General features: G+C 72.5%; 113 protein-coding genes and 4 tRNA genes (2 of these 117 cut by a window edge). 78 read left to right on the plus strand and 39 right to left on the minus strand.

Translation table 11 applies throughout. From position 1 onward, the window contains the following. Nucleotides 1-70 carry the 5' portion of a YihY/virulence factor BrkB family protein gene (locus AC3YO9_RS09280; protein ID WP_489982947.1) on the minus strand. 1,223 nt of this gene lie to the left of the window's left edge, so only the first 70 of its 1,293 coding nucleotides appear in the window; it begins with the start codon at nt 68-70; its stop codon lies off the left edge, out of view. A gap of 229 nt (nt 71-299) precedes the next feature. Between AC3YO9_RS09280 and AC3YO9_RS09285 the strand changes: the two genes are divergently transcribed. Next, the gene (locus AC3YO9_RS09285; RefSeq protein WP_127784812.1) at nt 300-2,030 is read left to right on the plus strand and encodes a DEAD/DEAH box helicase; all 1,731 of its coding nucleotides are present in this window, start codon (nt 300-302) and stop codon (nt 2,028-2,030) included. Nucleotides 2,031-2,154: 124 nt separating this feature from the next. After that, complete coding sequence (locus AC3YO9_RS09290) at nt 2,155-2,454, plus strand: DUF1540 domain-containing protein (protein ID WP_489982948.1); 300 nt, start codon at nt 2,155-2,157, stop codon at nt 2,452-2,454. Nucleotides 2,455-2,548: 94 nt separating this feature from the next. Here the strand turns inward: AC3YO9_RS09290 and AC3YO9_RS09295 are convergent, their stop codons facing one another. Then, a complete protein-coding gene (locus AC3YO9_RS09295) occupies nt 2,549-2,740 on the minus strand; it encodes a DUF7455 domain-containing protein (RefSeq protein ID WP_127783332.1) in 192 nt (63 codons plus the stop codon). Nucleotides 2,741-3,138: 398 nt separating this feature from the next. Between AC3YO9_RS09295 and AC3YO9_RS09300 the strand changes: the two genes are divergently transcribed. Beyond that, a complete protein-coding gene (locus tag AC3YO9_RS09300) occupies nt 3,139-4,203 on the plus strand; it encodes a glutathione S-transferase family protein (RefSeq protein ID WP_489982949.1) in 1,065 nt (354 codons plus the stop codon). Then, complete coding sequence (locus AC3YO9_RS09305) at nt 4,204-4,557, plus strand: DUF952 domain-containing protein (protein ID WP_164860632.1); 354 nt, start codon at nt 4,204-4,206, stop codon at nt 4,555-4,557. A gap of 88 nt (nt 4,558-4,645) precedes the next feature. On the opposite strand, the gene lpdA is transcribed toward AC3YO9_RS09305, so the two are convergent. The 3 genes from lpdA to ppgK form a co-directional block, all read right to left on the minus strand. Further along, a complete protein-coding gene (gene lpdA, locus AC3YO9_RS09310) occupies nt 4,646-6,049 on the minus strand; it encodes a dihydrolipoyl dehydrogenase (RefSeq protein ID WP_127783328.1) in 1,404 nt (467 codons plus the stop codon). Between the two features lie 177 nt (nt 6,050-6,226). Next, the gene (locus tag AC3YO9_RS09315; protein ID WP_489982950.1) at nt 6,227-7,615 is read right to left on the minus strand and encodes an RNA polymerase sigma factor; all 1,389 of its coding nucleotides are present in this window, start codon (nt 7,613-7,615) and stop codon (nt 6,227-6,229) included. A gap of 133 nt (nt 7,616-7,748) precedes the next feature. After that, nucleotides 7,749-8,534: a polyphosphate--glucose phosphotransferase gene (gene ppgK, locus AC3YO9_RS09320; RefSeq protein ID WP_127783324.1), complete on the minus strand. Its 786-nt coding sequence runs from the start codon at nt 8,532-8,534 to the stop codon at nt 7,749-7,751. Between the two features lie 117 nt (nt 8,535-8,651). Here ppgK and AC3YO9_RS09325 point away from each other — a divergent pair, with 117 nt between their 5' ends. Next, nucleotides 8,652-9,494, plus strand: coding sequence for an inositol monophosphatase family protein (locus AC3YO9_RS09325; protein WP_489982951.1), 843 nt, complete (start codon nt 8,652-8,654; stop codon nt 9,492-9,494). 12 nt (nt 9,495-9,506) lie between these two features. Here AC3YO9_RS09325 and cei read toward each other — a convergent pair whose 3' ends face one another. Both cei and AC3YO9_RS09335 read right to left on the minus strand, forming a co-directional pair. Continuing rightward, nucleotides 9,507-10,208, minus strand: a complete 702-nt coding sequence (gene cei, locus AC3YO9_RS09330) for an envelope integrity protein Cei (protein WP_489982952.1) — start codon at nt 10,206-10,208, stop codon at nt 9,507-9,509. Between the two features lie 200 nt (nt 10,209-10,408). Continuing rightward, nucleotides 10,409-11,536 carry a phosphotransferase family protein gene (locus AC3YO9_RS09335; RefSeq protein WP_489982953.1) on the minus strand — a complete coding sequence of 376 codons (1,128 nt, stop codon included), beginning with the start codon at nt 11,534-11,536 and terminating at the stop codon, nt 10,409-10,411. A 393-nt stretch (nt 11,537-11,929) separates the two neighbouring features. On the opposite strand from AC3YO9_RS09335, the gene AC3YO9_RS09340 reads away from it, so the two are divergent. Then, nucleotides 11,930-12,232 (plus strand): DUF4193 domain-containing protein, encoded by a 303-nt coding sequence (locus AC3YO9_RS09340; RefSeq protein ID WP_127783318.1) that lies wholly within the window; start codon nt 11,930-11,932, stop codon nt 12,230-12,232. Between the two features lie 99 nt (nt 12,233-12,331). Here AC3YO9_RS09340 and AC3YO9_RS09345 read toward each other — a convergent pair whose 3' ends face one another. Then, a complete protein-coding gene (locus tag AC3YO9_RS09345) occupies nt 12,332-12,847 on the minus strand; it encodes a DUF3093 domain-containing protein (RefSeq protein ID WP_127783316.1) in 516 nt (171 codons plus the stop codon). Here AC3YO9_RS09345 and dut point away from each other — a divergent pair. Next, entirely contained in the window at nt 12,846-13,376 is a 531-nt protein-coding gene (gene dut / locus AC3YO9_RS09350; RefSeq protein WP_127783314.1) for a dUTP diphosphatase, read from the plus strand. The genes AC3YO9_RS09345 and dut overlap by 2 nt on opposite strands. Before the next feature lie 2 nt (nt 13,377-13,378). Beyond that, a complete protein-coding gene (locus AC3YO9_RS09355) occupies nt 13,379-14,113 on the plus strand; it encodes a DUF3710 domain-containing protein (RefSeq protein WP_127784809.1) in 735 nt (244 codons plus the stop codon). Here the strand turns inward: AC3YO9_RS09355 and AC3YO9_RS09360 are convergent. Further along, complete coding sequence (locus AC3YO9_RS09360; protein ID WP_127783312.1) at nt 14,110-14,850, minus strand: alpha/beta hydrolase; 741 nt, start codon at nt 14,848-14,850, stop codon at nt 14,110-14,112. The genes AC3YO9_RS09355 and AC3YO9_RS09360 overlap by 4 nt on opposite strands. Before the next feature lie 113 nt (nt 14,851-14,963). Between AC3YO9_RS09360 and AC3YO9_RS09365 the strand changes: the two genes are divergently transcribed. Continuing rightward, nucleotides 14,964-15,341 (plus strand): OB-fold nucleic acid binding domain-containing protein, encoded by a 378-nt coding sequence (locus AC3YO9_RS09365; protein WP_127783310.1) that lies wholly within the window; start codon nt 14,964-14,966, stop codon nt 15,339-15,341. A 49-nt stretch (nt 15,342-15,390) separates the two neighbouring features. Continuing rightward, nucleotides 15,391-16,068 carry a DUF3159 domain-containing protein gene (locus AC3YO9_RS09370; RefSeq protein ID WP_489982954.1) on the plus strand — a complete coding sequence of 226 codons (678 nt, stop codon included), beginning with the start codon at nt 15,391-15,393 and terminating at the stop codon, nt 16,066-16,068. Between the two features lie 15 nt (nt 16,069-16,083). Here the strand turns inward: AC3YO9_RS09370 and AC3YO9_RS09375 are convergent, their stop codons facing one another. Both AC3YO9_RS09375 and AC3YO9_RS09380 read right to left on the minus strand, forming a co-directional pair. After that, complete coding sequence (locus AC3YO9_RS09375) at nt 16,084-16,740, minus strand: potassium channel family protein (protein ID WP_127783306.1); 657 nt, start codon at nt 16,738-16,740, stop codon at nt 16,084-16,086. A gap of 57 nt (nt 16,741-16,797) precedes the next feature. After that, nucleotides 16,798-17,460 (minus strand): potassium channel family protein, encoded by a 663-nt coding sequence (locus AC3YO9_RS09380; protein ID WP_127783304.1) that lies wholly within the window; start codon nt 17,458-17,460, stop codon nt 16,798-16,800. Nucleotides 17,461-17,575: 115 nt separating this feature from the next. Here AC3YO9_RS09380 and AC3YO9_RS09385 point away from each other — a divergent pair, with 115 nt between their 5' ends. The 6 genes from AC3YO9_RS09385 (at nt 17,576) to AC3YO9_RS09410 (ending at nt 26,095) form a co-directional block, all read left to right on the plus strand. Further along, nucleotides 17,576-19,582 (plus strand): APC family permease, encoded by a 2,007-nt coding sequence (locus AC3YO9_RS09385; protein ID WP_127783302.1) that lies wholly within the window; start codon nt 17,576-17,578, stop codon nt 19,580-19,582. 40 nt (nt 19,583-19,622) lie between these two features. Next, nucleotides 19,623-20,882 carry a class I SAM-dependent RNA methyltransferase gene (locus AC3YO9_RS09390; protein WP_489982955.1) on the plus strand — a complete coding sequence of 420 codons (1,260 nt, stop codon included), beginning with the start codon at nt 19,623-19,625 and terminating at the stop codon, nt 20,880-20,882. Between the two features lie 158 nt (nt 20,883-21,040). Next, complete coding sequence (locus tag AC3YO9_RS09395; RefSeq protein ID WP_206518233.1) at nt 21,041-22,201, plus strand: CaiB/BaiF CoA transferase family protein; 1,161 nt, start codon at nt 21,041-21,043, stop codon at nt 22,199-22,201. Between the two features lie 49 nt (nt 22,202-22,250). Then, nucleotides 22,251-24,191, plus strand: a complete 1,941-nt coding sequence (gene dxs, locus AC3YO9_RS09400) for a 1-deoxy-D-xylulose-5-phosphate synthase (RefSeq protein WP_489983452.1) — start codon at nt 22,251-22,253, stop codon at nt 24,189-24,191. A gap of 74 nt (nt 24,192-24,265) precedes the next feature. Further along, a complete protein-coding gene (locus tag AC3YO9_RS09405) occupies nt 24,266-24,931 on the plus strand; it encodes a response regulator transcription factor (protein WP_127783296.1) in 666 nt (221 codons plus the stop codon). A 6-nt stretch (nt 24,932-24,937) separates the two neighbouring features. Next, nucleotides 24,938-26,095, plus strand: a complete 1,158-nt coding sequence (locus tag AC3YO9_RS09410; RefSeq protein WP_489982956.1) for a sensor histidine kinase — start codon at nt 24,938-24,940, stop codon at nt 26,093-26,095. Here the strand turns inward: AC3YO9_RS09410 and AC3YO9_RS09415 are convergent. Further along, entirely contained in the window at nt 26,092-27,402 is a 1,311-nt protein-coding gene (locus AC3YO9_RS09415) for a ribonuclease D (RefSeq protein WP_489982957.1), read from the minus strand. The genes AC3YO9_RS09410 and AC3YO9_RS09415 overlap by 4 nt on opposite strands. Before the next feature lie 73 nt (nt 27,403-27,475). After that, the gene (locus tag AC3YO9_RS09420; RefSeq protein ID WP_127784805.1) at nt 27,476-28,042 is read right to left on the minus strand and encodes a DUF3000 domain-containing protein; all 567 of its coding nucleotides are present in this window, start codon (nt 28,040-28,042) and stop codon (nt 27,476-27,478) included. Between the two features lie 128 nt (nt 28,043-28,170). Here AC3YO9_RS09420 and hemE point away from each other — a divergent pair, with 128 nt between their 5' ends. From hemE to hemQ, 3 genes are read left to right on the plus strand one after another with little or no spacing between them, the layout of a single operon-like run. Next, nucleotides 28,171-29,256 (plus strand): uroporphyrinogen decarboxylase, encoded by a 1,086-nt coding sequence (hemE, locus tag AC3YO9_RS09425; RefSeq protein WP_127784804.1) that lies wholly within the window; start codon nt 28,171-28,173, stop codon nt 29,254-29,256. Further along, a complete protein-coding gene (locus AC3YO9_RS09430) occupies nt 29,253-30,692 on the plus strand; it encodes a protoporphyrinogen oxidase (protein ID WP_489982958.1) in 1,440 nt (479 codons plus the stop codon). Before hemE ends, AC3YO9_RS09430 begins: the two co-directional genes overlap by 4 nt. Nucleotides 30,693-30,697: 5 nt before the next feature. Then, a complete protein-coding gene (hemQ, locus tag AC3YO9_RS09435; RefSeq protein WP_127783293.1) occupies nt 30,698-31,393 on the plus strand; it encodes a hydrogen peroxide-dependent heme synthase in 696 nt (231 codons plus the stop codon). An 85-nt stretch (nt 31,394-31,478) separates the two neighbouring features. On the opposite strand, the gene msrB is transcribed toward hemQ, so the two are convergent. The 5 genes from msrB to AC3YO9_RS09460 all read right to left on the minus strand — a co-directional run bounded on the left by msrB (nt 31,479) and on the right by AC3YO9_RS09460 (nt 35,036). Next, the gene (gene msrB, locus AC3YO9_RS09440; protein ID WP_127783290.1) at nt 31,479-31,922 is read right to left on the minus strand and encodes a peptide-methionine (R)-S-oxide reductase MsrB; all 444 of its coding nucleotides are present in this window, start codon (nt 31,920-31,922) and stop codon (nt 31,479-31,481) included. Nucleotides 31,923-32,028: 106 nt separating this feature from the next. After that, a complete protein-coding gene (locus AC3YO9_RS09445; protein WP_206517990.1) occupies nt 32,029-32,358 on the minus strand; it encodes a hypothetical protein in 330 nt (109 codons plus the stop codon). A 16-nt stretch (nt 32,359-32,374) separates the two neighbouring features. Beyond that, on the minus strand, nt 32,375-33,928 hold the full coding sequence (locus tag AC3YO9_RS09450) for an alpha/beta fold hydrolase (RefSeq protein ID WP_489982959.1): 1,554 nt from the start codon (nt 33,926-33,928) through the stop codon (nt 32,375-32,377). A 42-nt stretch (nt 33,929-33,970) separates the two neighbouring features. After that, nucleotides 33,971-34,252 (minus strand): hypothetical protein, encoded by a 282-nt coding sequence (locus AC3YO9_RS09455; RefSeq protein ID WP_489982960.1) that lies wholly within the window; start codon nt 34,250-34,252, stop codon nt 33,971-33,973. Nucleotides 34,253-34,262: 10 nt separating this feature from the next. Continuing rightward, a complete protein-coding gene (locus AC3YO9_RS09460) occupies nt 34,263-35,036 on the minus strand; it encodes a pyrimidine reductase family protein (RefSeq protein ID WP_127784802.1) in 774 nt (257 codons plus the stop codon). A 43-nt stretch (nt 35,037-35,079) separates the two neighbouring features. Between AC3YO9_RS09460 and zapE the strand changes: the two genes are divergently transcribed. From zapE to AC3YO9_RS09480, 4 genes are all read left to right on the plus strand, one after another. Then, a complete protein-coding gene (gene zapE, locus AC3YO9_RS09465; protein WP_127783285.1) occupies nt 35,080-36,093 on the plus strand; it encodes a cell division protein ZapE in 1,014 nt (337 codons plus the stop codon). 126 nt (nt 36,094-36,219) lie between these two features. Further along, nucleotides 36,220-36,678 carry a hypothetical protein gene (locus AC3YO9_RS09470; RefSeq protein WP_489982961.1) on the plus strand — a complete coding sequence of 153 codons (459 nt, stop codon included), beginning with the start codon at nt 36,220-36,222 and terminating at the stop codon, nt 36,676-36,678. Between the two features lie 162 nt (nt 36,679-36,840). Further along, nucleotides 36,841-37,827, plus strand: coding sequence for a hypothetical protein (locus AC3YO9_RS09475; protein WP_489982962.1), 987 nt, complete (start codon nt 36,841-36,843; stop codon nt 37,825-37,827). Nucleotides 37,828-38,023: 196 nt separating this feature from the next. Further along, the gene (locus tag AC3YO9_RS09480; RefSeq protein WP_127783281.1) at nt 38,024-40,267 is read left to right on the plus strand and encodes a catalase; all 2,244 of its coding nucleotides are present in this window, start codon (nt 38,024-38,026) and stop codon (nt 40,265-40,267) included. Between the two features lie 73 nt (nt 40,268-40,340). On the opposite strand, the gene AC3YO9_RS09485 is transcribed toward AC3YO9_RS09480, so the two are convergent. The 8 genes from AC3YO9_RS09485 to AC3YO9_RS09520 all read right to left on the minus strand — a co-directional run bounded on the left by AC3YO9_RS09485 (nt 40,341) and on the right by AC3YO9_RS09520 (nt 45,489). Next, nucleotides 40,341-41,165: an N-acetylmuramoyl-L-alanine amidase gene (locus AC3YO9_RS09485; protein ID WP_489982963.1), complete on the minus strand. Its 825-nt coding sequence runs from the start codon at nt 41,163-41,165 to the stop codon at nt 40,341-40,343. Between the two features lie 25 nt (nt 41,166-41,190). After that, nucleotides 41,191-41,868, minus strand: a complete 678-nt coding sequence (locus AC3YO9_RS09490) for an N-acetylmuramoyl-L-alanine amidase (RefSeq protein ID WP_241248884.1) — start codon at nt 41,866-41,868, stop codon at nt 41,191-41,193. Nucleotides 41,869-42,140: 272 nt separating this feature from the next. Beyond that, nucleotides 42,141-42,971 (minus strand): maleylpyruvate isomerase family mycothiol-dependent enzyme, encoded by an 831-nt coding sequence (locus tag AC3YO9_RS09495; RefSeq protein WP_489982964.1) that lies wholly within the window; start codon nt 42,969-42,971, stop codon nt 42,141-42,143. 130 nt (nt 42,972-43,101) lie between these two features. After that, entirely contained in the window at nt 43,102-43,851 is a 750-nt protein-coding gene (locus AC3YO9_RS09500; RefSeq protein ID WP_489982965.1) for a metal-dependent hydrolase, read from the minus strand. 285 nt (nt 43,852-44,136) lie between these two features. Next, nucleotides 44,137-44,862: a DUF2786 domain-containing protein gene (locus AC3YO9_RS09505; protein ID WP_489982966.1), complete on the minus strand. Its 726-nt coding sequence runs from the start codon at nt 44,860-44,862 to the stop codon at nt 44,137-44,139. A gap of 362 nt (nt 44,863-45,224) precedes the next feature. Further along, nucleotides 45,225-45,299 (minus strand) — tRNA-Val (locus tag AC3YO9_RS09510). Nucleotides 45,300-45,318: 19 nt separating this feature from the next. Next, nucleotides 45,319-45,390 (minus strand) — tRNA-Cys (locus AC3YO9_RS09515). Nucleotides 45,391-45,416: 26 nt separating this feature from the next. Then, nucleotides 45,417-45,489, minus strand: a tRNA-Gly gene (locus AC3YO9_RS09520). Between the two features lie 466 nt (nt 45,490-45,955). Between AC3YO9_RS09520 and AC3YO9_RS09525 the strand changes: the two genes are divergently transcribed. The 17 genes from AC3YO9_RS09525 (at nt 45,956) to AC3YO9_RS09605 (ending at nt 61,140) form a co-directional block, all read left to right on the plus strand. Further along, entirely contained in the window at nt 45,956-46,576 is a 621-nt protein-coding gene (locus tag AC3YO9_RS09525) for an RNA polymerase sigma factor (protein ID WP_206517988.1), read from the plus strand. Continuing rightward, nucleotides 46,573-47,535 (plus strand): hypothetical protein, encoded by a 963-nt coding sequence (locus AC3YO9_RS09530; RefSeq protein WP_489982967.1) that lies wholly within the window; start codon nt 46,573-46,575, stop codon nt 47,533-47,535. Before AC3YO9_RS09525 ends, AC3YO9_RS09530 begins: the two co-directional genes overlap by 4 nt. After that, nucleotides 47,532-48,134 carry a TIGR02611 family protein gene (locus tag AC3YO9_RS09535; protein ID WP_489982968.1) on the plus strand — a complete coding sequence of 201 codons (603 nt, stop codon included), beginning with the start codon at nt 47,532-47,534 and terminating at the stop codon, nt 48,132-48,134. Before AC3YO9_RS09530 ends, AC3YO9_RS09535 begins: the two co-directional genes overlap by 4 nt. A gap of 128 nt (nt 48,135-48,262) precedes the next feature. Next, nucleotides 48,263-48,334: transfer RNA gene (locus AC3YO9_RS09540), tRNA-Val, on the plus strand. Between the two features lie 167 nt (nt 48,335-48,501). Then, nucleotides 48,502-50,589, plus strand: a complete 2,088-nt coding sequence (thrS, locus tag AC3YO9_RS09545) for a threonine--tRNA ligase (protein WP_489982969.1) — start codon at nt 48,502-48,504, stop codon at nt 50,587-50,589. Further along, nucleotides 50,586-51,140, plus strand: coding sequence for an ATP adenylyltransferase (locus AC3YO9_RS09550; RefSeq protein ID WP_489982970.1), 555 nt, complete (start codon nt 50,586-50,588; stop codon nt 51,138-51,140). Before thrS ends, AC3YO9_RS09550 begins: the two co-directional genes overlap by 4 nt. Before the next feature lie 32 nt (nt 51,141-51,172). Beyond that, complete coding sequence (locus tag AC3YO9_RS09555; RefSeq protein WP_127783247.1) at nt 51,173-52,906, plus strand: alkaline phosphatase D family protein; 1,734 nt, start codon at nt 51,173-51,175, stop codon at nt 52,904-52,906. 70 nt (nt 52,907-52,976) lie between these two features. Then, the gene (gene pgsA / locus AC3YO9_RS09560; protein ID WP_489982971.1) at nt 52,977-53,603 is read left to right on the plus strand and encodes a phosphatidylinositol phosphate synthase; all 627 of its coding nucleotides are present in this window, start codon (nt 52,977-52,979) and stop codon (nt 53,601-53,603) included. 3 nt (nt 53,604-53,606) lie between these two features. Continuing rightward, nucleotides 53,607-54,497 (plus strand): phosphatidylinositol mannoside acyltransferase, encoded by an 891-nt coding sequence (locus AC3YO9_RS09565; RefSeq protein WP_489982972.1) that lies wholly within the window; start codon nt 53,607-53,609, stop codon nt 54,495-54,497. Then, on the plus strand, nt 54,494-55,624 hold the full coding sequence (locus AC3YO9_RS09570) for a glycosyltransferase family 4 protein (RefSeq protein WP_127783244.1): 1,131 nt from the start codon (nt 54,494-54,496) through the stop codon (nt 55,622-55,624). The genes AC3YO9_RS09565 and AC3YO9_RS09570 overlap by 4 nt, the downstream gene beginning before the upstream one ends. Then, nucleotides 55,621-56,640, plus strand: a complete 1,020-nt coding sequence (locus tag AC3YO9_RS09575) for an NUDIX hydrolase (protein ID WP_489982973.1) — start codon at nt 55,621-55,623, stop codon at nt 56,638-56,640. The genes AC3YO9_RS09570 and AC3YO9_RS09575 overlap by 4 nt, the downstream gene beginning before the upstream one ends. Nucleotides 56,641-56,692: 52 nt before the next feature. Continuing rightward, on the plus strand, nt 56,693-57,664 hold the full coding sequence (gene pdxS / locus AC3YO9_RS09580) for a pyridoxal 5'-phosphate synthase lyase subunit PdxS (protein WP_489982974.1): 972 nt from the start codon (nt 56,693-56,695) through the stop codon (nt 57,662-57,664). 11 nt (nt 57,665-57,675) lie between these two features. Then, nucleotides 57,676-58,389 carry an AzlC family ABC transporter permease gene (locus tag AC3YO9_RS09585; protein ID WP_489982975.1) on the plus strand — a complete coding sequence of 238 codons (714 nt, stop codon included), beginning with the start codon at nt 57,676-57,678 and terminating at the stop codon, nt 58,387-58,389. Continuing rightward, nucleotides 58,386-58,703 (plus strand): AzlD domain-containing protein, encoded by a 318-nt coding sequence (locus AC3YO9_RS09590; protein WP_489982976.1) that lies wholly within the window; start codon nt 58,386-58,388, stop codon nt 58,701-58,703. The genes AC3YO9_RS09585 and AC3YO9_RS09590 overlap by 4 nt, the downstream gene beginning before the upstream one ends. Before the next feature lie 289 nt (nt 58,704-58,992). Beyond that, complete coding sequence (locus AC3YO9_RS09595; RefSeq protein ID WP_127783236.1) at nt 58,993-59,268, plus strand: twin-arginine translocation signal domain-containing protein; 276 nt, start codon at nt 58,993-58,995, stop codon at nt 59,266-59,268. 113 nt (nt 59,269-59,381) lie between these two features. Further along, complete coding sequence (locus AC3YO9_RS09600; RefSeq protein WP_489982977.1) at nt 59,382-60,797, plus strand: DUF4331 domain-containing protein; 1,416 nt, start codon at nt 59,382-59,384, stop codon at nt 60,795-60,797. Nucleotides 60,798-60,807: 10 nt separating this feature from the next. Next, entirely contained in the window at nt 60,808-61,140 is a 333-nt protein-coding gene (locus tag AC3YO9_RS09605; protein ID WP_127783233.1) for a phospholipase, read from the plus strand. Here the strand turns inward: AC3YO9_RS09605 and AC3YO9_RS09610 are convergent. Continuing rightward, the gene (locus AC3YO9_RS09610; protein ID WP_489982978.1) at nt 61,137-61,790 is read right to left on the minus strand and encodes a nucleoside/nucleotide kinase family protein; all 654 of its coding nucleotides are present in this window, start codon (nt 61,788-61,790) and stop codon (nt 61,137-61,139) included. The genes AC3YO9_RS09605 and AC3YO9_RS09610 overlap by 4 nt on opposite strands. Nucleotides 61,791-61,815: 25 nt before the next feature. On the opposite strand from AC3YO9_RS09610, the gene pdxT reads away from it, so the two are divergent. Both pdxT and AC3YO9_RS09620 read left to right on the plus strand, forming a co-directional pair. After that, nucleotides 61,816-62,433 carry a pyridoxal 5'-phosphate synthase glutaminase subunit PdxT gene (gene pdxT, locus AC3YO9_RS09615; RefSeq protein ID WP_489983453.1) on the plus strand — a complete coding sequence of 206 codons (618 nt, stop codon included), beginning with the start codon at nt 61,816-61,818 and terminating at the stop codon, nt 62,431-62,433. Nucleotides 62,434-62,547: 114 nt separating this feature from the next. Beyond that, nucleotides 62,548-63,306, plus strand: a complete 759-nt coding sequence (locus AC3YO9_RS09620; protein WP_489982979.1) for a YebC/PmpR family DNA-binding transcriptional regulator — start codon at nt 62,548-62,550, stop codon at nt 63,304-63,306. Nucleotides 63,307-63,315: 9 nt separating this feature from the next. Here AC3YO9_RS09620 and AC3YO9_RS09625 read toward each other — a convergent pair whose 3' ends face one another. From AC3YO9_RS09625 to AC3YO9_RS09635, 3 genes are all read right to left on the minus strand, one after another. Continuing rightward, nucleotides 63,316-64,329 carry a winged helix DNA-binding domain-containing protein gene (locus tag AC3YO9_RS09625; protein WP_489982980.1) on the minus strand — a complete coding sequence of 338 codons (1,014 nt, stop codon included), beginning with the start codon at nt 64,327-64,329 and terminating at the stop codon, nt 63,316-63,318. 83 nt (nt 64,330-64,412) lie between these two features. After that, nucleotides 64,413-65,069 carry a response regulator gene (locus AC3YO9_RS09630; RefSeq protein ID WP_489982981.1) on the minus strand — a complete coding sequence of 219 codons (657 nt, stop codon included), beginning with the start codon at nt 65,067-65,069 and terminating at the stop codon, nt 64,413-64,415. 48 nt (nt 65,070-65,117) lie between these two features. After that, a complete protein-coding gene (locus AC3YO9_RS09635; protein ID WP_489982982.1) occupies nt 65,118-66,404 on the minus strand; it encodes a sensor histidine kinase in 1,287 nt (428 codons plus the stop codon). Between the two features lie 177 nt (nt 66,405-66,581). Between AC3YO9_RS09635 and AC3YO9_RS09640 the strand changes: the two genes are divergently transcribed. After that, nucleotides 66,582-67,115 (plus strand): DUF4352 domain-containing protein, encoded by a 534-nt coding sequence (locus AC3YO9_RS09640; protein WP_489982983.1) that lies wholly within the window; start codon nt 66,582-66,584, stop codon nt 67,113-67,115. Beyond that, complete coding sequence (locus AC3YO9_RS09645) at nt 67,112-67,672, plus strand: hypothetical protein (RefSeq protein WP_489982984.1); 561 nt, start codon at nt 67,112-67,114, stop codon at nt 67,670-67,672. Before AC3YO9_RS09640 ends, AC3YO9_RS09645 begins: the two co-directional genes overlap by 4 nt. Here AC3YO9_RS09645 and AC3YO9_RS09650 read toward each other — a convergent pair. From AC3YO9_RS09650 to AC3YO9_RS09660, 3 genes are all read right to left on the minus strand, one after another. Then, nucleotides 67,576-68,259, minus strand: coding sequence for a type II toxin-antitoxin system PemK/MazF family toxin (locus AC3YO9_RS09650; RefSeq protein ID WP_489983454.1), 684 nt, complete (start codon nt 68,257-68,259; stop codon nt 67,576-67,578). The genes AC3YO9_RS09645 and AC3YO9_RS09650 overlap by 97 nt on opposite strands. 65 nt (nt 68,260-68,324) lie before the next feature. Continuing rightward, nucleotides 68,325-69,095 carry an SDR family NAD(P)-dependent oxidoreductase gene (locus AC3YO9_RS09655; RefSeq protein ID WP_127783219.1) on the minus strand — a complete coding sequence of 257 codons (771 nt, stop codon included), beginning with the start codon at nt 69,093-69,095 and terminating at the stop codon, nt 68,325-68,327. Further along, nucleotides 69,092-69,919, minus strand: coding sequence for an enoyl-CoA hydratase/isomerase family protein (locus AC3YO9_RS09660; protein ID WP_489982985.1), 828 nt, complete (start codon nt 69,917-69,919; stop codon nt 69,092-69,094). The genes AC3YO9_RS09655 and AC3YO9_RS09660 overlap by 4 nt, the downstream gene beginning before the upstream one ends. Nucleotides 69,920-70,094: 175 nt before the next feature. On the opposite strand from AC3YO9_RS09660, the gene ruvC reads away from it, so the two are divergent. The 8 genes from ruvC to AC3YO9_RS09700 all read left to right on the plus strand — a co-directional run bounded on the left by ruvC (nt 70,095) and on the right by AC3YO9_RS09700 (nt 78,967). Continuing rightward, a complete protein-coding gene (gene ruvC / locus AC3YO9_RS09665; protein WP_127783217.1) occupies nt 70,095-70,664 on the plus strand; it encodes a crossover junction endodeoxyribonuclease RuvC in 570 nt (189 codons plus the stop codon). Then, nucleotides 70,661-71,251 carry a Holliday junction branch migration protein RuvA gene (gene ruvA, locus AC3YO9_RS09670; RefSeq protein ID WP_127783216.1) on the plus strand — a complete coding sequence of 197 codons (591 nt, stop codon included), beginning with the start codon at nt 70,661-70,663 and terminating at the stop codon, nt 71,249-71,251. The genes ruvC and ruvA overlap by 4 nt, the downstream gene beginning before the upstream one ends. Then, on the plus strand, nt 71,248-72,291 hold the full coding sequence (ruvB, locus tag AC3YO9_RS09675) for a Holliday junction branch migration DNA helicase RuvB (protein ID WP_127783215.1): 1,044 nt from the start codon (nt 71,248-71,250) through the stop codon (nt 72,289-72,291). The genes ruvA and ruvB overlap by 4 nt, the downstream gene beginning before the upstream one ends. Nucleotides 72,292-72,378: 87 nt before the next feature. Next, nucleotides 72,379-72,735 (plus strand): preprotein translocase subunit YajC, encoded by a 357-nt coding sequence (yajC, locus tag AC3YO9_RS09680; RefSeq protein ID WP_127783214.1) that lies wholly within the window; start codon nt 72,379-72,381, stop codon nt 72,733-72,735. A gap of 140 nt (nt 72,736-72,875) precedes the next feature. Continuing rightward, nucleotides 72,876-74,687, plus strand: coding sequence for a protein translocase subunit SecD (secD, locus tag AC3YO9_RS09685; protein ID WP_489982986.1), 1,812 nt, complete (start codon nt 72,876-72,878; stop codon nt 74,685-74,687). A gap of 2 nt (nt 74,688-74,689) precedes the next feature. Further along, complete coding sequence (secF, locus tag AC3YO9_RS09690) at nt 74,690-75,982, plus strand: protein translocase subunit SecF (protein ID WP_489982987.1); 1,293 nt, start codon at nt 74,690-74,692, stop codon at nt 75,980-75,982. Next, a complete protein-coding gene (locus tag AC3YO9_RS09695) occupies nt 75,979-76,548 on the plus strand; it encodes an adenine phosphoribosyltransferase (protein WP_489982988.1) in 570 nt (189 codons plus the stop codon). The genes secF and AC3YO9_RS09695 overlap by 4 nt, the downstream gene beginning before the upstream one ends. 103 nt (nt 76,549-76,651) lie before the next feature. Then, nucleotides 76,652-78,967, plus strand: a complete 2,316-nt coding sequence (locus tag AC3YO9_RS09700) for a RelA/SpoT family protein (RefSeq protein WP_489983455.1) — start codon at nt 76,652-76,654, stop codon at nt 78,965-78,967. Here AC3YO9_RS09700 and AC3YO9_RS09705 read toward each other — a convergent pair. From AC3YO9_RS09705 to AC3YO9_RS09715, 3 genes are all read right to left on the minus strand, one after another. Further along, on the minus strand, nt 78,964-80,307 hold the full coding sequence (locus tag AC3YO9_RS09705; protein WP_489982989.1) for an HNH endonuclease signature motif containing protein: 1,344 nt from the start codon (nt 80,305-80,307) through the stop codon (nt 78,964-78,966). The genes AC3YO9_RS09700 and AC3YO9_RS09705 overlap by 4 nt on opposite strands. A gap of 104 nt (nt 80,308-80,411) precedes the next feature. Then, complete coding sequence (locus tag AC3YO9_RS09710) at nt 80,412-81,200, minus strand: peptidylprolyl isomerase (protein WP_489982990.1); 789 nt, start codon at nt 81,198-81,200, stop codon at nt 80,412-80,414. Further along, complete coding sequence (locus AC3YO9_RS09715) at nt 81,197-82,069, minus strand: peptidylprolyl isomerase (RefSeq protein ID WP_489982991.1); 873 nt, start codon at nt 82,067-82,069, stop codon at nt 81,197-81,199. Before AC3YO9_RS09715 ends, AC3YO9_RS09710 begins: the two co-directional genes overlap by 4 nt. A 155-nt stretch (nt 82,070-82,224) precedes the next feature. Here AC3YO9_RS09715 and AC3YO9_RS09720 point away from each other — a divergent pair, with 155 nt between their 5' ends. The 8 genes from AC3YO9_RS09720 (at nt 82,225) to AC3YO9_RS09755 (ending at nt 89,345) form a co-directional block, all read left to right on the plus strand. Then, nucleotides 82,225-82,917 carry an MBL fold metallo-hydrolase gene (locus AC3YO9_RS09720; protein ID WP_489982992.1) on the plus strand — a complete coding sequence of 231 codons (693 nt, stop codon included), beginning with the start codon at nt 82,225-82,227 and terminating at the stop codon, nt 82,915-82,917. Between the two features lies 1 nt (nt 82,918). Next, nucleotides 82,919-84,190, plus strand: a complete 1,272-nt coding sequence (hisS, locus tag AC3YO9_RS09725) for a histidine--tRNA ligase (protein WP_489982993.1) — start codon at nt 82,919-82,921, stop codon at nt 84,188-84,190. A gap of 444 nt (nt 84,191-84,634) precedes the next feature. Beyond that, complete coding sequence (locus tag AC3YO9_RS09730; RefSeq protein WP_206517985.1) at nt 84,635-84,970, plus strand: DUF4870 domain-containing protein; 336 nt, start codon at nt 84,635-84,637, stop codon at nt 84,968-84,970. Nucleotides 84,971-85,083: 113 nt separating this feature from the next. Then, entirely contained in the window at nt 85,084-85,350 is a 267-nt protein-coding gene (locus AC3YO9_RS09735; RefSeq protein WP_127783203.1) for a metal-sensitive transcriptional regulator, read from the plus strand. Between the two features lie 184 nt (nt 85,351-85,534). Further along, nucleotides 85,535-86,179, plus strand: a complete 645-nt coding sequence (locus AC3YO9_RS09740) for a TetR/AcrR family transcriptional regulator (RefSeq protein ID WP_127783202.1) — start codon at nt 85,535-85,537, stop codon at nt 86,177-86,179. Beyond that, a complete protein-coding gene (locus AC3YO9_RS09745; protein WP_489982994.1) occupies nt 86,176-86,970 on the plus strand; it encodes a TIGR03084 family metal-binding protein in 795 nt (264 codons plus the stop codon). Before AC3YO9_RS09740 ends, AC3YO9_RS09745 begins: the two co-directional genes overlap by 4 nt. Before the next feature lie 54 nt (nt 86,971-87,024). Beyond that, nucleotides 87,025-88,176, plus strand: a complete 1,152-nt coding sequence (locus AC3YO9_RS09750; RefSeq protein WP_127783200.1) for an acyl-CoA dehydrogenase family protein — start codon at nt 87,025-87,027, stop codon at nt 88,174-88,176. Next, complete coding sequence (locus tag AC3YO9_RS09755; protein WP_489982995.1) at nt 88,173-89,345, plus strand: acyl-CoA dehydrogenase family protein; 1,173 nt, start codon at nt 88,173-88,175, stop codon at nt 89,343-89,345. The genes AC3YO9_RS09750 and AC3YO9_RS09755 overlap by 4 nt, the downstream gene beginning before the upstream one ends. A gap of 87 nt (nt 89,346-89,432) precedes the next feature. Here the strand turns inward: AC3YO9_RS09755 and AC3YO9_RS09760 are convergent, their stop codons facing one another. Beyond that, nucleotides 89,433-90,248, minus strand: a complete 816-nt coding sequence (locus AC3YO9_RS09760; protein WP_489982996.1) for an acyl-CoA thioesterase — start codon at nt 90,246-90,248, stop codon at nt 89,433-89,435. A gap of 110 nt (nt 90,249-90,358) precedes the next feature. Then, nucleotides 90,359-91,225, minus strand: coding sequence for an amidohydrolase family protein (locus AC3YO9_RS09765; protein WP_489982997.1), 867 nt, complete (start codon nt 91,223-91,225; stop codon nt 90,359-90,361). A 118-nt stretch (nt 91,226-91,343) separates the two neighbouring features. Between AC3YO9_RS09765 and AC3YO9_RS09770 the strand changes: the two genes are divergently transcribed. Then, nucleotides 91,344-92,711, plus strand: coding sequence for a flavin-containing monooxygenase (locus tag AC3YO9_RS09770; RefSeq protein ID WP_489982998.1), 1,368 nt, complete (start codon nt 91,344-91,346; stop codon nt 92,709-92,711). Between the two features lie 17 nt (nt 92,712-92,728). On the opposite strand, the gene AC3YO9_RS09775 is transcribed toward AC3YO9_RS09770, so the two are convergent. Beyond that, nucleotides 92,729-93,466: a helix-turn-helix transcriptional regulator gene (locus tag AC3YO9_RS09775; RefSeq protein ID WP_489982999.1), complete on the minus strand. Its 738-nt coding sequence runs from the start codon at nt 93,464-93,466 to the stop codon at nt 92,729-92,731. Nucleotides 93,467-93,802: 336 nt separating this feature from the next. Here AC3YO9_RS09775 and AC3YO9_RS09780 point away from each other — a divergent pair, with 336 nt between their 5' ends. The 17 genes from AC3YO9_RS09780 to AC3YO9_RS09860 form a co-directional block, all read left to right on the plus strand. Next, entirely contained in the window at nt 93,803-94,849 is a 1,047-nt protein-coding gene (locus AC3YO9_RS09780) for a 2,3-butanediol dehydrogenase (RefSeq protein WP_489983000.1), read from the plus strand. Further along, nucleotides 94,842-95,648: an SDR family NAD(P)-dependent oxidoreductase gene (locus tag AC3YO9_RS09785; RefSeq protein ID WP_127783193.1), complete on the plus strand. Its 807-nt coding sequence runs from the start codon at nt 94,842-94,844 to the stop codon at nt 95,646-95,648. The genes AC3YO9_RS09780 and AC3YO9_RS09785 overlap by 8 nt, the downstream gene beginning before the upstream one ends. Nucleotides 95,649-95,812: 164 nt before the next feature. Continuing rightward, nucleotides 95,813-96,961, plus strand: a complete 1,149-nt coding sequence (locus AC3YO9_RS09790) for a steroid 3-ketoacyl-CoA thiolase (protein ID WP_489983001.1) — start codon at nt 95,813-95,815, stop codon at nt 96,959-96,961. Beyond that, nucleotides 96,958-97,569 carry a PaaI family thioesterase gene (locus AC3YO9_RS09795; RefSeq protein WP_489983002.1) on the plus strand — a complete coding sequence of 204 codons (612 nt, stop codon included), beginning with the start codon at nt 96,958-96,960 and terminating at the stop codon, nt 97,567-97,569. Before AC3YO9_RS09790 ends, AC3YO9_RS09795 begins: the two co-directional genes overlap by 4 nt. Further along, nucleotides 97,569-98,393 (plus strand): SDR family NAD(P)-dependent oxidoreductase, encoded by an 825-nt coding sequence (locus AC3YO9_RS09800; protein ID WP_127783190.1) that lies wholly within the window; start codon nt 97,569-97,571, stop codon nt 98,391-98,393. The genes AC3YO9_RS09795 and AC3YO9_RS09800 overlap by 1 nt, the downstream gene beginning before the upstream one ends. 64 nt (nt 98,394-98,457) lie before the next feature. Beyond that, complete coding sequence (casG, locus tag AC3YO9_RS09805; RefSeq protein WP_489983003.1) at nt 98,458-100,104, plus strand: steroid-24-oyl-CoA synthetase; 1,647 nt, start codon at nt 98,458-98,460, stop codon at nt 100,102-100,104. Then, complete coding sequence (locus AC3YO9_RS09810) at nt 100,101-101,648, plus strand: acyl-CoA carboxylase subunit beta (RefSeq protein ID WP_489983004.1); 1,548 nt, start codon at nt 100,101-100,103, stop codon at nt 101,646-101,648. The genes casG and AC3YO9_RS09810 overlap by 4 nt, the downstream gene beginning before the upstream one ends. Before the next feature lie 65 nt (nt 101,649-101,713). Then, the gene (locus AC3YO9_RS09815; RefSeq protein WP_489983005.1) at nt 101,714-103,939 is read left to right on the plus strand and encodes an acyl-CoA dehydrogenase family protein; all 2,226 of its coding nucleotides are present in this window, start codon (nt 101,714-101,716) and stop codon (nt 103,937-103,939) included. Between the two features lie 337 nt (nt 103,940-104,276). Further along, entirely contained in the window at nt 104,277-105,818 is a 1,542-nt protein-coding gene (locus tag AC3YO9_RS09820; protein WP_241248880.1) for an ABC transporter substrate-binding protein, read from the plus strand. 92 nt (nt 105,819-105,910) lie between these two features. Continuing rightward, the gene (locus AC3YO9_RS09825) at nt 105,911-106,852 is read left to right on the plus strand and encodes an ABC transporter permease (RefSeq protein WP_127783185.1); all 942 of its coding nucleotides are present in this window, start codon (nt 105,911-105,913) and stop codon (nt 106,850-106,852) included. Further along, on the plus strand, nt 106,849-107,769 hold the full coding sequence (locus AC3YO9_RS09830) for an ABC transporter permease (RefSeq protein WP_127783184.1): 921 nt from the start codon (nt 106,849-106,851) through the stop codon (nt 107,767-107,769). The genes AC3YO9_RS09825 and AC3YO9_RS09830 overlap by 4 nt, the downstream gene beginning before the upstream one ends. Then, nucleotides 107,762-108,814: an ABC transporter ATP-binding protein gene (locus AC3YO9_RS09835; protein ID WP_127783183.1), complete on the plus strand. Its 1,053-nt coding sequence runs from the start codon at nt 107,762-107,764 to the stop codon at nt 108,812-108,814. Before AC3YO9_RS09830 ends, AC3YO9_RS09835 begins: the two co-directional genes overlap by 8 nt. After that, nucleotides 108,814-109,653: an ATP-binding cassette domain-containing protein gene (locus AC3YO9_RS09840; protein WP_489983006.1), complete on the plus strand. Its 840-nt coding sequence runs from the start codon at nt 108,814-108,816 to the stop codon at nt 109,651-109,653. The genes AC3YO9_RS09835 and AC3YO9_RS09840 overlap by 1 nt, the downstream gene beginning before the upstream one ends. A gap of 9 nt (nt 109,654-109,662) precedes the next feature. Next, complete coding sequence (locus tag AC3YO9_RS09845; protein WP_489983007.1) at nt 109,663-110,391, plus strand: hypothetical protein; 729 nt, start codon at nt 109,663-109,665, stop codon at nt 110,389-110,391. After that, a complete protein-coding gene (locus tag AC3YO9_RS09850) occupies nt 110,388-111,401 on the plus strand; it encodes an SDR family NAD(P)-dependent oxidoreductase (RefSeq protein WP_489983008.1) in 1,014 nt (337 codons plus the stop codon). Before AC3YO9_RS09845 ends, AC3YO9_RS09850 begins: the two co-directional genes overlap by 4 nt. 72 nt (nt 111,402-111,473) lie before the next feature. Then, complete coding sequence (locus AC3YO9_RS09855) at nt 111,474-112,652, plus strand: acyl-CoA dehydrogenase family protein (protein ID WP_489983009.1); 1,179 nt, start codon at nt 111,474-111,476, stop codon at nt 112,650-112,652. A gap of 48 nt (nt 112,653-112,700) precedes the next feature. Next, a protein-coding gene (locus AC3YO9_RS09860) for an acyl-CoA dehydrogenase family protein (RefSeq protein WP_489983010.1) crosses the window boundary here: on the plus strand, nt 112,701-113,281 show its 5' portion. It continues 565 nt past the right edge of the window; the window shows 581 of its 1,146 coding nt (coding positions 1-581); it begins with the start codon at nt 112,701-112,703; its stop codon lies beyond the right edge, outside the window.

Here is a 113,281-nt window from a genome sequence, read left to right on the forward strand (position 1 = left end):
GCAGCCGGTGCGGTCCGCGCGCGGCGGGACGCACCGACAGGTCGCTGGGCCGGCTGGTGGGGGAGTCCATGATCCCCCCAGGATTCACTACCGCACCGCGGTTGGCCGGTTACGCACCGTCGTGTCGCCCGCCGGACCGCTGCAGGCACGACCCGCGCCCCGATCACCCGCGGGCACGGGCGTCGTGACGGGGACCACTGCCGGTCGACGACTACCCTCTGCACGGCGCCGGGTGCTGCTGCGCAGCGCGGACCGCGCCGGGAATTCATGTCGTGATCGTGAGGGAGTTGGTTGTCACCGTGCTGGATGCCGATGACGTAGGTGACGTCGTTGACGTGCAGCCCAAGGCGGCGCCGCTGCGTGCCTGGCAGCGACGCGCGCTGTCGCGCTACCTGGCCACCAAGCCGCAGGACTTCCTGGCCGTGGCCACCCCGGGCGCCGGAAAGACGACCTTCGGGCTGCGGGTGGCCAGCGAGCTGCTGCGCGACCGCACCATCGACCAGGTGACCGTGGTCGCGCCCACCGAGCACCTCAAGCACCAGTGGGCCGCGGCCGCCGGGATGGCCGGCATCGCCCTGGACTCCCGCTTCAGCAACTCCACCGGGCAAACGTCGGGCGACTACCAGGGCGTGGTGGTGACCTACGCCCAGGTGGCCGCGCACCCCTTCAAGCACCGTGCCCGCACCGACAGCCGGCGCACCCTGGTGATCCTGGACGAGATCCACCACGGCGGCGACGCCAAGAGCTGGGGCGACGCGGTGCGGGAGGCCTTCGACCCCGCCACCCGGCGCCTGGCGCTGACCGGTACGCCGTTCCGCAGCGACGACAGCCCCATCCCGTTCGTCACCTACGAGCCCGGCCCGGACGGCTTCGACCGGTCCAAGGCCGACCACACCTACGGCTACGCCGACGCGCTCAAGGACGGCGTGGTGCGCCCGGTGGTGTTCCTGGCGTACTCCGGCGAGGCCCGCTGGCGCACCAGTGCCGGCGAGGAGTTCACCGCGCGGCTGGGCGAGCCGCTCACCGCCGAGCAGACGGCCCGGGCCTGGCGCACCGCGCTGGACCCCGGCGGCGACTGGATCCCGGCGGTGCTGCACGCCGCCGACACCCGGTTGGGCCAGCTGCGCGCCGGCGGCATGGAGGACGCCGGCGGGCTGGTGATCGCCACCGACCAGACCATGGCCCGCGCCTACGCCGAGCTGCTCACCGCCATCACCGGCGTGGCTCCCGCCCTGGTGCTCTCCGACGACCCGGGGTCCTCGGCGCGCATCTCCTCCTTCGCGCAGAGCAACGAGCGGTGGATGGTCGCCGTGCGGATGGTGAGCGAGGGCGTGGACGTCCCCCGCCTGGCCGTCGGCGTCTACGCGACGTCCGCGGCCACGCCGCTGTACTTCGCCCAGGCCATCGGCCGCTTCGTGCGCTCGCGCCGCAAGGGGGAGACCGCCAGCGTCTTCCTGCCCTCGGTGCCCGTGCTGCTGGACCTGGCCAGCCAGCTGGAGGCGCAGCGCGACCACGTGCTGGGCAAGCCGCACCGCGAGCCGGAGGGGCTGGACGACCAGCTGCTCGCCCAGGCCAACAAGCAGCAGGACGAGCCGGGGGAGGAGGAGCAGTCCTTCACCTCCCTGGGCGCCGACGCCGAGCTGGACCAGGTGATCTACGACGGCTCCAGCTTCGGGACCGCGGCGTTCTCCGGCAGCGACGAGGAGGCCGACTACCTGGGGCTGCCGGGCCTGCTGGACCCCACCCAGATGCGCGACCTGCTGCGCAAGCGGCAGAGCGAGCAGCTCGACAGCCGCGCGCCCGAGCCGGCCGCACCCGCCCCGGCGCCGGTGCGCACCGCTGACACCGCCGCCAAGCTGGCCGCGCTGCGCCGCGAGCTGAACACGCTGGTGGCGATGCGCAACCACCGCACCGGGCAGCCGCACGGGGTGATCCACCGCGACCTGCGGGAGAAGTGCGGCGGGCCGCCCACCGCGATGGCCACCGTGGAGCAGCTGAACGAGCGGATCGCCTTGCTGCGCAAGTGGTAGCTGCACTCCGGGTGGAGTGAACCTGCTGGTCAGGGGAGGCTCACCTTGCTGGTGGGCGACGGTGGGCGTGGCTACCGTCGAGGAGGTCGCACGCTCACCCGACGTTCTCCGCTCGGAGGTTCCCATGGCCACGCTCGAGATGCCCCAGGTCGCCGACTGCACGGTCAGCAGCTGTTCCTACAACGAGCACGGGTGTCACGCCTTTGCCATCAACGTCCACGGGCAGAACGGCACCGCCGACTGCGGCACCTTCATCCCGCTGACCACCAAGGGCGGGCTGCCGCGGGCCCAGGCCCAGGTGGGTGCCTGCCAACGCGTGGACTGCACGCACAACAGCAACCTGGAGTGCAGCGCCGACGCCGTGCGCATCGGCGCCGAGGGCGGCGCTGACATGGCCAGCTGCCTCACCTACGAGCCGGCCTAGCCCGCGCCCGCCGGCCTACCAGGGAAGCGGGTCCGCAGACAGCAGCAGGGGCACCCACCGCGTCGGTGGGTGCCCCTGCTGGTTCAGGCTCTGGTCAGGAGACCGGAGCTCCCTCCACGATGGTCGCGTCCATGTCGCGCAGACGCGCCTCGTGCTCGTGACCGTGGTGCCCGCAGAAGAGAAGCTCGCCGCCCGAGGGCAGCATCACGCGGACACGTGCGCCCGCACCGCACCGGTCGCACCGGTCGGTGGCGGTGATCTCGGGGATCGTCAAGGTCCCGGTCATGTGTCCTCCGTCCTGACGCCCGCTCGCGCAGACGCCCTAGTGTGCTCGCTGCAAACCACCAGTAGCCACCCGTGGAAGCTCGTGACAGTCGTTCTGATGTCCTTGCACTCTGTCAGACGTTCGGCCGACGTGTTCTGTTCCCCCGCTCGTCGTGTTGTGGCCGGTCGCACTCCCTACCGGGGCTCCACTGTCCGGCGGGGGCAAAACCCCAGGTCGGAGCGCCGTCAGGGGGCCGAGACCACCAACCTGCGGTCCGTCGAGGGGCTCGCGCACGCGTGCGCGTTTCGCTCTCAGCGCAACCTCCGGACGCCCCCGCAGGCCGACAGCCGGCACCGGTAGGTTCGCGGTACAGGGGCTGCCGACGCGGCCACCTCCGGCGACCAGCACAGGAGCAGGCCATGAGCGAGACCGTGTCCAGCGAGCACGACCAGGACACCAGGGACGAGCACAGCACGGCCGGCGCCTACGTCACGGGCGGCAAGGAGTTCACCCGCGACACCGCCTACATCCAGACGCGCATCACCCGGGACGGCCGCGACGGCTACCCGGTGGAGGCCGGGCGCTACCGGCTGGTCGCCGCCCGGGCGTGCCCGTGGGCCAACCGCACCGTCATCGTGCGGCGGCTGCTGGGCCTGGAGGACGCGATCTCCCTGGCGCTGCCCGGACCCACGCACGACAAGCGCAGCTGGCGCTTCGACCTCGACCCCGGCGGGAAGGACCCGGTGCTGGGCATCGAGCGCCTGCAGGAGGCCTACTTCGCGCGGTTCCCGGACTACGCGCGGGGCATCACCGTGCCTGCCATCGTGGACGTGCCCACCGGCAAGGTGGTCACCAACGACTACCCGCAGATCACCGAGGACTTCTCCACCGAGTGGACCGACTTCCACCGCGACGGCGCCCCCGACCTGCTTCCCCAGGAGCACCTGGACGAGCTGGCCGAGGTGAACAAGCGGGTGTTCACCGAGGTCAACAACGGGGTGTACCGGTGCGGCTTCGCCGGCTCGCAGGAGGCCTACGACCAGGCCTACGACCGGCTGTGGACGGCGCTGGACTGGCTGGAGGAGCGCCTGAGCGGGCAGCGCTACCTCGTCGGCGACACCATCACCGAGGCCGACGTCCGGCTGTTCACCACCCTGGCGCGCTTCGACCCCGTCTACCACGGGCACTTCAAGGCCAACCGGCAGAAGCTCACCGAGATGCCGGCGCTGTGGGGCTACGCCCGCGACCTGTTCCAGACACCGGGCTTCGGCGACACCATCGACTTCGTGCAGATCAAGCAGCACTACTACGTGGTGCACACCGACCTCAACCCCACCCAGGTCGTGCCGCAGGGACCGGACCTGCGCGGCTGGCTCACCGCCCACCACCGCGAGGAGCTGGGCGGGCGGCCCTTCGGCGACGGCACGCCGCCCGGACCGGTGCGCGCCGGCGAGGAGATCGCACCCGGGCACGGGGCCGACTAGGTGGCCGAGCGCGAGCTGCTGCACCTGGTGCTCGAGGACGACTGGGTGCGTGCCCAGCAGGTGGGGGAGATCCCTGCCCACCCGGGCCCGTTCGTGCACCTGTCCACCCCCGAGCAGGTGGCGCTACCGGCGAACCGGCTCTTCGCCGGCAGAGCGGACGTGCTGCTGCTGCGAGTGGACCCCCAGCGGCTCACCGGTGAGGTGCGCTGGGAGCCGGGGGTGCCGGGTGACCCCGAGTCGATGCGCTTCCCGCACCTGTACGCCCCGCTGCCGGTCTCGGCGGTGGTCGGGGTCCTCGCGTACCGGCCGGGCCCCGACGGGCGCTTCGGCGCCCCTGAGCCGGCCGAGCCGTAGCCGCCAGACCCTGTGGTGCCGGGTTCCCGGAAGCACAGCAGGCGGCGCACCCATCCGGGTGCGCCGCCTGCTGCGTGGTGAGCGGAGCTCAGAAGTTGATCATGTGCCCGGTGAGGCCGTGGAAGGTCTCCTGCAGCGCCTCGCTCAGCGTCGGGTGCGCGTGCACGTTGCGGGCCAGCTCGGCAGCGGTGAGGTCCCACTTCTGCGCCAGCGTCAGCTCGGGCAGCAGCTCGGTGACCTCGGGTCCGATCAGGTGCGCACCCAGCAGCTCGCCGTAGGTCTCGTCGGCGATCACCTTGACGAAGCCGTTGGGCTCCGCGAGGCCGTGGGCCTTGCCGTTGGCGGTGAAGGGGAACTGGGCGACCTTGACCTTCCAGCCCTTCTGGTCGGCCATCTCGCGGGCCTGCGCCTCGGTGTAGCCGAAGCTGGCCACCTGCGGCTGGCAGAAGGTGGCCCGCGGCATCATCGGGTACTCCAGCGTCATGGTCTCGGCCTCGGCGATGGTCTCCGCGGCCACCACGCCCTGGGCCTCGGCGACGTGGGCGAGCATCAGCTTGGCGGTGACGTCGCCGATGGCGTACACGTGCTCGACGTTGGTGCGCATGTAGTCGTCGATCTCGATGGCGCCGCGCTCGGTGAGCTTGACGCCGAGCGTGTCCAGGCCGTAGCCCTCCACCCGAGGCTGGAAGCCGATGGCCTGGATGACCTTGTCGGCCTGCAGGTCGCGGGTGCCCTTGCTGTCAGTGACGGTGACCGTCACCTGGTCGCCGGAGTCGTCGATCTTCTCCACCCGGGTGGAGGTGAGCACCTCGACGCCGAGCTTGCGGTAGCGCTTGCCCAGCTCCTTGGACACGTCCACGTCCTCCAGCGGCAGCAGCCGGTCGAGGAACTCCACCACGGTGACCTTCACGCCGTAGTTGGACAGCACGTAGGCGAACTCCACACCGATGGCCCCGGCGCCGGCGATGATCACGCTGCCGGGCAGGTCGCGGTTGGTGATCTGCTCCTCGTAGGTGACCACGCGCTCGGACAGCGACGTCCCGGGGAGCAGCTTGGTGGAGGCGCCGGTGGCGATGATCACGTCGTCGAAGGTGACCGTCTCGGTGCCGCCCTTGGACAGCTCCACCTCGATGGTCTTCTTGTCGGTGAAGCGACCGATGCCGTCCAGCTCGGTGATCTTGTTCTTCTTCATCAGGAAGTGGACGCCCTTGACGCGGCCGTCGGCGACGCTGCGGCTGCGGTCGAAGGCGACGCCGTAGTCGAAGGAGACCTCGCCGCTGATGCCGAAGGTCTTGGCCTCCTTGGTGACCAGGTGGGCCAGCTCAGCGTTGCGCAGCAACGCCTTGGAGGGGATGCAGCCCACGTTGAGGCAGACCCCTCCCCAGTACTTCTCCTCGATCACGGCCACGCTCTTGCCGAGCTGGGCGGCGCGGATGGCCGCCACGTACCCGCCGGGACCGGCACCAAGGACTACAACGTCGAAATGAGGCATGGGCCCATCCTATGGCGGCGGGCCGCAGCGGCGACCGGGGTCCCCGGTGCACGGCTGGCGCGGGCGATCTGCCCCCACACGCAGCCAACCGCCGCCCGCGGGACGCGGACGACGGTTGGTAGCGGGTGCAGACCGGTTGGGGCGTGCTGGGTGGTACTTGCAGACGCCCCTAGGGGGCTAGTCCAGGTAGTCGCGCAGCACCTGGGAGCGGGAGGGGTGGCGCAGCTTGGACATGGTCTTGGACTCGATCTGGCGGATGCGCTCCCGCGTCACGCCGTAGACCTGGCCGATCTCGTCCAGGGTGCGGGGCTGGCCGTCGGTGAGGCCGAAGCGCAGCCGCACCACCCCCGCCTCGCGCTCGCTGAGGGTGGCCAGCACCGACTGGAGCTGGTCCTGCAGCAGCGTGAAGCTGACGGCGTCCACGGCCACCACGGCCTCGGAGTCCTCGATGAAGTCACCGAGCTGGCTGTCGCCCTCGTCACCGATGGTCTGGTCGAGGCTGATGGGCTCCCGGGCGTACTGCTGGATCTCCAGCACCTTCTCCGGGGTGATGTCCATCTCCTTGGCCAGCTCCTCCGGAGTGGGCTCGCGGCCCAGGTCCTGCAGGAGCTCGCGCTGGATGCGCCCGAGCTTGTTGATGACCTCGACCATGTGCACCGGGATGCGGATGGTACGAGCCTGGTCGGCCATGGCTCGGGTGATGGCCTGGCGGATCCACCAGGTGGCGTAGGTGGAGAACTTGTAGCCCTTGGTGTAGTCGAACTTCTCCACCGCGCGGATCAGGCCGAGGTTGCCCTCCTGGATGAGGTCCAGGAACGCCATGCCGCGACCGGTGTAGCGCTTGGCCAGCGAGACCACCAGGCGGAGGTTGGCCTCGAGCAGGTGGTTCTTGGCGCGGTTGCCGTCCCGGATCACCCAGGACAGGTCACGGCGCTGGGCGACGGGGAGCTTCTCGCCCTTCTCGGCGATGAGGCGCATGCGCTCGACGGCGAACAGGCCGGCCTCGATGCGCTTGGCCAGCTCGACCTCCTCCTCGGCGTTGAGGAGGGCGACCTTGCCGATCTGCTTGAGGTAGGCGCGGACGGAGTCGGCCGAGGCGGTGAGCTCGGCGTCCTTGCGCGCCTGGCGCAGGGCCTCGGACTCCTCCTCGTCCCAGACGAAGTCGCCGGAGGCCTTGTCGGCCGCAGACGGCTCGAGGTCCACCTCGTCCTTGTCGTCGTCACCGGCAGCGCCGACGGCGAGCACCTCGACGACGTCGTTCTCCGGGGCGACGTCGCTGTCCGGCAGGTCGGCGGAGCGACCGGCGGCCAGGTCGACGACCTTGGGTCCGGCGTCGGCCTGCTTCTCGGCGGTGGCCTTGGCCTTGGCGGTCCGCTTGGCGGGGGCCTTGGCGCCGGCCGCAGCCTTGGCGCCGGCCGCAGCCTTCGCGCCGGCCGCAGCCTTGGCGGTCGCCGCGGGCTTCGAGGCAGCCGTGCTGCGGGCCGCCTTCTTCGCGGGTGCCTTGACGGCGGTCGGCTCAGCCGCGCTCGTCTCCGCTGCGGTCTGACGGGTGTTTGTGGCTGCCACGTATGCCCTTTCGCGACTGTTCGTGCGGCGTCACGCCGAGGTGCTTTCGGCGGAGAGGTCATGTGGGTGTGTCCCGGCGTCGGCCGCAGACATCAACCCATTGTAGCGACTCCTGGCTGGTTACCCGCTCCGGTCAGTTTGGGAGGTCCGCCGCAACCGCCATCGCCGCGCCCACGATGCCCGCGGTGTTCTTCAAGGTCGCGGCCACCACGTTCGTGCGGTTGTCGAGCAGGGGGATCCACTTGTGGCCCTTGCGGCTCACCCCGCCGCCGGCGATGAACAGGTCGGGCCAGAACAGGTCCTCCATCTTGCGCAGGAACCGCGAGACGTAGGGGGTCCACTCGTCCCAGCTCAGGTGACGCTCGTCTCGCACCGACGCGGCCGCGGAGTGCTCGGCGTCGTCGCCGTCGAGCTCCATGTGCCCGAACTCGGTGTTGGGCAGCAGCACCCCGTCGTGGATGATCGCCGACCCGATGCCGGTGCCGAAGGTCAGCAGGATCACCAGCCCGCTGACGTCCTTGCCCGCGCCGTAGTGGTACTCCGCCAGCCCGGCGGCGTCGGCGTCGTTGAGCACCCGCACCGCTCGCCCGCCCAGCGCCTCGCTGAACAGTGCGCGGGCGTCCGTGCCGATCCACGCCTTGTCGATGTTGGCTGCCGTCAGCGCGACACCGTCCTTGACCACCGACGGCAGGGTGAGCCCCACCGGGCCGTCCCACTCGAACCGGCGGGTCAGCTCCGCGGCGGTCTCCGCCACGGCCGCTGGCGTGGCGGGCTGGGGGGTGGCGATCTTGAGCCGCTCCCCGATCAGCGCACCGGTCGACAGGTCGACGATGCCGCCCTTGATGCCGGTGCCGCCGACGTCGATACCGAAAGCCCGTTGGTCCGCGGGCACGTCCGCCGTGGTGGTCGTCATCGTCATCGGCTCCTCGGTGCAGGTGTGGTCGCCCTGACCCTAGTTCGTGCCGGGCCCGACGTCGCCCGCACCACGATGGGCCAGGTCAGGGCGCGCTGGCCCGCAGTGTGCTGCGATGGCGGCATGACTCACCCCACCGCCGGCGCCCAGCGCCCCGATCCGCTGGGCGTCGAGCTCCGCGAGGTCGCCGTCCAGGTCGCCGCCGCCGCCGCCGAGCTGGTGGCCCGCCGCCGTGCGGAGGTGCTCGGCAGCGGGACGGTGCGCACCAAGACCTCCGGCACCGACCCGGTCACGCTGGCTGACACCGAGTCCGAGCAGCTCATTCGGTCCGAGCTGGGGCGGCTGCGACCCGGGGACGCGGTGCTGGGCGAGGAGGAGGGCGGGGACGCAGCCGTCGACGGTCTGCGCTGGCTGATCGACCCCATCGACGGAACCGTGAACTTCCTCTACGGGCTGCCCTTCTACGCGGTGTCGGTGGCGGTGCAGCGCGACGGGCAGAGCATCGCCGGCGCAGTGGTGGAGGTGAGCAGCGGGCGGGTGTTCTCCGCGGCGCTGGGGGCCGGCGCGACCCTGGACGGCCAGCCGCTGCGCTGCAACGACGTGACCGACCCCGCGCTGGCCCTGGTGGCCACCGGGTTCGGCTACCAGGCCAGGCGCCGCATCACCCAGGGCGCGGTGGTGGCCGAGCTGCTGCCGCAGGTGCGCGACGTGCGCCGGGTGGGTTCGGCGGCGCTGGACCTGTGCGCGGTGGCGGCGGGCTGGCTGGACGCCTACTACGAGCACGGGCTGAGCCCGTGGGACTGGGGGGCGGGGGTGCTGATCGCCGCCGAGGCCGGCGCGGACGTGCGCCCGCCCCCGGCCACCGCCCCCGGCAGCCAGGGCGAGCTCACCTTCGCGGCGGCCCCGGGCGTGTCCGCGGCAGTGCTGACCCTGGTCGAGCGGGCCTGGAGCGGCCCGATGCCCTGACCGGGGCTGGTCTCAGCAGCTGACCGAGAGGGCCTGGGCCAGCTCGGTGGAGTCCGGCGCCGGGGTCTGCGGGTCGGCGGCGTGCTTGGACAGCGCCGTCAGCGCCGCGGTCACGTCGGCGTCGGAGCTGAGCGAGCTGAACACCGTGCCCAGCGCCAGGTCGACCGTCTGGTCCTTGCGGTCGTCCTGCACCAGCTCGGCGCAGGGCACCAGCAGCTGCAGGGTGCGTGCCGCCGGCTTGCCAGCCTCGCCGAAGCGGACCTGGGCCTGGCAGCGCATGTCCTGCGCGGTGAACACCGTGTCGTTGCCGGAGGCCATGTCCGGCGCCGGGGTGAAGCCGAGCTGGGCCAGCTGCGCGGCCACCAGCGAGGCCTGCCCGCGCTGGCCGTTGGCGTTGAGCACCCGCACCTGGGCGGCCTGGGGCGCGGACGGGGGAGCCGCGGCCAGGTCGGCCGAGGTGATCTTGGTGCCCTGCTCGGTCTGCGGCACACCCACCTCGATGCCGGCGTTGTCCCCGGCGGGGGTGGGCTCGGGGCAGACCGAGGTGTCCGCCGCCGTGCTGCTCTGGGTGAGCACCTGCACCCACACCACCAGCACCAGCACGCTCAGCACGACGAGCAGCGCAACGGCCGGCAGGGGGCGACGACGTTGGTACCCGTCGTGCGCTCCCGGAGGGCCGCCCGGCGACCGACTTCCCGTGCTCAGCGAAACCACCGCGTGTCCTGCCCTTTCGTTCCGCCGCGTGAGGGCTGCTGCGACAGACCGCTGCTGAGCAGCGCTGCCCCCGCCACGGCCAGGTGAAGGGTCCGCCCGGTGCCGGCGCAGGGCCAGGTACCCGCGGTTCCCGCGACCAGACTAGGTGGCCGCGGGCGCGGGCCGGCGCAGTGTCCCGGCGCGGGCCCGTCCGGGCGTGTCTAGCGGACGCCGTGGTCGAGGACGTGGTGGCCCAGCGCCACCAGCGGGTCCAGGGCGGTGAGGATGCCGGCGGCGGTGCGGGCGTCGGCCGCGCCGGCGTTGGCGCGGGCGGCCACGCCGGCCAGCACCACCGCCAGCTTGAAGGCGCCGAACGCCACGTAGAACTGGATGTCCTGCTCCAGGGCCTGCGGGTCGAGGTCGCGCCGGTGCGCGTAGTGGTGCAGCAGCTCGATGCGGGTGGGGAAGCCGGGCAGCCGGGTGACGCTGGGCAGCACCTGGGCCGCGCGCCACACGTCCTGCTCCTCGGCCTGGTGCCAGTAGATGAACATCAGCCCCAGGTCGGACAGCGGATCCCCCAGGGTGGACATCTCCCAGTCCAGCACCGCGCGGACCTGGGCGGGGTCCTCGGGGGCGAAGATCATGTTCTCCAGCCGGTAGTCGCCGTGCACGATGCTGGCGCCGGCCGAGGTGGGCACCGCGACGCTGAGGCGCTCGGCGAGCCGGGTGAGCTCCGGGCGGGGGCTGTCACTGCCCGAGGCGGCGGCCAGCCCGTCGCGCCAGGTCTCCCACTGGGCGCTCCAGCGGCGCAGCTGCCGGGCCATGAAGCCCTCCGGCCGGCCGAACTCGGCCAGTCCGACCGAGGACGGGTCGATGCTGTGCAGCTCGGCCAGGCAGTTCACCATCGCCGCACCCGCCCGCGCGCGGACGCCCGGGCGATCAGCCCAGGCGTCGCCGTCGGCGCCGGTGGGCACGGTGCCCTCGACCAGCTCCATCACGTAGAAGGGGGCGCCGAGCAGGTCGGCCTCGCGCTGCCCGGCCAGCACCTGGGGGACGGGCACGGCGGTTCCGGCCAGCGCGGTGAGGACGGTGCGCTCCCGGCCCATGTCGTGCGCGGTGGCGGCCACCGAGCCCAGCGGCGGCCGCCGCAGCACCACCGAGCCGGCCGGGCTGTGCACGCCGAAGGTGAGGTTGGAGCGGCCGTCGCCGATGGGCGTGACGTCGCAGGTGGCCCACCGCGGGTCGTCCAGCTGCTGGGCGAGCCAGGGTCCGACCACCTCCGGGGGAGCGCCCTCGCGCACGGTGTCCACGGCCGGCGGACGGGGCTGGGCGGTCTGCTCGCTGCTCATCCGCGCACCGTACAACCGCGCCCCGTCCACCGCCGGGAACCGGGTGTGCCACGAAACACAGGCTCTTCTGGCCGGGAATCGGGCACATCTCACCTGCCGTTCAGGTTCGTCGGCTATGGTCCAGCCGCTCCGCCCGCCACGATGTCTTCCCCGAGCACGCGGAAAGCGTGACGTAGATCACACTGGCGGCGGGCACAAGGAAGGGCACCTGAACGTTGAGCAGCCACACCTGGCGAATGCCGAACAGGTGACGAGCCTGCTCTGAGGTGTCAGCTTCGCGAGACCAGCTCAGGACACCACCGCACCGGGCACCAACTCCCCAGCGGGCGCACCACCAGCACGGCCGGGCAACACACGGGCAGCACGAGAGACAGGCAGGACAGGGGAACAAAGATGGCACAAGACTACGACGCTCCACGACGCACGGAGTCCGACGACATATCCGAGGACTCGCTCGAGGAGCTCAAGGCGCGACGCAACGAGGCGCAGTCCTCGGCCGTCGACGTCGACGAGACCGACACCGCGGAGTCCTTCGAGCTTCCCGGCGCAGACCTCTCCGGTGAGGAGCTGTCGGTGCGGGTGGTGCCCAAGCAGGCGGACGAGTTCACCTGCTCCAGCTGCTTCCTGGTGCACCACCGCAGCCGCTTCGCCGGCGAGCGCAAGGGCATGCCGATCTGCCGCGACTGCGCGGCCTGAGGCGCACTGCCGCCCGCGCCCTGCACCACCGAGGGACGGCGCACGACAGAGGGGGAGGCCTGCAGCTGCAGGCCTCCCCCTCTTGTCGTGCGGGTGTGCTCAGTCGCGCTCGGCGCCCAGGCCCGCCTCCTGCAGCGCGGCGATGACGCGGTCCGGGTGGCGGGTGCTGACCAGCCAGTACGGCGTCGGGTCGTCGGGGTCGTCCAGCACCAGCAGCACCATGGTGGGCACCCAGGTGCGGTGCTGCACGTAGGCAGCCGGGTCGAGCTGACGGCCCATGGCGGCGCGCTTGGCGGTGGCCGGCACCGGCGCCGCACGGGCGATCAGCGACACCGGGATGTGGGCGTCGCCCACCCGGAGCTCGCCGTCGCGCACCGACAGCCGCAGCGAGCCCATGCGGACCAGCGTCCAGGCCGCGAACGGCACCAGCACGACGTAGGGCAGCCACGCACGCACTCCCGGTGCGCCCATGTGCACCTCGGCGGCCAGCAGGGCGGCCACGAAGATGCCCAGCGGCCACCACCACCACGGGACCCACAGCCGCTCGGTGTAGGCGCCGCGGGTGGTTGCGCCCGCTCCGGTCGTGGAGCTGGCTGGTGATGCAGGTTCGGCCATGGTCCCCAGGGTAGTCTCGGCCGCCGTGCCGTCCCCCTCTGCCGTCCATGCCGCTCCCGAGCAGCTCGAGGTCGCGCTGCGGCGACTGCACCCGGACGCGGTGGTGCCCCGTCGGGCGCACGCCGACGACGCCGGCGTGGACCTGTGCACCCTGGACGAGGTGCGGCTGGAGCCGGGTGAGCGGGTGCTGGTCGGCACCGGCCTGGCCCTGGCGCTGCCGCCCGGCTACGTGGGCCTGGTGCACCCCCGCTCCGGCCTGGCGGCCCGGCTGGGACTGGGCGTGCTCAACGCACCAGGCACCATCGACGCCGGCTACCGCGGGGAGATCAAGGTGTGCCTGGTCAACCACGACCGTTCCGCCACGATCGAGCTGCAGCGCGGAGACCGGGTCGCCCAGCTGCTGGTGCAGCGGGTGGCGCAGGTCAGCTTCGTCGAGGTGGACGAGCTCGCCGACACCGAGCGCGGAGCTGGTGGGCACGGCTCCACCGGCATGAGCACACTGGGTAGCACCACGACTGAGGGGCAGTGACGATGTTTGGGCGGCGCAACAAGCGGGCGAGCGAGGCGGAGGCCGAGGCCACCGTGACCGACATTCCCGAGGACCTGCTGGCCGAGCAGGCGGACGACGACGCGGACATCCCCGCCGACGGCCCCTACGACAGCAGCGAGGTCGACGCCGAGCCGGAGGCCGACGGTCGCCTCGACCTGGGGTCGGTGCGGGTGCCGCTGCTGGAGGGCGCCCAGATCCAGGTGGAGATGGAGGAGGACGGCACCCTGCGGGCGCTGCACCTGCTCACCGAGGTCGGCCGCATCACCATCGCCGCCTTCGCCGCGCCGCGCAGCGAGGGCATGTGGCGCGAGGTGCTCGGCGAGCTGGCCCAGTCCCTCAAGGACGACGGCGCCGAGGTTCGCCTCGAGGACGGCCACTGGGGCCGTGAGGTGATCGGCGTGGGCGCCGGCGCCACCATGCGGTTCATCGGCGTGGACGGTCCGCGCTGGATGGTGCGCTGCGTAGCCGCCGGCCCGGACGAGAAGCAGGCCGAGCTGGCCGACGTGGCCCGTGCGCTGCTGCGGGACACCGTGGTGGTGCGCGGCACCGAGCCGCTGCCGGTCCGCTCGCCGCTGCCGGTGCGCCTGCCCACCGTGCTGGCCGACCAGCTGGAGGCGGCCCGCGCCCAGCAGGACGCTGGCGCCCAGGGACCGGCTGGTGAGGAGTCGGACGCTCCGGACTCGTCCGGTCAGCCGAGCTCCCCCCAGAACAGCTAGCGGACGGCCCGCGCTGCCGACACCGCGCGGGCGGCCTGCCAGGCCCGCACGCACGCGGTCCCCAGCACCCCGGGGTCGGCGCCCAGCTCGGCCAGCGTCACCGTGTCCAGCACGGCCGCAGGGGCGCAGGCCACCCACTGCTGGGCCACCGCGAGCGGGTGCACCGGGTCGTCCACCGCGCCCGCCACGCCCGTCGGCACACCCAGCTCGGCCAGCTCCGTCGCCGTGGGCCCCACAGCGGTGGCAGCGTGGTCCATGGCCGTGGGCAGAGCGGGCCACTGCCGGCGCCAGGCGCGGCTCAGCTCCGCGGACAGCCACGGCGGTGTGGAGGCGTTCACCTCGGCCAGCACCGCCTCCAGACCGTGCTCCCGCAGGCGCCGGGCGGAGAAGCGGGCACTGAGCGCGGCGGGCGCGTCACCCGGCTCGCCCAGCCACGCCGGCAGCGCGACCAGCAGGCCACTGAGGACTCCTGGGTGCTCCCGGGCCCAGCCTGCCGCCACGGTGGCCCCAAGTGAGACGCCCCCCACAAGTAGCGCTCCGTGACAGTCCCGCGCCGCAGCGTCCAGTGCCGCACGGTAGCCGGCCACCACGTCGACCGGGTCGGGCTCGACCGCCACCAGGTCGATCCCGCAGGCGGCGAGCGCTTTTCCGAACGCCCGGCGGACGAAGTCGGCGTCCGAGCCGGTGCCGGGCAGCAGCACCGCGCGGGGCGGGGGACGGTGTCCGATTTCGGGCATGCACCCGATCCTTCCCGGTTGGGGTTACGCGGTGTACACAGGGAGCGTTAGGCTCACCAAGCCCAACACCTGGGACCGTCCCAGGTACCTCCTCAAGCGCAACGGAGCGCCCCATGGCCAGCACCGAGGCCGGCTACTTCCGGCGGCTCGCCCGCCGCCTCACCACCGACGTCGCCGAGCTCGACGCCCATGAGATCACCCAGACCTCGGAGGCCGCCGGCGCTCGCCGGGCCTGCGACTGCTCGCGGGGCGAGGAGGTCACCGTGCTCGGGCGCCTCCGCAGCACCGAGGGCAGCCCGGCCGGGTGCGACGCCAGCCTGGAGGCCGAGCTCTTCGACGGCACCGACGGCATCACCCTGGTGTGGATCGGCCGCCGCCGCATTCCCGGCATCGAGGCGGGCCGCACCGTGCAGGTGCGCGGTCGCCTCGCCGAGCGCAACGGCGCCAAGGTGCTCTACAACCCGCACTACGAGCTGCAGTGTGGGCAGTAGCGATCCAGCTGCTGGTTCCCGCACACCTCCCGAGCCCCCGGCACCGCCGGTGACGTCGCCGGTCCAGAAGACCCTGCTGGAGCAGATGGGCGGCACCAGCGGAGTGCTCGCCTCCAGCCTGCCCGTGGTGGTCTTCGTCGTCGTGAACTCGCTGACGAGCCTGACCCCGGCCATCTGGTCCGCGGTGGGGACCGCGGCCGCCATCGCCGTGCTGCGGGCGGTGCGCAAGGAAGGCGTCCAGCCGGCGATCTCCGGACTCTTCGGCGTGGCCATCGCCGCCTACATCGCCCACCGCACCGGCACGGCCAAGGGCTACTTCCTGCTGGGCATCTACACGAGCCTGGTCTACGGAGCGCTCTTCGCGCTGTCGGTGGTGGTGCGGTGGCCGCTGGTGGGCGTGGTGTGGTCGTTCCTCAACGGGCACGGCTGGGCCTGGCGCGCGCACCGGGGCGCGGTCCGCGCCTACGACGTGGCCACGCTGGCCTGGGTGGCGGTCTTCGGAGCGCGCTTCGTGGTGCAGCAGTGGCTCTACGGCAACGACCAGGAGGGCTGGCTGGCCACCGCGCGGATCGGCATGGGCCTGCCGCTGTACGGCCTGGCGCTGCTGGTGACCTTCGCCTGCGTGCGCCGAGCCGACCGCATCATCGAGGCTGGGACGCCCCCGGTCGCACCAGCGCCCCCCGAGCCGCCGGGCCAGCCCAGCGCGGGGCCGCAGCAGCGAGACTGACGCCCCGGGTCTCGCTCAGCGCTTGAGCGCGGTGCGGATCTGGTCCTCCACCTCGACCGAGGCCACGAACAGCAGCTCGTCGCCGCCCTCGAAGGAGTCGTCGGGCAGCGGCACGATCACCCGGCCGCCGCGCAGCACGGTCACCAGCGCGGCGTCGCGGGGCAGCTGCAGGCTGCTCACCGGCTTGCCCGCCAACGGGGTGTCCAGCGGCAGCGTCACCTCCACCAGGTTGGCCTGGCCCTGGCGCAGCGTCATCAGGCGCACCAGGTCGCCGACGGACACCGCCTCCTCGACCATCGCGGCCAGCATGCGCGGGGTGGAGACCGCCACGTCGACGCCCCAGGCCTCGGTGAACAGCCACTCGTTGCGCGGCTCGTTCACACGGGCCACCACGCGGCGGACCGCGAACTCCGTCTTGGCCAGCAGGCTGACCACCAGGTTGGCCTTGTCGTCACCGGTGGTGGCGATGACCACCTCGCAGTCCTGCAGCCCGGCCTCCTCCAGGGAAGCCAGCTCGCAGGCGTCGGCGTGCACCCACTCCGCGGCGGGGACCGCGCTGCCGTCGATGTGGGAGAGGTCGCGCTCGATGAGCATCACCTCGTGGTCGTTCTCCACCAGCTCCCTGGCGATCGAGCGGCCCACCTTGCCTGCTCCGGCGATGGCGACCCTCATGTGTCCTGCTCCTGTCGGTGGTCGTGGCTGCCCGTGCTCGGCTGGCTCGTCATGCGCTCACTCCTCCGGCGGCGGCGCGGCGGCGAGCACCGAGGCCTCGGCGACAGTGCCGGCGACCGCGGCCACGTAGACCTGGTCGTCGGCCTGCACCACCGTGCGCCGGTCGGGCAGCACGCCGACGCCGAAGCGCAGGATGAACGCGACGCGGGCGCCGATGGTCTGCTCCAGGTCGGTGACGCGCCGGCCCGCCCAGTCCTCGTGCAGGGTGACCTCGAGCACCGCGACGGTGCCGGAGGGATCACGCCAGGCGGTGGAGCTGCTGTCCTGCATCAGGGTGCGCAGGAAGCGGTCGGTGGTCCAGGGCACGGTGGCGACGGTGGGGATGCCCAGCCGCTCGTACACCGCGGCCCGCTTGGCGTCGTAGATCCGGGCCACCACCCGCTCCACGCCGAAGTTCTCCCGGGCCACCCGGGCGGAGATGATGTTGGAGTTGTCACCGCTGGAGACCGCGGCGAACGCGCCGGCCCGCTCGATGCCGGCGGCGATGAGCACGTCCCGGTCAAAGCCCATGCCGGTGATCTGTCGGCCGGCGAAGTCGGCGCCGAGGCGACGGAAGGACAGGGCGTCGCGGTCGATCACCGCGACGTCGTGGCCGAGGCGCTCGAGCCCGGCCGCAAGCGACGACCCGACGCGCCCACAGCCCATGATGACGACGTGCACTTGTGCTGACCTCCAGCTGGTGGCTCCCGGAAGTAGCGAACGCTACAGCCAGCCGCTGCGCAACCGTGGCCAGCCCGGCCGGTGCTGACGCGCTGGGGGCCTACGCTTCACCCTCGTGCCCACCATCTCGAGCGTGGCCAAGCGCCTGCTGCTTGGCCGCCCCTTCCGCAGCGACACCCTGAGCGACACGCTGCTGCCCAAAAGGCTTGCGCTACCGGTGTTCGCGTCCGACGCCATGTCGTCGGTGGCCTACGCACCGCAAGAGATCTTCCTGATGCTCTCGGTGTCCGGGCTGGCGGCGTACACCTACGCGCCGTGGATCGGCCTTGTGGTGGCGGTGGTGATGCTCGTGGTGGTCACCAGCTACCGCCAGAACGTGCACGCCTACCCCTCCGGCGGTGGCGACTACGAGGTGGCCACGGTGAACATCGGCAAGCCGGCCGGGCTCACCGTCGCCAGCGCGCTGCTGGTCGACTACACGCTCACCGTCGCCGTCTCGATCTCTTCCGCCGCGGACAACATCGGCTCGGCCGTGCCGTTCATCGCCACCCACAAGGTGACCTTCGCCGTGGCGGCGATCATCCTGCTCACCGCGGTGAACCTGCGCGGGCTGCGCGAGTCCGGCACCGCCTTCGCGCTGCCGACCTACGCCTTCATGGGCGGCATGCTGGTGATGATCGCCTGGGGACTGAGCCGGATCCTGCTGCTCGGCGACGACGTGCAGGCGGAGTCGGCCAGCTTCGAGCTGGTCCCCGAGCACGGCAGCGAGCTCACCGGGTTCGCGCTGGCCTTCCTGCTGCTGCGCGCGTTCAGCCAGGGCTCGGCGGCACTCACCGGGGTGGAGGCCATCAGCAACGGGGTGCCCGCCTTCCGCAAGCCCAAGTCCAAGAACGCGGCCACCACGCTGCTGCTGCTCGGCGTCATCTCGGTGACCATGCTGCTGGGCCTGGTCAGCCTGGCGGTGCTCACCGACGTGCGCATCGCCGAGGACCCGGCCACCCAGCTGCACGGAGCCCCCGCCGGCTACGAGCAGAAGACCTTGGTGGCGCAGATCGCGCAGGCCGTGTTCTCCGGCTTCTCCCCGGGCTTCTACTTCATCGCGGCCGTCACCGGCCTGGTGCTGGCCCTGGCGGCCAACACCGCGTTCAACGGCTTCCCGGTGCTCGGCTCGATCCTGGCCCAGGACCGCTACCTCCCGCGCCAGCTGCACACCCGTGGCGACCGGCTGGCCTTCTCCAACGGCATCGTCTTCCTCGCCGCCGCCGCGATCGTGCTGGTGGTGTCCTTCCAGGCCAGCGTCACCTCGCTGCTCAACCTGTACGTGGTGGGGGTGTTCGTCTCCTTCACCGTGAGCCAGTTCGGCATGGTCCGGCACTGGAGCCGGCTGATGCAGGTGGAGACCGACCCGATGGCGCGTCGAGGGATGCGGCGGTCCCAGACCATCAACGCGGTGGGCATGACCATGACCGGTGCCGTGCTGGTGATCGTGCTGCTCACCAAGTTCCTGGCGGGTGCGTGGATCGCGATCCTGGCGATGGGGATGCTCTACCTGATGATGACGATGATCCACCGGCACTACCAGCGGGTGGCGGTGGAGCTGGAGTCGGCGGAGGGTGAACAGGTGCTGCCCAGCCGCAACCACTCCATCGTGCTCGTCTCCAAGCTGCACAAGCCGACCATCCGGGCGCTGGCCTACGCCCGGGTGACCCGGCCGGACGTGCTCGAGGCGGTGACGGTGAACGTCGACGACAAGGACACCCGGGCGCTGGTGCGGGAGTGGAACGCCCGCAACATCCCGGTGCCGCTGAAGGTGGTGGAGTCGCCGTACCGGGAGATCACCCGACCGGTCCTGGACTACGTGAGCCGGGTGCGCCGGGAGTCCCCGCGCGACGTGGTGACGGTGTACGTGCCGGAGTACGTGGTGGGGCACTGGTGGGAGCAGCTGCTGCACAACCAGAGCGCGCTGCGGCTGAAGAGCCGGCTGCTGTTCCAGCCCGGCGTGATGGTGACCAGCGTGCCGTGGCAGCTGACGTCGTCGCAGAAGGGCGGCAAGACCGACTCACCATCGGTGACGCCGGGAGCGTCCCGGCGCGGATTCGACGAGCGGACGGCACCACGATGAGCTCCAGGATGAGCACCACGACGAGCAGGACGGCACCACGATGAGCAGCACGGCAGCACCGGGGGAGAGCCTGGACTGGACGGGGGAGACGCTGGAGCTGGAGCTCGGCGCCCCCGGGCACGGCGGGTTCTGCGTGGCCCGGCACGAGGGTCGGGTGGTGTTCGTGCGCCACGGCCTGCCCGGCGAGCGGGTGCGCGCGCTGGTCACCGAGGACCGCGGCGGGTCCTTCTGCCGTGCCGACGCCGTGGCCGTCCTCACCGCCTCGCCCGACCGGGTGGTGCCACGCTGCCCGGTGGCCGGCCCCGGCGGCTGCGGTGGCTGCGACTTCCAGCACGCCGCGCTGCCCGCCCAGCGGCAGATGAAGGCCATGGTGGTGGCCGAGCAGCTGCGCCGGCTCGGCGGGCTGGACCTGACCGCCGAGGACGTCGTGGTGGAGGAGCTGCCCGGCGCGCCCGACGGCCTGGGCTGGCGCAGCCGGGTGCGGATGGCGGTGACCGCCGACGGACAGCCGGGCTTCCACCCACACCGCAGCAACGACGTGATCCCGGTGCTGGGCTGCCCGCAGGCGGTGCCGCACGCCCTGGACGACGTGGTGGGCCAGCAGTGGACCCCCGGTGCGGACCTGCAGGTGGTGCGCGACGGCGCGGGGGAGCAGCACGTGGTGGAGCTGACCACCCCGCAGCGCCCGCAGCGCGGCCGGCGCAAGCCGCGCCCGGTGGCCCAGCTGCGCCGAGGCAGCGCCACCGCCACCGAGCAGGCCGCGGGGCGCACCTGGGCGGTGTCCGCCGACGGCTTCTGGCAGGCCCACGTGGGCGCGGCCGAGGTCTACGCGCGGGTGGTGGCCGAGCTGGCCGACGCCCCGACGGGCGGCACGGCCTGGGACCTCTACAGCGGGGTGGGCCTGTTCTCCGCGGTGCTGGCCGAGCAGGTGGGGGCCGCGGGCACCGTGGTGGCGGTGGAGTCCTCCCGCCAGGCGGTGGCCGACGGCACCGCGGCGCTGGCCGACCTGCCGCAGGTGCGCATGGTGGCCGGGCAGGTGGAGCAGCAGCTGCGGACGCTGCCGGTGCCGGTGGACGTGGTGGTGCTCGACCCGCCGCGCAGCGGAGCCGGCCGGGCGGTGGTGGAGGCGATCACCGCGGCCGAGCCCACCCGCATCGTCTACGTGGCGTGCGACCCGGCGGCGCTGGGCCGCGACGTGGCCCTGCTGGGCGCGCAGGGCTACCGGCTGAGCGTGCTGCGCGCCTTCGACGCCTTCCCGATGACCCACCACGTGGAGTGCATCGCGCTGTTCCAGCGCTGACTCCGTGGGGCGTCTGCAAGTACGCCCAAGCGGAGCCCGCTACGTCGGCAACCGCTACCAAGGCAGTCCGCTCAGTGGAGGTACCTGACAGCGGCGTGGGTCACACCGGTTACCGTCTGCGCTGACCGTAAGTGCTGCCTGAACGAGAGTGGGATCACATCGTGGCCGGACCGCTGCAGGGACTGAAGGTGCTGGAGATCGCCAGCCTGGCGCCGGGGCCGTTCGCGGTCACGATGCTCGCCGACATGGGGGCGGAGGTGCTGCGGGTGGACCGCGCGACCGCGGTCGGCGGCACCGCCCCCGCCGACCCGCCGCTGGACCCGCTGGGCCGCGGCCGGCGCTCGGTGGCGGTGGACCTCAAGGACCCCGCCGGCGTCGAGGTGGTGCTGCAGCTGGCCGCGCAGGCCGACGTCCTGGTGGAGGGCTTCCGCCCCGGTGTCTGCGAGCGGCTGGGGTTCGGCCCCGAGCAGTGCGCCGAGCGCAACCCCGGACTGATCTTCGCCCGGCTCACCGGCTACGGCCAGGACGGTCCGCTGAGCCAGGCCGCCGGGCACGACCTCACCTACCTCGCCTACTCCGGGGCGCTGCACCCGATCGGTCCGATGGACGGTCCGCCCGTGCCGCCGGTGAACTACGTGGCCGACTTCGGCGGTGGCGCGATGATGCTGGTGGCCGGCGTGCTCGCCGCGCTGTACGAGCGGCAGAGCTCCGGGCGCGGCCAGGTGGTGGACACCGCCATGAGCGAGGGCGCGGCCATGCTCACCTCCATGCTGCACGGCTGGCAGGCCAGCGGCTTCTGGCCCACCGAGCGCGGCGGCGCCATGCTCGACGGTAGCGCCCCGTTCTACCGCTGCTACACCTGCGCCGACGGGCAGTTCATGGCCGTCGGCGCCATCGAGCCGCAGTTCTACGACCAGCTGCTCACCGGGCTGGGCCTGGGCGCCGGCGACGTCGCCGACCGCAACGACCCGTCCAGCTGGCCCGCGCTGACCGAGACCTTCACCACGATCTTCGCCAGCCGCACCCGCGAGGAGTGGACCAAGGTCTTCGACGGCACCGACGCCTGCGTGGCGCCGGTGCTCTCCCCGGCCGAGGCCGTCACCCACCCGCACGCCGTCGCTCGGGGCTCGTTCGTCCAGGTCGCCGGCATGACGCAGCCCGGACCGGCCCCGCGGCTGACCCGCACCCCCAGCTCGGTGCGCTCTCCGGCACCGCACCCGGGCCAGCACACCCGGGCCGCTTTGATCGACTGGGGCGTAGGGACGGACGAGGTTGACGCGCTGCTGGCGGCGGGGGCCGTCCGCTCCAGCGCTACGTAGAGTGGGACGGGTTCTGTCGTCTTCTCGGAGGGTTGTGAGTGCTGTGAGCCTGTTGCGAGGTGTCCAGTCGCCCGCCGATCTCCGGCGCCTGGACCTGGCCGAGCTCCGCGTGCTCGCGACCGAGATCCGTGAGTTCCTGGTGCAGAAGGTGGCCGCCACCGGCGGCCACCTGGGGCCGAACCTCGGTGTGGTGGAGCTGACGCTCGCGCTGCACCGGGTGTTCGACTCCCCGTCGGACCCGCTGATCTTCGACACCGGCCACCAGGCCTACGTGCACAAGATCGTCACCGGCCGGCAGGCCGGCTTCGACACCCTCCGCATGAAGGACGGCCTGTCCGGCTACCCCTCGCGCGCGGAGAGCGAGCACGACTGGGTGGAGTCCAGCCACGCCTCGGCGGCGCTGTCCTACGCCGACGGGCTGGCCAAGGCCTTCCAGCTGCGCAAGCAGCGCCGGCACGTGGTGGCGGTGGTCGGTGACGGCGCGCTCACCGGGGGCATGTGCTGGGAGGCGCTGAACAACATCGCCGCCGGCCAGGACCGCTCGGTGGTCATCGTGGTCAACGACAACGGCCGCTCCTACTCGCCCACCATCGGCGGGCTGGCCAACCACCTCGCCGCGCTGCGGGTGCAGCCGGCCTACGAGAAGGCGCTGGCCACCGGCCGCAGGACCGTGCAGCGCCTGCCCTGGGTGGGTCGCTCCGCCTACGCGCTGCTGCACGGGATGAAGGTCGGCATCAAGGACGCGGTGAGCCCGCAGGCGATGTTCGCCGACCTGGGCATCAAGTACCTCGGTCCGGTGGACGGGCACGACCAGCAGATGATGGAGGCCGCGCTGCGCCGCGCCAAGGCCTTCGGCGGCCCGGTGATCGTGCACGCGGTCACCCGCAAGGGGATGGGCTTCGCCCCCGCGGAGAACCACGAGGCCGACCAGATGCACTCCACCGGCATCATCGACCCCATCACCGGCGTGCCGGTGGGCACCGCGCCGCAGGGCTGGACGTCGGTGTTCGCCGCCGAGATGGTCGCCCACGGCGCGCTGCGCCCGGAGCTGGTGGCCATCACCGCCGCCATGCCCGGTCCCACCGGGCTCACCCCGTTCGCCGAGAAGTACCCGGACCGGTGCTTCGACGTGGGCATCGCCGAGCAGCACGCGATGACCTCCGCGGCCGGCCTGGCCCTGGGTGGCATGCACCCGGTGGTGGCGGTCTACGCCACCTTCCTCAACCGCGGGTTCGACCAGCTGCTGATGGACGTCGCGCTGCTGCGCCAGCCGGTCACCCTGGTGCTGGACCGGGCGGGCATCACCGGCTCCGACGGGGCCAGCCACAACGGCATGTGGGACCTCTCCCTGCTCGGCATGGTGCCGGGCATGCAGGTGGCCGCCCCGCGCGACGCGCAGACCCTGCGCGAGGAGCTGACCGAGGCGCTCGACGTCACCGACGGGCCCACCGCGCTGCGCTTCCCCAAGGGCGCCGTCCCCGAGCAGGTGCCGGCCCTGGAGCGCCTGCCCGGCGGCACGGACGTGCTGCTGCGCCCGGACACCGACGACGCCCGCGACGTGCTGCTGGTGGCGGTCGGTGCCTTCGCCGACCTGGCGCTGCAGACCGCGCAGGGCCTGGCCAAGCAGGGCATCGGCGTCACCGTGGTGGACCCGCGCTGGGTGCTGCCGGTGAGCGAGGACCTGGTGGAGCTGGCCCGCGGGCACCGGCTGGTGCTGACGCTGGAGGACGGCGGCGTGCACGGCGGCGTCGGCTCGGCGGTCTCGCAGCGCCTGCGCACCGCGGAGGTCGACGTGCCCTGCCGCGACCTCGGCGTCCCGCAGCAGTTCCAGGACCACGCCTCGCGCGGGCAGGTGCTGGCCGACGTCGACCTCACGGCCCAGCACCTGTCTCGCAAGATCACCGGCTGGGTCGCCGCGATGTCCACCGACGTGCTCTCCGGCGCCCCGGAGAGCGACCAGCAGGAGACCGGCGACTCCGAGCGGCACTAGCCCGCAGGGCTCTCCGGCACCCCTGCGCAGGTGCGTCTCAGAAAGGTCACAGGCTGACGTGGCAGTCTGGGCGGGTGCGCATTCTGGTGGTGGAGGACGAGGAGCCGTTGGCTGAGGCCGTGGCCAGGGGACTGCGGCGTGAGGGCATGGCGGTGGACGTCGCCCTGGACGGCCTCGCCGGCCAGGAGAAGGCGTCGGTGACCCGCTACGACGTGGTGGTGCTCGACCGCGACCTGCCCGGTGTCTCCGGCGACGCGCTCTGCCAGGAGCTGGTGGCCGGCGGCGGGATCAGCCGGGTGCTGATGCTCACCGCCAGCGACAGCGTGGCCGACACGGTGTCCGGGCTGGCCATGGGCGCCGACGACTACCTCACCAAGCCCTTCGCGTTCCCCGAGCTGGTGGCCCGGGTGCGGGCGCTGGGCCGGCGCACCACCCCGGCCACCCCGCCGACGATGGTGGTGGGTGACCTGGAGCTGGATCCCGCCCGTCGCACCATCCACCGCGACGGCCGACTGGTGGAGCTCACGCGCAAGGAGTTCGGCGTCCTGGAGGTGCTCATGGCCGCGCAGGGCGCGGTGGTGAGCAGCGAGGAGCTGCTGGAGCGGGTGTGGGACGAGAACGCCGACCCGTTCACCACCACGGTGCGGGTGACGATGATGACCCTGCGCAAGAAGCTGGGTGAGCCCGGCGTGATCGACACGGTGGTGGGGTCGGGCTACCGCCTGCCCGTGCAGGACTGAGACCCCGTGGGTCTGCGGCTGCGGCTGACGCTGCTGGCCACCGCGCTGGTCGCGGGGATGAGCCTGGTGCTGGTGCTGCTGGCCTGGGTGCTGGCCGGACGCACCTCGTCGCCGGTGGCGGTGCTGCCCGCGTCTGCGCCCGTGGTGGTGGACGGCGTGGTCACCACCCCCGAGGTGCTGCTGGCCACCGTGCGCGACCAGGCCCAGGCCGACGTCCTGGGCCACGGCTCGGTGGCGGTGCTGCTGGTGGTCGCCGCGGCGGCCCTGCTGGCGTGGACGCTGACCGGTCGGGTGCTGCGGCCCCTCACCGACGTGACCGCCACGGCGCAGGCGCTGTCCCAGACCACCCTGCACGAGCGCACCCGCCTCGCCGGTGCCGCCGGTCCCCGCGACGAGGTGGGCCGGTTGGCCGAGGCCTTCGACCGGATGCTCGACCGGCTGCAGCAGTCCTTCGAGGCCCAGCAGCGGTTCGTCGCCGACGCCAGCCACGAGCTGCGCACCCCGCTGGCGGTGATGCGCACCGAGGTGGACGTGACGCTGGCCGACCCGTTCGCCGACGCCGCCGAGCTGCGCCGGATGGGGGAGGTGCTGCGCGACGCCACCGACCGCGCCGAGGCGATGGTGGCGGGCCTGCTCATGGTGGCCCGCACCAGCGCGACAGGTCTGGCCGTGCACGAGCGGGTGGACCTGGTCCCGCTGGTGGCGCCGGCGCTGGCGGCGGTGGAGCCGGAGCGGGCTGCGCGCCAGGTCACCGTCACCCGCCAGCTGCAGCCGGCGACGACGATCGGGGACCCGGCACTGCTGGCCCGGGTGGTGGGCAACCTGGTGGAGAACGGGGTGCGCCACAACGTCCCCGGCGGGTGGCTGCGGGTGCGCACCGAGGTGGCGGCCACCGGCGCGGTGGTGCTGACGGTCACCTCGTCCGGGCCGCCCGTGGCCGCCCACGAGGTGGCCGCGCTGTTCGAGCCGTTCCACCGCGGGGGCACCGGCCGCACCGCGCACCGGGGGTCGGGCCTGGGCCTGGCCATCGTGGCCGCGGTGGTGCAGGCGCACGCGGGCACCGTGCACGGGGCGCCCGTGTCCGGTGGGGGCCTGGAGGTGACGGTGACGCTGCCGCCCGCGCCACCGACCGGATCAGCCGGCAGCTCCGACGCGGCTGGCTAGCTGCTGCCCGGGACAGCCTCGGCGGTGTCGGCGGTGCTGCGCAGCGCCTGGGCCAGCGGCTCGGCCAGCAGCTCGCGCTGCCACGGCCGGGCGCCACCGGCGCGCAGCACCTCCGCCACCGCGGCGACGTCCAGGTCGGCGGGCGGGCTCCAGCAGACCCGGCGCAGCAGGTCGGGCAGCAGCAGGTTCTCCGCCGGCACCCGGTGCTGCTCGCTGAGGGTGGTGAGCGCGCTGCGCGCGGCGGTCATCCGGGCTGCGGCGTCGGGGTCGCGGTCGGACCAGCGGCTCACCGGCGGCGGGCCCTCGTGCTGGGCGGTGACGGTGGGCAGCTGGTCGGCGGGCAGCGCGCGAGCCCGCTCCAGCGCGGTCAGCCAGGTGCGGGCCTGCCGCCGCTGGGCGCGACCGCCAAAGACCGGCAGCGCGGTGAGCGCGCCGACGTCGGTGGGATCGGCCACCGCGGCGCTGACGATCGCGGCGTCGGGCAGCACCCGGCCCGGGGCGATGTCACGGGCGGCGGCCACCTTGTCCCGCTCCAGCCACAGCTCGCGGATCGCGGCCAGCTGACGGGGCTTGCGCACCTTGTGGATCCCGGAGGTGCGCCGCCACCGGTCGGGCTTGGGCTTGGGGCCACCGGCGGTGCGCACGTGCTCGAACTCCTGGCGGGCCCACTCGGTCTTGCCCTGCTCGGCCAGCTCGGCGGCCAGGGCGTCGCGCAGCTCCAGCAGCACCTCCACGTCCAGCGCGGCGTACACCAGCCAGTCGTGCGGCAGCGGCCGCTTGGACCAGTCGTCGGCGCCGTGGCCCTTGGTCAGCGCCAGTCCGAGCACCCGCTCCACCATCGCGGCCAGCCCCACCCGCTCGAAGCCGGCGAGGCGCCCGGCCAGCTCGGTGTCGAACACCGAGGCGGGGTGCAGGCCCAGCTCGGCCAGGCAGGGCAGGTCCTGGCTGGCGGCGTGCAGCACCCACTCGGGCCCGTCCAGGGCGGCGGCCAGTGGCGCCATGTCACTGGCAACGGGGATGGGGTCGACCAGGAACGAGCCGGCGCCGCGCCGGCGCAGCTGCACCAGGTAGGCGCGCTGGGAGTAGCGGAAGCCCGATGCTCGCTCGGCGTCCAGCGCCACCGGGCCCGTGCCGGCAGCCAGCTGCTCGGCGACCTCGGTCAGCGCACCGGCGGACGTCACCAGGTCGGGCACGCCGTCGGCGGGGGTGAGCAGCGGCACCGCACTGGGCACCGGCGCCGCGTCGGGCGCCAGCTCCTGCGCGGACGGGTCGGTCTCGGTGCGTGCCTGCTCAGGGTTGTCGACCACGGCACCAGACCCTACGGCGCGGGGCGAGCCGCCCGACGCTGCGGGCGGGTGCGGGGCCACCACGGTGCGGGCGTCAGTCGCGGCGCGGCGGGAGGGAGTGGACGCCGAGCGGGGGCAGGCCGGCAGCCGAGCTGAGCGCGGCGCAGAAGGCGTCGGCGTGCGCGGCCAGCGCCGGGGTGCTCGCCGTCCAGGACGCGCGCAGCTCCAGCTGGTTGGTGCGGGCCGGGCCGGCCAGGTCGCCGAAGCGCACCGAGGACGTCACGGTGACCGTGCCGCCCAGCGCGGTGTAGTCCGCCCCGCTCTGCACCAGGGCGTCCAGCAGCCAGGTCCAGCCCACGTCGGGCAGCAGCGGGTCGTTGGCGGTGTCGGCGTCCAGCTCGGCCTGGATGTAGGCGACCAGGCGCAGGGTGCCGTTCCAGGCGTCGTGGCCGTCCGGGTCGTGCAGCAGCACCAGGCGGCCGCTGGCCTCGCTGTGCTCGCCGTCGGCGCCCTCGACCTCGGCACCGATGGCGTAGGTGTAGGGCGCCAGCTTCTGCGGCGGGCGGATGGGGCCGAGCTCGATCTCGTCCCGTGCCGAGGCAGCGGACAGCGCGGACACTGCCTTGCGGAACTCCTCTGGCTGGGCCAGCACACCGGACATCGTCACACGAACGGACGCTAGCCGCGGGCTGGTCCCGCGGACCGGAGGCGCGCCGGTCGGACCCGTCGCGCCGGAGGGGCTGTGGCGGCGCCGGGCCGGGCTCGCGTCATGGCAGCATGGACCCCGAGATGAACAGCCACGGTAGTACCTCAGTCATCCCCGCCACCGGGGCCCGCCGCACGCTGCCGGACGCACCGCTGCTGGCGGCGGCGCGCGGCCAGCAGCCCAGCCACCGCCCCATCTGGTTCATGCGCCAGGCCGGCCGGTCGCTGCCGGAGTACCGCGAGGCGCGGAAGGGCATCGGCATGCTCGACGCCTGCTTCACGCCCGAGCTGGTGTGCGAGGTGACCATGCAGCCGGTGCGCCGACACCACGTGGACGCCGCCATCTTGTTCTCCGACATCGTGGTGCCGCTCAAGGCCGCGGGCATCGACCTGGACATCGTCGCCGGCACCGGTCCGGTGGTGGCCGAGCCGGTGCGCACCAGTGCCGACGTCGCCGCGCTGCCCCCGCTCACCCCGGACCAGCTGGCCCCGGTGGCCGAGGCCGTGCGGCTGCTGGTCGGCGAGCTGGGCGAGACCCCGCTGATCGGCTTCGCCGGCGCCCCGTTCACCCTGGCCTCCTACCTCATCGAGGGTGGGCCGAGCCGCAACCACGAGCGCACCAAGGCGCTGATGTACGCCGACCCCACCACCTGGCACGCCCTCCTGGGCCGGCTGGCCGACTCCACCATCACGTTCCTCTCCGCCCAGGTCGAGGCCGGCGTGGACGCGGTGCAGCTGTTCGACTCCTGGGCGGGTGCGCTGTCGCTGGCCGACTACCGCGAGTTCGTGCTGCCGCACTCCGCGCGGGTGCTGGAGGCGGTCGGCACCGCCGGGCTGCCGCGCATCCACTTCGGCGTGGGCACCGGCGAGCTGCTCGGGGCCATGGGTGAGGCCGGCGCTGACGTGGTGGGCGTGGACTGGCGGGTGCCGCTGCGCACCGCCGTCGACCGGGTGGGGCCGGGCAAGGCGCTGCAGGGCAACCTCGACCCCGCCGTGCTCTTCGCCGGTCCCGAGGCCGTGCAGCGGGAGGTCGCGCGGGTGCTGGCCGACGCCGACGCCGCGCTCGCTGCCGGGGCCACCGGCCACATCATGAACTTGGGGCACGGCGTGCTGCCCAGCACCGACCCCGACGTGCTCACCCGGGTGGTGGAGCTGGTGCACGGGGCATGACCACCCCGTCTGCGCCCCGCACCGACGGCTCAGCCTCGGTCGCTGTGGTGGGTGCTGGGATCTCCGGCCTGGCCGCGGCGCAGCGGCTGCGCACCCTGCTGGGACCGCGGGCGCAGATCACCGTGCTGGAGCAGTCCGCGCGGATCGGCGGGGTGCTGCGCACCGTGGAGCTGGCTGGACGTGGCTTCGACGTGGGGGCGGAGGCGTTCCTCACCCGCCGCCCCGAGGTGCCGGCGCTGCTGGCCGAGCTCGGCCTGGCTGAGCAGCTGGTGCACCCGGCAGCGGTGCCGGCCAGCGTGCTTGCCGGGGGCCGCCCGCACGGCCTGCCCCCGCGCAGCGTCATGGGCATCCCCTCCAGCGTGGACTCCGTGCGCGGGCTGCTCAGCGACGACGCGCTGCGCCAGGTGGCCGCCGAGCCCGAGCGTCCGCTGCGCTGGGAGCCCGGCAGCGACGTCGCCGTCGGGCAGCTGGTCCGCGAGCGCCTGGGTGCGGAGGTGGTGGCCCGCTCGGTGGACCCGCTGCTGGGCGGGGTGTACTCCGGCAGCGCCGACTCCCTCGGCCTGCGCGCCGCCGTGCCCGCGGTGGCCGCGGCCCTGGACGCCGGTGCCCCCAGCCTCACCGCCGCGGCCGCGCAGGCGGCACCGCAGCCCCAGCCCGGGGTTCCGGTGTTCGGGGCGCTGCGCGAGGGCTACACCAGCCTGCTCGAGGCGCTGCGCGAGGCCGCCGCCGCCCGGCTGCGCACCGGCTGCACCGTCACCGCGGTCGGTACCGACGCCACCGGCTGGTGGGTGGACACCGCGGACGCCGGCCGCGAGCGCTTCGACGCCGTGGTGCTGGCCGTGCCCGCCCCCGCCGCCCGCCGGCTGCTCACCGACGTGGCGCCGCGCGCGGCCCACGCGGCCGCCGGCATCCCCCTCGCCTCCTGCGTGGTGGTGGGGCTGGCCTACGACGGGGAGCAGGTGGACGCCCAGCTGCCGCCGACGTCGGGGCTGCTGGTGGCCACCGGGGAGGCGCTGCACGCCAAGGCCTTCACCCACTCCAGCCGCAAGTGGCCGCACCTGGGTGGCGACGGGGTGCTGCGGCTGCGGGCGTCGCTGGGTCGCTACGGCGACGCCGCGGCGCTGCAGGTGGACGACGCCACGCTGCTGGCCCAGGTGCGGGCCGACCTCGAGCAGGTGCACGGCATCACCGCGGTCCCGCTGGGCGCCGTGGTGCAGCGCTGGGGCGGGGGACTGCCCCAGTACGGACCCGGCCACCTGGACCGAGTGGCGGAGATCGAGGACGCGGTGGCGGCGGTGGCCGGGCTGGCCGTCGCGGGATCGATGCTGCACGGGGTGGGCGTGCCCGCCTGCATCGCCACCGGTCGGGCGGCCGCCGAGCGTGTCGTGCAGCACGTCACCACCTGTGCCGAGGGCTCGACCGCGGTGGCACGATAGGCCCCATGGCACACCTCGACTACGCAGCGCTGAACTCGCAGATCCGCTACACCATGTTCTCGGTCTTCAAGACGCGCCCCGGTGCTCTCGGGGACGACCGCGCCGCCGTGGCGCAGGAGGCGCAGGAGTTCCTGGACTCCCTGGAGGGCAAGGGCGTCGTGGTCCGCGGGATCTACGACGTCGCCGGCATGCGGGCCGACGCCGACTGGCTGATCTGGACCCACGCCGAGACCATCGAGCAGCTGCAGGAGGCCTACTCCGGGCTGCGTCGGGACACCGCGCTGGGCCGGGCGAGCGACCCGGTGTGGTCCAACGCGGCCCTGCACCGCCCTGCCGAGTTCAACAAGGGCCACCTGCCGGCCTTCATCGCCGGGGAGGAGCCGGGCAAGTACCTGTGCCTGTACCCGTTCGTCCGCTCCTACGAGTGGTACCTGCTGCCCGACGCCGAGCGCCGCCAGATGCTGGCCGACCACGGCAAGGCCGCCCGCGGCTACGCCGACGTCCGCGCCAACACCGTGCCCTCCTTCGCACTGGGCGACTACGAGTGGCTGCTCGCCTTCGAGGCTCCCGAGCTGCACCGCATCGTGGACCTCATGCGTGACCTGCGCGCCACCGACGCCCGGCGCCACGTGCGCGAGGAAGTCCCGTTCTTCACCGGACCGCGTGTGCCGGTGGCGGAGCTGGTCTCGCACCTGCCCTGAGCGGCGCCACTCGCCGCCAGCCTCCAGACAACACAGCACCGCGCGGGCCTGCCGCGCGGTGCTGTGTCTTTCTGGGGAGGACCGGCTAGGCCTCCGGGGTCTGCTGGGCGTTCTCCTTGGGCACCAGGCGCATGGAGATGCTGTTGATGCAGTAGCGCTGGTCGGTGGGGGTGGCGTAGCCCTCACCCTCGAAGACGTGGCCCAGGTGGCTGTGGCAGGACGCGCAGATCACCTCGGTCCGCTTCATGCCCAGGGTGCTGTCGTCGCGCAGGATCACCGCGTCGGTGCCCGAGGGCGCGAAGAAGGACGGCCAGCCGCAGTGCGACTCGAACTTGGTGTCGCTGCGGAAGATCTCGGCGCCGCAGGCGCGGCACTCGTAGACGCCGGTGGTGGTGGTGTCGGTGTACTCGCCCACCCCCGGGCGCTCGGTGCCCGCCTTGCGCAGCACCTCGTACTCGGCGGGGGTCAGCTTCTCCTTCCACTCCTGCTCGGAGAGCACGACGGAAGGGGTGGCGTGCGTGTCTTTCATGGCGACCACGCTAGTCCGGCCGTCGCGGTGCGCGCACCGGGGAGGTGGGCGCTTCACTCTGGGCGCAACCGGGCCGATCGATGGCCGCGCGAACGGCCCAGGGCCGCTAGAGCATCCCTGAGATCGCGACGAGGGCGTTCCACACCGCGTAGAGCACGCCCAGCAGCACCAGCGCCACCACCGTCACGGCCACCAGCCGCCGCAGCCCACCCGCCCGGTTGGCTGAGGTGGCGAAGTCGCCGACCCCGGCGAGGTAGCCCTCCACGGTGAAGCTGGGGCGGGAGCGCTCGATGCGGTCGAGGTGGGCGGCGAAGGCCTGCGCGTCCGGGTCGTCGGGATCCAGGCCCACCAGGTCGTCGGCGAACCGGCCGGGCGGCAGCGGTGGGTCCAGCGGGCAGTCCTCGTCCCGGCCGGGGTCGGGGCCGGTGACGCTCATGCGGTCCACCGTAGCGCTACGCCGGGCAGATGGTGCCTGCCTGCGGGCGGGTGCCGTCAGCCAGGTAGGCCGCCACGGCAGTGCGTGCGCAGGCCGACGCCGGCAGCACCGGGTGGCCGTAGCCCTGCCAGCGCACCAGGGTGGCGTCGCTGCCGGCCTGCTGCACGCTGGTCACCGCGGCCGGGGCGCCGCTGGGCCCGGCGACAGGGTCGGCGGCGGGTGCCAGCACCAGCACCGGCGGGACGGCGCCGAGCTCACGCACCTGTGGGGCGGTGGCGGGGGTGGGCCAGGACAGGCACAGCAGCAGCCGGGCCGCTGCGTCGGCGCCGAACACCGGCATCTCGGTGCGCCACTGGGCCAGCAGGGTGGAGACCTGCTCGGCGGAGGGCCGCAGCGCCACGTCGCTGCACCGGGCGACGAGCTCGGCGTCCACCTGCCCCGGCGGCGCGCCGGTGGAGCCCAGCTGTGCCAGCGCGGTGCCGTCGCCGGCCCGGGCCCGCTCCAGCGCCGCCGGCAGGGCCCGCGCGCCGTCGGGGCTGGACAGCGCCCGAGCGAGGAGGCCGGGGATGGCCCCGGCGGCGAGGCTGCCTCCGGCCGCCGGCAGGCCGTTGCGGGCGCGCGCCTGGTTGAGCACGTCCAGCACGGTGGCGGTGGCGTCCGGCCCGGCGGGGCACTGGGTGGCCGCGCACTGGGTGCTGAACGCCCGCAGCGCCGCCTCAGCGCCGGTGGCCTGCTCCTTGGCCATTGTGGCGGCGTCGGCTCCGTAGGAGGCGGGGGAGTCCAGCACCAGCCGCGACACGTGGTTGGGGTGGGCGATGCTGTAGCGCAGCGCCACGGCGGCGCCGTCGCCCAGGCCCAGCAGCGCCAGCCGGTCCACCTTCCATGCCGTCCGCAGCACCTCCAGGTCGCCGGCGGCGTGGGCGGCGTCGTACCCCAGCTCCGCCGGGCTCAGCACGTCGGTGCAGGACTGGGTGCTGGTGCGACCCAGCTGCTGGATGGTGTCCAGCGCGGAAGGGTCGGGGCCGGAGGCGTCCACGGTGGTGATGTCGGTGCGCTGGGCGGCGGACAGGCAGGACACCGGGTCGGAGGTGCCCAGGCCGCGACGATCCAGCGCTACCACCGGGTGCTGGGCCAGCAGCGCGGCTCCGTCAGCCCGGGCCCACCGCGCCAGGGCGGTGCCGGAGGGCTCGTCCGCGCCGGTGGTGAGCACGACCGGCGCCGCCTCGCGGGGGGTGTCGGCGGTGCGGGCCCGCACCAGTCCCAGGCTGAGGCTGTCCGGCAGCTGGTCGTCCACCGGCGCCGTGAGCGTGGCGCACTCCAGCGTCACCCCGGCGGGCAGCGGCGCGGGGGAGGTCTGCTGCAGCCAGGTGCTGGAGCAGCTGCGCCAGGTGAGGTCGGTGACCGGGGCCTGCAGCGGCGGGACGGCGGCGGGGCTCGGGCTGGGGCTCGGGGAGGCCGGCGCATCGCTGCGGACGGCGATGGTGGGACGGTCGGAGGGGCCGGCGCTGCACCCGGCGACGGCGGCGGTCACCAGCGCTGCCGCCAGCACGATCACGGGGACGCGTCTCACGCCGGCAGCATGCCAGAACGTGGGTGTGCCCGCGGTGAGCGCTCAGCGCACGCGGGGCGGGGCGTGGCGCCGGCGGTGCAGGGTGCGCACGGGGTGGGCGCAGGCGTCCAGCATCGCCCGGGCACCCCGGCGGCGGGAGGTGAACTGGACGTCGCCGCGGAAGTCCCGCTGGTCGTGCTCGGCGGCGGCCGGGCCGTACAGGCGGCGGTAGGTGGCGAGCACCTCGGCGAAGCGGTCGGGATCACCACCGACGTCCGGGTGCAGCGCGCGCAGCTGGGCCCGCAGGCTGCGGCGGCGCTGGTCGCCGGTGGGCTCGTCCATCACCGGGCCGAGACTAGCGCCGGCGCACCCAGCGCAGCAGCATGGTGGCGTCGTCGTCGCAGAGCACGTGCCCCAGCGACAGGCCGCGCGGCTCGCCGGCGGGGCCGGTGGCGATGCGCCCGGCGCCGCCCAGGGCGAGCAGCGGTGCGGTGGTCAGGCACACCTCGTCCACCAGGTCGGCGGTCACCAGGTCGCCGAACAGGGTTGGTCCGCCCTCGCAGAGCACCCGGTACAGGCCCTGCTCGGCCAGCACGGCCAGCAGGGTGGCCGGCTCCACCCGCTCCACCCCGGCGGTGTGCACCTGGGCACCGGCGGCCCGCAGCGCGTCGCCGTGGGCCTCGGCGCCGCGGGTGGTGGTGATGACCAGCGGCGCCACGGTGGTGTCGGTGAACAGCGGGGCATCGGCGGCCAGGTTCCCGCTGGCGGTGACCACGGCGATCGGCGGCACGGGCGCCTGGCCGCGGGCCTCCCGGGCGCGGCGCAGCTCCGGGTTGGTCCGGGCCCCGCGGTAGCCCTCCGCCCGCGCGGTGCCCGCACCCACCACGATGACGTCGGCCAGCTCGCGCAGCAGCGCAAACACCTTCTGGTCCGACGGGGTGGCCAGCCCGGCGGTGCGACCGTCCACGCTCACCGCGCCGTCCACGCTGCTCACGAAGTTCACCCGCACCCAGGGCCGCACCAGCTCCGGCGGGTAGGCGTAGAGCGCCCGCAGCTCGGCGTCGGACAGGTCGGCCTGGTTTGAGTCGGCAGCGCCTGGTGTGGTCAACGACTCACCGGCGGACAGCATTTTTCGCACGTCCCAGATCACACCACGCCGATATTCTGGGTGGATGCCTGACCACCTCGTCGACCGCCGTCCGCACCTGAACCAGGACGAGCTGGTCGCCGCCATGGTGCCCCCGGGACGCTTCGGTGACGTGCGCTTCGAGACCTACCGCCCCGACCCGGACGAGCCGAGCCAGACGGCGGCCGTGGAGGCCGCCCAGGCCTTCGCCCGGCAGATCAACGAGCAGCAGACCGGCAAGCGGGGTCTGTTCGGCCGCAAGGCCAAGACCGTCACCGGTGCGGGTCTGTACTTCGACGGCGGTTTCGGCGTGGGCAAGACCCACCTGCTCGCCTCGCTGTGGCACGAGGTGCCCAGCCCCAAGACCTTCGGCACCTTTGTCGAGCTGACCCACCTGGTGGGGGCGCTCGGCTTCGCGGCCACCGTGGAGCGGCTGTCCACCCACCGCCTGCTGGCGATCGACGAGTTCGAGCTGGACGACCCGGGCGACACGATGGTCATCACGCGCCTGCTCGCCGAGCTGAGCGCCGCCGGCGTCAACGTCGCGGCCACCTCCAACACGCTCCCCGGCCAGCTCGGTGAGGGCCGCTTCGCCGCGCAGGACTTCCTGCGCGAGATCAAGACGATGTCCGACCGCTTCACGGTGCTGCGCGTGGACGGGCCCGACTACCGCCACCGCGACCTGCCGCCGGCGCCCGACCCGGTCTCCGAGGAGGAGCTCGTGGCCGCCGCGGAGGCCATCCCCGGCGCCACGCTGGACTCCTTCGACGACCTGTGCGCCCACCTGGCCACGCTGCACCCCTCCCGCTACGGCGCGCTGGTCCGCGACCTGCCGGCTGTGCACCTCTCCGGCGTGCACGCCGCTGCCGACCAGGCGATGGCGCTGCGGCTGGTGGTGTTCGCCGACCGGCTCTACGACGCCGACATCCCGGTCACCGTCTCCGGTGCCCCGCTGGACAAGATCTTCACCGAGGAGATGCTCAACGGCGGCTACCGCAAGAAGTACCTGCGGGCGACGTCGCGGCTGGTGGCGCTGTCCCGCCTCGAGGCTGCGGTCTAGGCGCTGGGGTCTAGGCGCTGGGGATTTGGGCACCGCCGTCCAGGCCCCAGCCTGCGGCGAGCGACCCGCTCGCCGAACCGCTGCGGGTCCTCGCCGCGAACAATGATCATGCGGCGACCGAGGATCATGGACGGACGAGTGCTCCTGCCGGTGGTGGCTGGGCTCGTGGTGCTGTCGGCCTGTGGCAGCGGCGGCTCGGAGACGAGCCAACCCGCCCCCGCGAGTGCTGCACCCACCACCAGCCCAACCGCCGCTCCGGGCCTGCCCCAGGCCTGTGCCCGCTACGGAGCGGCGTCGACGATCGCTCGGCAGGTGGTCACCTCGGCGGCCGAGCCCGTGCTGGCGTCGGCTCCGGCGTTCGTGCTGCTCGGCGTGCGCCAGGGCGCCACCGACGCCGCGGCCGCGGCCCCCTCGGCGGCGCCGGTGTTCAGTGAGGTGGTGGCGGCCGTGGACGACCTCGACGCCCAGGCCGTCGCGCGGCTGCCCAGCGGCGCCGATGGCTCGACCACCCTGGTGCAGCTGCAGCCGCAGCGGCTGGGCGCGGCCCTGGACGCCGCCGACGCCCTGTGCCGCAGCGTCGGGTGAGGGCACCACGGCCCGCCTGAGTCCCCCCGACAGTCCTTTGTGGATCCTGTGGGCGGCGACCGTGTCGGCGTGCGCGCACCGAGGGCGCCGGGCAAGGTGTGGGGCACCACCGGGTCCGGTCGCCACCGGGCCTGGCCCCCGCCGAGGAGAAGGAGCACGTCCATGGGTGCCACAGTGATCAAGCGCGGGCTGCTGGCCGGAGGCGCCGGCGTGGCCGCGCTCAACGCGGTGACCTACCTGGACATGGCGGTGCGCGGGCGGCCGGCCAGCAGCACGCCCGAGCGCACGGTGGACACGCTCACCGACAAGGCAGGGCTGGTCATCCCCGGGGACGCGCCCACCAGGGACAACCGCCGCACCGCCCTCGGGGCGCTCAGCGGCATCGCCACCGGCGTGGCGGTGGGCGTGGCGGCCAGCGTGGCGCGGGCAGCCGGCTTCGCGCCCCCGGCTCCGCTGGGTGCGGTGGCCACCGGCGCGGCGGCGATGGCGGTGAGCGACCTGGGCATGGCGGCGCTGCGGGTGAGCGACCCGCGCACCTGGAGCGGCCGCGACTGGGCGAGCGACGTGGTGCCACACCTGGCCTACGGGCTGGCGGTGCGCTCGGTGATCCACGCCCAGCCCACCCCTGCCGAGCGCGTCAGCGCTGCGCCCACCAGGGCCTCCGCCGGCCTGCTCACCCGCTCGGCCCTGCTGGGTGTGGCGGCAGGGGGGCGCAGCTCGCTCGGGCTGGCCGGACCGGCCCTGTCCAGCCGTCGCACCGGGGGGCTGGCTCGCGGGGGTGCCGTGCTGGGCGTGGCCGGGGAGATGGTGATGGACAAGCTGCCCACCACACCGAGCCGGCTGGCGCCTCCCGCGCTGGGCGGCCGAGTGGCCAGCGGCGGCGCGGGTGCGGTTGCCCTGTCCCGGCGGGAGCACGCGCAACCGCTGGTGCCGGCGACGGTGGGAGCGCTCGGCGCCCTTGCCGGCTCGCACGCCGGTGCGGCCTGGCGCAGCTGGGCGGCGGGGCGGATGCCGGACTGGCAGGCCGCGCTGGTGGAGGACGTCGCCTCGGTGGCGCTGGCTGCCGTGGCGTGCCTTCCCGGGCGTCCGGCCGCCGGGATCCAGCCCCCTCCCGGTCCCCGCTACCCCGAGCTCGCCGGCCGGCGCTGACTCGACTTCACGCGTGTGGCGCAACACTTCCGGTCGGGCTTCGCTGGGTCCGCCCGGTCGATCTGTGATCTGATCAGAGCCGACGTTGAGCACACAGCGTCCCCACGTTTGCCGCGTCCGTCATCGGACGTGCGGACTAACGCTCATTGACTGTCCCCAGAGATGTCCCTGACATGCCTGAGAGCTGGAGGTCTTGATGTTCGACAAGTCCAAGGCAGTACCCCCGGAGCCGATTCCCGGCGCGCCGGGCAGCGGAGTGCCGACGGTCGAGGAGCCCACCGCTCCGGTGCCGCCGCTTCCCACCAAGCCTGACCAGACCGAGCCCGCGCTGGGCTCGCCCACCGGCAAGCCGCTCGACGGCCCCGCCGACGCGCGCGGGCAGGGCGGGGAGTACCTCACCACCGCCACCGGCGTCCGGCTGCCCGACACCGATCACTCGCTCAAGGCCGGGCCGCGTGGGCCCCTGCTCATGCAGGACCACCACTTCCGCGAGAAGATCATGCACTTCGACCACGAGCGCATCCCGGAGCGCGTGGTCCACGCCCGCGGCACGGGAGCGCACGGCGTCTTCCAGTCCTACGGCACCGCCACCAACCTGACCAAGGCCGGCTTCCTGGCCAAGGACGTGGAGACCCCGGTCTTCGTCCGCTTCTCCACGGTCGTCGGCAACCGCGGCTCCGCCGACACGGTGCGCGACACCCGAGGCTTCGCGACGAAGTTCTACACCCAGGAAGGCAACTTCGACCTGGTCGCGAACAACATCCCGGTGTTCTTCATCCAGGACGCGATCAAGTTCCCGGACATCATCCACGCGGCCAAGCCCCACCCGGACCGCGAGATCCCGCAGGCCCAGAGCGCGCACGACACGTTCTGGGACTTCGTCTCGCTGCACACCGAGGCAACCCACCACGTCATGTGGCAGATGTCCGACCGCGCCATCCCGCGCTCCTACCGCACCATGGAGGGCTTCGGCGTCCACACCTTCCGCCTGCTCAACGGCGAGGGTGAGACCACGCTGGTGAAGTTCCACTGGAAGCCCAAGCTGGGCGTGCACTCCCAGCTGTGGGAGGAGGCTCAGCTGACGGCCGGTGTCGACCCCGACTTCCACCGTCGCGACCTGGCCGACGCCATCGAGAGCGGCGCGTTCCCCGAGTGGGAGCTCGGCGTGCAGGTCTTCCCGGACACCCCGGAGCAGACCTTCGAGGGCATCGACCTGCTCGACCCGACGAAGATCGTGCCCGAGGAGCTCGCCCCGGTTCAGCCGATCGGCAAGCTGACCCTCAACGGCAACACCACGAACTTCTTCGCCGAGACCGAGCAGATCGCCTTCCACACCGGTCACCTGGTGCCCGGCATCGACGGCACCGACGACCCGCTGCTGCAGGGCCGCAACTTCTCCTACCTGGACACGCAGCTGACCCGGCTGGGCGGACCGAACTTCAACCAGATCCCGGTGAACCGGCCGCACGTGCCGGTCAACGACATGTTCCGGGAGGGCTTCCACCAGCACGCCGTGCACCGTGGCGTGGCGCCCTACCGGCCCAACTCCCTCGACGGCGGCAACCCCGCCGAGGCGGACGCAGCCAGCGGCGCCTTCATCGAGGTGCCGCAGCCGATGGCCCCCGACGCCACCAAGGTCCGGGCGCTGCCGGTGTCCTTCGACGACCACTTCACCCAGCCTCGGCTGTTCTGGAAGAGCATGAGCGCGGTGGAGCAGGAGCACATCATCCAGTCCTTCACCTTCGAGCTGGGCAAGTGCTACGAGACCCCGGTCCGTGAGCGCACCCTGCAGGTGCTGGCCAACGTCGACCCGGTGCTGTGCGCCGGCGTGGCCACCGGCCTGGGCATGCCCGTGCCGTCACCGACGGCGGACCTGCCGGACGTGGTGGCCAGCCCGGCGCTGAGCCAGATCGGCCAGACCTGGCCGTCTGACGGCCGGATCATCGGCATCATCGCCGACGACAGCAGCGACCTCGGTGCGGTCGCCACGGTGCGCGACGCCATCCAGCAGGCCGGCATGGTCCCGCTGGTCATCGGCCCGCGTGGCGGGGCGGTGGGCACGGGCAAGGACACGATCGTGCCGCAGCGCACCTTCCTCACCGCCCGCTCCGTCGAGTTCGACGCGATCCTGCTGGCGGGTGCGCCCGCGGTGGCTCCGGACGCGACGGACAACCTGGACGCCAAGGCCGGCGACCCGGCGCACCTCAGCGACACCGTCGACCCCCGGGTCACGCTGATGCTGGGGGAGGCCTTCCGCCACGCCAAGGCGATCGGTGGCTGGGGCCAGGCCGAGCAGGCGCTGGCGCTGGCCGGCTGCGTCCCGGGCACGCCCGGCGTCGTGGTCGGTGACAACGCCGAGGCCGTGCTGGCCGGGGTGCTGGAGCTGCTCTCCGCGCACCGCGTGTGGGACCGCTTCCCGCCCTCGGTCGCCGTGAGCTGACCACTCTGGTCTGAGCACTGCACGAGGAAGCCCCCTGCCGAACGCGGCGGGGGGCTTCCTCGCGCTCAGGGGGTCAGCCGGTGGTCAGGAAGCGGGTGATGCCGTCGGCGATGGCCCGCGCGTAGGGCGTGCGACCAGCAGGGGTGGACACCGCGGCAGCCTCGGCGGGGTTGCGCAGGTTGGCGCACTCCACCAGCACGGCGGGGCCGGTGGCGAGGTTCAGCCCGGCCAGGTCGGACCGCGGGTTGAGCCCGTCGCTGCCCAGGTAGGTGGACGGGGTGAGCCCACCGGCCACCATCGCGTCGCGCATCGTGGTGGCCAGCCGGACCGACGGGCCACTCTGCACGGCGCTCAGGGGCGGGGCGGAGTACGCCACGTGGAACCCGCGGCCGCTGGGCGGTGCCCCGTCGCCGTGCAGGCTCACCACCACGTCCGCACCGGCACCGGCGGCGGCGCGCTGGTCCACGCACGGGCCCAGCCCGCTGTCGCTGTCGCGGGTGAGGCGCACCGTCGCGCCCTGGGCGGCCAGCAGCTGCTGCGCCTGCTGGGCCAGCGCCCAGGTGAACGCGTGCTCGGCGTAACCCTCGGCAGTGGAGGTGCCGGTGGTGTTGCAGGCCTTGGTGCCGCCGCGACCGTTGGGCACCTGCGCGTTGAGGGCGGCGGGGTCGGTGCGGCCGTTGTGCCCCGGGTCCAGCACCACCAGCTTTCCGGTGAGCGGACGCACGGCCGGCGCGGCGGAGCTGGCGGCAGGGGCCGGCGGCGGGCTGGGTGCGGGGACGGACAGCTCCGTCGTCAGCGGAGCCGGTGCCTCGGCGGGTGCGGGGGTCTGCGCGCCCTGGCAGCCCGTGAGCAGGACGGCCGCCAGCACGAGCCCGCCCGCCCCGCGCCTGGTCAGCACGCGGGAGACACTACGGGTCGACGCCTCAGCCCCCGGCCAGGTACTGCCGGATCCCCTCGGCGATGCCGCGGGCGTAGTCGGCGCGACCCTCCTCGCTGGCCGCCCGTTCGGCCTCCACCGGGTTGCGCATGTTGATGCACTCGATGAGGACGGTGGGTCGGGTGGAGAGGTTGAGGTTGGCCAGGTCGTCGCGGGTGGCGATGCCCGCACCGGCCAGGTAGGTGGCCGGCTGGTGGCCCTGCTCCACCATGGCGTCGCGCAGCACGGAGGCCAGCCGCACCGCGGGTCCGGCCTGGGCGTCGTTGAGCGGCGGGTCGTTGTAGATCACGTGGAAGCCGTGCTCGTCGGAGTCGGCACCGTCGGCGTGGATGCTCACCACCACGTCGGCGCCGGCGGTGTTGCCGATCGCGGCCCGGCGGTCCACGCAGGGGCCCACGCCGTCGTTGTCGCCCCGGGTGAGCCGCACGGACGCCCCCTGGTCCTCCAGCAGGGACCGGGCGTGCTGCGCCACCGACCAGTTGAAGGCGTGCTCGGCGTAGTTGTCGTCGGTGGACGTCCCGGTGCTGTTGCACCCGGCGGTGCCGCCGCGTCCGTTGGGCACCCGCTCGTCGAGGGGGTCGGGGTTGTCCGCGTTGCCCCCGTTGTGTCCGGGGTCGAGCACCACGAGCTTGCCCGCCAGGGGACCGGCAGCGGCAGCGGTCACGGGGTTGGGTCCGGCCCGGGGCGGGGCGGGATCCGCGGGGGCGGCCGACCGTGCCTGCGGCAGGATCGCGGCGAGCAGTGCCGCTGCGAGAAGGCCCGCGGTGAGAAGTGCACAGCCGACGAGGCCGGCCCCGACTGCCCTGGGTCGCTGCATGCGGTCGAGGCTACGGAGGCTCGCAGCGGTTGCCCACACGAATGGCGACCCCTGCGCGGAAGGTGTCCGAAGATCCGGTTCTCTGTGTTCCTGCTGGTCAGCGCCGCACAAACCTGCCGTCAGGGAGTCACGGCCAGCGCGGTGAGCACCTGCAGGGCGAGAGTCTGGTCGCCGCCGATGCTGAGGCGGTCGGACATCGCGTCCGGGCTGCGGCGCCCACCGCCGAGCATCGTGAAGGTCTCGGTGTCCATGGCCAGGCTGACGGTGGGCGAGCTGGGCGGCTGCTGCGGAGTGCGGGCGCGGCCGTCCTCGCCCACCTCCACCGCGGCGGTGAACCCGTGCGGACCGGACACCTCCAGCGCCACGACGGTGCCGGTGGGGGGAGCCACCCGCTTGCCGACCACGACGGGCAGGGCGCGGGAGAACACCCCGACGCAGTGCGCGGCACCAGCGGTGTCCAGGTGGCCCGGCCGGCCCACGGCGCGCCGGATGTCCTGCTCGTGCATCCACATGTCCACCACGCGGTTGCTCAGCAGCACCTCCCAGCTCCACGGGGTCCCGCCCGGGGTCACCGCTGCGGGCGAGGCGGCATCGCTGGGCGGATTGGCGGCGAGGCTCTTGGCGCGCGCCTGCACCGAGGAGTCGAGCTCGTCGATGATTTGCGCCGGCGTCCAGTCGGCGCGCGCGATGCAGCCGGACTCGGTGTAGCGCGACATCTTCCCGGTGAGGTGCGGCAGGTCGGGCACGTCCACCCGCGGCTGCGGCACACCGGCCAGCTCGGCCTCGATGTGGGCCAGGTGCGCGGCGACGGCGTGCACGTCCCAGCCGGCCAGGTCGGTGGGCCGGCTCCAGTCGTCAGCGTCCAGGGAGCGCAGCAGCTCCAGCACGTCGTCAGCGCTGCTGCGCCACGCCTGGATGTAGGACGCGAGAACCTGCTCATCGGCTGCCATGCAGGCACAGTAGGGGATGCGCGCCCGCGCGTGATTGAACCCGTGGTTGAGGCCCCTTCGCCAGCACCCTGTTCGGCGACGTCCTTGATGGCCGCGAGGGTCACCGGGATGCCGCGGTGTGCGGCCGCGATCAGTGCAGGGCTGCGACCTGCCAGGTCTGCGGTGGGGACTTCAGCCAGTCGAGGTCCCACCACTGCTGGCCGAAGAACAGGGCGAACGCCATCCACGCGATGGCCGGCACCAGCAGCGTCGCGAAGCTGCGCTCCAGGGCGGAGTCGGTGCGCCCCAGCAGTGGCAGGCGCACCACCAGCTTCGGCAGCAGCGGGTACAGGATCGGGACGCCGTCCACGGTGAGGATGTCACCGACGATGTGGCCGATCACCCCGAAGCCGACGGCGTAGGGCACCCACCACCAGTCCTCGATCAGCTGGTACGTCGCGGCGGTCGCCGCGGCCGCCTCCACCACGTACAGCAGCTCGGCCTTGCCCGAGCGGTGGTTCGGGGACAGGCGCAGGATCATCGCGAACAGGTAGTAGCCGACGAACACCACGGGGACCAGCGCGTCCCGCCCGAAGCGGGTGGCGAGCGTCGTGACCAGTCCGACCATGAGCAGGGCCATCCACACGGTGTGGGTGCCCCTGCGGTGTCCGCCGGAGAGGTTGTTGACGACCCGGGAGAGTGCCTTGGTGACCGGGCCGAGGGTGCGCGCCAGGGTGGCGTGGGGGTGGTCGAGGTCGGGCAGCACGCCGAAGCCGCCGACGACGGCGGCGAACGCGAGCAGGGTGGCCACCGGCATCGGGTGCTCCCCGACGTGGCGGGCCAGCGGAGCGGCGCACGCCAGCCCGATGGCCGTCGAGCTGAGCACGTGGGTTCGGCCCATGCACACGTGGAGGTCTCCTGGCGGGTTCGTCGGACGTGGACGAACCACCGGGTGTGCGGCGAGGAGCCAGCTGTTCCCCGCAGATGGGACAGGGACGAGTGCGACCGACGGCGAGGCTCGCGCGTCGACGCAGACGTCGCGGGTGCGCGGTGACGCTGAGGGCGGCCGGCGCTGCGGTTGTCCGGTGGTTCGCCGGGAACTTTACAGGCGTCAGCTCACACTTCCCCCGGTCGAGGGCAGGTGCGCCGGCTCGCCGATCCCGGTGCTGCTGATCAGGATTCGGCGTCAGCGAGCGCTCGGCGTCGAGCGGGGGTCGTCGAGCACGGCGTGCCCGCCGAGGTTGGCGCGTGCACCCGCTCGCCGGCCTGCCTTGAGGCCGGCGGCACTCAGGCGTGGCTGCCGTGTGGTCTCCCGCTGCGGGTGCGCCTCGTTCATCGCCTGCTCCACCAGCGCGGACCGGTCGGCCAGGACCAGCTCGACGCCCGTGGCGCCGCCGGACTTGGCCGCCTCGCGCGAGGTGGTCTCCGCCTGCACCAGGCGGGTGAGGACCGTGGAGGCGTAGCCGGTAAGCCAGGCTCGCCGGTAGGGGATCGGGTTCTCCTCGGCCGGCACCTGCATGCGCGCCATCTCCCGCGCGGACTGCAGCAGCAGCGAGGTGTACAGCAGCTCGATGCGCTCCATGTCCGCGGTCATCGCGTAGACCACCGCGCTGGCCTCGCGTCCGCGCTGGGCCTTGCGGAACCCGGCGCGGCCGCCCAGGGCGCTGGCGACGACGGTGAGCAACATGCCCTTCTGCCTGGCGTAGGGCGCTGCGAGGCCGATCGTGCGGCTCTCGACCCGCTCGCGTCCCCAGTCGGCGGCGGTGAGCAGGGCCTGGTCGATGCCGTACTTGCCGATGAGCTCCATGGCGCGGGCAGTGAAGGCCTCAGCCTCCTGCGGGCCGGTGTTCGGGTGCTCAGCCTGGGCGAGCATCGCGCGGACCCTGCTGAGGAGGCGGTCGTCGTGGGTCATGTCGGTTCTCCGTGGGGGTGCAGGGCGGACCCTGCTTGTTGCGGCGCCGCAGGCCGCTCTGCGTCGCAGCTGCCGTGCACCGCTGCGGCACCGATGCACTCGGCGGGGGAGTGTACGGACTCGAGCGCCCCGACAGGCAGCGCGGTGGCGTGGTGCGGTGCACCCTCGTGCCGTCAGACAACGGGGGGCCGTCCACCGGGTGCCCGGCCGCCGGGAGTGAGCCACGCGCCCCAAAATCGGGTGGCAGGGTGGCCTGGCCGTTCCGGGGTACCTCCGACGGCCGCTGAGACACCTACGAAGACACGTCGCGGGCACAAAAAAATCCCCCTACCGCATTGCTGCAGTTCGGGGGGTCTTCTTGATGGTGGGCGATACTGGGATTGAACCAGTGACCTCTTCCGTGTCAGGGAAGCGCTCTCCCACTGAGCTAATCGCCCTAAGGTAAACGTTCGATCGAGGCGGAGACGGGAATCGAACCCGTGTACAGGGCTTTGCAGGCCCTTGCCTAAGCCACTCGGCCACTCCGCCGGGAGAGCCCGAGTTACAGCCTCTCGAGCGGATGACGGGATTCGAACCCGCGACCCCAACCTTGGCAAGGTTGTGCGCTACCAGCTGCGCTACATCCGCACTCGCTCCGTCCGGCGGGGCGTTGGCCCTGCTTGGCGGTGCGAGAGGAACAGTAGCGGAGGGGTCCGGCGATATCCAAACCGGGGGTGCCCCCTCCCGGGGCGCACGGTTCGTCGGCCGGGTCCGACGCCCCGCTGACCAGCCGCGACGGCGCAATTATGGCCTGCGCCACTCCGGGTTGCGGGCCTGGTGGGCGTGCGGGTGGACGACGACTGGCCCCGGCGAGTCGGTCCTGGTCAGCGGTGGGCCCCGCGCGCCGCTGGTGCATTTGTCGTGGTTCCGGCGGATCCCCGTACCCTGGTGATCAAACCGGGGCGACCCGGCGCGCTCGCGGCGGGTGAACCATCGGACTGCCTGTCTGCGAAGACATGACGTGAGGAACATGCCAGTGGTGGAGAGCAGCCCCCGCGGTGGGCACGGAGACGATCCGGAGCCCCCACGCACGGCTGCGCCTCGCCGGCCTCGAGTGGCGCCGGACCCGGAGCGCGCCCGGCAGGACGTGCGGATCGTGGAGCGCATCGGCGCCGGCGACGAGTCCGCGCTGGCTGAGCTCTACGACCGCTACGCCAAGCCGGCCTACTCCCTGGCTCGACGCATCTGCGTGGACGAGGTGCTGGCTGAGGATGTCGTGCAGGAGGTGTTCCTCTCGGTGTGGCGCGAGCCCGGCAGCTACGTGCCCGGCCGCGGGGCATTTGCCTCGTGGCTGCTGACGGTGGTGCACCACAAGGCGGTGGACGCGGTCCGTCGCGAGGGGGTCCACCGTCGGCGCCAGGTGGTGATGGACGACGAGGTCCCCGAGCCCACGGGGTTGGCCGACCCCGGCGCCGACCACAGCGCGATCGACAACGTGCTCGGCGACGACGTGCGCCGAGCGATCGGGGCGCTCCCGCCGGACCAGGCGCGCGCCATGCTGCTGGCCTACTACGGCGGCTACACCCAGCGTGAGGTCGCCTCGATCGTCGGCGTGCCGCTCGGCACGGTGAAGTCACGAATGTTCGCGGCGTCGCAACGACTCCGCGGGGTGCTCGCACCGATGGCGCTGGACTTCGGCATCGGCGGAGCACGTGTGGAAGGACAGGGCCTGTGAGCGCAGAGGGAATGGGCGCAGAGGGGATGGGCGCACACGGGATGGGCGCAGACCGGACGGGCACCGAAGCAGAGGGCAGCTGCGAGTACCTCGAGCTGGCGACCGGCTGGGCGCTGCACGCCCTCGAGCCGGAGGACGAGGCGTTCTTCGCCCGCCACCTGCCCGGCTGCGCGGAGTGCGCGGAGGAGGTCGAGGCGACCGAGGAGATCGCGCTGCTGCTGGCCGCGGACGTGGAGCAGGTTGATCCGCCCGAGCACCTGCGGGCCTCGGTGCTGGAGCTGGCGCGCGGGTCAGGCACCAGCGGCGGACAGACCTCGCCGGCGCCGTCCACGAGCGTCCCTGGTGTAGGCCCGAGCGGCAGCACCACGCCCGGCAGCCCGGGCGCGCACCGCCCCGTCGGCGGCCCGCTGCGCGGGCGGGGAGCCACCCGGGGTGGACCGGGGCGCTGGCTCGGAGGTTCGCGGCGCGCGCTGCTCGCTGCGGCGGCCGTGCTGGTCCTCGGCGTGGGAGTGGTGGCCGGCTGGGCCGGCGCGAACGTCTTCGACGGCTCGACCAGCACCACCCCCACGGTGTCGGCCTTCGACCAGCCCCAGGTGGTCAGCGCGCTGTCCGACCCGTCGGTGCGCAAGGTGGCGCTGCGGGAGAAGGACCTCACCGGTGCGCCGATGGCCCTCTTGCTGGCCGGAGACTCCGGCACCATGGTGGTGCCCATGAACATGCCCGGCGCCGCCGCCAACAGCCAGTACGTGTTGTGGGGGATGAACGGCCTCGGTGACACCAGCCCGGTGATGCTGGGTCCAGTGACCACTACCGGGGCACCCGCCGGTGCCCTCGGGGTGGCGCCGATGACCACGTCCGACCCCACCAGCTTCCCGATGTTCGCGGTGTCCGTGGAGCCCGCAGGAGCCCAACCGGCCAGCCCGGGCACCATCGTCGCGATCGGACAGGTCTCGGCGTGAGCGGACAACCAGAGCGGCAGGACGCCCTGCCAGAGGAGACCATGACCGAGCAGACCGTGCCAGCAGAGACCCCGCCGCAGAAGGATGCGCGGCAGGAGACCGTGCCGCAGAAGACTGTGCGGCCGGAGACTGCGGCGCAGGAGAGTGCGCGGCACGAGCGGGAGGAGCGGGGCGTCGAGCAGCCCGACGACGGCTGGCTCGTGCGCACCCAGAAGAAGCACCGACGGTGGCGCGAGCGGCTGCGGCACCGGCGCACGGCGAACCTGGTGTACCGCATCAGCACCGGCGTGGTGGGCACGCTGGTGCTCTGCCTGGGCATCCTCCTCATTCCCTACCCCGGACCGGGGTGGGCCGTCGTCATCGCCGGGCTGGCGATCCTGGCCAGCGAGTTCTCCTGGGCGCAGCGCGTGCTGGCACAGGTCAAGAAGTTCTACTACGGCTGGACGCGCTGGCTGGCGTCGCAGCCACGCTGGATCCAGGCCCTGGCGTGGCTGGGAACTGCGGCGATCGTGCTGACCACGCTGTGGCTGATCGGCGCGCTGGCCCTCATGGCGGACCTCGTCGGCTATGACGCCGGGTGGGTGCAGTCACCCCTCTAGCGGGGTCTGGAACCCGACCAGCCGACCGCCCCAAGGGCGTCCGCGGAGGGCCCTTGCAAGAGCCCTCCGCGGGACGTGTTAATGTTCCCAACCGCACCGACCGACCAGGGTTCACCCGGGTCAGGCACGGTCCCGTGGCTCAGTGGAAGAGCGTCCCGTTCACACCGGGAAGGTCGCTGGTTCGAACCCAGCCGGGACCACCCTCACCTCTCCGGCAGGCTCCTGCCGACCTCCGCGCCACCTTCGCTCCCGCCTCCCGTGCGTCTGCTGCCGGGCGCCCGGACGGGCACCGATAGCATCGGGGCACACAACGGTGACGCACCCCGTCGCCGGTCCCCGCGTCGTTCAGCACAAGGAGCCCAGCACCGTGGCACATCCAGTCGAGTCCGCCCCGCAGCACGTGACAGTTGCGGCGGGCACCACGGCCGGGACCGCGGTGCGGGAGGCCGGACTGCCGGGCAAGGGCGCCGAGGCGATCGTGGTGGTCAAGGACGCCGAGGGCCAGCTGCGCGACCTGTCCTGGGTCCCGGACGCCGACACCGAGGTGGCGGCCGTCGCCGCAGGCAGTCCCGAGGGCCGCATGGTGATCCGGCACTCCTGCGCCCACGTGCTGGCCCAGGCCGTGCAGGACCTCTTCCCCGACGCGCGGCTGGGCGTCGGCCCGCCCATCACCGACGGCTTCTACTACGACTTCGCCATGCCACGGCCCTTCACCCCGGAGGACCTGACCGCGCTGGAGAAGCGGATGCGCCAGATCATCAAGGGCGCCCAGCGGTTCTCCCGCCGCGTGATCGAGGTGGACGAGGCCGAGCAGGAGCTGGCCGGCGAGCCGTTCAAGCTCGAGCTGATCCGCGACAAGTCCGGCATCGACGACCCGGAGGTCATGGAGGTCGGCGCCGGCGAGCTGACCATGTACGACAACCTCGACCCGCGCAGCGGTGACCTGGTGTGGACCGACCTGTGCCGCGGCCCGCACATCCCCACCACCAAGCACATCCCCGCCTTCAAGCTCACCCGCAGCTCCGCGGCCTACTGGCGCGGCGACCAGAACAACGCCGGCCTGCAGCGCGTGTACGGCACCGCCTGGGAGTCCAGCGAGGCCCTGGACGCGCACCTCACCCTGCTGGCCGAGGCCGAGCGCCGCGACCACCGCCGCCTGGGCACCGAGCTGGACCTGTTCAGCTTCCCGGACGAGATCGGCTCCGGCCTGGCTGTCTTCCACCCCCGCGGCGGCATCATCCGCCGGGCCATGGAGGACTACTCCCGCATCCGGCACGAGCAGGAGGGCTACGAGTTCGTCTACTCCCCGCACATCACCAAGGGCAGCCTGTTCGAGGTCTCCGGGCACCTGAGCTGGTACCGCGACGGCATGTACCCACCGATGCACCTGGACGCGGAGTACAACGAGGACGGCACCCTGCGCAAGCAGGGCCAGGACTACTACCTCAAGCCGATGAACTGCCCGATGCACGACCTGATCTTCCGGTCGCGCGGGCGCTCCTACCGCGAGCTGCCGCTGCGGCTGTTCGAGTTCGGCACCGTCTACCGCAACGAGAAGTCCGGCGTGGTGCACGGCCTCACCCGCGCCCGCGGCTTCACCCAGGACGACGCACACATCTTCTGCACCCCCGAGCAGGTGCAGGAGGAGCTGACGTCGCTGCTGGACTTCGTCCTCGGCCTGCTCCGCGACTTCGGCCTGGACGACTTCTACCTCGAGCTGTCCACCCGCAACGAGGACAAGTACGTGGGCACCGACGAGAACTGGGCGGAGGCCACGGAGGCGCTGCGGGTGGCCGCGGAGCGCTCGGGCCTGGACCTGGTGCCCGACCCGGGCGGCGCGGCCTTCTACGGCCCCAAGGTGTCCGTGCAGGCGCGCGACGCCCTCGGGCGCACCTGGCAGATGTCCACCATCCAGGTGGACTTCAACCTGCCCGAGCTCTTCGAGCTGGAGTACACCTCCGACGACGGCTCCCGCAAGCGCCCGGTGATGATCCACCGCGCCCTGTTCGGCTCCATCGAGCGCTTCTTCGGGGTGCTCACCGAGCACTATGGCGGCGCCTTCCCGGCGTGGCTCGCCCCCGTCCAGGTGGTGGGCATCCCGGTGGCCGAGGCCTTCGCCGACCACCTGCTGGACGTGGCCAAGCAGCTGCGCACCCACGCCGTCCGGGTGGACGTGGACCTCAGCGACGAGCGGATGCAGAAGAAGATCCGCACGCACACCACCCAGAAGGTGCCGTTCATGCTGCTGGCCGGCGAGCGCGACGTGGAGGCCGGCGCGGTGAGCTTCCGGTTCCGCGACGGCACCCAGGTCAACGGCGTGCCGGTGGAGCGGGCCGTGGCGCTGATCACCGACTGGGTGGCGCGGCGGGAGAACGCCTCGCCCACTGCCGAGGTGGTGCAGGCCGAGCTGGCGCAGGGGGAGCAGGCACAGACCGAGCTGGTGCAGGCGGAGTGACCGAGCTGCGCCAGCACGGGGTGGGGACCCCCGATCGCCTGGAGCGCCTGTGGACCCCGCACCGGATGTCCTACATCGCCAGCCCGGTGGGGGAGGACGACCTGGGCGAGCGCGCTCCCGCGCCGGAGTGCCCGTTGTGCGTCATCCCGACCATGAGCGACGAGGACGGGCTGGTGCTGACCCGCGGTGAGCACGTGTACGCGGTGCTCAACCTCTACCCGTACAACCCCGGCCACCTCATGGTGCTGCCCTACCGGCACGTGGCCGAGCTGGAGGACCTCACCGACTCCGAGTCGGCCGAGCTGATGGCGCTCACCCGCGACGCCATCCGGGTGGTCCGCCAGGTCTCCCGCCCGCACGGCTTCAACGTGGGGCTCAACCTGGGCTCGGTGGCGGGGGGATCGCTTGCCGCACACCTGCACCAGCACGTGGTGCCCCGCTGGGGCGGCGACGCGAACTTCATCACGGTGCTCGGCGGTACCAAGGTCCTGCCCCAGCTGCTGGGGGAGACCCGGCAGCTGCTCGCCGAGGCCTGGCCCGCGCCGAACTGAGCGCCCGAGCGTCGGTCGCTAGGGTGACCCTGGTGAACCACGACGAGCAGAACACCGACGAGCAGACCACCGACGTCGCCGCCGAGCGGGCCGGCATCGTGCTCGGGCCGCTGCTGCGGTTCGTCGACGACCACCAGGCCACCGTGTGGGTGGAGACCGACACCGCGGTGCAGGTGACGGTGGAGTGCGACGGCGTCCGCCGCACCGAGCCCACCTGGAGCCTGCACGGCCACCACTACGCCCTGGTGGTGCTCGACGGCCTGCCCGCCGACGCCGAACTGCCCTACACGGTCTCGCTGGACGACCAGCAGGTGTGGCCGCTGCCCGGGGCGCCGGCGAGCCTGGTGCGCACCACCTCCGACGAGGAGTCGGTGCGCCTGGCCTTCGGGTCCTGCCGGCGCGGCGAGGGCCACACCCCCGACCAGCTCGCGGCGCTGGGTGCGGACGCCCTGGTGGCCATGGCGCTGCGCATGCAGGAGCTCGACCACGCCCAGTGGCCGGACGCGCTGCTGCTGGTGGGCGACCAGGTGTACGCCGACGACCCCTCCGAGGCGATCCTGGAGAAGCTGCACGCCCGCCGCGCCGCCGGCGAGGGCCCGCCCGGGGTGGACGCCGGTGGCGAGGAGGTGGTGGACGAGATCTGCGACTTCGAGGAGTACACCTGGCTCTACCACGAGTCCTGGGGCTCCGAGCACGTCCGCTGGCTGCTCTCCACCCTGCCCACCTGCATGATCCTGGACGACCACGACCTGCGGGACGACTGGAACAGCTCGTGGTCGTGGCGCCAGCAGATCATCACCGAGCCGTGGTGGCGCTCCCGCGTCATCGGCGCCTTCTCCTCGTACTGGGTGTACCAGCACCTGGGCAACCTCTCGCCCACCGAGCTGGCCGAGGACAAGCTCTACCAGGCGGTGCGCGAGGCCCCCGGGGACGCCGAGCGGGTGCAGCTGCTGGCCGACTTCGCGTGGCGCGCCGACACCGAGCCGCAGTCGATGCAGTGGAGCTATCACCGGGACTTCGGGCGCAACCGCCTGGTGGTGCTGGACTCCCGCTGCTCACGCCGGCTGGACCCGGCCAACCGCGCCATGATGGACACCGCCGAGTGGGAGTGGGCGCGGCAGCAGGCGCTGCAGCCGCTGCCGTCGGGCAAGCCGGTGCAGCACCTGCTCATCGGGTCCACGCTGCCGTTCCTCATGCTCCCGGGCCTGCACCACCTGGAGGGCTGGAACGAGGCCACCGCGCAGGGGGCCTGGGGCAAGCTGGGTTCCAAGGTGGGGGAGAAGATCCGGCTGGCGGTGGACCTGGAGCACTGGGCGGCGTTCCGGCAGTCCTTCGACGACATGGTGGCCCTCGTCGCCGACGTCGCGCACCTGCCGGAGCCCCCCGCGAGCGTGCTGTGGCTGTCCGGCGACGTGCACTGCTCCTACCTGGCCGAGGCGCAGGTGCAGGACGTGGAACCGCGCGACACCGCCGTGCACCAGCTCACCATGTCGCCGTTCCGCAACCCGCTGAACAAGCCCATCCAGGTGGTCAACAAGCTGGTCAAGCGCCCCGCCGTGGCCGGGACGCTGCGGCTGCTGGCCCGGGCCGCCGGGGTGCGCGATCCCGCCATCCGTTGGGACGTGCAGGGCGGACCGTGGTTCGACAACGGAGTGATGACGGTGGTGCTCAAGGGGCGCAAGGCCAGCGTCGAGGTGGAGCACGCGTCCGTGGACGAGCAGGGCCGGCAGGTGCTGCAGCGAACACTGGTGCGCCGACTGGCGTGAGGTCAACGACTATCCTGCTCGCAGCCGCCCCGCAGAACCCGGGTGGATCCACTGATGCGGAGATGAGACGTTGAGCGCGTTCAGCACGTACGCCAGGTCGGCGCTGTCCAAGGGCACGATGTCGCTGGCCCGGTCGCTGGTGCGCATCGGCCTCACCCCGGACGCGGTCACCGTCATCGGCACCGTGGCCAGCGTGGTGGCCGCGCTGGTCCTGTTCCCCACCGACCACCTGCTCGCTGCGGCGCTGGTCATCTGGTTCTTCGTCATGTTCGACATGCTGGACGGCGCGATGGCCCGGGTGCGCGGCGGCGGCACCCCCTTCGGGGCGGTGCTGGACGCCACCTGCGACCGCATCGCCGACGGGGCCATCTTCGCCGCGCTGGCCTGGTGGGCGTTCACCACCGGGGACAGCCGGCCGCTGGCCGTCGCGGCGCTGCTGTGCCTGATCACCTCCCAGGTCACCTCCTACGTCAAGGCCCGGGCCGAGGCCAGCGGCTTCGCGGCGCACGCCGGCTTCATCGAGCGTCCCGAGCGGTTGATCATCGTGCTCACCGGCGCCGGGCTCACCGGGATGGGTCTGCCGTGGGCCGTGCACGTCGCGGTGTGGTTCCTGGCCGCGGCCAGCGTGCTCACCGTGGTTCAGCGGCTGCTGGCGGTGCGCAACGCCGACGGCGCCCGCGACCAGATCTCGGTCTGACCCGTGCGGGCAGCTGAGCGCGCCGCCGACCTGGGGTACGCGGCGGGATGGCGGGTGGTGCGCGCCCTGCCGGAGTCGGTGGCCGCCCGCCTCGCCGACGCCGGCGCGGGCCTGGCCGCGCGCCGGGGCGGTCCGGGCACCCAGCAGCTGCGCCGCAACCTGGCCCGGGTGCTGGGCGTCACCCCGGAGGAGGTGCCCGAGCAGCTGGTGCGCGAGTCGCTGCGCTCCTACGGCCGCTACTGGCGGGAGGCGTTCCGGCTGCCCGCCATGGACAAGGCGGCGCTGGCCGCGAGCATCACCGCCGACATCGAGGGCCGGGAGCACCTGGACGCCGCCCTGGTCCGGGGCAAGGGCGTCGTCGTCGCGCTGCCGCACAGCGGGAACTGGGACGTGGCCGGGGTGTGGCTGGCGGCCACCCACGGCACCTTCACCACCGTCGCCGAGCGGCTCAAGCCGGAGCGGCTGTTCCAGCGCTTCGTGGCCTACCGGGAGAGTCTCGGCTTCGAGATCCTCCCGCTCACCGGAGGTGCGGAGTCACCGGTGCGTGGGCTGGTCCGCCGGCTGCGCTCCGGCGGCGTCATCTGCCTGCTCGGCGACCGCGAGCTCAGCGGCGTGGGCATCACCGTCAGCTTCTTCGGCGAGAAGACCACCATGCCCGCGGGTCCGGCGCGGCTGGCCCGCAGCACCGGGGCGGCGCTGCTGCCGGCGCACTGCTGGTACACCCCGCACGGGTGGCGGATGCGGGTGCACCCGCCGGTCGACCCCGCCCTGGACGTGCAGGCCGCCACGCAGGCCATGGCCGACCGATTCGCCGAGGGCATCGCCGCCCACCCGGCCGACTGGCACATGCTGCAACCGCTGTGGCACGCCGACCAGGCGGCGGGGCAGCGATGAAGATCGGGATGGTCTGCCCGTACTCCTTCGACGTGCCCGGCGGCGTGCAGGCGCACATCGCCGAGCTGGCCGCGGTGTTCATCGACCAGGGCCACGAGGTCAGCGTGCTGGCCCCGGCCGAGGAGGGCACGCAGCTGCCGTCGTACGTGGTTAACGGCGGCAAGGCCATCGGCGTGCCCTACAACGGGTCGGTGGCGCGGCTGAGCTTCGGGCCGAGCCACTGGGCGAAGGTGCGGCGCTGGATCGGGGAGAACTCCTTCGACGTGCTGCACATCCACGAGCCCAACGCGCCGAGCCTGTCCATGTGGGCGATGGCGGTGGCCGACGGTCCCATCGTCGCCACCTTCCACACCTCCACCACCCGATCGCGGGTGCTCAGCACCTTCCAGCCGGTGCTGCAGCCGTTCCTGGAGAAGATCAGCGGCCGCATCGCGGTGTCCGACCTGGCCCGGCGCTGGCAGGTGGAGTCGCTCGGCTCCGACGCGGTGCTCATCCCCAACGGCGTGCACGTGCGCGCCTTCGCCGACGCGCAGCCGCTGCCGGGCTTCCCCCGCGAGGGCGGCACGCTGGCCTTCGTCGGTCGCTACGACGAGCCGCGCAAGGGCATGCCCGTGCTGCTGGGTGCGCTGCCCCAGCTGGTGGCCGCCCACCCCGACCTGCAGGTGCTGGTGGTCGGCGGTGGCGACGAGGCGGCGCTGCGCAAGGCCGCCGGCCGCGCGGTGTCCCGCCGGATGGTGCTGCTCGGGCGGGTCAGCGACGAGGAGAAGGCCTCGGCGCTGCGCAGCGCCGACGTCTACTGCGCACCCAACACCGGCGGCGAGAGCTTCGGCATCGTGCTGGTGGAGGCCATGTCCGCGGGCACCGCGGTGGCCGCCAGCGACCTGGACGCCTTCCGCCGGGTGCTCAACGACGGGGCCGCCGGACGGCTGGTGCCCACCGGCGACTCCGCCGCCTGGGCGCGGCACCTGCACGAGATGCTCGGCGACGCCCCGGGCCGCGCCCGGCTGGTCGCCGCCGGGCGCGAGGCGGTGCAGAGCTACGACTGGCAGGTGGTGGCCCAGCGAGTGATGCAGGTCTACGAGACCGTCACCGCCGGCCGCGACCGGGTGCACGAGGTGGACCAGTGAGCACCTGGACCCTGCTGCTGGTCGTGGCGCTGGTCGTACTGGTGGCGCTGGCCGCCCTGTGGAGCTACGGCACCGCCCACCGCCTCGACCGGCTGCACGTGCGCCTGGACTCGGCGTGGATCGCGCTGGAGGCGGCCCTGTCCCGGCGCGCCGTGGTGGCCCGCTCGGTGGCCCTCGCGGTGCCCCCGGGTGCCCGGGTGGACGGCCGCCGGCTCACCAGCCTGGCCGCCGGGGCCGAGCGCACCGACCGCGAGCGCCGCGAGACGGTGGAGAACGCGCTGTCGGTGGCGCTGGACCAGGTGCCGGTGGACCAGCTCTCGCCGCAGCTGGCCGCCGAGCTGGCCGACGCCCAGACCCGGGTGCTGCTGGCCCGCCGCTTCTACAACGACGCCGTGCGCGACACCCAGGCGCTGCGCAGCCGACGGCTGGTGCGCTGGTTCCGCCTGGGCGGCACCGCGCCGCAACCGCGCTACTTCGAGATCGCCGAGGCCGAGGTCGCCGACGCGACCGCCCCGCCCCAGCGCCCGGCCGCGCGGGTGCTGCTGCTCGACCCGGACGGCCGGGTGCTCATGCTGCGCGGAGCCAGCACCACCGCCCCGGACACCCACTACTGGATCACCACCGGTGGAGGGCTGGAGCCGGGGGAGTCGCTGGTGGAGGCGGGGGTGCGCGAGGTGGCCGAGGAGACCGGTCACCGGCTGGACGTCGCGGCGCTGCGCGGACCGCTGTGGTGGCGGCGCACCGTGCTGGAGCTGGAGGGCCGCACCGTGGAGGCGGCCGAGACGTACTTCGCGGCGTGTGTGCCGCCGTTCCTGCCGCACACCGACGGCTACACCGAGCTGGAGCAGCGGGTGTTCGCGCAGCCGCGCTGGTGCACCCCGGAGGAGCTGGTCGAGCTGGAGGGCCGCGGGGAGCAGGTGTACCCCCCGGGCCTGCCCGCGCTGCTGCCGGAGGCGCTCGCGGCGGCGACGGCCGGACCGGACGCCCCGGGCCCGGTGCTCAGGCGCATTCCCTGAGCCGGACGCCGGCGGAGGACGTCGGCGGAGGACGTCGGCGCCAACCCCTACGATGGAGCCTGACCGGCACCAAGCCTCAGCAGGAGATCGGGAGTACACCGTGAGCACCGCTCAGCCCAGCACCCCTCAGCCGTCCACCGCAGGCGGAACCGGCACGGCCCGCGTCAAGCGCGGCATGGCGGAGATGCTCAAGGGCGGCGTCATCATGGACGTGGTCACCGCCGAGCAGGCCAAGATCGCCGAGGACGCCGGCGCCGTGGCCGTGATGGCCCTGGAGCGCGTCCCCGCCGACATCCGCGCCGAGGGCGGCGTCTCCCGGATGAGCGACCCGGACATGATCGACAGCATCATCTCCTCGGTCAGCATCCCGGTGATGGCCAAGGCCCGCATCGGGCACTTCGTCGAGGCGCAGATCCTGCAGAGCCTGGGCGTGGACTACGTCGACGAGTCCGAGGTCCTCACCCCGGCCGACTACGCCCACCACATCGACAAGTGGCAGTTCACCGTGCCCTTCGTCTGCGGTGCCACCAACCTCGGCGAGGCCCTGCGCCGCATCACCGAGGGCGCGGCCATGATCCGCTCCAAGGGTGAGGCCGGCACCGGGGACGTCTCCAACGCCACCATGCACATGCGCACCATCTCCGCGGAGATCCGCCGGCTGTCCACGCTGCGCGCCGACGAGCTCTACGTCGCCGCCAAGGAGCTGCAGGCCCCCTACGAGCTGGTGGCCGAGGTCGCCGCCGCGGGCAAGCTGCCCGTCACGCTGTTCACCGCCGGTGGCATCGCCACCCCGGCCGACGCGGCCATGATGATGCAGCTGGGCGCCGACGGCGTCTTCGTCGGCTCGGGCATCTTCAAGTCCGGCAACCCCGCGCAGCGCGCGGAGGCCATCGTCAAGGCCACCACGTTCCACGACGACCCCGACACCCTGGCCAAGGTCTCCCGCGGCCTGGGCGAGGCGATGGTCGGCATCAACGTGGAGCAGCTGCCGGTGGACCACCGGCTGTCCACCCGCGGCTGGTAGCCCCCTCCGGATTGTCTGAACCAGCCTCACCCGAGCAGCCGAGGACGCCCGACCACCCTGGTGGCCTGCCGACACCCTGGCAGGTCACCAGGCGGCTCTCCCCGCTGCTGCTGGCCATCGCGCTGGTGGGGCTGTCCTTCGGCACGGTCGCAGTGGCCACCGGGCTCTCGGTGGCCAAGACGGTGGCCATGTCGCTGCTGTTGTACTCCGGGGGCGCGCAGTTCCTGGTGCTCGCCGCCGCGGCCGGCGGCGCAGGCCCGGTGGCGATGATCGTCGGCGGCCTGGTGCTCAACGCCCGGCACCTGCCCTACGGCCTGGTGCTGGCCGACGTGCTCTCCGGTTCAGGGTGGCGGCGCCTGGTGGGTGCGCACCTGATGACGGACGAGGCCACCGCGTTCACCCGCGCCCAGCCCGACCGCGCCCACGCCCGGCTGGCCTTCGCCGTCGCCGGGGTGCTGCTGTTCCTCGCCTGGAACCTGGGCACGGTGATCGGTGCGCTCGGCGGCAACCTGCTGGGCGATCCCGACGCGCTCGGGGTGGACGCCGCCTTCCCCGCGGCCCTGCTCGCCCTCGTCGCCCCGGCGCTGCGCGACCGCCTGGACCGCCGGGTGGCGGTGGCCGGCGCCGTCGTGGCCCTGGTGCTCACCCCGTTGCTGCCGGCCGGCGTGGGCGTGCTCGCGGGGCTGTGCGGCGTGGTCCTGGCCTGGCGGGAGCTGCGCGGATGAGCCCGGTCAGCTGGTGGGTGATCGGGCTGCTCGCCGCGGGCACGTTCCTGATCCGGGTCTCCGGCGGGCTGCTGCGTCGGCGCGTGCACGTGCCACCGCGCGTGGTGCGGCTGCTGGGGCTGGCCGCGACCGCGCTGCTGCTGTCGCTGGCGGTCACCTCAGCCGTGCTCGACGGGTCCTCCTTCGGCGGCTGGGCGCGCGTGCTCGGCGTGGGTGCGGGTCTGCTGGCGCTGTGGCGACGAGCCCCGTTCGTGGTGGTGGTGCTGGTGGCCGCGGGCACCACCGCGCTGCTGCGCCTGGCCGGCGTGGCCTGATCCTCGCTGCGCCGACGCAATTTCTGGCGCAATTCGCCGGTGCCCCAGAGAATTCGGCCGAATGCGCCGCCAACCGGCATTCTTTCTGTTGCCGAATGCTGTGTCGAGTGTCACTATTTGCGGGTGCCGGGTTGTTCGTTTGACCAGGCCACGGGGGATGAGTCGGGTGCCGGGAGATGATCTTTACCGGCGGGTGTCGATGAATTGTTTTCTGTGCGCCGAACAGGTCTGCCCGCGTGCACCTATCGACTCCTCGAGCACCCGTCTGCACTGATCGAGAGGCATTCACATGGCTGAGACCAATCGTCGGAGCTTTCTGCGCACGGCCTCGCTGGGCGCGGTCGCGGTGGGAGCGGCCTCCGCGGTGCCGGGCGCGGTGCTGGCGGGCACGGCGCACGCCGAGCCTGCAGCCCGGGCCAAGCAGCTCGACGGGCCGGTGGTGCTGCTGCTGCGCGACGCCAGCACCGGCGAGTTCACCGTGATGCACGGAGAGCAGTCGTCGACGCTGACCGACAAGGCACTGGCCGCCCGGCTGACCCACGAGGCGCCCACCGCGCAGCTCTGACGCCGCGCCCCGCTCAGCCCACCTCCTGCCCAGCTCCGGGCAGCCTCCCCACTCTGCCGACCGTCGTGTCGGCGGGCTCCCGCGTGACCAGACCACGACCGAAGAGGTAAGAGATGTCCTCGCACCGCGAAGCCCCGGAGATCTCCCAGGACCCCGTCGCCGACAACACCGACGTGTACGCCTTCGTCAGCCCCGACCGGCCGGACACCGTCACCCTGCTCGCCAACTTCATCCCGTTCCAGAACCCCGACGGCGGACCCAACTTCTTCGTCTTCGGCGACGACGTGCTCTACGAGATCCACGTCTTCAACACGCCGATCACCGCGGAGGGGCAACGGCCGGACATCACTTACCAGTTCCGCTTCACCGAGACCTACGCCGACCCGGGCTCGTTCATGTACAACCTCGGAACCGTGTCGGTGGACCCGAACGGTTCCGGAGCCACCACCTACGCCAACCTCAACCGGCGCCAGACCTACACGGTCACCAAGGTGCTCAAGGACGGCACGAGCACCGTCGTCGGCGACGACATCCCGTCCCCGCCCTGCAACGTGGGGGTGCACTCCACGCCGAGCTACCCGCAGTACGTCCCGCCGGCCATCCGCCAGCTCAGCGACGGCGCCACGGTGTTCGCCGGCCAGCGGGCCGACGCCTTCTTCGTCGACCTTGGTGCGGTGTTCGACCTCGACGACATCCGGCCGCTGCAGTTCCTGCACACCGGCCCACTGTTCCCCGCCCCGGGTGTGGACTCCTTCCGCGGGCTCAACGTGCACACCATCGCGCTGCAGCTGCCCAAGACGCTGCTGGCCGTCGACGGCAGCAACCCCACCGACGTCATGGCGCCCAGCTCGGTCATCGGGGTCTACGCCTCGGCCAGCCGCCAGGCGATGACCAGCGTGGAGGAGGACGGCAGGCGGGTGGGGATGGGCGCCTGGCAGCAGGTCTCCCGGTTGGCCAACCCGCTGTTCAACGAGCTGCTCATCGGCATCGGGCAGAAGGACCTGTGGAACGCCAGCTCGCCCACCAACGACGCCACCTTCCTGGAGCGGGTGCTGCAGCCGGAGCTCGCCCGGCGGCTGCCCGAGCTGTACCCGCTGGTCTTCAACAACCTGCGCGCCTACACCAAGGACCGCAACGACCTGGTCCGGATCTTCCTCACCGGCTTCCCCGAGGGCCTCGTGCCGGGCTTCCAGAACTACACCGGCCCGGTGCTCGCCGACCTGGTGCGGCTGAACATGGCCATCCCGCCGGCCACCGCGCTGCGCGAGTACGGCGTGCTCGTCGGCGACCTGGCCGGCTTTCCGAATGGCCGTCGCGTGCCCGACGACGTCGCGGACGTCGAGCTGCGGGCTGTCGCCGGGGCGACGATCCCGGTGGTGGACTCCGGCTACGTGCCCGACCTCGCCGTGGCGCTGCTCGGCGACTACGCGGGCCAGGAGAACGGGCCGCTGCTGAGCAGCTTCCCGTACCTCAACATCCCCAACAGCGGGTTCGCCACCATGCCGCGCCCCTACGCGCCAGGCAGCTAGGAGCACCGACGTGGAACAGCAGCAGGTGCAGGGCGGATCGGTGGTGCTCGACATCGGTGGCGACATCGGCGCGCTGGTGGTCCACCTGCCCGATCGCTTCGCCGGCACCGAGATCGACATCTCACACGCGGGCAGCACGCGGGCTGTCGGGCACACCGGCGTGCACGTGCGAGCGGCTCCGGACGGCACCCGCGGGCTCACCGCGGTGTACCCCGAGCTCGTGTCGGGCAGCTACCAGCTGTGGGACCCGCACCAGCCGGGGCGCCGGCTGGGTCCGGTGGTGCACGTCGAGGGCGGGCTGGTGGCCCAGCTGTCCCTGCTGAGCCCGGCGCAGGCGCGCTAGCGGACCAGCAGGGCCGGGCGGTCGGGATGGTCGGTACGCACCACTGCGTCGGCCACGGCGTCGCTGTCGGCGTCGCGCTCGTGGGCCACCAGTGCGGGCACCGTCCACGCCAGCTCGTCGGTGACCCGTCGCCGCAGGCTCGCCTCGCTCAGGTGCAGGTGTACCGCCAGCTCGGCGGGCAGGCCGCGGCCCAGCAGCATCGGCCCGGCCACCAGCACCACCTGGCCCTCCCCGCAGCGGAGCCGGGCCGCGCGGGTGGCCCGGTCGGTGGCCGGGTCCCACAGCGTGGGCAGCCACTGCCCGGTGCCGCCCGGGCCCAGCGGGTCGAGCACCTCCCGGCGCAGCGCCGCCAGGTCGAACCACTCGTCGCGGTAGCTGTCGGCGTCGGTGCGCCCGTGCTCCAGGCGCAGCGACGCCGGGCGCAGCCACCACCGGAGGTCGACCACCGCGCAGGGTCGGCCCGCGGCGCGCAGCAGCTCGGCCACCGCCACTGCCAGCTCCGCCGGGCGAGCAGCGTCGGCGCCGTCGAGCAGCACCCGCAGCGCCGGGCCGTGCTGCTCGACCCGCAGGCACAGCGCGACGAGCTCGGCCGCCAGCGCGTCGGGGCTCACCGCCCGGAAGTGCGGTGCGCCGGAGGGGCCCACGGTCACGCTCTCTACGATATGGCCCGTGAACGTGCGCCCCTCCGTCGGTGTGCTGGCCTTGCAGGGAGACGTGCGAGAGCACCTCACGGCACTGGAGTCCGCCGGCGCCGACCCCGTGACGATCCGTCGTGAGTCCGAGCTGGCCGGTGTCCAGGCCCTGGTGATCCCTGGCGGGGAGTCCACCACCATGAGCCGCCTGCTGCAGGTGTTCGACCTGCTCGAGCCCATCCGCGAGCGCCTGGCGCAGGGCATGCCCGCCTACGGCTCGTGCGCCGGCATGATCTTGCTCGCCTCGGAGGTGCTGGACACCCGCGCCGACGCCGTGCAGCTCGGCGGGTTGGACATCACCGTGCGACGCAACGCCTTCGGCCGGCAGGTGCACTCCTTCGAGACCGACCTGACGGTGGACGGCATCGACGACGGTCCGGTGCGGGCGGTGTTCATCCGCGCCCCGTGGGTGGAGCGCACCGGCGACGGAGTCACGGTGCTGGCCTCGGTGCCGCCGAGCCCGGAGGCCGAGCCCGAGGCGGTGGACCGGGTGGTGGCGGTGCGGCAGGGAAACGTGCTGGCCACGTCGTTCCACCCCGAGGTGACCGGCGACCACCGGGTGCACCAGCACTTCGTGCAGATGATCGTCGCGCGTGCCTGAGGGTGGGAGAGCCCCCGCGGGGACGGCGCCGGGGGTGCACGCCCCGCTAGGATCGGTTGACTGGACTGAAGCAAGCACACGCTGCACCGAAGAGTGGGGAAGGTTCGCGCACCGATGAGCGGTCACTCCAAATGGGCTACCACCAAGCACAAGAAGGCCGTGATCGACGCCCGTCGCGGCAAGGCCTTCGCCAAGCTGGTCAAGAACATCGAGGTGGCGGCCCGCACCGGTGGCGGTGACCCGGACGGCAACCCCACGCTCTACGACGCCATCCAGAAGGCCAAGAAGACGTCGGTGCCCAACGACAACATCGAGCGCGCACGCAAGCGTGGCGCCGGTGAGGAGTCCGGCGGCGCCGACTACCAGACGATCATGTACGAGGGCTACGGCCCCAACGGCGTTGCCCTGCTGGTGGAGTGCCTCACCGACAACCGCAACCGCGCCGCCGGCGAGGTCCGCACCGCGATGAGCCGCAACGGCGGCACGCTGGCCGACCCTGGCTCGGTGTCGTACCTGTTCAGCCGCAAGGGCGTGGTGCAGCTGGACAAGGGCGAGCTGAACGAGGACGACCTGCTCATGGCGGTGCTGGACGCCGGCGCCGAGGAGGTCAACGACCTCGGCGAGAAGTTCGAGGTGGTCAGCGAGCCCACCGACCTGGTGGCCGTGCGCACCGCGCTGCAGGACGCCGGCATCGACTACGACTCCGCCGAGGCGAGCTTCCAGCCCTCGATGAGCGTGGCCGTGGACGCCGACGGCGCCCGCAAGATCTTCAAGCTGGTGGACGCTCTGGAGGACTCCGACGACGTGCAGAACGTCTTCTCCAACGTCGAGCTGACCGACGAGGTCATGGCCGAGCTGGACCAGGAGGACTGAGCCCCGGGCTCAGCCGGTCGGGGCGGTCTCGGCCCGCTCCAGGAAGGCCGCGTGGGCGGCACGGGCCGCCGCCACCGGCGCGGCCAGCTCCGGCGGCAGCTCACCGAACGGGTCCACCGTGATCTCCACGGACCGGGCACGCAGGGTGCGGCTCCAGGTGCCGGCGATCGTGCCGTCCACCAGCAGCGGCGACCGGAACAGACCGTTCTTGGCCGGGCCGACGGTGGCCCGGTGGGCGTCGTCCAGGATGAGCCGCCGGTCGGCGTAGCCGATGTGGTACTCGTCGAAGCCCGCCAGCAGGTGCACCCGCGGTGCGGGGTCCGCGGACCGGGCCAGCAGGGTCGCGCTCACGTGGTGGGCCTCCCCGGCCACGCTCACCTCGGCCAGCTCGTCACCGGCCAGGCGCAGCGCGTGCTGGCAGTCCCGCAGCAGCAGCCCGCTCCACCAGGCCAGGTCCCTGGCGGTCGCCGGCCCGTGTCCGGCGACGTAGCGCACCGCGAGCCGCGCCAACGCCCCCTCTCGGGTGGGCGCCGGACCGGCGGGGACCCAGTCGTCGAGCAGCGCGAAGGTGGGGGTGCGCCCGCTCGGCGGGCCGGGCACCAGGGTGGCGCTCTCGGCGAGGTAGCGGAGCACGTGCGAGCCTGCCTGCCCAGCGGTCGGGACACCGGCGTTGGCGAGGGCGCCCAGCAGGGCGGGCCGAGCGACCAACCGGGCGCCCGCGAGCTCGACGCGTGCGACCTGGCGGGCCCGGGTGAGCTGCTGCTCGTCCAGCCCGCAGCTGCGCCAGAGCGTGGACCGGCCGCCGTAGGCCCGTGGCCCCAGCAGCGTGAGGAGCCACCGCACGTCCTCCGGCGCGCACAGGTGCAGCGTCCCGCGCATCGTCCAGGTGCGCACCAGCTCACCCGAGGCGAGTGCGGCGGCCACGGCTGGCTCGGTGAGCCCGGTGGTGCGCAGACCCAGCGTCCAGCCGGCGTCGCCCAGGTTCTGCGCCTGCACCGCCAGCAGGTGTCGCGTCGCCGCCACCGCCGTGCCCCAGCGCGCGCCCGACAACCGGTGCGCCCGCAGCCGCAGCGCGCGGACCTCGTCGGCGGTGAGCTCCGCGGGCGTCAGCTGACCAGGCCAGCCCGGAAGGCGACCAGGGCCGCACCCACCCGGTTGGACACGCCCAGCTTGGCCAGCACCGCCGAGACGTGGCTCTTCACCGTGGTCTCGCCCAGGTAGAGCCGTCGGGCGATGTCTGAGTTGGAGTCACCGACGGCCAGCGCCGCCAGCACGTCGCGCTCTCGATCGGTCAGCACGGCCAGGTCAGTGGTGGACGGCAGCTGCGAGCCCCCACCACCGGCGGCGATGATGCGCTGCAGCGACTCCGGGCTGAACACCATGTTGCCGGCCGCGGCGACCCGCACCGCGAGCTGGAACATCTCCGGCGGCTCGTCCTTGCTGAGGAAGCTGTGCGCGCCGGCGGCCATCGCCTGCACCACCAGGTCGTCCACGTCCAGCGCGGTCATCGCCACCACCTTGGGCGGGGCGGGCAGCCGCATCAGCTCCCGGGTGGCGTCCAGACCACCTGTCCGGCGCATCTTCAGGTCCATCAGCACCACGTGCGGGCGCAACCGGGTGACCGCGTCGACCGCCTGGTCACCGTCCTCGATCTCGCCGACCACCACGATGTCGTCGGTGGCGGCGAAGATCTCGCTGATGCCGCGACGGTTGTAGCGGTCGTCGTCGGCGATGAGGACCGTGCGGCGCGGGGAAGTGGTCATGGCGGCACCGAGTATGCCCCGGGCCACCGACAAGGGCAGCCGGGGTGCTCAGGCCGACCAGGGCAGCCAGCACTCCACCAGGAACTCCCCGTGCTGGCTTGCGGCGCTGAAGGTTCCACCGACCTGGTGAGCCTGCTCGGCCAGGCCCCGCAGCCCGCTGCCCGACCCGGGCGTGAAGCTCGACGCTGCCTCGCTCAACCGGTTGCGCAGCACCACCCGGATGCCGGCGTGCTCGCTGCCGACCACCGACACGTGCACCGTCTGGTCGGCCGCGTACTTCTGCACGTTGGTCAGCGACTCCTGCACCACCCGGTAGGCCACCTGGCTGGCCAGGGTGCCCAGGTCGCCGGGGGCGAGGTCGGTGATGAGCACGGCGTGCACCCCGGCTGCCCTGGCCGACTGCACCAGCGCGGAGATCGCGTCGATGCCCTGCTGCTGGTGCCCGCCGCTGCGGCCGTTGCCGCGGAGCACGCCGATGATCTGCTTGAGGTCGTCCAGCGCCTCGTGGGCGGTGGTGCGGATCAGGGCCGCGGTGTTGGCCACCTTCTCCGGGTTGCCCGCGCCGTTGACCTGCAGCCCGCCGGCGAACAGCGAGATGCGGCTGAGGCTGGCGGCCAGGGTGTCGTGCATGTCCCTGGCGATGCGGGTGCGCTCCTCGGCGCGCACCATCTCGTCGCGCAGCACCTCCTGCTGCGCCGTGGCCCGGTCCCGGGTGTGCTCGGCGGTGCTCAGCGCGGTGCGGGTGCGCAGCAGCTGGCCGAGCACCACTGTGGCCGCGACCAGCCCGAGCGCCACCACCCAGGGGATCCACGGGGCCACGTCGTACTGCTGCACGGCGCTGCCGTCCTCCGCCTTGGGCGTGCCCATGGTGAGCACCGAGTACTCGCGCAGCCGGTAGGCGTCGTAGGTCAGCGAGACTCCGCAGGCCACGAGCACCACCGCGGCGGCGGCCACCAGCTGGCGCACCTGCGCCACCCGGGACACCGCCACCAGGGCCACCAGGGCGGCCGTGGCGTCGGTGGAGAGGAACAGCGGCGCGGCCACCGCGAGGCCGAGCACCCACCACGGGTGCTGGTGGCGCCACACCAGAGCGGCAGCGGCGGCCAGGTTGACCACCCCGCCGAGCACCCAGCTCCAGGTCGGAGCCACCCCGGACTCGTCGGAGAACGCCATCGTCGAGATGGTGGTGAGCACGCACATCGTGACGGCGGCGGTGGTCCAGGCCCGCCGCCGCAGGGTGCTCGTGCGGGCTGGCTTCGCCCACCCTTGTTGCCCCTCGCCGGCGTGCGCCCACCCCGGTTGCCCCTGGTCCTGCTGCCACCCCGTCCGCTGCACGGAGGCGACGCTACGCACTGGCACTGACACTGCCCATCCACCAGGAGGAGGACCGGCGCCGGCACCCCGACCGAAAGGAGGAGGCCAGACCTACCGATGGCCGAGGCGACGGATGGCGTTGGCGCCGTTGACTTCGGGTACCGCAACGTCAGCGGCACTCGAGGAGGGACACCCACGATGAACACGCTCACGAAGAAGAACCTGAGGACCGTCCTGGCGGTGGCAGCGGTGGCGGTCGGCCTCGCCGCCACCACCGCGTCGGGAGAGACCAACCAGGCCACCAAGGTCGACGGCGGCGGCGGCGACGCTCCGGCCGCGGCCCAGGAGTTCAGGGTCGGCGACGTCGTCGAGCTGGGGGACTGGCGGACCACGGTGCACGCCGTGACCGACCCGTACACCAGCAGCAACCAGTTCCTGCAGGCCAAGCCGGGCAACCGGTTGCTGACGGTGGACACCGAGGTGCGCAACCAGTCCACCAAGCCGGCGACGGTGTCGTCGATCATGTGCTTCGAGCTGCAGGACAGCCAGAACAAGTCCTACAACCTCACGATCACCGACGAGAGCACCGCCGGCCTGGACGGCGAGCTGGCTCCCGGAGCCGCCAAGCGCGGCACCCTGGCCTACGAGGTGCCTGCGACCTCGACCGGCCTGCGGCTGCAGTTCAAGTGCGACCTGCTCAGCTCCGGCTCGGCGACCATCACGCTGTCGTGAGGCACCCCGGTGACCTGCTGCTGCACCCGGCGGCCGTGGGGGCGGTCGCCGTGCTGGTGGTCAACGACCACCACCTCAAGGGGGCGCACGGCAGCACGGTCACCGGCAAGCTCTCCGACGTGGCCGGGGTGTTCTTCCTGCCGCTGCTGCTGCTCGCGCTGACCGAGGGGTTGCTGGTCGTGGCGCGACGCCCGGGATGGGCGTCGGGCCCCGGCCGCACGGCGTGGGCGGTGGCGGTGACGGGAACGGGGTTCGCCGCGGTCAAGACGGTGCCCGCGGTGGGCGACTGCTACGAGGTGGCGGTCGGGTGGCTGCGCGGCGGGGGGCCGCCGATCGTCGTGGTGCGCGACGCCACCGACCTGCTGGTGCTGCCGGTGCTCGCGGCCACGTACCTGCTGGTGGCGCGGGTGCGTCGGTTCCGCCGCCCGCCAGCTGCCGGCCGCGGCAGCCGAGCTCCTCGTCAGCGGGCCGCGCGGCGCAGCGATCTCGGCGCCCTGCCTACCTTCTTGCGCAGGTCGGCAGGGCCGAGCTCGATCATGCGGTCGGTGCGCAGGTAGGAGTGCGCGGGTTCCGGGGAGAACACCAGGCGCGGGGTCTGGACGTAGCTGGGATGGCCCGACTTGTCCTGGCTGGTGAACATGCGGACGTCAACGGTGCGGGGCTTGACCTCCACCACCAGCACGGGCCGGTGCGGGGACCGCCCCTCCTCCTCGAGGGGAACCTGCGCCCACCAGATGTCACCCCTCGCGACGTCGCTGAGCTGCACGGGGGCGGTGACCTGCAGCCAGGCGGTGAGCAACAGCCCCGCCAGCACACCTCCGACGAGAACCGCCCACCAGGCGTCGACCAGCTCGGCGGCCAGGACGGCGACGGCGACCGCCGCACAGATCCAGAGCCCCAGCACCAGCCCCATCACCCTGGCCCACCACGCGCCCATGGTGTGCGAGAGAACCCATCGGCACGCTGCCACGACAGCGACGACGAGCTGTCCGAGGGTGCCGGCCAGCGCGAGCGCCAGCACCCAGACCGGTGGGGTGCCCCACCACCAGTCGTGCACCAGGACTCCGCCGGCCAGGCAGCTCAGCAGCACCTGCACGGCGATCGGCGTGGCTCGCCGCGTCGCCAGGCGCCCCAGCAGTCGCATCACTGCGGCAGGACGATCTGTGCGGTGGGCCTTGTGGGGGGCGTGCTCGCCATGGTGACCACGGGCTAGTGCGCCACCATCCCGCCGTCGGCGATCAGCACCTGTCCGGTGACGTAGCTGCCGGCGTCGGAGGTGAGCAGCAGTGCCGGCCCCACCATCTCCTCCGGCGTGGCCAGCCGCTGCTGGAACGACCCCACCCGCATGGCCTCGACGGCCTCCGGGGTGTTGTTGCGCACCATGTCGGTGTCCACCGATCCGGGCGCCAGGGCGTTCACCCGGATGCCCCGTGACGCGTACTCGGCGGCCATCGACCGGGTGAGCGACATCAGGGCCGCCTTGCCCGCGGCGTACATGGCGACCTTGGGCGCGAACATGAACGCGCCGACCGAGATGATGTTCAGCACCGCGGCGTGGCTGCTCGCCGTCAGGTGCGGCAGCGCCTCCTGCACCAGGAACAGCGGGCCGCGGACGTTGACGTCCTGCGACTTGGCCCACGCCTGCGGTGTCATCTGCCCCAGCGGCTGGGTCACCGGGTTGGCCGCGCCGTTCACCACGATGTCCACCCCGCCGAACTCGGCCACGGTGCGCTGCACCAGCGTCGCCAGCGCGTCCAGGTCGCCGGCGTGGGTGGGCACCCCGATGGCGTTGCCGCCCAGGCTCTGCAGGTGCTGGGCCGTGGCCTTGGTGGCCTCGGCCTTGCGGCTGGCCACCACCACGTTCGCGCCGGCGCAGGTGTAGGCCTCGGCGATGGCCAGCCCGATGCCGCGGGTGCCGCCGGTGACGATGGCGGTGCGCCCAGCCAGGTCGAAGAGCCGGTTGAGCTGGTCGTGGTTCATGACTCTCCTGTGGAGGGGGACGGTGATGCCCACCGCGGTGGGCGCTTCTCCCGGAAGGCCGCGCTGGCCTCGCGGAAGTCGCTGCTGGTGCCCGCCAGGATCTGGGTGCGGTTCTCCAGCGCGATGGCTGCGTCCACGCTGGTGGCGGCGGCGTTCGCGGTGAGCACCTGCTTGGTCATCGCCAGCGCGAAGGGGCTGTGCGCCAGCAGGGTGGCCGCCAGCTTGCGTGCCGCGACGAGCAGCTGCGCGTCCGGCACCACCTGGGTGAGCAGGCCGATGCGCTCCGCCTCCTCGGCGTCGAACGTGCGCGCGGTGGTGATCAGCTCGGTGGCGCGGGAGAGCCCGACCAGCCGCGGCAGCGTGTAGCTGATGCCGATGTCGCACCCGGACACGCCGATCTTGATGAACTGCACGCCGAAGGTGGCCGAGGCCGCCGCGATCCGCAGGTCGCAGGCGGCGGCGAGCGCCAGTCCACCACCGAAGGCAGGGCCGTTGACCGCGGCGATCACCGTCTGCGGCAGCCGCTGCAGGCGGGGCACCAGCGAGGCGAGGTACTCCTGGGAGCGCATCCCGGCCGCTGGTCCGCTCAGCCCGGCGGCGGTGGGGGAGCGCTGCGTCTCGTCCTTGAGGTCGAGCCCGGCGCAGAAGCCTCGACCGGCGCCGGTGAGCACCACCACCCGAGCCTCGTTGTCCTGCTCCAGCACGGCGAGCGTGGTGTGCAGCTCTTCCGCCAGGGCGAAGCTCAGGGCGTTGAGTCGCTCCGGCCGGTTGAGCGTCACCACGGCCAGGCCGGCTGCGGGACGCTCGAGCTCGACCAGGGGCATGCGGCTCCAGTGTTCGTGCCGGACTATTCCGGTTCGAACCTATCTCAGGGCCGGAAGACTCCGGGCCCGCACCGCCGAGCGTGTCGCTGCTCGGTGCACAGCACCGCGCCCACTAGAGTTCGAACGTCTGTTCGCACCGGAGCGGGCGCTGACCAGGAGCAAAGGGGATGAGCCAGTGCGCGTGCTCGGTGTCGACCCCGGCCTGACCCGCTGCGGCTTCGGCGTGGTGGAGGGTGGCCGTGGCCGCGAGGTGTTCGCGCTGGACGTGGACGTGGTCCGCACCCCCGCAGACCTCGACCTGGCCCAGCGGCTGCTGCTCATCTCCCAGGCGGCCGAGCACTGGCTGGACGTGCACTCACCCGACGTCGTCGCGGTGGAGCGGGTGTTCAGCCAGCACAACGTGCGCACGGCCATGGGCACCGCGCAGGCCGGCGGAGTGGTGGCCCTCTCGGCGGCGCGGCGCGGCATCCCGGTCAGCTTCCACACCCCCAGCGAGGTCAAGGCCGCCGTCACCGGCAGCGGCACGGCGGGCAAGGCGCAGGTGACCACGATGGTGACCAAGCTGCTGGGCCTCAACGTCAAGCCCGCGCCCGCCGACGCCGCCGACGCGCTCGCCCTGGCCATCTGTCACTGCTGGCGCGCGCCGATGATGGCCCGGTTGGCTGCTGCCGAGCAGGCGGCGGCCGAGCAGCAGCGCCGGTACCAGGAACGACTGGCCCAGGCACGAAAGGCAGGCGCTCGGTGATCTCCTCCATCCGCGGAGAGGTGTTGTCCCTGGGGCTCGACCACGCGGTGGTCGAGGTTGGCGGAGTGGGCCTGCGCGTGCACGCCACCCCGGCCACCCTGGCGGGGCTGCGCCGCGGCGACGAGGGTCGGTTGTCCACCACGCTCATCGTCCGCGAGGACGCGCTCACCCTGTACGGCTTCGGCGACGCGGAGTCCCGGGAGCTGTTCGGGCTGCTGCTCACCGTCTCCGGGGTGGGCCCGCGGCTGGCCATGGCGGTGCTGTCGGTGCACGAGCCGGACGCGCTGCGCGCGGCGCTGGCCGAGGAGAACGTCACCGCGCTCACCCGGGTGCCCGGGATCGGCAAGCGTGGCGCCGAGCGGATGATCGTCGAGCTCAAGGACAAGGTGGAGAAGGTGGCCGGCGGGTCTGGGGTGCAGCACCTCGGTGGTGCCGTCCGCGAGCAGGTGCTCGACGCCCTCGTCGGCCTCGGCTTCCCGACCAAGCAGGCCGAGCAGGTGGTGGACGCCGTCCTCGCCGACGCCCCCGACCTCACCACGCCGGTGGCGCTGCGCACCGCCCTCAACGCGCTGGGCCGCAAGCGGTGACCGGGCGCGAGGAGCTCACGCCGGAGGCGCTGCCGGAGGACCGTGACGCCGAGCGCAGCCTGCGGCCCCGCAGCCTCACCGAGTTCATCGGGCAGGCCAGGGTGCGCGAGCAGCTGGAGCTGGTGCTCTCCGCGGCACAGCTGCGCGGCACACCGCCCGACCACGTGCTGCTGTCCGGCCCGCCCGGGCTGGGCAAGACCAGCCTGGCCATGATCATCGCCGAGGAGCTGGGGTCCGCGCTGCGGATCACCTCGGGTCCGGCGCTGGAGCGCGCCGGTGACCTCGCCGCCATGCTGAGCAACCTGCTCGAGGGCGACGTGCTGTTCATCGACGAGATCCACCGCATCGCGCGGCCCGCCGAGGAGATGCTGTACCTGGCGATGGAGGACTTCCGGGTGGACGTGGTGGTGGGCAAGGGCCCCGGTGCCACGTCCATCCCGCTGGAGGTCGCCCCGTTCACGCTGGTGGGCGCCACCACCCGCTCCGGGGCGCTGACCGGTCCGCTGCGCGACCGCTTCGGCTTCACCGCGCACATGGAGTTCTACGAGCCGGCCGAGCTCGAGCTGGTCATCCGCCGCTCCGCGGGCATTCTCGGGGTGCAGCTCGACCCCGGTGGGGCGAAGGAGATCGCCGGGCGCTCCCGGGGCACTCCGCGCATCGCCAACCGGCTGCTGCGCCGGGTGCGCGACTTCGCCGACGTCCGCGCGGACGGGGTGGTCACCCGGGAGGTCGCCCGGGCGGCGCTGGCCGTCTACGACGTGGACGAGCTGGGCCTGGACCGGCTGGACAAGGCAGTGCTGGGCGCGCTGGTGCGCAGCTTCGGCGGGGGGCCGGTCGGCGTGGCCACCCTGGCCGTGGCCGTGGGTGAGGAGCCCGCCACGGTGGAAGCGGTCTGCGAGCCGTTCCTGGTGCGCGCCGGGATGCTCGCGCGCACCCCGCGGGGCCGGGTGGCCACCGCCGCTGCCTGGGCGCACCTGGGTCTGGTGCCGCCGCCGGACGCGGTCAGCGGCGGCACGCCCGAACCGCCGCTGTTCGACTGACGCGGGGGTGCCGCAGGCGGCTAATGGCACACTTGGGTGTTGGTCGGGCGATACTGCCCGATCCAGTCAACCTAAGGATCCACTCTGATGGAAAACTTGATCCTCCCGCTCCTGCTGGTCGCGCTGGTCCTGCCGATGTTCCTGGGACGCCGCCGCCAGCAGAAGGTGCTGCAGGAGGCGCAGGAGTTCCAGGACTCCCTGAGCGTCGGTGACCGGATCATGACCACCGCTGGCCTGTACGCCACCGTGGTAGCCCTGGACGAGGAGACCGTGGAGCTGGAGATCGCTCCCGGCGTGGTCACCACCTGGAACCGCATGGTCGTCAGGGAGCGTGTCTCCGACACCGCCGCCGACGTCCCCGACGTGTACGACTACTCCGACGAGCTCGACGCGAGCCACGACGCGTCCCGGCCGGACCTGGTCAAGCGCGACACCACGGCCTGACCCGCACCGGCCCGGTGCACGCAGCGTGAACAGGGCCTTCACCTGCACACAGGTACGCTCTGCCGGCGCTCGTGGTCGCAGGGCGCACGACGTGGCGGGCTGCACCCATGATGAAGCGAACCTGAGGAGAGTTACCGAACGTGGCACCACCGGCAGGGCAGATCCGCCCCGTTCGCTACCTGGCCATCTTCGTGGCGATCGTGGCGGCGCTCTACTGTCTGGTGTTCTTCACCGGCGACCGCAAGCCCACCCCGAAGCTCGGCATCGACCTGCAGGGCGGTACCCGGGTCACGTTGACCGCGCGCACCCCCAACGGTGAGGCGCCCAGCCAGGAGAGCCTCAACACCGCCCGGGAGATCATCGAGAACCGGGTGAACGGCATCGGGGTGTCCGGCTCCGAGGTGATCATCGACGGGTCGAACCTGGTGATCACCGTGCCGGGAGACGACGGCGCCCAGGCCAAGGCGCTCGGGCAGACCGCGCAGCTGTACTTCCGTGGCGTGCAGACCGAGGTGGCCGCGACCCCGCCGGCCACCACCGCGCCGACCACTCCGGCTCCGGCCCCGGCGACCACGCCCCCTGCGCCCGCGGTGACCTCCGAGGCGCCCGCACCCACCACCGCCCCGCCGCCGACGCCGCAGGGCCGTCCGGTGCCCGCGCAGGATCCGAGCATCCCGCCCGAGCCCACCACGGTCGCCCCTGCGCCGACCACCGCTGCCCCCGCACCCACCACGGCTGCCCCCGCACCCACCCCCTCTGCGCCCGCCCCGGAAGCGCCCGCCGTCACGACCACTCCGTCGGCCGCCACCCCCGCACCGGTGCCGGGCAGCGAGGCGGCCAGGGTCGCCGGCGAGATCGCCGCCGCGAAGGCGCAGCGCCAGAGCACCGACGCGGCGGTCCAGCAGCAGGCCCTGACCACGCTGGACTGCTCCGTGGCCGACGTCCTCGCCGGCAACGACGACCCGGCGCTGCCGCTGGTCACCTGCGGCGCCGACGGGCTGGCCAAGTACGTCCTGACCCCGGCCTTCCTCAAGGGCAGCGACATCAAGGACGCCACGTCCTCGGTGGCCTCCGGCGGGGTCGGCTTCGAGGTGCAGCTGACCTTCACCGGTGAGGGCGGCAACATCTGGGCCGCCTACACCGCCCAGAACGTGGGCAAGCAGGCCGCGTTCGTGCTCGACAGCGAGGTGGTCAGCGCCCCGCGGATCAACTCCGCGATCACCGGCGGCGTCACCTCGATCACCGGCAAGTTCAGCCAGCCGCAGGCCGAGGAGCTGGCCAACACCCTGAAGTACGGCTCGCTCCCGCTGTCGTTCAACCAGTCGGAGGCGCAGACGGTCTCGGCCAGCCTGGGCCTGGCCTCGCTCAAGGCGGGCCTGCTGGCCGGTGGCATCGGCCTGATCCTGGTGCTCATCTACTGCCTGTTGTACTACCGGCTGCTCGGCGTGCTCACCGCGCTGTCGCTGATCCTGTCCGGCGTGGTCATCTACGCCGTGCTGGTCCTGCTCGGCCGCTACATCGGCTTCACCCTGGACCTCGCCGGCATCGCCGGGTTCATCGTGGCCATCGGCATCACCGCCGACTCGTTCGTGGTGTTCTTCGAACGGTTGAAGGACGAGGTCCGGGAGGGCCGCAGCTTCCGGTCGGCGGTGCCCCGCGGCTGGGTGCGTGCTCGGCGCACCATCCTCTCCGCTGACGCGGTGAGCTTCCTGGCCGCGGCGGTGCTGTACGTGCTTGCCGTCGGGCAGGTCAAGGGCTTCGCGTTCACCCTCGGCATGTCCACCGTGCTCGACCTGATCGTGGTCTTCCTGGTCACCCACCCGCTGGTGGCGATGGCGTCCAAGAACGCCTTCCTGTCCCGGCCCGAGCTCACCGGGCTGGGCTCGGTGCAGGCGCAGGCCAAGCAACGCAAGCAGCTCGCCGCCGCCGGCGCACGCCCGAAGGAGGCCTGAGCATGTCCGAGACCCCAGACCCCCAGGGCAGCACCACCCAGAACGACGAGAGCCTCAACGGCGACGAGAACGGTGGCTCCCTGAACGGTGGAGTCGACACCCGTGACCCGCTGACGCGCAAGAACGTCATGACCCGGCTCTACTCCGGCACGGGCGCGTTCGACATCATCGGCAACCGGCGTCGCTGGTACGTCATCACCGCAGTCCTGGTGCTGGTCTGCCTCGGCTCCATCATCTTCCGGGGCTTCAACCTCGGCATCGACTTCGAGGGCGGCACCCAGATCCAGTTCCCCGCCGGCGGTGCCACGGTCTCCGAGGTCGAGGAGGTGTACTCGGCGGTCATCGGCACCGACCCGGTGACCGTGCAGACGGTGGGCTCCGGCGGCTCCAGCACCATCCAGATCCGCTCGGAGACGCTGGACGCCAACCAGGTCGACGGGCTGCGCCAGGCGCTCTTCGACGCCTTCCGCCCGGCGCCGGCCGGCGGTGAGCCGAGCCTGGCCGCCATCAGCGACACGGCGGTGAGCGACACCTGGGGCAGCGAGATCACCCAGAAGGCGATCGTCGCGCTGATCGTGTTCCTGGTGCTGGTCGGCATCTTCATCGGCATCGTCTTCGAGCGGGACATGGCCATCGCGGCGCTCGCCGCTCTGGCCCAGGACCTCATCGTCACCGCAGGCGTGTACTCCCTCATCGGGTTCGAGGTCACCCCGGGCACGGTGATCGGTCTGCTGACCATTCTCGGCTTCTCGCTCTACGACACCGTCGTGGTGTTCGACAAGGTGCACGAGACCACCCGCGGGGTGCTGCACCTGACCCGGCGCACCTACGCCGAGCAGGCCAACCTGGCGGTCAACCAGACCATCGTCCGGTCGGTGAACACCACGGTGATCGCGGTGCTGCCGGTGCTCGGGCTGCTGGTCATCGGCGTGTGGCTGCTCGGTGTCGGCACGCTCAAGGACCTGGCACTGGTGCAGCTGACCGGCCTGATCGTGGGTACCTTCTCCTCGATCTTCCTGGCCACGCCGCTGGTGGTGACGCTGCGCGAGCGCAAGGGCGAGGTGGCCGTGCACACCAAGAAGGTGCTGGCCCGGCGCAAGGCGCTGGCGGCCAAGCAGGCGGGTGCGCCGGAGGCCGCCATGGTCGGCGGTGCTGACGTCGCCGCCGTCCGTGCCACCACGGCCACCACGACCCCGCGCACCCCGGTGCGCCCCACTCGCCCGACCAAGCCCAACCAGAAGCGGGGGAGCGCGCCCAGCACGGGTGCGCGCCCCACTGGAAAGCGGAAGCGATGAGCCTCACCAACGACCTCGACGTGCGGCGCAGCGCGGCGGAGCACGTCCGGCGACTCACCCGGGTGGTCGCGGACTTTCCCGTCCCCGGCGTGCTGTTCTCCGACCTCACCCCGGTGTTCGCCGACGGTCCCGCGCTGGCCGCGGTGATCGCCGCGCTGGCCGAGGACGCCCAGGGTGTGGACCTGGTGGCGGGCATCGACGCACGTGGCTTCCTGCTCGGCTCCGGGGTGGCCCTGGCGCTGGGCGTCGGGGTGCTGCCGGTGCGCAAGGCCGGCAAGCTCCCGCCGCCGGTGCACTCGCAGAGCTACGACCTCGAGTACGGCAAGGCGACCCTCGAGGTGCCGGCCGCGGCGGTGGACCTGCACGGTCGCCGGGTGCTGGTGGTGGACGACGTGCTGGCCACCGGCGGGACCCTGGCCGCGTCGGTGCGGCTGCTGCGGCGGTGCGGGGCCGAGGTCACCGCGGCTGCGGCCGTCCTGGAGGTTCCCGGTCTGGGTGGGCGCGAGCTGCTCGCCGACGGTCCCGAAGAGGGACGTGCCCCGCTCGTCTGTGTCGTCCCTGCCTGAGGTTTACTCTCGACACCGTGACGGTGTGACCGTTGCGTGATGACGGCATGCCGTTCCAGGCATTGGGCAGGAGGTGGAAGTGGTGAGCCACGACGTGCAACCGGTGTCCACCGAGAGTGCTGATGGCGCGGGAGCTGTTGCGGAGACCCCGCCCCCGTCCAGCACCTCGTCGGCCTCGCGGCGCGTGCGTGCCCGCCTGGCCCGACGCATCACCGCGCAGCGTGGGGGTGCCGTCAAGCCGGTGCTCGAGCCGCTGGCGACGCTGCACCGGTCGCTGCACCCCAAGGCGGACCTGGTCACCCTGCAGCGCGCCTACGACGCCGCGGAGGCCCACCACGAGGGCCAGATGCGCAAGTCTGGCGACCACTACATCACCCACCCGCTGGCGGTGGCGACCATCCTGGCCGAGCTGGGCATGGACACCACCACGCTGATCGCCGCCCTGCTGCACGACACCGTGGAGGACACCGGCTACTCGCTGGACGAGCTGCGCCGCGACTTCGGCGACGAGGTGGCGCACCTGGTGGACGGGGTCACCAAGCTGGACAAGGTGGCGCTGGGCAGCGCCGCTGAGGCAGAGACCATTCGCAAGATGATCATCGCGATGGCCCGCGACCCCCGCGTGCTGGTGATCAAGGTGGCCGACCGGCTGCACAACATGCGCACCATGCGGTTCCTGCCGCCGGAGAAGCAGGTGCGCAAGGCGCGCGAGACCCTCGAGGTCATCGCCCCGCTGGCGCACCGGCTGGGAATGGCGACGGTCAAGTGGGAGCTGGAGGACCTGGCGTTCGCGATCCTGCACCCCAAGAAGTACGACGAGATCGTGCGGCTGGTGGCCGGCCGCGCGCCCTCGCGGGAGACCTACCTGGCCACCGTTCAGCAGCAGATCCAGCAGACGCTCACCGAGGGTCGCGTCGACGCCACGGTGGAGGGCCGGCCTAAGCACTACTGGTCGATCTACCAGAAGATGATCGTCAAGGGACGCGACTTCGACGACATCCACGACCTGGTGGGTCTGCGGGTGCTGTGCGAGGAGGTCAAGGACTGCTACGCCGCCGTGGGCGTGGTGCACTCGCTGTGGCAGCCGATGGCGGGGCGGTTCAAGGACTACATCGCCCAGCCGCGCTACGGGGTGTACCAGTCGCTGCACACCACGGTGGTGGGCCCGGAGGGCAAGCCGCTGGAGGTGCAGGTGCGTACCCGCGAGATGCACCGCACCGCGGAGTTCGGCATCGCCGCGCACTGGCGGTACAAGGAGTCCCGCGGCAAGAACGCGGCCTCCCCCGGCGCCGACGTGGACGAGATGGCGTGGATGCGTCAGCTGCTGGCGTGGCAGCGGGAGTCGGCCGACCCGGGGGAGTTCCTGGAGTCGCTGCGCTACGACCTGGCGGTCAAGGAGATCTTCGTGTTCACCCCCAAGGGGGACGTGATCACGCTGCCGGCCGGCTCGACGCCGGTGGACTTCGCCTACGCCGTGCACACCGAGGTGGGCAACCGCTGCATCGGTGCGCGGGTGAACGGGCGCCTCGTGGCGCTGGAGCGGCCGCTGGAGAACGGCGAGGTGGTGGAGGTGTTCACCTCCAAGGCCGCCAACGCCGGGCCCAGCCGTGACTGGCAGAGCTTCGTGGTGTCGCCGCGGGCCAAGAGCAAGATCCGGCAGTGGTTCGCCAAGGAGCGCCGCGAGGAGTCGCTGGAGGCGGGCAAGCTCGCCATCACCAAGGAGGTGCGGCGCGGCGGGTTGCCGCTGCACCGGTTGGTGAGCGGGGAGACCATCTCCGCGCTGGCCCGCGAGCTGCGCTACGCCGACGTCTCGGCGCTGTACACCGCGGTGGGCGAGGGTCACGTGTCGGCGCAGCACCTGGTGCAGCGGCTGGTGGCGCAGCTGGGCGGTGTGGAGGACGCCGAGGAAGAGCTGGCTGCACGCGCGACGCCGTCGACCACCACGGGACATTCGCGACGCTCCACCGACGTCGGTGTGCTGGTCACCGGCGCCACCGGCGTGCTCACCAAGCTGGCGAAGTGCTGCACGCCGGTGCCTGGCGACGCGATCCTGGGCTTCGTCACCCGGGGCGGCGGGGTGAGCGTGCACCGCACCGACTGCACCAACGCCACCTCGCTGAACGCGCAGGCGGAGCGACACGTGGAGGTGCAGTGGGCGCCGACCTCGTCGTCGGTGTTCCTGGTGGCCATCCAGGTGGAGGCGCTGGACCGGCACCGCCTGCTGTCTGACATCACCAAGACGTTGGCCGACGAGAAGGTCAACATCCTGTCCGCGTCGGTCACCACCTCGCACGACCGCGTGGCGGTCAGCAAGTTCACCTTTGAGATGGGCGAGCCCAAGCACCTCGGCAACGTGCTCAACGTGGTGCGCAACGTAGAGGGTGTCTACGACGTGTACCGAGTGACCTCAGCCAGCTAGGGCGGGTCGGGGTCGCTCAGGTCCGGTGGGTGGTGGATCGGGTTGGTGCGTGGAACCTGTTGTGGGTCAACGTGTCTGGGTGCGAGCCATTCCACTCTGCCGCTGGTGCCCATGCGGACGGTGAAGCCTTCGTGGGTGATGAGGCGGTGGTCGAACGGGCAGACTAGCGCGAGGTTGTGCAGGTCGGTGGGCCCACCGTGTTGCCACTCGTGCAGGTGGTGGACCTGGGTCCACTGGGCGGGCATCTCACAGCCCGGCCGGGTGCAGCCGCGGTCTCGGGCGTACAGGGCCAGGCGTTGCGCCGGTGAGGCCAGTCGTTGCCCGGTGCCCAGGTGCAGGACCTGGCCGGCGGAGTCCAGCACGCAGGGCAGCCACCTCGCGTCGGCGGCCATGCGCAGCACGTCACGCACCGGCACAGTCCCACCTGAGGCGGTGCTGGCAGTGCCTGTCCGGCGCTCCAGGTCCGCCAGTCCCATGGTGACCACCACCGTCGCTGGCAGACCACGGTTGTTCGGGAGCTCACCGGAGGCGAGGGCGTTGCGGCACAGTGTGGCCAGCGCGTCGTGGTTTCGCTGCGCGGCGCTGCGCGGATCCACAACCCCATCTTCCGACACCGGCCGGGCGGCCGCGGAGAACGCCGCGTCCACCAGGGCCCGGGTCATCGGGTCCAGCTCACCGCTGATGCGGCTCATCCCGTCCGGGCGCTGGCGGCCGATGGTGAAGCCACGTCGCCGCGCCCGGTCCACGTCAGAGGTCTCGCGGCCGTCGGGATCGAGGTAGGTAGTCAGTCGCTCCGCCGCCTTGGTCAATTCGGAGGGCCGCAGCGCACACGCCTGCGCGGCCAGAGTCTGCTCGGCCAACCCGACAGTCTCGGTGTCCAGGGATGCGGGTAGGTCGTGCATCGTCTTGGCGACGATCTCGGCGTGCCGCGGGGAGAGGGAGCCTTCCGCTTCGGCGGCCGCGCACGCAGGATGGGCCGGTCCGAGGTCCTCACCAGTGAACGACGTGCGCGGCCCTCGAAGCTGCGCAGCCCGTACCCGGGCCCGCGCCTCCTGGATGTCCAGGTGCAGCAGCTCCGACAACAACCCCGCAGTACCGCGAGCCAGGAACACCGTGGCCAAGGAGCGGCACTCCATCTCCACGATCAACCGATGCTGCACTGTGGGCTTCATCCGTTGCACCCGCTCCACCTCACGGCACACCGCCAACACCCCAGCATTGCTGAGCCCGGCCAGCGGCAGCCGCTGCAACCGCCCCATCACTGAGGCGTGCTCGGCCAGTAGCGAGGCGACCTCGTCGGGGAGGTCCTCCACTGCCACTGCCGCAACATTCGAACGCATGTTCGAAGCATAGGGCCCCGCCCCGACATTTTCGGCCCTGTGACCAGCACCGACAGCGAACGGGCCGCCCCCGGCAAGGAGCGGCCCGTTCGAGAACACCAGAGCTAGCTGGCCGTGGCCTTCTCGATGGTGACCGCGGTCTTGGGTGCGCCGCCGCCAGCACTGATGGAGCCGTCGTCGCCGCCCGCCGCCACCTTGTCGAGGGTGGCCAGCCCGGCCTCGCTGATGGAGCCCACCACTGTGTAGGTCGGCGGCAGCGGCGAGTCCTGGTACACCAGGAAGAACTGGCTGCCGTTGCTGGACGGCTTGCCGGTGTTGGCCATGGCGACGGTGCCGCGGGGGTAGTTCACCGACGTGGACAGCGCGGGATCATTCGCCTGGTACAGGTCGGTCGGGTACTCGTTGGCGTAGACGTACCCGGGACCACCGTTGCCCTTGCCGGTCGGGTCGCCGCACTGCAGGACGTAGATGCCGGAGGTCACCAGGCGGTGGCACGGGGTGTCGTCGAAGTAGCCCTGCGTCGACAGGCTCACCATGCTGTTGACCGTGCACGGTGCGAGCGCCCGGTCGAGGTTCAGCCCGATGTCACCGACGGACGTGTCCAGGGTGACGGTCGCGATCCCCTGGGTGGAGATGTTGGCGGTCGGCGGGGGGCTCACCGGCCGCACCGCTTGCGCGGACGGCGGGTAGGCGCAGGTGACCGTCGGCGGGAGCGGGGTGGGCCGGGCGAACTGGCCGGCCAGCGGCGCGCTGGTGGGGGACGTGCTCGGTGCGCCGGTGGTGGACACCGGCAGTGATGCGGGAGCAGCGCCGTCGTCGGAGTCGCTGCTGCAGCCTGCGAGGCTCAGCGCCGCGGCCAGTGCGACCGCCGCGAGCGCGGTGGCCCGCCTCATGCCTGCACCGTCATCGAGGTGATGGTGACGGGAGTGGCGGGCGCCCCGCCGCCGGCGCTGATGGAGCCGTCGTCACCACCGGCCGCGATCTTCTCCAGCACGGCCAGGCCGGGTTCGTCCACGGTGCCGAAGACGGTGTACTGCGGCGGCAGCGGGGAGTCCTTGTAGAGCAGGAAGAACTGGCTGCCGTTGCTGTTGGGCTGACCGCTGTTGGCCATCGCGATCGTGCCGCGCGGGTAGATCGCGGCCGCCTGGGCAGCGGCGTCGTCCGCGGCGTACTGGTCGGTGGGGAACTCGTTGCCGAAGCCGTAGCCCGGGCCGCCGGTGCCCTGCCCGGTGGGGTCGCCGCACTGCAGGACGTAGATGCCGGAGGTCACCAGGCGGTGGCACGGGGTGTCGTTGAAGTACTGCTGGTTGGCCAGGCTGACGAAGCTGTTCACCGTGCACGGAGACAGGGCCCGGTCCAGCGACAGCCCGAGGTCACCCTGGGTGGTGGCCATCTTCACCGCGGCCACCCCCTGGGTGGACACCCCGGTGCTCTGCGGCGGGGTGTTCGGCTTGGACGCCTCGCCGGAGGCGGGGTAGCTGCAGTCCACAGTGGCAGGCAGAGCCGCGCTGCGGGCGGCGGGCAGCGGCGCACCCTCGGCCGGCGCCTCCTCGGTGGTGGGCGGGGCAGCAGTGGTGTTGTCGTCCTCGCCGCCGCGGGTGAGCACCACCACGAGGGCCACCACGCCGATGGCCAGCACCACGCCGATGGCGGTGAACGCCACGGTCAGCTGGCGGCGCCGCTTGGCCCGGACCGCCCGCCGCTCCAGCTGGCGCTCGAGCTTGCGCTTGGCGGCTTGGCGTCGCTGCTCGTTGGTCGGCACCGGGTGGTCCTCCAGGTCGTGGGCGCCCAGAACGGTCCGGGCGGGGCGAGGGTCAGACCCACCGAGTGTGCCAGCCCCCGGGTGTCGGGAGCGTGAGGGGCGGCGCCGATAGGCTGACCGAGTCCACCGCCGTCTCCACACCAGGAGCCCTCACCGTGCTTGTCGCCGGGTTTCCCGCCGGGTCGTTCCAGACCAACTGCTACGTGATCGCTCCCGAGGAGGGCGGCCCCTGCGTCGTGGTCGACCCCGGCCAGGACGCAGTCGAGCCACTCACGGCGCTGCTGGCTCGGCACCGGCTGACTCCCGCAGCCGTCCTGCTCACGCATGGACACCTCGACCACACCTGGTCGGTGTTTCCCGTGTGCGACGGCAACGACATCCCCGCCTACATCCACCCGCTGGACGAGGAGATGCTGGCCGACCCCGGCAAGGGCGTCAGCCCGCAGATGCAGGCGATGCTCGGTGACCTCGTCTTCCGCGAGCCCCGCGAGGTGCGCGCCCTCGGCGACGGTGACGGGCTCGACCTCGCCGGCGTGACGATGACGGTCGACCACACCCCGGGCCACACCCGCGGGTCGGTGGTGTTCCGCTCCACGGTGGACACCGAGGACGGACCCACCCAGGTGCTACTGGCCGGCGACACGCTCTTCGCCGGCTCCATCGGGCGCACCGACCTGCCCGGTGGCGACCACGCGACGATGCTCGAGTCGCTGCAGAAGAAGCTGCTGCCGCTGGACGACTCCACCGTCGTGCTGCCCGGGCACGGCCCCACCACCACCATCGGGCGCGAGCGCGCCAGCAACCCCTACCTGCTGGGTCTCCAGCAGCCTCCTCGCAAGGGCATGTGACGTGGCCACCTTCTCCGCCCCCAAGGGCGTTCCCGACTACTACCCCGGCGCTGGCGCGGCTGACTCCTCGGCGTTCCTCGCCGTGCGCGAGGGCCTCACTCGTCCGGCGCGGCTCGCCGGCTACGGCCACATCGAGCTGCCGATCTTCGAGGACACCGCGCTCTTCGCCCGCGGCGTCGGCGAGTCCACCGACGTGGTGAGCAAGGAGATGTACTCCTTCGACGACCGCGGCGGCCGCTCGGTCACGCTGCGCCCGGAGGGCACCGCCGGCGTGATGCGGGCGGTCATCGAGCACAGCCTGGACCGCGGCCAGCTGCCCACCAAGCTCAGCTACTCCGGCCCGTTCTTCCGCTACGAGCGCCCGCAGGCCGGTCGGTACCGCCAGCTCCAGCAGGTCGGCGTGGAGGCCATCGGCGTGGACGACCCTGCGCTGGACGCTGAAGTCATCGCCATCGCCGACGCTGGGTTCCGGGGCCTCGGCCTCACCGGCTTCCGCCTGGAGGTCACCTCGCTGGGCGACGACACCTGCCGGCCGCAGTACCGCGAGCTGCTGCGGGAGTTCCTGTTCTCGCTGCCCCTGGACGAGGTCACGCGGGCTCGGGCGGAGATCAACCCGCTGCGAGTGCTCGACGACAAGCGTCCGGAGGTCCGCGAGCTGACCGCCGACGCCCCGCTCATGCTCGACCACCTCTCCGCCGAGACTGCCGAGCACTTCGCCGCCGTGCGTCGCCACCTCGACGCTCTCGGAGTGCCCTACGTGATCAACCCCCGGATGGTCCGCGGGCTGGACTACTACACCAAGACCACCTTCGAGTTCGTGCACGACGGGCTGGGCGCCCAGTCGGGGATCGGCGGGGGAGGGCGCTACGACGGCCTGATGGCCCAGCTGGGCGGCCAGGCGTTGTCCGGCATCGGCTTCGGACTGGGGGTGGACCGCACCCTGCTGGCACTGCAGGCCGAGGGAGTCACCGTGGGCGACGTCGCCCGGTGCGAGGTGTTCGGAGTTGCCCTGGGCGAGGCGGCCAAGGACGCGGTGGTGCAGCTGGTGGCCACCCTGCGCGCGGCGGGCATCCGGGCCGACATGTCCTACGGCGGGCGCGGGATGAAGGGCGCGATGAAGGCGGCCGACCGCTCCGGTGCCCGGCTCGCGCTGGTGGTGGGGGACCGCGACCTGGAGGCGGGACGGGTGGGCGTGAAGGACCTCAGCACGGGCTCCCAGGCGGAGGTCCCGGCGGCCGAGGTGCTCGCGGCGGTGCAGGCCGCGCTGGGCTGAGCCGGCCGGCTCCGGCCCTGGCAGGGGACTTGTTCGGCTGCCTAGTTAGGCAGGCGCGAGTACCTGTTCCCGGTCACTGTGACGTCCTAGTGTGTGGTCATGACGCAGCCATTTCCGTCTGAGCCGTCTGATGACCGCCCAGCCCAGGGGTCGGCACCGGCCGAGCCCGGGGAACCTCTCTCGGGGCCAGCCGAACCGGGCCCGGCCCAACCGGGCCCGGCCCAACCCGGTCCGTCGCAGCCGGGGCCGACGCAGCCGGGTCCGAAGCAGCCGGGACCGAAGCAGCCGGGTCCGCCGCCCGGTCCGCCGCCGGGCCCGTCCCAACCCGGTCCTCCGCCCGGCGCCCAGCGCTACGGCGAGCCGGGCTACCCGCCGTCGGGGTACGGCCAGCCGGGGTACGGGCAGCAGGGCCAACCCGGCGTCGCTCCGCGCCCGTACTCCGACGTGGCCGGCCGCCAGCTCTCGCCGGACGAGACCACCTGGAGCCTGCTGGCGCACCTCAGCGGGATCGTGCTCGGCTTCCTCGGCCCGCTGCTGGTGATGCTGATCAAGGGCAACGAGTCGCCGTACACCCGCAGGAACGCGGTGGAAGCACTGAACTTCCAGATCACCCTGGTGATCGCCTACGTCATCTCCGCGCTGTTGATGGTCCTGCTCATCGGCTTCCTGCTGCTGCCGCTGCTCTACGTCGCCGATGTCGTCTTCAGCGTGCTGGCCGGCGTCGCGGCCAGCAAGGGTCAGGACTACCGGTACCCGTTCACCTGGCGGTTCATCAGCTAGACCCGCGCTGGGCAGTCCGCGAGCGGCCCCCGCACCAGCTTCCCTTCACCACCGACGATGCCCCCGGTGGTATCGGCGTATCGTCGGTGGACGGTTCACGGAAGGGAAGTCTGATGACAGGTGACGAGGAGAGCATCAACCTGGTGCTCAACCGGCTGCGACGTGCGCACGGCCAGCTGGCCGGGGTGATCTCGATGATCGAGGACGGCCGGGACTGCAAGGACGTCGTCACCCAGCTCGCGGCGGTGTCCAAGGCCCTCGACCGGGCCGGGTTCAAGATCGTGGCCTCCGGCCTGCGCGAGTGCCTCAACGGGGACAGTGCCGAGCAGCAGCCGATGACCGAGGCAGACCTGGAGAAGCTCTTCCTCTCCCTGGCCTGACCTTCCCGCGGCACCAGCACCGACGCCGACGCACCAGCACCGACACTGACAGCGGGCCCGGACGGATCCTTCCGTCCGGGCCCGCTGTCGCACCTCGACCCCCGCCGCTCCCGAGGAACAACCAAGGAGAAGAACAAACAAGCAGACTTGACTGTTTGTTCGTTGACCCCGCACACTGGTGACCATGACCACACCGGCGGTGACGCCCAGCGTCACCGCCCCGGCGGGTCGGCAGACCCAGGGCGAGCGCAGCCGGGAGACCCGGCTGAAGCTGATGAACGCGGTGGTGGAGTGCCTGGCCGAGCACGGCTGGGCAGGAACCACCACGGCCCTGGTCTCCCAGCGTGCTGGGGTCTCCCGCGGAGCGCAGCTGCACCACTTCGCCAGCCGCGGCGCCCTGGTGGCCGCCGCCGTGGAGCACGTCGGCTCCCGCGGCGTGCAGGAGTTCCGGGCGAGCGCCACGGTGCTGTCCAGCTCCCGCTCCGCCGTGCGCACCGAGGCGGTGGTCCAGCTGATCGTGGACTTCTTCATCAGCCCGGTGTTCGCCGCTGCGCTCGAGCTGTGGGTGGCCGCCCGCACCGACGCCGAGCTCACGCCGATGGTGCTGCGCCTGCAGGCCAAGCTCGGCCGTGAGTGTCACCGGATGGCGGTGGAGCTGCTGGGCGCTGACGAGTCGGTGCCCGGCGTGCGGGAGTCCGTGCAGGCCACCCTCGACCTGGCCCGCGGGCTCGCCCTGGCCAACCAGCTCGCCGACGACAGCGTGCGGCGCGCCAAGATCGTCCGGCAGTGGGCCGGGCAGCTCGACGACCAGCTCGGAGGCAAGACGTGAGTGCCCTGGACCAGCTGCTGACCGACCTCGCCGAGGAGAACGACGACCTCGACGCCCGGGTGGCCGACCTGCCCGACTCCGACTGGGCGCGGGGGACTCCGGCCGCCGGGTGGACCGTGGCCCACCAGGTGGCGCACCTGGCGTGGACCGACCAGGTGGCGGTGCTGGCGGCCACCGACCTCGACGGCTTCACCGAGGTGCTCACCGGCGCCGCGGCCGACCCCATGGGCTTTGTGGACGCCGTCGCCGAGCGCGACGCCACGCAGCCACCGCCGGAGCTCCTCCAGCGGTGGCGCCAGGGGCGGGCGCAGCTGCTGGCGGCGCTGGCCGCCGCCACGCCGGGGGAGAAGCTGCCCTGGTTCGGACCACCCATGAGCCCCACCTCGATGGCCACCGCGCGCCTGATGGAGACCTGGGCGCACGGCCAGGACGTCGCCGACGCCCTGGGTCAGCGGCGGGTGCCCACCGCACGGTTGCGCCACATCTGCCACATCGGCGTGCGCACCCGCGGCTTCGCCTACCTGGTCAACGGCCTGACCCCGCCCACCGGCGACGTGCGGGTGGAGCTGACTGCGCCGGACGGTGAGCTGTGGTGCTGGGGCGAGTCCGACACCGACGTGGTGCAGGGCCCGGCCGAGGACTTCTGCCTGCGGGTCACCCAGCGCCGCCACCTCGACGACCTCGCCCTGCGCACCACCGGCGCCGGAGCCGAGGAGTGGCTGCGCATCGCCCAGGCCTTCGCCGGGCCACCCGGCCCCGGACGCGCGCCCGCCACCGTCCCCAGCTCCTGACTCCCGTCCGTGCTTGCCCCCGACCGGCCCACACCCCGAGGAGACACTCCGACCGTGAGCGTCAACGACCTGTTCGAGACCCCCGAGCGCACCGAGCTCCGGGCCACCATCCGCACCTTCGTGCAGCGGGAGGTCCTGCCGCACCTGGACGACTGGGAGCGTGCCGGTGAGCTGCCGCGCGAGCTGCACAGGAAGGCGGCGGCGCAGGGCCTGATGGGCCTGGCCTTCGACGAGGCCGTCGGCGGCTCCGGCGGTGACCTCCTCGACGCGGTCATCCTCAACGAGGAGCTCATCCAGGCCGGTGGCAGCTCGGGCCTCGCAGCCGGGTTGTTCACCCACGGCATCGCGCTGCCGCACATCGTCGCCGCCGGCAACCCCGACCTCGTCGACCGCTTCGTGCGGCCCACCCTGGCCGGGGAGATGATCGGCGCGCTGGGCATCACCGAGCCCAGCGGCGGCTCCGACGTGGCCAACCTGCTCACCACCGCCAAGCGCGACGGCGACGACTACATCGTCAACGGTGCCAAGACCTACATCACCTCCGGCACCCGCGCCGACTTCATCACTACCGCGGTGCGCACCGGCGGCAAGGGCGCCGGTGGCGTCAGCCTGCTGGTGATTCCGACCGACACCCCCGGCTTCACCGTCACCCGGCGGCTGGAGAAGATGGGCTGGCTGTGCTCGGACACCGGCGAGCTGTCCTTCGACGACGTCCGCGTGCCCGCCGCCAACCTGGTGGGCGAGGAGAACCAGGGGTTCCTGCAGATCGCCATGCAGTTCCAGCACGAGCGCATCTCCATCGCCGTGCAGGCCTACGCCACCGCGCAGCGCTGCCTGGACCTGACCCTGCAGTGGGCGCGCGACCGGGAGACCTTCGGCAAGCCGCTGATCAGGCGCCAGGTGGTGCAGCACAAGCTGGTGGAGATGCGCTCGCGCATCGAGCTGGCCCGCACCTACACCCGCGACCTCGCCACGCGGGTCGCGGCGGGGGAGACCGACATCGCCGCGGTGTGCGTCGCCAAGAACATGGCCTGCGACGCCGCCGACTACGTCGTCAACGAAGCCGTGCAGCTGCACGGCGGGATGGGCTACATGAGGGAGTCTGAAGTGGAACGGCACTACCGGGACGTGCGCATCTTGCCCATCGGCGGCGGAGCCCGCGAGATCATGGTGGACCTTGCGGCCAAGCTGTGGAGCTGGCAGTGAGCGCCGGCGCCGCCACGGCGTTCACCGAGTCGGCCGAGCGCCAGGAGCTGCGCAAGGCCGTGGCCGCGCTGGGCGCGGAGTTCGGCGGGGACTACCTGCAGGACTGCGCCCGCAACGGCCGCAAGACCACCGAGCTGTGGGACCGCGCCGGTCAGCTGGGCTACCTCGGGGTGGCCATCGGCGAGGCCTACGGCGGCGGTGGCGGTGACATCGGTGACCTGGCCGCAGTGTGCGAGGAGCTCGCCGCGCAGGGCTCACCCATGCTGCTCATGGTGGTCTCGCCGGCCATCTGCGGCACCATCATCGAGAAGTTCGGCACCGAGGAGCAGCGCCAGCACTGGCTGCCCGGCTTTGCCGACGGCAGCACCAAGATGGCCTTCGGCATCACCGAGCCCGACGCCGGGTCCAACAGCCACGAGCTGAGCACCGCGGTGCGCCGCGACGGCGACGACTGGATCCTCAACGGCGGCAAGTACTACATCTCCGGGGTGGACGAGGCCTCGCACGTGCTGGTGGTGGCCCGGCACACCGACGCCGCCGGCAACCGCGGGCTGCCCTCGGTGTTCATCGTGCCCACCGACGTCCCGGGCCTCACCGCGCAGATGATCGAGATGGACATCGTCTCGCCGGAGAAGCAGTTCACCCTGTTCTTCGACGACGTGCGGCTGCCGGCCGACGCCATCGTGGGCGACCCCGACGCGGGACTCAGCCAGATCTTCGCCGGGCTGAACCCGGAGCGGATCATGGCCGCGTCCTTCGCCACCGGGCTGGGACGCTTCGCGCTGGACAAGGCCACCGACTACGCCCGCACCCGCAACGTGTGGGGCACGCCGATCGGGGCGCACCAGGGCATCGCCCACCCGCTGGCCCACGCCGCCATCTCCCTCGAGCTCGCCCGGGTGATGACGCAGAAGGCCGCCGCGATGTACACCGCCGGGGCCAAGGGCGCGGGCGAGGCGGCGAACATGGCCAAGTACGCCGCCGCCGAGGCCGCGTGCGCGGTGATCGACCAGGCGGTGCAGGTGCACGGCGGCAACGGCCTGGCCGCGGAGTACGGGCTGGGCGCGCTGCTCGGCGCCTCGCGGGTGATGCGGATCGCCCCGGTGAGCCGGGAGATGATCCTCAACTACGTCAGCACCCACACCCTGGGACTGCCGCGCTCGTACTAGCCGCTCCGCTACGGCGTTCAGGGCCCTTGTCGCCCCCAGGGAAGCCCCTGGAGGGCGATCAGGGCCCTGAACGCCCCCCAAGAGGCGCTAGCGCGCGTAGCGCATGAGCCCTTCCTGCACCACGGCCGCCACCATGTTGCCGGCCTGGTCGAAGATGCGGCCCTGGGTGAGCGCGCGCCCGAAGCCCGCCGACGGCGAGGTCTGGTCGTAGAGCAGCCACTCGTCGGCCCGGAACGGGCGCAGGAACCACAGCGCGTGGTCCAGCGACGCACCCTGGGTGTGGGCGTCGGGGTGCGGCACCCGGGCGGAGCCCAGCAGCGTCATGTCGCTCATGTACGCCAGCACGCACACGTGGAACACCGGGTCGGGAGGCAGCTGGTGGCGGTAGCGGATCCACACCCGCTGCTGCGCGGCCAGGCCGCGGCTGGTGGACATGTCCACCGCGGGCACGATGCGGATGTCCCAGTCCGGCCACTCCTGGCGGAACCAGTCGTTGATCGCCTCGTTCACCCCGCCCAGCGCGGAGAGGTTGTCCGGTCCGGGCACCCGCGGCATGTCGTCCTGGTGCTCGGGGCCGTCGTCGTGGGCGTGGAAGGACGCCGACATGGAGAAGATGGCCTTGTCGTGCTGGATGGCGGTGACCCGGCGGGTGAGGAACGACCGCCCGTCCCGCACCCGGTCGACGTGCAGCTCGGTGGGGGCGTCGGGGTCGCCCGGCCGCAGGAAGTAGCCGTGCAAGGAGTGCACCCGCACGTCCTCGCGCACCGTCCGCACCGCCGCCACCAGCGACTGGGCCGCCACCTGGCCGCCGAAGGTGCGCTGCATGCTGGTGTCGAAGGACTTGCCCTGGAACACGTCCTCGGCGAGCTGGTCGACCTTGAGGACCTCGTCGATGGGGGGCACGGGACTCCTCGGGTCGTCGCAGGTCGGTCAGCTCGGGCGTGATCTCGCCTGAACCTCACCACACGGTGGCGGTGGGGGTCGACCAGGGTGCCCGGGCCGCACCCAGCGGCTCAGGCGTCGAGCTTCAGCACCTTCCGGGCGTTGAGGTGCAAGAACTTCGGCCACACCTCGTCGCGGAAGCCGACGCCCGGCAGCTCGGCGGCGATGCGCTCCAGGGACAGCCCGGCCGGGAAGTAGCCGGCGTAGAGGATCTTGTCGGCGCCGCGGGTGTTCGCGTAGTCCACGATGGCCTGCGGGTAGTGCCTGGGCGCGAAGGCCGACGTGGAGAAGTAGAGGTTGGGCCACTTGAGCAGGAGCTTGACCAGCAGGTCCTGCCAGGGCTCGCCGCCGTGGCGGGTGACGAAGACCAGGTCGGGGAAGTCGAACATCACGTCGTCGATCAGCTCGACGTGCTGCGGGGCCATCCGCACTCGCGGGCCGGGCACGCCGACGCAGGCGAAGATCGGGATGCCCAGCTCCACGCACGTGGCGTAGATCGGGTACATCTGCGGGGCGTTCAGCGCCACCTGCGGGAAGGTGCCCGCGGCGAAGGAGCTGACCGAGCGGATACCGAACTGCTCGTGCTCCCGCCGCATCCGAGCCAGGGTGCCCATGATGTCGTGCGGGTCCACCGCGCTGCCCAGCGGCACGAACCGGTCGGGGTGCGTGGCCACGGCCCGGCGCCCCGAGGCGGTGGACACGCTCACCATGCCGATGCTGATGCCGTGGGCGTCCATCTCCCGCAGCGTCACCGACACCGGGTCGTCGGTGGGCAGGTCGTGCGGGACGTCCGTGAACATGTACTGGGCAGGGAAGCTGAACTCCTCCTTGCTCTCCCGGTCCTTGGTCTGGGCGGTGATGAAGTCGTACTCGCCGCCCCCGGCCTCCCGGAAGCCGATGAAGGTGTCGATGATCGGGCTGTCCGCGGGAAAGCTCACGGCGGAGACGATCGCAGGCGACGAGGTGCCGGCAAGCACGACTGCCCGCTCAGTGGACGCCCCGGGTCCACCTTGGTGCACTGGTGGCGGCGTGATCCACGCCATAGCGTCGCTGCACATGAGCGCACTGCCGAAGGTCTGCATCATCGGAGCTGGTCCTAGCGGGTTCAGCACGGCCAAGCGGTTGAAGGATGCCGGCATCCCCTACGACTGCTTCGAGAGCTCCGACGACGTGGGCGGCACCTGGTACTACAACAACCCCAACGGCCGCTCCGCCTGCTACGAGAGCCTGCACATCGACACCTCCAAGTACCGGCTGCAGTTCCAGGACTTCCCGGTGCCCGAGGAGTGGCCGGACTTTCCGCACCACACCCTGATGCACCAGTACTTCCGCGACTACGTGGCGACGTTCGGCCTGCGCGAGACCATCACCTTCAACACCAGCGTGGAGCGGGCCGAGCGCGGATCCGACGGCATCTGGACGGTCACCCTGGACACCGGTGAGGCGCGCACCTACGACGTGCTGGTGGTCGCCAACGGGCACCACTGGAGCCCGCGGATGCCGGAGTACCCCGGCACCTTCGACGGGGTGGTGCTGCACTCGCACGCCTACCGCAGCCCGTTCGAGCCGGTGGAGATGCGCGGCAAGAACGTGGTGGTGGTCGGCATGGGCAACTCGGCGATGGACATCGCCTCCGAGCTCTCGCACCGCTCCATCGCCAAGAACTTGTGGGTGTCCGGCCGCCGCGGGGTGTGGGTGCTGAGCAAGTACCGCAACGGCAAGCCCGCCGACAAGGCCGCCAAGCCGCCGTGGATGCCGCGCAAGCTGGGGCTGGCCCTGTCGCGCAAGGCGATCAAGAAGGCGGTGGGCAACATGGAGGACTACGGGCTGCCCAAGCCCGACCACGAGCCGCTCTCGGCGCACCCGTCGGTGAGCATCGACTTCCTGGCCAAGGCCGGCTCCGGCGACCTCACCTGCAAGCCGGCCATCACCCGCCTCGACGGCGACACGGTGCACTTCACCGACGGCACCTCGGTGACAGCGGACGTGGTGGTGTGCGCCACCGGCTACAACATGGAGTTCCCGTTCTTCACCGACCCGGCGCTGCAGCCCGACGCCGACAACCGGTTCCCGCTGTTCAAGCGGATGGTGAAGCCGGGCGTCGACAACCTGTTCTTCATGGGCCTGGCCCAGGCGTCGCCGACGATCATCAACTTCGCCGAGCAGCAGAGCAAGCTCCTGGCTGCCTACCTCACGGGCGAGTACGCGCTGCCCTCGGTGAACGAGATGCGGCTGATCATGCGCAAGGACGAGAAGGCCAGCCTGGAGCAGTACTACGACACCCCGCGGCACACCATCCAGGTGGACTTCGGTCGCTACGTGCGCGACCTGGTCAAGGAGATCGCGACCGGGCGCAAGCGGGCGACGCAGGCCGGCAACCAGCTGCCGGTGCCGCCGCGGGCGGAGCAGGTCAGCGTCGGCTGAGGCCTGCGGGTTGGGCACTACCGGCTGCGGTGCAGCAGGACCGCGAGCTCGGTGCGGGACTGACAGCCGGTGGCGGTCAGGGCGCGGCTGACGTACTTCTTCACCGTGTCCACGGCCAGGCCCAGCCGCAGCGCGATGTCGGCGTTGCCCAGACCCTCGCCCACCAGCCGGGCGACCTCGGCCTCGCGGCGGGGCAGCCCAGCGAGGGCGTCCACCGGAGCGGCCTCGGGCAGCAGGCGCGAGACCAGGGAGAGCTGGCGCACCAGCAGCTGCAGCACCTGGCGGTCCCGCACGCCCAGCCGCGGCTGGTCCACGGTGAACAGCCCGACCACCCCGACCGTGCCCGCGGGCAGCGGCAGCCGCAGCGCCGCGGCGCCGGTGAGCCCGCGCGGCGCCATCACCCGGTCGCGGAAGGAGTGGCTGATGTCGGCGAGCTCGTGCAGCGACACCACGCCGCTGCGGTTGAGGTGCTGCAGCGACGGCGAGCTGGCGAAGACGTCCACCGACCGCCAGTGCGCGTGGTAGTGCGCCAGGCTGGTCCGTCCGCCCCCGTGCACCACCGCGCAGTGGTCGTCGAACGCCGAGCGCAGGCTGTGGCCGCGGAAGAAGGTGGTGTAGCGGGCGCCGAAGGCTGCGGCGAGCGACTCCAGCAGCCGCTCCGAGAACTCCGGCACGGTGTCCGCCGACCCGCAGTGCGCGGAGACGTCGAGAACCAGCTCGTAGTCGGTGGCGGTCAGGCCGGCACGAACGGGCATGGGCACGATCCTGGGCTAGGGGTGGGTCCGGCGGCTGAGGCGCGGCTGTGACCGCGATCATAAGCACCCCCGCGCGAGTGACTGGCCTTGACCTTGACGCTGCGTCAACCCCTAGCGTCGCTGGTGGCCGGAGAGACCGGCCGATTCGTGAGCTCGCGGACGCTGCGGCACTACGACGACATCGGGCTGAGGCGGTGGCGCCCAGGCTGGCGGAGTACCACCGCGACGCCATGAACGTCTACGCCGACGCTCGGTTGCACTGAGTCGAAATATTCTGAGTCGGACTACTTGTGGCCGAACGCTGGCCGCCATAGTGTCGCTTCTCGTGACGCTGACATGAGGGCGCTCGTCCTGCACGGTGCCGACGACCTCCGCCTGGAAGACCTCGAGCCTCCGGTGCCCGGCGCCGGCGAGGTGCTGGTGCGGGTGGCCTTCAACGGCATCTGCGGCTCCGACCTGAGCGTGGTGGGCAAGGGCTTCCTCGCCTCGGAGCCGCACCCGCTCACCGGGGCGCACGGGCCGCAGGTGCTCGGCCACGAGTTCTCCGGCACCGTGGAACAGCTCGGCACCGGGGTCACCCAGCTGCAGGTGGGCGATCGGGTGGCGGTGCAGCCGAACTACTCCTGCGGCACCTGCCCGCGCTGCCGCGACGGACTGGCGCACCTGTGCGCGGTGATCGCCTTCCACGGCCTCTCCGCGCACGGGGGCGGGCTCTCCGAGCTGACGGTGGTGCCCGCGCGCAACGCGCACCCGCTGCCGGAGTCGGTGAGCCTGCGCCAGGGCGCGGTGGTCGAGCCCCTGGCGGTGGCCCTGCACGGCGTGCGGCTGGCCGAGCCCCGCCCTGACGAGCTGGCGCTGGTGCTCGGCGGCGGCCCCATCGGCATCTGCGCCGCGCTGAACCTCCGGGTGGCCGGGGTGCAGCGCATCCTGCTCAGCGAGCCGTCCCCGCAGCGCCGCGCGGTGGTGGAGTCCCTCGGGCTGGAGGTGCTGGACCCGACCAGCAGCGACGTCCGGGCCGAGGTGCTGGAGCGCAGCGACGGAGCCGGTGCTGACCTGGTGCTGGAGTGCGCCGGTGCCCCGGCGGCCATCGACACCGCGCTGAGCAGCGTCCGCGCCCGCGGCCGAGTGGTGCTGCTGGCCACCTACCCGCAGCCGGTGGAGCTCTACACCTACGCGCTGATGTTCTCCGAGGCCCAGCTGCGGTGCTCGATGGTGTACTCCGCCGAGGAGTTCCGCGAGGTCATCGCGCTGATGGCGCAGGGTGCGTACGACCTCGACGGGTGGGTGCAGCAGGTCCCCATGGTCGAGGCCGTGACCGAAGGTTTCCAGGCCGCGTCGGCAGGACGCGCCATGAAGGTGTTGGTGGAGGTAGGACATGGCTGAGCAGGAGCAGGGCGCACGTTTTCAGGGCAAGAACGCGGTGGTCACCGGAGCCGCCTCGGGGATCGGTCGGGCCATCGCCGCCCGGCTGGTGGCCGAGGGCGCGACGGTGATCGGCGTGGACGTGGCCAAGGATGCGCTGGACGCGGTGGCCGGCACGCTGGGGGAGTCGTTCTCCCCGGTGGTCGCCGACGTCACCGTGGAGGCGGACGTGGCCGAGGCGATGGCGGTGGCGGTGCGCACCCACGGTCGGCTCGACCTGGCCTTCAACGTGGCCGGCGCCGCCCGGATGGGTGCCATCGTGGACCTGGACGAGGCCGACTGGGACTTCACGGTGGACCTGGTGCAGAAGGGTGTCTTTCTCAGCACCAAGCACGAGGCGCGGCACATGCGCGACTGCGGCAACGGCGGCGCCATCGTCAACGTCGCCTCCCTCAACGCCCACGTGCCCATGCCCGGCGGCAGTCCGTACAACACCGGCAAGGCCGGCGTGGAGAGCTTCAGCCGGACCGCGGCCGTGGAGCTGGCCCGGCACGGCATCCGCGTCAACTGCGTGCTGCCCGGCCTGGTGGACACCCCGCTGGTGGGCGTGGTGATGGGCTACCAGCCCATGCTCGACGCCTTCACCGACCGCATCCCGCAGCGCCGGGCCGGCACCCCCGAGGAGATCGCCGGTCCCTGCCTGTACCTGGCCAGCGCCGACGCCGCCTACGTCACCGGCGCCGCACTGGTGGTGGACGGCGGGTGGGAGCAGTCCAACTACCCGGACCTGGGCGGAGTGACCGACCGCCCCAGCCTCTGACCCTCGGGGCGACGGGGCCGGGGCGAGGCGGCGCGGTCTCGGTCGGTGGGACGTGAGCACGGGTCGCGCACCGTCGCCGCCTACGGTCGGGTCACCTGGCTCGTGTGCCGCTCACGCGACGGAGTCGGCGTCGACCTCGTGAGTCCGTTGAAGGAGTAGTTGTCATGGGTTTCCCCGTCATCGTTGATGCCGCCCGATCACCGTACGGCCGTCGCAACGGCTGGCTGTCCAGCATGCACGCGGTGGAGCTGCTCGGCGCGGTGCAGACCGGCCTGCTGGAGCGCACCGGCGTCGACCCCGCGCAGGTCGAGCAGATCATCGGTGGCTGCGTCACCCAGGCCGGCGAGCAGGCGTCCAACGTCGCGCGCTTCGCCTGGCTGCACGCCGGCCACCCGGAGGAGACCGCGGCCACCACCATCGACTGCCAGTGCGGCTCCGCCCAGCAGTCGGTGCACCTCATCGCCGCGCAGATCGCCGCGGGCGTCATCGACGTGGGCATGGCCTGTGGCGTGGAGATGATGTCGCGGGTGCCGCTGCTGTCCAACATCCCCGAGGGCTTCGGCGTGCCCCGTCCGCCCGGCTGGAAGGTGGACCTGCCCGCCCAGTTCGAGGCCGCCGACCGCATCGCCGAGCGACGCAGCTTCACCCGCGCCGACCTGGACGAGTTCGGCCTGCGCTCCCAGCAGCGCGCCGCCGACGCCTGGGCCGAGGGCCGCCTGGACCGTCAGATCATCCCGATCACCGTGCCGAACCCCGCCGAGGGCGCACCTGAGGTGGTCGCCCGTGACCAGGGGCTGCGGGAGACCAGCCTGGAGGCGCTGGGTGCGCTCAAGACGATCCGCGAGGGCGGGCTGCACACCGCGGGCACCGCGTCGCAGATCTCCGACGGCGCCACCGCCGCCATCCTGATGGACTCCGACCGCGCCGCCGCGCTGGGCCTCACGCCCCGCGCCCGGCTGCGCAGCCAGTGCCTCATCGGTGGCGAGACCAGCTTCCTGCTCGACGGGCCGGTCCAGGCCACCCGCATCGCGCTGGAGAAGGCCAAGATGAGCGTCAGCGACATCGACCTGTTCGAGGTGAACGAGGCTTTCGCCGCGGTGCCCATGTCCATGGCCTCCGTGCACGGGGTCGACCCGGACAAGCTCAACGTCAACGGCGGCGCCATCGCGCTCGGCCACCCGGTGGGCTCCACCGGTATCCGCCTGATCGCCACGATCATCGACGAGCTCGAGCGCCGCGACAAGCAGCTCGGCGTGGTCGCCATCTGCGCCGGCGGCGCGCTGGCCACCGGCGCCGTGATCGAGCGGCTGTGACCGCACCCGCGGGTCACGCGGGCTCCGCCACGTCTCTCGACCCGGCGGCGTACGCCAAGCTGGTCGGGACCACCCGCGCGCTGATGACCGACGTTGGGCTCGCCGACGTCGACGCTGCCACGATGACCGAGGCGGCCCGGCTGCTCGAGCAGGCCTCCGCGCTGCTGAGCACCCGCCAGCGCGAGCGGTGCTACCGCCCGCACCGTGACCTGCCCCGTGGCCGCATCGCGGTGGGTCACCAGGCCACCATGGACGTCTACAACCCGCAGTCGGTGCCGGTGGAGATCACCTACGGCGAGGGCAGCGTCAGCGCCACGCTGGTGGCCGGTGCGCTGCTGGAGGGCCCGCCCGAGTCGGTGCACGGCGGTATCAGCGCGTGGCTGATGGACATGCTGCTGGGCGCGGTGGTGCGCGGCGAGGGCCGCCGCGCCGTCACCGGCACGCTGACCATGCGCTACCTGGCCCGCACCCCGCTGGACCAGGAGCTGAACCTGGGCGCGGAGCTGGTCAAGCACGACGGCCGCAAGCTCACCGTGCGCGGCTGGATCGACCACGACGGCCGTCGCTGCGTCGAGGCCACCGGACTCTTCATCGAGGTGGCGGGGTAGTGGCGCTCGAGCTCACGGGTCTGGCCGGCAAGGTCGCCGTGGTGACCGGGGCCGGCCGGATGCGCTCCATCGGCCGCGCGGTGGCCGTCGAGCTGGCCCGAGCGGGCTGTGACGTGGTGGTCACCGGGACCGGGCGCTCGCCCGAGCACTACCCGGAGGAGGAGAAGGCCGCCGGCTGGCGCGACATCCACTCCGTGGCCGAGGAGGTACGGGCGCTGGGGCGCCAGGCCACCGCCGTGGTCACCGACGTCTCCGACGAGGCGTCGGTGCAGGCGCTGGTCGAGCAGGTGCTCGCCGAGCACGGCCGGGTGGACGTGGTGGTCAACAACGCCGCCGCTGCCCGCGGGGCCGACCGGGTGCCCGTGCTCGAGCTGGACCCCCAGGTGTGGGACACGGTGATGCGGGTGAACCTGCGCGGGACCTTCCTGGTCAGCCGCGCCTTCGGCCGCTGCCTGGTGGAGCAGGGCGAGGGCGGCGCGATCATCAACATCTCCTCCATCGGCGGCAAGACCGGCGGCGCGGCCACCGCTGCGTACGCCGCGTCCAAGGCCGGCATCCAGTCGCTCACCTCGTCCATGGCCAAGGAGCTCGGCGGCCACGGCATCCGGGTGAACGCCATCTGCCCCGGCGTCACCGCCACCAGCCGGCTCGACGACCTGGCTCCGGACGTCTGGCAGTCCTACGTGGCGGCCAACATCCCGCTGGGCCGGGCCGGCACCGCCCAGGAGGTCGCGTTCACCGCGGTGTTCCTGGCCAGCGAGCAGGCCGCCTGGGTGAGCGGACAGTCCTGGAACGTCGACGGCGGCCAGCTCACCGTTCGTTGATTCGGCCCCGTTCGTTGCTCCAGCTCCTAGACCGACACTGCAGACCTGCACGAGAGGAACCACGATGACTGACCAGACCACGGCGTCGGACCCCCGCGCCGAGGCGATGGCCCGCCTGACCGCTCCCGGTCAGCGCTTCGAGCTCATCGAGGAGGACGTGCGCGGCAACCAGATGCAGGTCTTCGCCCAGCGTCACCGCAGCCTGCACGAGCTGTTGACGGAGTCGGCCGGCTACGGCGACCGCGAGTACCTGGTGTGCGACGACCTGCGCCTGACCTACACCGAGCACCTGCGCCGGGTGGCCTCCCTCAGCGCGGTGCTGCGGGACGAGCACGGCATCGGCAAGGGCGACCGGGTGGCCGTGCTGTCGGCCAACAACGCCGAGTGGGTCATCACCTTCTGGGCCGCCACCTCCCTCGGCGCCATCGTGGTGGGGATGAACTCGCTGTGGTCGGCGCGGGAGATCGCCTACGGGATGGAGCACTCCACGCCGTCGCTGGTGGTCGCCGACGCTCCCCGCCGCGAGCTGCTGGGCGAGGTGGACGTCCCGGTGCTGAGCATCGAGGCGGTGCGCGAGCTGTCGCTGGCCCACCCCGACGCGGAGCTGCCGCCGTGCGTGGTGGTGGAGGACGACCCCGCGGTGATCCTGTACACCAGCGGCACCACCGGCCGGGCCAAGGGCGCCACGCACTCGCACCGCAACCTCATCTGCGCCGTGGACTACTTCCGCATCAACGACGCGGTGGCCGCCGAGCTGGGCGTGCCGCAGGGTCCGCGTCGGTTCCTGCTCACCGGTCCGCTGTTCCACATCATGTCGCTGCACAACCTGGTGGTGCCGCGGCTGGCGTTCGGTGACGCCGCGGTGATCTACACCGGCCGCTTCGACCCCGACCGCATCCTGGGCCTCATCGAGCGCGAGCGCATCAACCAGTGGGGCGCGGTGCCCACCATGGCCAGCCGGCTGCTCGAGCACGGCGTGGACGGCTACGACCTGTCGTCGCTGAAGAGCTTCTCGCTCGGCTCCGCCCCGTCCTCGCCGGCGCTCAAGGCCGGCCTGCGGGAGCTGCTGCCCGTGGCCGGGAAGGCGCTGGGCACCACCTACGGGCTCACCGAGTCCAGCACCGCCGCCACCCTGGCCACCGCCGCCGACCTGGTGCGCAACCCCGAGTCGGTGGGCCGCGCCATCGTCACCGTGCAGGTGGAGGTCCGCGACGCGCTCGGCCAGGCGGTGCCCGACGGCACCGAGGGCGAGATCTACCTGCGCGGCCCGCAGGTGATGCTCGGCTACTGGAACAACCCCGAGGCCACCGCCGCGACCATCGACGAGCAGGGCTGGATGCGTACCGGCGACCTGGGCACGCTGCGCGACGGGGAGCTGCAGATGAGCAGTCGGCGGTCGGACCTCATCATCCGCGGCGGGGAGAACATCTACCCGGCCGAGGTGGAGGCCGCGATCATCGAGCACCCCGCCGTGCGCGAGTGCATCGTGGTGGGCGCGCCCAGCGAGGACCTCGGCCAGGAGGTGGCCGCCATCGTGGTGGTGCCCGACCTGTCGGTCACCGCCGAGGAGCTCACCGCGTTCGTGGCTGAGCGCATCGCCCGCTACAAGGTCCCCGCGCGGTGGCTGGTCACCGACGAGGAGCTGCCCCGCAACGCCACCGGCAAGGTGATGCGCAAGGCTCTGCCTACCGCCGTCGGCACCGCCCAGTGACGGTGGGGGAGAACCGCGCGGCCTGGGGTCCGCTGCTGGACACCCTCGCCCGCCGCCAGGCCGCCGCCCGGGTGATGGGTGGGCCGGAGAAGCTGGCCCGCTACCGCGCCACCGGCCGGGTGGACGCCCGCGCCCGCGTGCGGGCCCTGCTGGACACCGACACCTTCGTCGAGCTCGGCGCGCTGGCCGGCGACGGCACCGCGTCCGCCGACAAGCCCGTGCCGGCCGACGCCTTCGTGGCCGGGTCCGGGCTGGTGGACGGGCGCCCGGTGCTGGTGGGCTCGGAGGACTTCACCGTCGCCGGCGGGTCCATCGGCACCGCCGCCGCCACCAAGCGGGCCCGCATCGCCGCGCTGGCCCAGCAGGAGCGGGTGCCGCTGGTGATGATGCTGGAGGGCGCCGGGCACCGGGCCACCAACGCGCTGCACCCGCACCGGCCTGCCCCCAACGACCTGCAGGCGCTGAGCGAGCTGGCCGGTCTGGTGCCCACCGTCGCGGTGGTCACCGGCCCGTCGGCCGGGCACGGCGCGCTGGCCGCCCCGATGTCGGACTACGTGGTGATGGTGGACGGTGACGCGTCGCTGTTCACCGCCGGCCCACCCCTGGTGGCCGCCTCGCTGGGCGAGCAGGTCAGCAAGGAGGAGCTCGGTGGTCCCGCCGTGCACGCCGTGGCCAGCGGGCTGGCGCACGCCGTCGCCGCGGACGTCGAGGAGGCCCTCGAGCTGACCCGCACCTACCTCTCGTACTTCCCGACCAACGCCTGGAGCCGCACCCCCGACGCCGGACCCGCGGAGGGCAACGACGACGTGGGGGAGCGGGTGCTGGAGGAGCTGCTCGACCTGGTTCCGCCCAACCCTCGCCGGCCCTACGACATGCACGCGGTGCTGGCCGAGCTGGTGGACGAGGACAGCCTGTTCGAGGTGCAGCCCCAGCACGGGCCCTCCATGATCACCGCGCTGGCGCGGCTGGGCGGGACCGCCGTGGCCATCGTGGCCAACCAGCCGCTGGTGCTGGCCGGCGCCCTGGACGTGGCGGCGGCGAGCAAGGCCGCCCGCTTCATCGAGTGCACCAGCGCGTTCCACCTGCCGCTGGTGCAGCTGGCCGACAACCCCGGCGTGCTGGCGGGCAGCGCCTCCGAGCGGGCCGGCATCCTCCGGGCCGCCGCGCGGATGTTCGCCGCGCAGCACCGGGCCGGGGTGCCCAAGCTGCACGTCACCGTGCGCAAGGCCTTCGGGTTCGGCAGCTCGGTGATGGGGCAGAACGCCTTCGACGCCCAGACCGTGTCGCTGGCCTTCCCCGACGCCATGCTCGGCGGGATCCCGGCCGCCGTGGGCGGTGCCACCGCCAAGGAGGACGCCGGTACCCAGCAGGCGCTGGTGGACAACGAGGCCGCCGGTCCGTGGCGGCTGGCGAGCACCGTCACCTACGACGACGTGATCGACCCGCGCCAGCTGCGCAACGCGCTGCTGGCCGGGCTGCGACTGGCCCAGGGACGCCGCAGCGCCCCGGTGGGCCCGGTCCAGCGCACCGGGTACCTGCCCTGAGCCGGTCGGCTCGTACCCCAAAGTCCTGATCCCTTTCCACCTACCATCTTTTGGAGCCGTGCACAGTGGCCATCTCCCTCACCCAGGACCACGAGGACCTCGCCCAGTCGGTCGCCGCGTTCGCGCAGCGCCACGCACCCATCGACACCACCCGCGCCGGTGCCGACGAGCTGGCCAAGGGCGCCACGCCCAGCTGCTGGGCGCCGCTGGTGTCGCAGGGCCTGCACGCGGTGCACCTGCCGGAGGAGGTCGGTGGGGACGGCGCCGGTCTGCTGGAGCTGGCCATCATCGTGGAGCAGCTGGGCCAGGCGCTGGTCCCGGGCGGGTACCTGCCCACCCTGCTGACCAGTGCGGTGCTCACCCAGGCCACCGCCACCGAGGCGGTCAGCACGGCCCTGCGCAGCCTGGCCGAGGGGGCCGTGGCGGCGCTGGTGCACGACGCGACGGGGCTCACCGCCACCGCCGACCCGAGCGGGTGGGTCCTGCGCGGGCGGTCCGTGCCGGTGCTCGGCCTGCCCGGTGCCGACGTGGTGGTGGTGGCGGTCCGGGACACCGCCGACCAGCAGCCCCGCTGGTTCGTGCTGCGGGCGGAACAGCTGGGCGCGGCGGTGCACACCGACGCCGGGGTGGACCTCACCCGCTCGCTGGGCCACCTGGAGCTGGACGGGCTCACCGTGCCCGGTTCCGCCGTGCTCGAGGGGCTCACCGCCGAGGCGGTGGACGTGGTGGTGCTGGCCCTGCTCGCCGCCGAGGCGAGCGGCATCGCCCGCTGGTGCCTGGACACCGCGGTGGAGCACGTGAAGGTGCGCCACCAGTTCGGCCAGGCGCTGGGCACGTTCCAGGCCGTGCAGCACAAGGCCGCCCACCTGCTGCTGCGCGCGGAGAAGGCCAGCGCCTCGGCGTGGGACGCCGCCCGCGCGCTGGAGCACGAGCCCGCCCAGCAGCGCCTCGCCGCGGCCCAGGCCGCTGTCACCGCGCTGCCCGCGGCCGTCGAGGCCGCGGTGGAGTGCGTGACCCTGCTGGGCGCCGTCGGCTTCACCTGGGAGCACGACGTGCACCTGTACTGGCGCCGGGCCATGAGCATCCGGGCGATCGCCGGGGCCGACGCGGTGTGGCAGCAGCGCCTGGGCGTGGCCGCGCAGCAGGCAGCCCGAGACTTCAGCATCGAGCACGACACCGACAGCAGCGACTTCCGCGCGCAGGTGTCTGCCGCGCTGGACGAGGTCGCCGCACTGCCTGCCGACGTCCCCGCGGTGGCGGACAGCCAGCACCGGGTGGGCCCGCGCCGGCAGCGGCTGGCCGAGCTCGGCTACCTCGGCGCACACTGGCCGCAGCCCTACGGCATCGGCGCCAGCACCACCCAGCAGCTGGTGCTCACCGAGGAGCTGCGCGCCCGCAGCATCCAGGCGCCGGACCTCATCATCGGCGAGTACGCGATGGCGGCGCTGATCAAGCACGGCACGCAGGAGCAGAAGGACCGCTTCGTGCACGCCACCCTGCGGGGCGACCTGGTGTGGTGCCAGCTCTTCAGCGAGCCCGGCGCGGGCTCCGACCTCGCCGGCCTGAGCACCAGGGCCACCAAGGTCGAGGGGGGCTGGAAGATCCAGGGCCAGAAGGTGTGGAACACCATGGCGCACCAGGCTGACTGGGGCATCTTGCTGGCGCGCACCGACCCCGACGCCCCCAAGCACAAGGGCATCTCCTACTTCCTGGTGGACATGACCTCACCCGGGATCACCGTCCGGCCGCTGAAGCAGGCCACCGGCAGGGCGGAGTTCAACGAGGTGTTCCTGGACGAGGTCTTCGTGCCCGACGCCAACCTGGTGGGCGAGCCCGGTGGCGGCTGGAAGATCACCCTCACCACGCTGGCCACCGAGCGGCTGAACATGGCCACCACCCGGCTGGGCCACGGCACGTCGGCGCACCTGCGCGAGGCCATCGGCAGCGGGGCGCTGGCCGCGCCGGAGGAGGAGGTGCTGCGGGTGCTGGGCCGGCTCACGGCCGCCGAGATCACCCTCGGGGCGCTGAACCTGCGCGGGATGTTCCTGCAGCTGCTGGGCCGCAGCGCCGACGCCAACAACAGCGTGACCAAGGTGTCCGGAGCCCTCGCCCAGCGATCCGGGTCCGAGGCCACCCTCGCGCTGCTCGGCCCGGCCGGCGCGCTGGCCACCAGCCCGGGCAACACCAACGTCGACCACCTGGGTCTGCCGGCCATCCTCTTCGGTGGTGGCACGGTGGAGATCCAGCTGAACATCCTCGCGCAGCGGGTGCTGGGGCTGCCGCGGGCCTAGCGCCACCAGCCCCGTGCGACAGCGTGGCACCCCAGCGGGGTGCCGCGCTGGGGCGCGTGAGAGGCGTTGCCCACCAGGCGTTTTGGTTACGGTCTCTAGTTCTGTCCCGCCCAGCGGAATCTAGCGGCGTGCGCGCGTGTGCCCCGAGCCACACTGCATCCATCCAGGCATGCCACACTTATCGATAGTTCCTAATAGAACTATGTGTAGTTGAAACATGTTGCAGTGCAACCTGGTCCGGCGCACGCGTGCCGAGCTCCAGGCAGGACGCAGATCCCGCAGATCGTCGAGAGGAAGACCATTGAGAGCCGGTTGGATCCGTAGAGGAACGGGAGTGGTGGCCGTCTCGCTGGCGGCGACGCTGCTGGCCGCAGGCTGTGGCGCGGGCGAGGAGACCTCCGCCACCGCGCCCGCTGCTGACGCGCAGGTCGACCCCAACGCGGTGCTCAAGGTCGCCGCCTCGGCGCCCACGCGCAACCTCGATCCCTACCTGCAGACCAGCTACGGCGGCTGGGGCTACATCTCCGCCGTCTACGACCGCCTGGTGCTGGTGGACGACAAGGACAAGCTCGTCCCCGGCGTGGCCACCTCCTGGGAGTTCGCCAAGGACGGGTCCTCGCTGGAGCTGAAGCTGCGCGACGACGTGAAGTTCCACGACGGCACCCCGTTCGACGCCGCCGCAGTCGCCGCCAACATCAAGCGCGGGCAGACCCTGAAGGGCAGCACCGTGGTGGCTGCGCTGAAGGACGTCACCTCCGTCGACGTCGTCAACCCCACCACCGCTCGGCTGAACCTGGCCAAGGGCACCGGCGTGGACCTGCCGGGTCTGTTCAGCACCAACGTGGGCATGATGATCAGCCCCAAGGTGATCGAGGCCGGCACCGACATCCAGAACCAGCCGGGCAACGCCGGCTCGGGCCCCTACCTGGTGTCCAGCTACACCCCCGGCGAGAAGCTGTCGCTGAAGAAAGCCCCGGGCACCTACTGGGACCCCAAGGCCGGCCGACTGGGCGGCATCGAGCTGCAGTGGACCGCCGACGCCTCCACCCGCCTCAACGGCACGCGCACCGGCGCCACCGACCTGACCTGGGTCAGCTCGGCCAACGAGCTCGTGCAGGCCAAGGACCTGGCCAAGCAGGGCGGCCTGGTGGTGAACACCGTGGAGTTCCGCAACGTGCTCAGCGTGATGCTGCGTGCCCGCGGTGACCTGGCCAAGCCGGAGATTCGCGAGGCGGTGGCCCGGGCGGTCAACCCCCAGGCCATCAGCGCGCTGTTCTCCGACACCTGCTCGCCCTACCGCCAGCTGGAGCCCTCCTCCAGCTGGGCCACCGACCAGGGCTACCAGTACCCGTACGCCTACGACGAGGCCAAGGCCAAGGAGCTGGTGGCGGCCAACGGTCCGGCGAAGATCGCGCTGACCTTCGGGGCGGGCACCAACACCGAGCAGCCGGCCAACGTCATCCAGTCCGAGCTCAGCAAGGTGGGCTTCAACGCCGAGCTCAACCCGGTGCCCAACACGGTCAACGAGCCTCGCTACATCGCCGGCGACTTCGAGGCCATGGTCACCAACAGCTACAGCCCCAAGGTCGACCCAGCGGAGACGGTGAAGACCTTCGTGACCGGTGCCTACAAGATGGGCAACGACAACCCGGAGATCCTCAAGCTCGCCGCCGAGGCATCCGACCCGACGAAGTCCCAGGACGAGCGCGGCGCGCTGTACAAGAAGATCTGGTCGCTGACCCTGGACGAGGCGCTGGTCATCCCCATCTGCCACCAGACCAACGCGACGGTCGCCAGCCCCAAGGTCATCGGCGCTGACAACATGCCCTGGGTCAACACCGGCATCTTCGACCTCCGCTACGTGGCCATGACCTCCTGAGTCACCGGTCTGACTCACCACTCACCCACACGGCCCGGCCTGCGCCGGGCCGTGTGGGCACCGCTCTCGTGCGCACCTGGTAAGGGGTTGTGATGCTGCGCTACTCCGGCAAGCGGCTGCTGACAGCGATACCGCTGTTGCTCGTCGTCCCGCTGCTGATCTTCTTTCTGATCGACCTGTCCCCGGGTGATCCCGCGGTCATCCTGGCCGGGGAGAACCCGACACCGGAGCGGCTGGCCGCCATCCGAGAGTCGTTGCAGCTCGACCACAACGTGTTCATCCGCTACCTGGACTGGGTGGGTGGGGTGCTGCAGGGCGACCTGGGCATGTCCTACATCTCCAACCAGACGGTGTCCGACCTGCTGTTCCGGCGGATGGGCACCACCATGTCGCTGGTGCTCTTCGCCATGGTGGTGGCCGTGCTCGTCGGCGCCATCCTCGGCACCGTCGCCTCGCTGCGGCCCGGCGGCATCGTCGACCGCGCGGTCAACGTCATCGCCTCCATCGCCATCGCCATCCCGGCGTTCTGGTTCGGGCTGGTGCTGGTGGCCATCTTCGCGGTGAGCCTGCGGGCACTGCCGGCATCGGGCTTCAGCCCGCTGTCGGAGGGGTTCACCCCCTGGATTCGGCACCTGGTGCTTCCCGGCATCGCCCTGGGGCTGCTGCCGGCCGCCGAGGTCACCCTGCAGCTGCGCGCGTCGCTGGTGCAGGTGCTCAAGAGCGACTACGTGCTCAACGCCCGGGCCAAGGGGCTCAGCCCGGTCAGCGTGGTGATCAAGCACGGCATGAAGAACGCGCTCATCCCGGTGGCCACCGTGCTGGGCATCCGGGTGTCGGAGGTGCTCGGTGGCGCCGTCACCATCGAGATCATCTACAACATGCCCGGCCTGGGCAGCATGGCGGTGGAGGCCGTGCAGAACCGGGACATCCCCGTGCTGCTCGGCTTCGTCCTGTTCACCACCGTGGTGGTGGTGCTGGTCAACCTGGTCGTGGACATCTCCTACGGCTACTTCAACCCCAAGGTGCGCGCATGAGCGACACGACGTCCCTGGCCAAGGGACCTGTCTCCCCGTCCGAGACCGACCCGACCGACACCCCGGTGGCGCTCCGCGGCGGTGCGCTGCGCTCCATCGTGCGGCGGCCGGTCACCGTGGTGGCAGGACTGTTCGTCCTCGCCGTCGTGGTGATGGCGATCTTCGCCCCGCTGCTCGCCCCGCACGACCCGCTCGCGCAGGAGGTGGTCAACCGGCTCAAGTCCCCGAGCGGGGCGCACCTGCTGGGCACCGACGACTACGGCCGTGACGTGCTCAGCCGGATCATCCACGGCGCCCGCATCTCGCTGTCGGCATCGCTGCAGGCGGTGGCGGTGGCGATGCTGCTCGGCTTCCCGCTCGGCGTGCTCGCCGGCTACCTCGGCGGCTGGGTGAGTGCCGTGACCACCAAGGTGATGGACGCGCTGATGAGCGCCCCGTCGCTGGTGCTTGCCATCACCATCGTCGCCGTGCTCGGTGCCAGCATCACCAACGCCATGTTCGCCGTCGGCCTGGTGATGGCACCGCGGTTCTTCCGCGTGGCCCGGGCGTCCACCATGGACGTCCGCCACGAGACCTACATCGAGGCGGCCATCGCCCTGGGCTGCCGCCCGCTGCGCACCATCGGCCGGCACATCCTGCCCAACGTGCTGCCCCCCATCGTGCTGGTGATCTCGGTGTCGCTGGGTTCGGCGGTGGCCGCCGAGGCCAGCCTGAGCTTCCTGGGCCTGGGCGCGAAGCCGCCGGCCGCCAGCTGGGGCTCGATGCTGAGCACCGCCGCCTCGAACATGCAGGGCGCACCGCACCTGGTGTGGCCCCCCGGAGTGATGATCTTCCTGACCGTCCTGGCGTTCACCTACCTCGGTGACGGGGTGCGCCGTGCCATGGTCCGCAGCCGCAGTGGAGGCGACAGTGCCTGAGAGCCCGCTCGAGACGACCAAGACCGCGACCGTCGCGGCGGCGGAGCAGCCGCTGCTGCGGGTGCGCGACCTGACCGTGCAGTTCCCGGCGGCCGGCCGCAGCTGGGTCACCGCCGTGGATGGCGCGTCCTTCGACGTGCGGCCCGGGGAGTCGGTGGCCCTGGTGGGCGAGTCCGGCTCCGGCAAGACGGTGTCCTCGCTGGCCGTGATGGGCCTGACCGGGGCCACCGGCGGACGCATCTCCGCCGGGTCGGTGGAGTTCGAGGGTCGTGACCTGACCGCGCTGCCCGAGCGCGAGTGGCGCAAGCTCCGCGGCGCCGGGATGGGCATGATCTTCCAGCAGCCCATCCGCAGCCTGAACCCGGCCTACACGGTGGGGGACCAGATCGCGGAGTCGGTGCGCCGCCACATGGGGCTCAACCGCAAGCAGGCACGGGCCCGCGCCGTGGAGATGCTCGAGCTGGTGCAGATCCCGCGCGCCGCCCAGCGGGTGGACGAGTACCCGCACGCCTTCAGCGGCGGCATGTGCCAGCGCGTGATGATCGCGATGGTGATGGCCTGCAACCCCAAGCTGCTCATCGCCGACGAGCCGACCACCGCCCTGGACGTCACCGTGCAGGCCAAGATCCTGCAGCTGCTGCGCGAGCTGCAGGAGCAGACCGGGGTGTCGCTGCTGTTCGTCAGCCACGACCTCGCGGTGGTGGCCGAGCTGTGCCAGCGGGTCGTGGTGATGTACGCCGGCGAGGTGATCGAGGACGGCGACGTCGACGACATCTTCTTCCGCCCGCAGCACCCGTACACCTCCGGCCTGCTCGCGGCCATCCCGCAGCCGGGCACCATGACCGACCGGCGCCTCGTCGCCATCCCCGGTGGCATCCCCGCCGCCGGTGAGTGGCCCACCGGCTGCCGCTTCGCCGCCCGCTGCCCGCACGCCCAGCCCGGGCGCTGCGACAGCGAGCATCCCCCGCTGATCAGCGCGGGACCCACCGACCAGGCCCGGTGCGTGCGCCTGGGTGAGCTCGCCCTGCAGGGAGTGACGATCTGATGAGCCTGCTCGAGGTCCGCAACGTCTCCAAGTCCTTCTCCTCCGGCCGCGACCTGCTGGGCCGCAAGTCCCGCTGGTCGCACGCCGTGCAGGACGTCAGCTTCAGCCTGGAGCGCGGGGAGTGCCTGGCCGTGGTGGGGGAGTCCGGCGCGGGAAAGTCCACCGTCGGGCGCATCGTGCTGCGCCTCATCGAGCCCGACACCGGCAGCATCACCTTCGACGGTGCTGACGTGCGGGCGGCCAAGGCCGGCGAGCTGCGCCGGATGCGCCGCGGCATGCAGATGATCTTCCAGGACCCGCACAGCTCGCTGGACCCGCGGATGACCGTGGGCGAGGCGGTCGCCGAGGCGCTGGTGGTGCACACCGACCTGGACCGCGCCGCGCGGACCAAGAAGGTCAGCGCCATGCTCGACCGCGTGGGCATCGGCTCGCGCTACCTCAGCCGCTACCCCGCCGAGCTCTCCGGCGGGCAGCTGCAGCGCGTGGCGATCGCGCGGGCGCTGACCCTGGACCCGAAGATGATCGTGTGCGACGAGCCAGTGGCCGCGCTCGACGTCTCGGTGCGCGCCCAGGTGCTCAACCTGCTGCGCGACCTGCAGGAGGAGCTGGGGGTGGCGTACCTGTTCGTCTGCCACGACCTTGCCCTGATCGAGGTGATCGCCGACCGGGTGATGGTGATGGCCGGCGGCAAGGTGGTGGAGACCGGCGACGTGCAGCAGATCTTCACCGACCCGCAGCAGGAGTACACCCGCGCCCTGCTCGAGGCCATCCCGGTGCCGGTGCCCCGCGCCGCCCGGCTGGCCGCCGAAGCCGTCCCGAGCCCGTCGCTGAGCAGCTAGGAGAACCCCGTGCCGCCAGCCGTGACGCCGGACCAGGCCCGCACCGTGCGCCGAGAGACCGCGGAGGGGCAGTTCCTGATGAGCGACTTCCTCGGCCGCCACGACCGGCTGGACGGCGAGGACGGCTACCAGGCCTACCTGGTCACCCAGCAGGCGCCGCTGCTGCGCCCGCACTTCCACGAGGTGGACCAGTTCCAGGTGGTGGTGGGCGGTCGCGGCCGGCTGGGCCGCGACGAGGTGGGTGTCGGCGTCGTCCACTACAGCGACGGGCACACCCCCTACGGGCCGATCACCACCGACGACCCGGACGGGCTCGCGTACTTCACCCTGCGCCTGGACGCGGCCACCGGGCTGAGCTACATGCCGGAGTCGCGGGAGCGGACCGTCCGCGGCGGCGAGCACTTCACCGCGCTGGCCACCCCGGAGGGTGCGGCGGCGTCACTGCTGGCCCAGACCTCGCGGGGCGCGCAGGCCTGGGCGGCTCGGCTGGGTCCGGGCCAGTCCCTGGCGCCGGAGCTGGTCGCGCTGACCGGACGGGGCTACGTGGTGGTGCTCTCCGGTGCGCTCACCCAGGACGGCCGTGAGCTGCCACCGCGCACGCTGGTGCCGTTTGCCGACGGCGCCAAGCTGGCCACGCTGCGGGCCGGCACCGAGGCCGCGACCCTCGCCGTGGTGCGCTTCGCCACCGCGGCGTCTGTCGGCGGAGCCCGCCCCCTTGGACAGCAGGAGCCGCGATGAGCCAGGACAGCACCGCCCGCTCCACCGACACCGCCCGCTCCACCGACACCGCCCGCACCACCGACGACGCCCGCACCACCGACGACGTGCTGTCCGGTGTGGACCTCACCGGCCGGACGGTGGTGGTCACCGGGGCCAGCGCGGGGCTGGGCCTGGAGACCGCCCGCGCCCTCGCCGCGGCCGGTGCCCGAGTGGTGCTGGCCTCGCGCAACCCGGAGAAGTCCGCCGCCGCGCTGCAGAGCATCCTGGACCGCCATCCCGCGGCCGACCTGGAGCACGTCGAGCTGGACCTGACGTCGCTGGCCAGCGTGCGTGCCGCTGCCCAGCAGATCCTCGCCCGGCACCGCGAGATCCACGTGCTGGTGAACAACGCGGGCGTGATGTTCACCCCGTTCGAGCGCACCGCGGACGGCTTCGAGCTGCAGCTGGGCACCAACCACCTGGGTCACTTCCTGCTCACCGAGCTGCTCACCCCCGCGCTGGTGGCGGGTGCCCCTTCTCGGGTGGTGGTGCTCAGCTCCGCCGGGCACAGCCTCGGGGCCGTGGACTTCGACGACCCCTGCTACCTGCGCCGGCCCTACGACAAGTTCGAGGCCTACGGGCAGGCCAAGACGGCCAACGCGTTGTTCGCCCTCGAGCTGAACCGGCGGCTGGAGCCCAGCGGGGTGCGGGCCTACTCGGTGCACCCCGGCATCATCGTCACCGAGCTGGCGCGCTACATGGACGAGGCCGACCTGGCCGAGATGGTGCGGCTGACCAAGCTCAACCGTCCGCCCCGGGACCCCGCCGCCGCGGGTGCGGCTCGGCCGGCGCGCAGCGGCATGCGCTACGGCACCGTGCCGGTCGGCGCCGCCACCACGGTGTGGGCGGCCACCGCGCCCGAGCTGGACCAGCACGGCGGCGCGTACCTGGCTGACTGCGCACTGGGCCGCGCCCGCCCGCACGCCAGCGACCCCGAGCTCGCCGCCCGGCTGTGGGCGTTGTCGGAGGAGCTGATCGCCCGGGCGTGACCCCTGGCACAGCAACTGCTAGATTCTCTAGCAATGTGCCTAATAGGCATACCTTCTCCGGAACGGACGGGCATGGACTTCGAGCTTGACGCCGACCAGCGAGCCTGGCGCGAGGAGGTGCGAGTCTTCCTGCGCGAGAACGTCACTCCCGAGCTGCGGGCCGAGATGGCCGTGCACGACCTCGAGGCCCCACAGGGCGAGGTCACCCGCTTCCGCAAGAAGATCGGGGACAAGGGCTGGTTCGGGCTGAACTGGCCAGCGGAGCTGGGCGGGCTCGGCCTGGGGCCGGTCTACCAGCACCTGCTGGTCAGCGAGTTCGAGTACTGGGGGGTGCCGGGTCCGGACCTCACGGTCACCTCCGTGGCGCCGATGATCATGCGGCACGGCACCGAGCGCAACCGCTCCGAGTTCCTGCCGCCCATCGCCCGCGGCGAGATGACCTGCGCGGTCGGCTACTCCGAGCCCGGCGCTGGCACCGACCTGGCCAGCCTGCGCACCCGCGCGGTCCTGGACGGCGACGAGTGGGTGATCAACGGGTCGAAGATCTGGAACTCGATGGCCCAGCGGGTCACCCACGAGTGGCTGTGCGTGCGCACCGACACGGAGGTGCCCAAGCACAAGGGCATCTCGGTGATCATCGTGCCGATCGACGCCCCCGGCGTCACCATCCGTCCGATCATCTCCTGGTCGGACTACCGCACCAACGAGACCTTCTTCGACAACGTGCGGGTGCCGGCGACCAACCTCATCGGCGAGGTCAACCGGGGCTGGCAGTACATCACCGGCGCGCTGGACCTCGAGCGTGGCGCGCTCACCAACGCCGGCGACCTGCGCCGCGCGGTGGACGACCTGCTCGAGCTGGCGCGGCTGCCCCGCGAGGACGGCACCCGGCCGGTGGAGGACGCCGACGTGCGCCGCCAGCTGGCCCAGCTGGACGCTGACGTCGAGGTGGCGCAGCTGATGGGCTTCGAGGCTTCCTCGCTGCTCGACAGCGGCACCATCCCCTCGGTGCTGGTCAGCTCGGAGAAGATCTTCTCCAGCGAGCTGCGCCAGCGCATCGCCGACGTCGCCACCGGGCTGCTCGGCCCCGCCGGCGTGCTGGCCCACCGCAGCGAGTACGCGCCCGCCGGTGGCAAGTTCGAGCGGCTCTACCGGGCCGCGCCACTGCTGCGCTTCGGCGCCGGCACCAACGAGGTGCTGCGGGACGTGATCGCCCAGCGCGGCCACCGCCTGCCCAGCTACGGACGCTGACGAGCCCGCTCGCCCACACTGCCGCTGCCCTGCAGCGCGAGGAGAACCATGAAGATCGTTCCCACCCAGGACCAGCTGGACCTGCAGGCCACGCTGCGGTCGGTGCTGGCCAAGCACTGCCCGACCACCCTCGTCCGCGAGCTGCGCGACCCCGCAGCCGACGCCTGGCCCAAGCAGCTGGCGGCTGCCCTGGCCGACGTCGGCGCACTGGGCCTGGCCACCGACGAGGCGCACGGCGGAAGCGGGGCCGGCCTCTACGAGCTGGGGCTGTTCTTCGCCGAGGCCGGCCGGGCGCTGTGCCCCAGCAGCATCTACAGCAGCCTGCTGCTGGGCGTCGCGCTCGGGCGGCTGGGCACCCCCGCGCAGCAGGAGCGCCACCTGCCCGCGCTGGCCGCCGGTGAGCTGCGGGCCACCACCGCGATCAGCAACCCCGCCGATGCCGGTGACGTGCGCCCGGTGCTGACGGCGGTGCCGGCCGAGGGCGGGGGCTGGGCGCTCAGCGGCACCCTGCCGTTCGTGGTCAACGCCGAGGGCGCCGAGGTGGTCCTGGTGACGGCCAGGGCCACGGTCTACGCCGAGCCCACCCGCACCCTCGGGTTCCTGGTGGACCCGACCGCGGCGGGCTGGCA

Source organism: Rhodococcus sp. Z6_132, assembly GCF_058133635.1.

Bases quoted from the DNA above. Each gene is read 5' to 3' on its own strand.
- AC3YO9_RS09290 (WP_489982948.1), top strand. From the start codon at position 2,155: ATGGCCACGCTCGAGATGCCCCAGGTCGCCGACTGCACGGTCAGCAGC.
- AC3YO9_RS09295 (WP_127783332.1), bottom strand. From the start codon at position 2,740: ATGACCGGGACCTTGACGATCCCCGAGATCACCGCCACCGACCGGTGC.
- AC3YO9_RS09300 (WP_489982949.1), top strand. From the start codon at position 3,139: ATGAGCGAGACCGTGTCCAGCGAGCACGACCAGGACACCAGGGACGAG.
- lpdA (WP_127783328.1), bottom strand. From the start codon at position 6,049: ATGCCTCATTTCGACGTTGTAGTCCTTGGTGCCGGTCCCGGCGGGTAC.
- ppgK (WP_127783324.1), bottom strand. From the start codon at position 8,534: ATGACGATGACGACCACCACGGCGGACGTGCCCGCGGACCAACGGGCT.
- AC3YO9_RS09325 (WP_489982951.1), top strand. From the start codon at position 8,652: ATGACTCACCCCACCGCCGGCGCCCAGCGCCCCGATCCGCTGGGCGTC.
- AC3YO9_RS09335 (WP_489982953.1), bottom strand. From the start codon at position 11,536: ATGAGCAGCGAGCAGACCGCCCAGCCCCGTCCGCCGGCCGTGGACACC.
- AC3YO9_RS09340 (WP_127783318.1), top strand. From the start codon at position 11,930: ATGGCACAAGACTACGACGCTCCACGACGCACGGAGTCCGACGACATA.
- dut (WP_127783314.1), top strand. From the start codon at position 12,846: ATGGTCCCCAGGGTAGTCTCGGCCGCCGTGCCGTCCCCCTCTGCCGTC.
- AC3YO9_RS09345 (WP_127783316.1), bottom strand. From the start codon at position 12,847: ATGGCCGAACCTGCATCACCAGCCAGCTCCACGACCGGAGCGGGCGCA.
- AC3YO9_RS09355 (WP_127784809.1), top strand. From the start codon at position 13,379: ATGTTTGGGCGGCGCAACAAGCGGGCGAGCGAGGCGGAGGCCGAGGCC.
- AC3YO9_RS09360 (WP_127783312.1), bottom strand. From the start codon at position 14,850: ATGCCCGAAATCGGACACCGTCCCCCGCCCCGCGCGGTGCTGCTGCCC.
- AC3YO9_RS09365 (WP_127783310.1), top strand. From the start codon at position 14,964: ATGGCCAGCACCGAGGCCGGCTACTTCCGGCGGCTCGCCCGCCGCCTC.
- AC3YO9_RS09375 (WP_127783306.1), bottom strand. From the start codon at position 16,740: ATGAGGGTCGCCATCGCCGGAGCAGGCAAGGTGGGCCGCTCGATCGCC.
- AC3YO9_RS09390 (WP_489982955.1), top strand. From the start codon at position 19,623: ATGAGCAGCACGGCAGCACCGGGGGAGAGCCTGGACTGGACGGGGGAG.
- AC3YO9_RS09420 (WP_127784805.1), bottom strand. From the start codon at position 28,042: ATGTCCGGTGTGCTGGCCCAGCCAGAGGAGTTCCGCAAGGCAGTGTCC.
- hemE (WP_127784804.1), top strand. From the start codon at position 28,171: ATGAACAGCCACGGTAGTACCTCAGTCATCCCCGCCACCGGGGCCCGC.
- AC3YO9_RS09430 (WP_489982958.1), top strand. From the start codon at position 29,253: ATGACCACCCCGTCTGCGCCCCGCACCGACGGCTCAGCCTCGGTCGCT.
- hemQ (WP_127783293.1), top strand. From the start codon at position 30,698: ATGGCACACCTCGACTACGCAGCGCTGAACTCGCAGATCCGCTACACC.
- msrB (WP_127783290.1), bottom strand. From the start codon at position 31,922: ATGAAAGACACGCACGCCACCCCTTCCGTCGTGCTCTCCGAGCAGGAG.
- AC3YO9_RS09445 (WP_206517990.1), bottom strand. From the start codon at position 32,358: ATGAGCGTCACCGGCCCCGACCCCGGCCGGGACGAGGACTGCCCGCTG.
- AC3YO9_RS09460 (WP_127784802.1), bottom strand. From the start codon at position 35,036: ATGCTGTCCGCCGGTGAGTCGTTGACCACACCAGGCGCTGCCGACTCA.
- zapE (WP_127783285.1), top strand. From the start codon at position 35,080: ATGCCTGACCACCTCGTCGACCGCCGTCCGCACCTGAACCAGGACGAG.
- AC3YO9_RS09470 (WP_489982961.1), top strand. From the start codon at position 36,220: ATGGACGGACGAGTGCTCCTGCCGGTGGTGGCTGGGCTCGTGGTGCTG.
- AC3YO9_RS09475 (WP_489982962.1), top strand. From the start codon at position 36,841: ATGGGTGCCACAGTGATCAAGCGCGGGCTGCTGGCCGGAGGCGCCGGC.
- AC3YO9_RS09480 (WP_127783281.1), top strand. From the start codon at position 38,024: ATGTTCGACAAGTCCAAGGCAGTACCCCCGGAGCCGATTCCCGGCGCG.
- AC3YO9_RS09495 (WP_489982964.1), bottom strand. From the start codon at position 42,971: ATGGCAGCCGATGAGCAGGTTCTCGCGTCCTACATCCAGGCGTGGCGC.
- AC3YO9_RS09500 (WP_489982965.1), bottom strand. From the start codon at position 43,851: ATGGGCCGAACCCACGTGCTCAGCTCGACGGCCATCGGGCTGGCGTGC.
- AC3YO9_RS09505 (WP_489982966.1), bottom strand. From the start codon at position 44,862: ATGACCCACGACGACCGCCTCCTCAGCAGGGTCCGCGCGATGCTCGCC.
- AC3YO9_RS09570 (WP_127783244.1), top strand. From the start codon at position 54,494: ATGAAGATCGGGATGGTCTGCCCGTACTCCTTCGACGTGCCCGGCGGC.
- pdxS (WP_489982974.1), top strand. From the start codon at position 56,693: ATGGAGCCTGACCGGCACCAAGCCTCAGCAGGAGATCGGGAGTACACC.
- AC3YO9_RS09590 (WP_489982976.1), top strand. From the start codon at position 58,386: ATGAGCCCGGTCAGCTGGTGGGTGATCGGGCTGCTCGCCGCGGGCACG.
- AC3YO9_RS09595 (WP_127783236.1), top strand. From the start codon at position 58,993: ATGGCTGAGACCAATCGTCGGAGCTTTCTGCGCACGGCCTCGCTGGGC.
- AC3YO9_RS09600 (WP_489982977.1), top strand. From the start codon at position 59,382: ATGTCCTCGCACCGCGAAGCCCCGGAGATCTCCCAGGACCCCGTCGCC.
- AC3YO9_RS09620 (WP_489982979.1), top strand. From the start codon at position 62,548: ATGAGCGGTCACTCCAAATGGGCTACCACCAAGCACAAGAAGGCCGTG.
- AC3YO9_RS09630 (WP_489982981.1), bottom strand. From the start codon at position 65,069: ATGACCACTTCCCCGCGCCGCACGGTCCTCATCGCCGACGACGACCGC.
- AC3YO9_RS09640 (WP_489982983.1), top strand. From the start codon at position 66,582: ATGAACACGCTCACGAAGAAGAACCTGAGGACCGTCCTGGCGGTGGCA.
- AC3YO9_RS09650 (WP_489983454.1), bottom strand. From the start codon at position 68,259: ATGCGACTGCTGGGGCGCCTGGCGACGCGGCGAGCCACGCCGATCGCC.
- AC3YO9_RS09655 (WP_127783219.1), bottom strand. From the start codon at position 69,095: ATGAACCACGACCAGCTCAACCGGCTCTTCGACCTGGCTGGGCGCACC.
- AC3YO9_RS09660 (WP_489982985.1), bottom strand. From the start codon at position 69,919: ATGCCCCTGGTCGAGCTCGAGCGTCCCGCAGCCGGCCTGGCCGTGGTG.
- yajC (WP_127783214.1), top strand. From the start codon at position 72,379: ATGGAAAACTTGATCCTCCCGCTCCTGCTGGTCGCGCTGGTCCTGCCG.
- secF (WP_489982987.1), top strand. From the start codon at position 74,690: ATGTCCGAGACCCCAGACCCCCAGGGCAGCACCACCCAGAACGACGAG.
- AC3YO9_RS09695 (WP_489982988.1), top strand. From the start codon at position 75,979: ATGAGCCTCACCAACGACCTCGACGTGCGGCGCAGCGCGGCGGAGCAC.
- AC3YO9_RS09705 (WP_489982989.1), bottom strand. From the start codon at position 80,307: ATGCGTTCGAATGTTGCGGCAGTGGCAGTGGAGGACCTCCCCGACGAG.
- AC3YO9_RS09710 (WP_489982990.1), bottom strand. From the start codon at position 81,200: ATGAGGCGGGCCACCGCGCTCGCGGCGGTCGCACTGGCCGCGGCGCTG.
- AC3YO9_RS09735 (WP_127783203.1), top strand. From the start codon at position 85,084: ATGACAGGTGACGAGGAGAGCATCAACCTGGTGCTCAACCGGCTGCGA.
- AC3YO9_RS09740 (WP_127783202.1), top strand. From the start codon at position 85,535: ATGACCACACCGGCGGTGACGCCCAGCGTCACCGCCCCGGCGGGTCGG.
- AC3YO9_RS09770 (WP_489982998.1), top strand. From the start codon at position 91,344: ATGAGCGCACTGCCGAAGGTCTGCATCATCGGAGCTGGTCCTAGCGGG.
- AC3YO9_RS09775 (WP_489982999.1), bottom strand. From the start codon at position 93,466: ATGCCCGTTCGTGCCGGCCTGACCGCCACCGACTACGAGCTGGTTCTC.
- AC3YO9_RS09780 (WP_489983000.1), top strand. From the start codon at position 93,803: ATGAGGGCGCTCGTCCTGCACGGTGCCGACGACCTCCGCCTGGAAGAC.
- AC3YO9_RS09785 (WP_127783193.1), top strand. From the start codon at position 94,842: ATGGCTGAGCAGGAGCAGGGCGCACGTTTTCAGGGCAAGAACGCGGTG.
- AC3YO9_RS09790 (WP_489983001.1), top strand. From the start codon at position 95,813: ATGGGTTTCCCCGTCATCGTTGATGCCGCCCGATCACCGTACGGCCGT.
- casG (WP_489983003.1), top strand. From the start codon at position 98,458: ATGACTGACCAGACCACGGCGTCGGACCCCCGCGCCGAGGCGATGGCC.
- AC3YO9_RS09825 (WP_127783185.1), top strand. From the start codon at position 105,911: ATGCTGCGCTACTCCGGCAAGCGGCTGCTGACAGCGATACCGCTGTTG.
- AC3YO9_RS09830 (WP_127783184.1), top strand. From the start codon at position 106,849: ATGAGCGACACGACGTCCCTGGCCAAGGGACCTGTCTCCCCGTCCGAG.
- AC3YO9_RS09840 (WP_489983006.1), top strand. From the start codon at position 108,814: ATGAGCCTGCTCGAGGTCCGCAACGTCTCCAAGTCCTTCTCCTCCGGC.
- AC3YO9_RS09850 (WP_489983008.1), top strand. From the start codon at position 110,388: ATGAGCCAGGACAGCACCGCCCGCTCCACCGACACCGCCCGCTCCACC.
- AC3YO9_RS09855 (WP_489983009.1), top strand. From the start codon at position 111,474: ATGGACTTCGAGCTTGACGCCGACCAGCGAGCCTGGCGCGAGGAGGTG.